At 62.0% G+C, this 112392-nt stretch carries 111 protein-coding genes and 4 tRNA genes (2 of these 115 cut by a window edge); 36 read left to right on the top strand and 79 right to left on the bottom strand.

Annotation, left to right across the window (positions count from 1 at the left end; all coding sequences use genetic code 11):
- The 3 genes from ACYVHK_RS01785 to nadA form a co-directional block, all read right to left on the bottom strand.
- Nucleotides 1–382 carry the 5' portion of an AraC family transcriptional regulator gene (locus tag ACYVHK_RS01785; protein WP_460526960.1) on the bottom strand. It extends 347 nt beyond the left edge of the window, so only the first 382 of its 729 coding nucleotides appear in the window; the start codon lies at nucleotides 380–382; its stop codon lies beyond the left edge, outside the window.
- A gap of 99 nt (nucleotides 383–481) precedes the next feature.
- Entirely contained in the window at nucleotides 482–1555 is a 1074-nt protein-coding gene (locus tag ACYVHK_RS01780) for a bifunctional nicotinamide-nucleotide adenylyltransferase/Nudix hydroxylase (RefSeq protein ID WP_460526958.1), read from the bottom strand.
- A 63-nt stretch (nucleotides 1556–1618) separates the two neighbouring features.
- Nucleotides 1619–2572, bottom strand: a complete 954-nt coding sequence (nadA, locus tag ACYVHK_RS01775) for a quinolinate synthase (protein ID WP_460526956.1) — start codon at nucleotides 2570–2572, stop codon at nucleotides 1619–1621.
- A 226-nt stretch (nucleotides 2573–2798) separates the two neighbouring features.
- On the opposite strand from nadA, the gene ACYVHK_RS01770 reads away from it, so the two are divergent.
- From ACYVHK_RS01770 to ACYVHK_RS01750, 5 genes are read left to right on the top strand one after another with little or no spacing between them, the layout of a single operon-like run.
- Entirely contained in the window at nucleotides 2799–4010 is a 1212-nt protein-coding gene (locus ACYVHK_RS01770) for a molybdopterin molybdotransferase MoeA (protein ID WP_460526954.1), read from the top strand.
- A gap of 3 nt (nucleotides 4011–4013) precedes the next feature.
- Nucleotides 4014–4271, top strand: a complete 258-nt coding sequence (gene moaD, locus ACYVHK_RS01765; protein WP_460526952.1) for a MoaD/ThiS family protein — start codon at nucleotides 4014–4016, stop codon at nucleotides 4269–4271.
- 1 nt (nucleotide 4272) lies between these two features.
- Nucleotides 4273–4785: a molybdenum cofactor biosynthesis protein MoaE gene (moaE, locus tag ACYVHK_RS01760; RefSeq protein ID WP_460526950.1), complete on the top strand. Its 513-nt coding sequence runs from the start codon at nucleotides 4273–4275 to the stop codon at nucleotides 4783–4785.
- A gap of 19 nt (nucleotides 4786–4804) precedes the next feature.
- Nucleotides 4805–5317 carry a cyclic pyranopterin monophosphate synthase gene (gene moaC / locus ACYVHK_RS01755; protein WP_460526948.1) on the top strand — a complete coding sequence of 171 codons (513 nt, stop codon included), beginning with the start codon at nucleotides 4805–4807 and terminating at the stop codon, nucleotides 5315–5317.
- 34 nt (nucleotides 5318–5351) lie between these two features.
- Nucleotides 5352–6128: a substrate-binding periplasmic protein gene (locus ACYVHK_RS01750; RefSeq protein WP_460526946.1), complete on the top strand. Its 777-nt coding sequence runs from the start codon at nucleotides 5352–5354 to the stop codon at nucleotides 6126–6128.
- A gap of 24 nt (nucleotides 6129–6152) precedes the next feature.
- On the opposite strand, the gene nadC is transcribed toward ACYVHK_RS01750, so the two are convergent.
- Both nadC and ACYVHK_RS01740 read right to left on the bottom strand, forming a co-directional pair.
- Nucleotides 6153–7004: a nicotinate-nucleotide diphosphorylase gene (nadC, locus tag ACYVHK_RS01745; protein ID WP_460526944.1), complete on the bottom strand. Its 852-nt coding sequence runs from the start codon at nucleotides 7002–7004 to the stop codon at nucleotides 6153–6155.
- Nucleotides 7005–7437: 433 nt separating this feature from the next.
- Nucleotides 7438–7806, bottom strand: a complete 369-nt coding sequence (locus ACYVHK_RS01740; RefSeq protein WP_460526942.1) for an Mth938-like domain-containing protein — start codon at nucleotides 7804–7806, stop codon at nucleotides 7438–7440.
- Between the two features lie 137 nt (nucleotides 7807–7943).
- Between ACYVHK_RS01740 and ACYVHK_RS01735 the strand changes: the two genes are divergently transcribed.
- From ACYVHK_RS01735 to thrC, 4 genes are read left to right on the top strand one after another with little or no spacing between them, the layout of a single operon-like run.
- On the top strand, nucleotides 7944–9170 hold the full coding sequence (locus tag ACYVHK_RS01735; protein ID WP_460526940.1) for a pyridoxal phosphate-dependent aminotransferase: 1227 nt from the start codon (nucleotides 7944–7946) through the stop codon (nucleotides 9168–9170).
- A gap of 3 nt (nucleotides 9171–9173) precedes the next feature.
- A complete protein-coding gene (locus tag ACYVHK_RS01730) occupies nucleotides 9174–9623 on the top strand; it encodes a GNAT family N-acetyltransferase (protein ID WP_460526938.1) in 450 nt (149 codons plus the stop codon).
- Between the two features lie 9 nt (nucleotides 9624–9632).
- Entirely contained in the window at nucleotides 9633–10958 is a 1326-nt protein-coding gene (locus tag ACYVHK_RS01725) for a homoserine dehydrogenase (protein ID WP_460526936.1), read from the top strand.
- A gap of 10 nt (nucleotides 10959–10968) precedes the next feature.
- Nucleotides 10969–12381, top strand: coding sequence for a threonine synthase (gene thrC, locus ACYVHK_RS01720; RefSeq protein WP_460526934.1), 1413 nt, complete (start codon nucleotides 10969–10971; stop codon nucleotides 12379–12381).
- Between the two features lie 71 nt (nucleotides 12382–12452).
- Here thrC and ACYVHK_RS01715 read toward each other — a convergent pair whose 3' ends face one another.
- The 8 genes from ACYVHK_RS01715 to ald form a co-directional block, all read right to left on the bottom strand.
- Nucleotides 12453–13343 carry an ABC transporter permease subunit gene (locus ACYVHK_RS01715; protein ID WP_460527173.1) on the bottom strand — a complete coding sequence of 297 codons (891 nt, stop codon included), beginning with the start codon at nucleotides 13341–13343 and terminating at the stop codon, nucleotides 12453–12455.
- A gap of 5 nt (nucleotides 13344–13348) precedes the next feature.
- The gene (locus ACYVHK_RS01710; RefSeq protein ID WP_460526933.1) at nucleotides 13349–14302 is read right to left on the bottom strand and encodes an ABC transporter permease; all 954 of its coding nucleotides are present in this window, start codon (nucleotides 14300–14302) and stop codon (nucleotides 13349–13351) included.
- Entirely contained in the window at nucleotides 14299–15441 is a 1143-nt protein-coding gene (locus ACYVHK_RS01705) for an ABC transporter ATP-binding protein (protein WP_460526931.1), read from the bottom strand. The genes ACYVHK_RS01710 and ACYVHK_RS01705 overlap by 4 nt, the downstream gene beginning before the upstream one ends.
- 123 nt (nucleotides 15442–15564) lie before the next feature.
- Nucleotides 15565–16641 (bottom strand): polyamine ABC transporter substrate-binding protein, encoded by a 1077-nt coding sequence (locus tag ACYVHK_RS01700; protein ID WP_460526929.1) that lies wholly within the window; start codon nucleotides 16639–16641, stop codon nucleotides 15565–15567.
- A 182-nt stretch (nucleotides 16642–16823) separates the two neighbouring features.
- The gene (locus ACYVHK_RS01695) at nucleotides 16824–18257 is read right to left on the bottom strand and encodes an aspartate aminotransferase family protein (RefSeq protein ID WP_460526927.1); all 1434 of its coding nucleotides are present in this window, start codon (nucleotides 18255–18257) and stop codon (nucleotides 16824–16826) included.
- A gap of 69 nt (nucleotides 18258–18326) precedes the next feature.
- Nucleotides 18327–19661: a glutamine synthetase family protein gene (locus ACYVHK_RS01690; RefSeq protein ID WP_460526925.1), complete on the bottom strand. Its 1335-nt coding sequence runs from the start codon at nucleotides 19659–19661 to the stop codon at nucleotides 18327–18329.
- A 125-nt stretch (nucleotides 19662–19786) separates the two neighbouring features.
- The gene (locus ACYVHK_RS01685; protein ID WP_460526923.1) at nucleotides 19787–20542 is read right to left on the bottom strand and encodes a gamma-glutamyl-gamma-aminobutyrate hydrolase family protein; all 756 of its coding nucleotides are present in this window, start codon (nucleotides 20540–20542) and stop codon (nucleotides 19787–19789) included.
- A 56-nt stretch (nucleotides 20543–20598) separates the two neighbouring features.
- Nucleotides 20599–21714 carry an alanine dehydrogenase gene (gene ald, locus ACYVHK_RS01680; protein WP_460526921.1) on the bottom strand — a complete coding sequence of 372 codons (1116 nt, stop codon included), beginning with the start codon at nucleotides 21712–21714 and terminating at the stop codon, nucleotides 20599–20601.
- 301 nt (nucleotides 21715–22015) lie between these two features.
- Here ald and ACYVHK_RS01675 point away from each other — a divergent pair, with 301 nt between their 5' ends.
- The 7 genes from ACYVHK_RS01675 (at nucleotide 22016) to ACYVHK_RS01645 (ending at nucleotide 28906) form a co-directional block, all read left to right on the top strand.
- A complete protein-coding gene (locus ACYVHK_RS01675; RefSeq protein ID WP_460526919.1) occupies nucleotides 22016–22585 on the top strand; it encodes a cupin domain-containing protein in 570 nt (189 codons plus the stop codon).
- Between the two features lie 45 nt (nucleotides 22586–22630).
- A complete protein-coding gene (locus ACYVHK_RS01670) occupies nucleotides 22631–24046 on the top strand; it encodes an aldehyde dehydrogenase family protein (protein WP_460526917.1) in 1416 nt (471 codons plus the stop codon).
- A 201-nt stretch (nucleotides 24047–24247) separates the two neighbouring features.
- The gene (locus tag ACYVHK_RS01665; RefSeq protein WP_460526915.1) at nucleotides 24248–25675 is read left to right on the top strand and encodes a circularly permuted type 2 ATP-grasp protein; all 1428 of its coding nucleotides are present in this window, start codon (nucleotides 24248–24250) and stop codon (nucleotides 25673–25675) included.
- A gap of 78 nt (nucleotides 25676–25753) precedes the next feature.
- The gene (locus tag ACYVHK_RS01660) at nucleotides 25754–26722 is read left to right on the top strand and encodes an alpha-E domain-containing protein (RefSeq protein ID WP_460526913.1); all 969 of its coding nucleotides are present in this window, start codon (nucleotides 25754–25756) and stop codon (nucleotides 26720–26722) included.
- A 3-nt stretch (nucleotides 26723–26725) separates the two neighbouring features.
- Nucleotides 26726–27274 (top strand): GNAT family N-acetyltransferase, encoded by a 549-nt coding sequence (locus ACYVHK_RS01655; protein ID WP_460527171.1) that lies wholly within the window; start codon nucleotides 26726–26728, stop codon nucleotides 27272–27274.
- Nucleotides 27258–28064, top strand: a complete 807-nt coding sequence (locus ACYVHK_RS01650; protein ID WP_460526911.1) for a transglutaminase family protein — start codon at nucleotides 27258–27260, stop codon at nucleotides 28062–28064. The genes ACYVHK_RS01655 and ACYVHK_RS01650 overlap by 17 nt, the downstream gene beginning before the upstream one ends.
- Before the next feature lie 107 nt (nucleotides 28065–28171).
- Nucleotides 28172–28906, top strand: a complete 735-nt coding sequence (locus ACYVHK_RS01645) for a peptidase (RefSeq protein ID WP_460526909.1) — start codon at nucleotides 28172–28174, stop codon at nucleotides 28904–28906.
- A gap of 116 nt (nucleotides 28907–29022) precedes the next feature.
- On the opposite strand, the gene tauD is transcribed toward ACYVHK_RS01645, so the two are convergent.
- The 4 genes from tauD to tauA form a co-directional block, all read right to left on the bottom strand.
- Nucleotides 29023–29856, bottom strand: a complete 834-nt coding sequence (tauD, locus tag ACYVHK_RS01640; RefSeq protein WP_460526907.1) for a taurine dioxygenase — start codon at nucleotides 29854–29856, stop codon at nucleotides 29023–29025.
- 25 nt (nucleotides 29857–29881) lie between these two features.
- Nucleotides 29882–30730: an ABC transporter permease gene (tauC, locus tag ACYVHK_RS01635; RefSeq protein WP_460526905.1), complete on the bottom strand. Its 849-nt coding sequence runs from the start codon at nucleotides 30728–30730 to the stop codon at nucleotides 29882–29884.
- A 1-nt stretch (nucleotide 30731) separates the two neighbouring features.
- A complete protein-coding gene (gene tauB / locus ACYVHK_RS01630; protein ID WP_460526903.1) occupies nucleotides 30732–31511 on the bottom strand; it encodes a taurine ABC transporter ATP-binding protein in 780 nt (259 codons plus the stop codon).
- An 83-nt stretch (nucleotides 31512–31594) separates the two neighbouring features.
- Nucleotides 31595–32599: a taurine ABC transporter substrate-binding protein gene (tauA, locus tag ACYVHK_RS01625; protein ID WP_460526901.1), complete on the bottom strand. Its 1005-nt coding sequence runs from the start codon at nucleotides 32597–32599 to the stop codon at nucleotides 31595–31597.
- 204 nt (nucleotides 32600–32803) lie between these two features.
- Here tauA and ACYVHK_RS01620 point away from each other — a divergent pair, with 204 nt between their 5' ends.
- A complete protein-coding gene (locus tag ACYVHK_RS01620; RefSeq protein WP_460526899.1) occupies nucleotides 32804–34384 on the top strand; it encodes an ABC transporter substrate-binding protein in 1581 nt (526 codons plus the stop codon).
- A gap of 30 nt (nucleotides 34385–34414) precedes the next feature.
- The gene (locus ACYVHK_RS01615; RefSeq protein WP_460526896.1) at nucleotides 34415–35992 is read left to right on the top strand and encodes an ABC transporter substrate-binding protein; all 1578 of its coding nucleotides are present in this window, start codon (nucleotides 34415–34417) and stop codon (nucleotides 35990–35992) included.
- 8 nt (nucleotides 35993–36000) lie between these two features.
- On the opposite strand, the gene ACYVHK_RS01610 is transcribed toward ACYVHK_RS01615, so the two are convergent.
- Nucleotides 36001–37476, bottom strand: coding sequence for a pyridoxal phosphate-dependent decarboxylase family protein (locus tag ACYVHK_RS01610; protein WP_460526894.1), 1476 nt, complete (start codon nucleotides 37474–37476; stop codon nucleotides 36001–36003).
- A gap of 127 nt (nucleotides 37477–37603) precedes the next feature.
- On the bottom strand, nucleotides 37604–38671 hold the full coding sequence (gene rsgA / locus ACYVHK_RS01605) for a ribosome small subunit-dependent GTPase A (RefSeq protein WP_460526892.1): 1068 nt from the start codon (nucleotides 38669–38671) through the stop codon (nucleotides 37604–37606).
- A gap of 447 nt (nucleotides 38672–39118) precedes the next feature.
- Here rsgA and ACYVHK_RS01600 point away from each other — a divergent pair, with 447 nt between their 5' ends.
- The gene (locus ACYVHK_RS01600) at nucleotides 39119–40099 is read left to right on the top strand and encodes a Gfo/Idh/MocA family protein (protein ID WP_460526890.1); all 981 of its coding nucleotides are present in this window, start codon (nucleotides 39119–39121) and stop codon (nucleotides 40097–40099) included.
- 18 nt (nucleotides 40100–40117) lie between these two features.
- Here the strand turns inward: ACYVHK_RS01600 and ACYVHK_RS01595 are convergent, their stop codons facing one another.
- The 7 genes from ACYVHK_RS01595 to ACYVHK_RS01565 all read right to left on the bottom strand — a co-directional run bounded on the left by ACYVHK_RS01595 (nucleotide 40118) and on the right by ACYVHK_RS01565 (nucleotide 44531).
- Complete coding sequence (locus ACYVHK_RS01595) at nucleotides 40118–41209, bottom strand: methyl-accepting chemotaxis protein (RefSeq protein ID WP_460526888.1); 1092 nt, start codon at nucleotides 41207–41209, stop codon at nucleotides 40118–40120.
- A gap of 57 nt (nucleotides 41210–41266) precedes the next feature.
- Nucleotides 41267–42475, bottom strand: coding sequence for an NO-inducible flavohemoprotein (locus ACYVHK_RS01590; protein ID WP_460526886.1), 1209 nt, complete (start codon nucleotides 42473–42475; stop codon nucleotides 41267–41269).
- A 35-nt stretch (nucleotides 42476–42510) separates the two neighbouring features.
- Nucleotides 42511–42777 (bottom strand): hypothetical protein, encoded by a 267-nt coding sequence (locus tag ACYVHK_RS01585; protein ID WP_460526884.1) that lies wholly within the window; start codon nucleotides 42775–42777, stop codon nucleotides 42511–42513.
- Between the two features lie 12 nt (nucleotides 42778–42789).
- Entirely contained in the window at nucleotides 42790–43203 is a 414-nt protein-coding gene (locus ACYVHK_RS01580) for a group III truncated hemoglobin (RefSeq protein ID WP_460526882.1), read from the bottom strand.
- Nucleotides 43196–43663, bottom strand: a complete 468-nt coding sequence (locus ACYVHK_RS01575) for an RrF2 family transcriptional regulator (protein ID WP_460526880.1) — start codon at nucleotides 43661–43663, stop codon at nucleotides 43196–43198. Before ACYVHK_RS01575 ends, ACYVHK_RS01580 begins: the two co-directional genes overlap by 8 nt.
- 137 nt (nucleotides 43664–43800) lie before the next feature.
- Nucleotides 43801–44067: a GIY-YIG nuclease family protein gene (locus ACYVHK_RS01570; protein WP_460526877.1), complete on the bottom strand. Its 267-nt coding sequence runs from the start codon at nucleotides 44065–44067 to the stop codon at nucleotides 43801–43803.
- 2 nt (nucleotides 44068–44069) lie between these two features.
- Complete coding sequence (locus tag ACYVHK_RS01565; protein WP_460526875.1) at nucleotides 44070–44531, bottom strand: flavodoxin family protein; 462 nt, start codon at nucleotides 44529–44531, stop codon at nucleotides 44070–44072.
- A 143-nt stretch (nucleotides 44532–44674) separates the two neighbouring features.
- Here ACYVHK_RS01565 and ACYVHK_RS01560 point away from each other — a divergent pair, with 143 nt between their 5' ends.
- On the top strand, nucleotides 44675–46111 hold the full coding sequence (locus ACYVHK_RS01560; protein ID WP_460526874.1) for a carbohydrate kinase family protein: 1437 nt from the start codon (nucleotides 44675–44677) through the stop codon (nucleotides 46109–46111).
- A gap of 17 nt (nucleotides 46112–46128) precedes the next feature.
- On the opposite strand, the gene ACYVHK_RS01555 is transcribed toward ACYVHK_RS01560, so the two are convergent.
- The 4 genes from ACYVHK_RS01555 to aptA form a co-directional block, all read right to left on the bottom strand.
- Nucleotides 46129–47055: a peptidylprolyl isomerase gene (locus tag ACYVHK_RS01555; protein WP_460526872.1), complete on the bottom strand. Its 927-nt coding sequence runs from the start codon at nucleotides 47053–47055 to the stop codon at nucleotides 46129–46131.
- A 133-nt stretch (nucleotides 47056–47188) separates the two neighbouring features.
- On the bottom strand, nucleotides 47189–48253 hold the full coding sequence (locus ACYVHK_RS01550; RefSeq protein WP_460526870.1) for a DUF2330 domain-containing protein: 1065 nt from the start codon (nucleotides 48251–48253) through the stop codon (nucleotides 47189–47191).
- A 313-nt stretch (nucleotides 48254–48566) separates the two neighbouring features.
- On the bottom strand, nucleotides 48567–50069 hold the full coding sequence (locus tag ACYVHK_RS01545) for a CoA-acylating methylmalonate-semialdehyde dehydrogenase (RefSeq protein WP_460526868.1): 1503 nt from the start codon (nucleotides 50067–50069) through the stop codon (nucleotides 48567–48569).
- An 18-nt stretch (nucleotides 50070–50087) separates the two neighbouring features.
- A complete protein-coding gene (gene aptA / locus ACYVHK_RS01540) occupies nucleotides 50088–51425 on the bottom strand; it encodes an aspartate aminotransferase family protein (protein WP_460526866.1) in 1338 nt (445 codons plus the stop codon).
- A gap of 173 nt (nucleotides 51426–51598) precedes the next feature.
- Here aptA and ACYVHK_RS01535 point away from each other — a divergent pair, with 173 nt between their 5' ends.
- Nucleotides 51599–52981 (top strand): aminotransferase-like domain-containing protein, encoded by a 1383-nt coding sequence (locus ACYVHK_RS01535; RefSeq protein WP_460526864.1) that lies wholly within the window; start codon nucleotides 51599–51601, stop codon nucleotides 52979–52981.
- Nucleotides 52982–52996: 15 nt separating this feature from the next.
- Here ACYVHK_RS01535 and ACYVHK_RS01530 read toward each other — a convergent pair whose 3' ends face one another.
- Nucleotides 52997–53695: a type 1 glutamine amidotransferase gene (locus tag ACYVHK_RS01530; protein WP_460526862.1), complete on the bottom strand. Its 699-nt coding sequence runs from the start codon at nucleotides 53693–53695 to the stop codon at nucleotides 52997–52999.
- Nucleotides 53696–53833: 138 nt separating this feature from the next.
- Here ACYVHK_RS01530 and ACYVHK_RS01525 point away from each other — a divergent pair, with 138 nt between their 5' ends.
- Nucleotides 53834–55195 carry an aspartate aminotransferase family protein gene (locus ACYVHK_RS01525; protein WP_460526860.1) on the top strand — a complete coding sequence of 454 codons (1362 nt, stop codon included), beginning with the start codon at nucleotides 53834–53836 and terminating at the stop codon, nucleotides 55193–55195.
- 4 nt (nucleotides 55196–55199) lie between these two features.
- Here ACYVHK_RS01525 and ACYVHK_RS01520 read toward each other — a convergent pair whose 3' ends face one another.
- Nucleotides 55200–56000 carry a hypothetical protein gene (locus ACYVHK_RS01520; RefSeq protein ID WP_460526858.1) on the bottom strand — a complete coding sequence of 267 codons (801 nt, stop codon included), beginning with the start codon at nucleotides 55998–56000 and terminating at the stop codon, nucleotides 55200–55202.
- 257 nt (nucleotides 56001–56257) lie between these two features.
- On the opposite strand from ACYVHK_RS01520, the gene ACYVHK_RS01515 reads away from it, so the two are divergent.
- Nucleotides 56258–56333 (top strand) — tRNA-Asn (locus ACYVHK_RS01515).
- 56 nt (nucleotides 56334–56389) lie between these two features.
- Here ACYVHK_RS01515 and ACYVHK_RS01510 read toward each other — a convergent pair.
- Nucleotides 56390–57268: a LysR family transcriptional regulator gene (locus tag ACYVHK_RS01510; protein WP_460526856.1), complete on the bottom strand. Its 879-nt coding sequence runs from the start codon at nucleotides 57266–57268 to the stop codon at nucleotides 56390–56392.
- A gap of 210 nt (nucleotides 57269–57478) precedes the next feature.
- Here ACYVHK_RS01510 and htpX point away from each other — a divergent pair, with 210 nt between their 5' ends.
- Nucleotides 57479–58360 carry a heat shock protein HtpX gene (gene htpX, locus ACYVHK_RS01505; RefSeq protein ID WP_460526854.1) on the top strand — a complete coding sequence of 294 codons (882 nt, stop codon included), beginning with the start codon at nucleotides 57479–57481 and terminating at the stop codon, nucleotides 58358–58360.
- Nucleotides 58361–58462: 102 nt separating this feature from the next.
- Nucleotides 58463–59416: a TerC family protein gene (locus tag ACYVHK_RS01500; protein WP_460526852.1), complete on the top strand. Its 954-nt coding sequence runs from the start codon at nucleotides 58463–58465 to the stop codon at nucleotides 59414–59416.
- A gap of 86 nt (nucleotides 59417–59502) precedes the next feature.
- Here the strand turns inward: ACYVHK_RS01500 and ACYVHK_RS01495 are convergent, their stop codons facing one another.
- From ACYVHK_RS01495 to tpiA, 29 genes are all read right to left on the bottom strand, one after another.
- Nucleotides 59503–60012, bottom strand: a complete 510-nt coding sequence (locus ACYVHK_RS01495) for a M48 metallopeptidase family protein (RefSeq protein ID WP_460526850.1) — start codon at nucleotides 60010–60012, stop codon at nucleotides 59503–59505.
- 63 nt (nucleotides 60013–60075) lie between these two features.
- Nucleotides 60076–60152: transfer RNA gene (locus ACYVHK_RS01490), tRNA-Pro, on the bottom strand.
- A gap of 49 nt (nucleotides 60153–60201) precedes the next feature.
- A complete protein-coding gene (locus ACYVHK_RS01485; RefSeq protein WP_460526848.1) occupies nucleotides 60202–60615 on the bottom strand; it encodes a MerR family transcriptional regulator in 414 nt (137 codons plus the stop codon).
- Nucleotides 60584–60898 (bottom strand): integration host factor subunit alpha, encoded by a 315-nt coding sequence (locus tag ACYVHK_RS01480; RefSeq protein ID WP_331982728.1) that lies wholly within the window; start codon nucleotides 60896–60898, stop codon nucleotides 60584–60586. Before ACYVHK_RS01480 ends, ACYVHK_RS01485 begins: the two co-directional genes overlap by 32 nt.
- A 38-nt stretch (nucleotides 60899–60936) precedes the next feature.
- On the bottom strand, nucleotides 60937–63300 hold the full coding sequence (pheT, locus tag ACYVHK_RS01475; RefSeq protein ID WP_460526846.1) for a phenylalanine--tRNA ligase subunit beta: 2364 nt from the start codon (nucleotides 63298–63300) through the stop codon (nucleotides 60937–60939).
- A 108-nt stretch (nucleotides 63301–63408) separates the two neighbouring features.
- Entirely contained in the window at nucleotides 63409–64407 is a 999-nt protein-coding gene (pheS, locus tag ACYVHK_RS01470) for a phenylalanine--tRNA ligase subunit alpha (RefSeq protein ID WP_460526844.1), read from the bottom strand.
- 193 nt (nucleotides 64408–64600) lie between these two features.
- Entirely contained in the window at nucleotides 64601–64960 is a 360-nt protein-coding gene (gene rplT, locus ACYVHK_RS01465; protein WP_460526842.1) for a 50S ribosomal protein L20, read from the bottom strand.
- 23 nt (nucleotides 64961–64983) lie between these two features.
- Nucleotides 64984–65181, bottom strand: coding sequence for a 50S ribosomal protein L35 (rpmI, locus tag ACYVHK_RS01460; protein ID WP_072429375.1), 198 nt, complete (start codon nucleotides 65179–65181; stop codon nucleotides 64984–64986).
- Nucleotides 65182–65314: 133 nt separating this feature from the next.
- Nucleotides 65315–65851 (bottom strand): translation initiation factor IF-3, encoded by a 537-nt coding sequence (gene infC / locus ACYVHK_RS01455; RefSeq protein ID WP_460526839.1) that lies wholly within the window; start codon nucleotides 65849–65851, stop codon nucleotides 65315–65317.
- Nucleotides 65852–65920: 69 nt separating this feature from the next.
- The gene (gene thrS, locus ACYVHK_RS01450; protein WP_460526836.1) at nucleotides 65921–67822 is read right to left on the bottom strand and encodes a threonine--tRNA ligase; all 1902 of its coding nucleotides are present in this window, start codon (nucleotides 67820–67822) and stop codon (nucleotides 65921–65923) included.
- Nucleotides 67823–67989: 167 nt separating this feature from the next.
- A tRNA-Val gene (locus tag ACYVHK_RS01445) sits at nucleotides 67990–68066 on the bottom strand.
- A 74-nt stretch (nucleotides 68067–68140) separates the two neighbouring features.
- On the bottom strand, nucleotides 68141–68449 hold the full coding sequence (locus ACYVHK_RS01440) for a DUF2818 family protein (RefSeq protein WP_460526834.1): 309 nt from the start codon (nucleotides 68447–68449) through the stop codon (nucleotides 68141–68143).
- A complete protein-coding gene (nuoN, locus tag ACYVHK_RS01435; RefSeq protein WP_460526832.1) occupies nucleotides 68446–69909 on the bottom strand; it encodes an NADH-quinone oxidoreductase subunit N in 1464 nt (487 codons plus the stop codon). The genes ACYVHK_RS01440 and nuoN overlap by 4 nt, the downstream gene beginning before the upstream one ends.
- 31 nt (nucleotides 69910–69940) lie before the next feature.
- Nucleotides 69941–71437, bottom strand: a complete 1497-nt coding sequence (locus ACYVHK_RS01430) for an NADH-quinone oxidoreductase subunit M (RefSeq protein ID WP_460526830.1) — start codon at nucleotides 71435–71437, stop codon at nucleotides 69941–69943.
- Between the two features lie 50 nt (nucleotides 71438–71487).
- Nucleotides 71488–73527: an NADH-quinone oxidoreductase subunit L gene (gene nuoL, locus ACYVHK_RS01425; RefSeq protein ID WP_460526828.1), complete on the bottom strand. Its 2040-nt coding sequence runs from the start codon at nucleotides 73525–73527 to the stop codon at nucleotides 71488–71490.
- Between the two features lie 52 nt (nucleotides 73528–73579).
- Nucleotides 73580–73882 carry an NADH-quinone oxidoreductase subunit NuoK gene (gene nuoK / locus ACYVHK_RS01420; RefSeq protein WP_331983427.1) on the bottom strand — a complete coding sequence of 101 codons (303 nt, stop codon included), beginning with the start codon at nucleotides 73880–73882 and terminating at the stop codon, nucleotides 73580–73582.
- Between the two features lie 27 nt (nucleotides 73883–73909).
- Nucleotides 73910–74560 (bottom strand): NADH-quinone oxidoreductase subunit J, encoded by a 651-nt coding sequence (locus tag ACYVHK_RS01415; RefSeq protein ID WP_460526826.1) that lies wholly within the window; start codon nucleotides 74558–74560, stop codon nucleotides 73910–73912.
- A 24-nt stretch (nucleotides 74561–74584) separates the two neighbouring features.
- On the bottom strand, nucleotides 74585–75064 hold the full coding sequence (gene nuoI, locus ACYVHK_RS01410; protein ID WP_460527168.1) for an NADH-quinone oxidoreductase subunit NuoI: 480 nt from the start codon (nucleotides 75062–75064) through the stop codon (nucleotides 74585–74587).
- A gap of 19 nt (nucleotides 75065–75083) precedes the next feature.
- Entirely contained in the window at nucleotides 75084–76142 is a 1059-nt protein-coding gene (gene nuoH, locus ACYVHK_RS01405) for a complex I subunit 1/NuoH family protein (protein WP_460526824.1), read from the bottom strand.
- An 11-nt stretch (nucleotides 76143–76153) separates the two neighbouring features.
- Nucleotides 76154–78481, bottom strand: coding sequence for an NADH-quinone oxidoreductase subunit NuoG (nuoG, locus tag ACYVHK_RS01400; protein ID WP_460526822.1), 2328 nt, complete (start codon nucleotides 78479–78481; stop codon nucleotides 76154–76156).
- Nucleotides 78482–78584: 103 nt separating this feature from the next.
- Nucleotides 78585–79874, bottom strand: a complete 1290-nt coding sequence (gene nuoF, locus ACYVHK_RS01395) for a complex I 51 kDa subunit family protein (protein ID WP_460526820.1) — start codon at nucleotides 79872–79874, stop codon at nucleotides 78585–78587.
- Nucleotides 79875–79891: 17 nt separating this feature from the next.
- Entirely contained in the window at nucleotides 79892–80365 is a 474-nt protein-coding gene (gene nuoE / locus ACYVHK_RS01390) for an NADH-quinone oxidoreductase subunit NuoE (protein WP_460526818.1), read from the bottom strand.
- Nucleotides 80365–81618, bottom strand: coding sequence for an NADH-quinone oxidoreductase subunit D (locus ACYVHK_RS01385; RefSeq protein WP_460526816.1), 1254 nt, complete (start codon nucleotides 81616–81618; stop codon nucleotides 80365–80367). The genes nuoE and ACYVHK_RS01385 overlap by 1 nt, the downstream gene beginning before the upstream one ends.
- A complete protein-coding gene (locus ACYVHK_RS01380) occupies nucleotides 81611–82204 on the bottom strand; it encodes a complex I 30 kDa subunit family protein (protein WP_460526814.1) in 594 nt (197 codons plus the stop codon). Before ACYVHK_RS01380 ends, ACYVHK_RS01385 begins: the two co-directional genes overlap by 8 nt.
- A gap of 15 nt (nucleotides 82205–82219) precedes the next feature.
- Nucleotides 82220–82678, bottom strand: coding sequence for a NuoB/complex I 20 kDa subunit family protein (locus tag ACYVHK_RS01375; protein WP_265584022.1), 459 nt, complete (start codon nucleotides 82676–82678; stop codon nucleotides 82220–82222).
- Between the two features lie 26 nt (nucleotides 82679–82704).
- Nucleotides 82705–83073 (bottom strand): NADH-quinone oxidoreductase subunit A, encoded by a 369-nt coding sequence (locus ACYVHK_RS01370; RefSeq protein WP_460526812.1) that lies wholly within the window; start codon nucleotides 83071–83073, stop codon nucleotides 82705–82707.
- A 109-nt stretch (nucleotides 83074–83182) separates the two neighbouring features.
- A tRNA-Leu gene (locus ACYVHK_RS01365) sits at nucleotides 83183–83267 on the bottom strand.
- A 24-nt stretch (nucleotides 83268–83291) separates the two neighbouring features.
- Nucleotides 83292–83651, bottom strand: coding sequence for a preprotein translocase subunit SecG (gene secG, locus ACYVHK_RS01360; protein WP_460526810.1), 360 nt, complete (start codon nucleotides 83649–83651; stop codon nucleotides 83292–83294).
- A gap of 5 nt (nucleotides 83652–83656) precedes the next feature.
- Nucleotides 83657–84382, bottom strand: a complete 726-nt coding sequence (gene tpiA / locus ACYVHK_RS01355) for a triose-phosphate isomerase family protein (protein WP_460526807.1) — start codon at nucleotides 84380–84382, stop codon at nucleotides 83657–83659.
- A gap of 218 nt (nucleotides 84383–84600) precedes the next feature.
- On the opposite strand from tpiA, the gene pstS reads away from it, so the two are divergent.
- The 4 genes from pstS to pstB all read left to right on the top strand — a co-directional run bounded on the left by pstS (nucleotide 84601) and on the right by pstB (nucleotide 88420).
- Nucleotides 84601–85644 (top strand): type 2 periplasmic-binding domain-containing protein, encoded by a 1044-nt coding sequence (gene pstS / locus ACYVHK_RS01350; RefSeq protein WP_460526805.1) that lies wholly within the window; start codon nucleotides 84601–84603, stop codon nucleotides 85642–85644.
- Between the two features lie 108 nt (nucleotides 85645–85752).
- Nucleotides 85753–86742, top strand: a complete 990-nt coding sequence (pstC, locus tag ACYVHK_RS01345) for an ABC transporter permease (RefSeq protein WP_460526803.1) — start codon at nucleotides 85753–85755, stop codon at nucleotides 86740–86742.
- Between the two features lie 21 nt (nucleotides 86743–86763).
- Nucleotides 86764–87609 carry an ABC transporter permease family protein gene (gene pstA / locus ACYVHK_RS01340; protein WP_460526801.1) on the top strand — a complete coding sequence of 282 codons (846 nt, stop codon included), beginning with the start codon at nucleotides 86764–86766 and terminating at the stop codon, nucleotides 87607–87609.
- Nucleotides 87610–87649: 40 nt separating this feature from the next.
- Nucleotides 87650–88420: a phosphate ABC transporter ATP-binding protein gene (pstB, locus tag ACYVHK_RS01335; protein WP_460526799.1), complete on the top strand. Its 771-nt coding sequence runs from the start codon at nucleotides 87650–87652 to the stop codon at nucleotides 88418–88420.
- A 59-nt stretch (nucleotides 88421–88479) separates the two neighbouring features.
- Here the strand turns inward: pstB and glmM are convergent, their stop codons facing one another.
- From glmM to rlmE, 4 genes are all read right to left on the bottom strand, one after another.
- Complete coding sequence (glmM, locus tag ACYVHK_RS01330) at nucleotides 88480–89829, bottom strand: phosphoglucosamine mutase (RefSeq protein ID WP_460526797.1); 1350 nt, start codon at nucleotides 89827–89829, stop codon at nucleotides 88480–88482.
- A 45-nt stretch (nucleotides 89830–89874) separates the two neighbouring features.
- Complete coding sequence (gene folP / locus ACYVHK_RS01325) at nucleotides 89875–90717, bottom strand: dihydropteroate synthase (protein ID WP_460526795.1); 843 nt, start codon at nucleotides 90715–90717, stop codon at nucleotides 89875–89877.
- Between the two features lie 59 nt (nucleotides 90718–90776).
- Nucleotides 90777–92690, bottom strand: coding sequence for an ATP-dependent metallopeptidase FtsH/Yme1/Tma family protein (gene ftsH, locus ACYVHK_RS01320; RefSeq protein ID WP_460526793.1), 1914 nt, complete (start codon nucleotides 92688–92690; stop codon nucleotides 90777–90779).
- Between the two features lie 95 nt (nucleotides 92691–92785).
- Nucleotides 92786–93406 (bottom strand): RlmE family RNA methyltransferase, encoded by a 621-nt coding sequence (rlmE, locus tag ACYVHK_RS01315; protein ID WP_460526791.1) that lies wholly within the window; start codon nucleotides 93404–93406, stop codon nucleotides 92786–92788.
- A gap of 70 nt (nucleotides 93407–93476) precedes the next feature.
- Here rlmE and yhbY point away from each other — a divergent pair, with 70 nt between their 5' ends.
- The gene (gene yhbY / locus ACYVHK_RS01310; RefSeq protein WP_460526789.1) at nucleotides 93477–93911 is read left to right on the top strand and encodes a YhbY family RNA-binding protein; all 435 of its coding nucleotides are present in this window, start codon (nucleotides 93477–93479) and stop codon (nucleotides 93909–93911) included.
- 44 nt (nucleotides 93912–93955) lie between these two features.
- On the opposite strand, the gene ACYVHK_RS01305 is transcribed toward yhbY, so the two are convergent.
- From ACYVHK_RS01305 to ACYVHK_RS01280, 6 genes are all read right to left on the bottom strand, one after another.
- Complete coding sequence (locus tag ACYVHK_RS01305) at nucleotides 93956–94987, bottom strand: TonB family protein (protein WP_460526787.1); 1032 nt, start codon at nucleotides 94985–94987, stop codon at nucleotides 93956–93958.
- Nucleotides 94988–95136: 149 nt separating this feature from the next.
- On the bottom strand, nucleotides 95137–95583 hold the full coding sequence (locus ACYVHK_RS01300) for a DUF4149 domain-containing protein (protein WP_460526785.1): 447 nt from the start codon (nucleotides 95581–95583) through the stop codon (nucleotides 95137–95139).
- A 19-nt stretch (nucleotides 95584–95602) separates the two neighbouring features.
- A complete protein-coding gene (gene greA, locus ACYVHK_RS01295) occupies nucleotides 95603–96079 on the bottom strand; it encodes a transcription elongation factor GreA (RefSeq protein WP_460526783.1) in 477 nt (158 codons plus the stop codon).
- 126 nt (nucleotides 96080–96205) lie between these two features.
- Nucleotides 96206–99418: a carbamoyl phosphate synthase large subunit gene (carB, locus tag ACYVHK_RS01290; protein WP_460526781.1), complete on the bottom strand. Its 3213-nt coding sequence runs from the start codon at nucleotides 99416–99418 to the stop codon at nucleotides 96206–96208.
- A 9-nt stretch (nucleotides 99419–99427) separates the two neighbouring features.
- Nucleotides 99428–100564, bottom strand: coding sequence for a carbamoyl-phosphate synthase small subunit (gene carA / locus ACYVHK_RS01285; RefSeq protein WP_460526779.1), 1137 nt, complete (start codon nucleotides 100562–100564; stop codon nucleotides 99428–99430).
- 252 nt (nucleotides 100565–100816) lie between these two features.
- Nucleotides 100817–101299, bottom strand: coding sequence for a glutathione peroxidase (locus tag ACYVHK_RS01280; RefSeq protein WP_460526777.1), 483 nt, complete (start codon nucleotides 101297–101299; stop codon nucleotides 100817–100819).
- 79 nt (nucleotides 101300–101378) lie between these two features.
- Between ACYVHK_RS01280 and ACYVHK_RS01275 the strand changes: the two genes are divergently transcribed.
- Both ACYVHK_RS01275 and ACYVHK_RS01270 read left to right on the top strand, forming a co-directional pair.
- Nucleotides 101379–102383: an FIST domain-containing protein gene (locus ACYVHK_RS01275; RefSeq protein WP_460526775.1), complete on the top strand. Its 1005-nt coding sequence runs from the start codon at nucleotides 101379–101381 to the stop codon at nucleotides 102381–102383.
- Between the two features lie 45 nt (nucleotides 102384–102428).
- On the top strand, nucleotides 102429–102872 hold the full coding sequence (locus ACYVHK_RS01270; RefSeq protein WP_460526773.1) for a DUF1841 family protein: 444 nt from the start codon (nucleotides 102429–102431) through the stop codon (nucleotides 102870–102872).
- Between the two features lie 12 nt (nucleotides 102873–102884).
- Here the strand turns inward: ACYVHK_RS01270 and ACYVHK_RS01265 are convergent, their stop codons facing one another.
- On the bottom strand, nucleotides 102885–104351 hold the full coding sequence (locus ACYVHK_RS01265) for a M48 family metalloprotease (RefSeq protein ID WP_460526771.1): 1467 nt from the start codon (nucleotides 104349–104351) through the stop codon (nucleotides 102885–102887).
- Between the two features lie 157 nt (nucleotides 104352–104508).
- On the opposite strand from ACYVHK_RS01265, the gene ACYVHK_RS01260 reads away from it, so the two are divergent.
- The 3 genes from ACYVHK_RS01260 to tsaD are packed head-to-tail and all read left to right on the top strand — an operon-like array spanning nucleotide 104509 to nucleotide 106235.
- Nucleotides 104509–104937: a ribonuclease domain-containing protein gene (locus ACYVHK_RS01260; RefSeq protein ID WP_460526769.1), complete on the top strand. Its 429-nt coding sequence runs from the start codon at nucleotides 104509–104511 to the stop codon at nucleotides 104935–104937.
- A complete protein-coding gene (locus ACYVHK_RS01255; protein WP_460526767.1) occupies nucleotides 104928–105197 on the top strand; it encodes a barstar family protein in 270 nt (89 codons plus the stop codon). The genes ACYVHK_RS01260 and ACYVHK_RS01255 overlap by 10 nt, the downstream gene beginning before the upstream one ends.
- Before the next feature lie 21 nt (nucleotides 105198–105218).
- Nucleotides 105219–106235, top strand: a complete 1017-nt coding sequence (gene tsaD, locus ACYVHK_RS01250; protein ID WP_460526765.1) for a tRNA (adenosine(37)-N6)-threonylcarbamoyltransferase complex transferase subunit TsaD — start codon at nucleotides 105219–105221, stop codon at nucleotides 106233–106235.
- Nucleotides 106236–106239: 4 nt separating this feature from the next.
- Here the strand turns inward: tsaD and ACYVHK_RS01245 are convergent, their stop codons facing one another.
- From ACYVHK_RS01245 to ACYVHK_RS01230, 4 genes are all read right to left on the bottom strand, one after another.
- Nucleotides 106240–106500, bottom strand: coding sequence for a hypothetical protein (locus ACYVHK_RS01245; protein WP_460526763.1), 261 nt, complete (start codon nucleotides 106498–106500; stop codon nucleotides 106240–106242).
- Nucleotides 106501–106502: 2 nt separating this feature from the next.
- A complete protein-coding gene (locus tag ACYVHK_RS01240) occupies nucleotides 106503–107156 on the bottom strand; it encodes a fumarylacetoacetate hydrolase family protein (protein WP_460526761.1) in 654 nt (217 codons plus the stop codon).
- A gap of 92 nt (nucleotides 107157–107248) precedes the next feature.
- Nucleotides 107249–107419, bottom strand: coding sequence for a hypothetical protein (locus ACYVHK_RS01235; protein ID WP_460526759.1), 171 nt, complete (start codon nucleotides 107417–107419; stop codon nucleotides 107249–107251).
- 122 nt (nucleotides 107420–107541) lie between these two features.
- Nucleotides 107542–108474 carry a CobD/CbiB family protein gene (locus ACYVHK_RS01230; RefSeq protein ID WP_460526757.1) on the bottom strand — a complete coding sequence of 311 codons (933 nt, stop codon included), beginning with the start codon at nucleotides 108472–108474 and terminating at the stop codon, nucleotides 107542–107544.
- 207 nt (nucleotides 108475–108681) lie between these two features.
- On the opposite strand from ACYVHK_RS01230, the gene ACYVHK_RS01225 reads away from it, so the two are divergent.
- Nucleotides 108682–109272, top strand: a complete 591-nt coding sequence (locus tag ACYVHK_RS01225; protein ID WP_460526755.1) for a superoxide dismutase — start codon at nucleotides 108682–108684, stop codon at nucleotides 109270–109272.
- Between the two features lie 78 nt (nucleotides 109273–109350).
- Here the strand turns inward: ACYVHK_RS01225 and ACYVHK_RS01220 are convergent, their stop codons facing one another.
- Both ACYVHK_RS01220 and ACYVHK_RS01215 read right to left on the bottom strand, forming a co-directional pair.
- Nucleotides 109351–111732 carry an NHL repeat-containing protein gene (locus ACYVHK_RS01220; protein WP_460526753.1) on the bottom strand — a complete coding sequence of 794 codons (2382 nt, stop codon included), beginning with the start codon at nucleotides 111730–111732 and terminating at the stop codon, nucleotides 109351–109353.
- A gap of 164 nt (nucleotides 111733–111896) precedes the next feature.
- A protein-coding gene (locus ACYVHK_RS01215; RefSeq protein ID WP_460526751.1) for an NHL repeat-containing protein crosses the window boundary here: on the bottom strand, nucleotides 111897–112392 show its 3' portion. The gene runs 1901 nt beyond the window's last position; the window shows 496 of its 2397 coding nt (coding positions 1902–2397); its start codon lies beyond the right edge, outside the window; the stop codon is at nucleotides 111897–111899.

Below are 112392 nucleotides of genomic sequence, written 5' to 3'. Positions count from 1 at the left end.
ATTGCTCCTGCCAACGGCTGACGCTGGCCTCGCACACCGACAGGCTGCGGGGTGTCCGCCAGGCGTCCAGCAACTCATGACATAGCTCGGCGCTGGGCTCGGGGTGGAGCTCAGCCGACTGCCATGCATCAAGGACGCGCTGGCCAGGATCAATGAAGAGATGCGCGATCAGCGCGCCGTTGGCAGCGATTTTGTGCTGCCGACCCGGCCAAAGGATCGCCGCCCGGCAAGGCTGCAGACCCGATTCGCCCTGCGACAAGCGGAATTCACCCTCCAGCGCCAGACTGAGTTGAATCGCATGGTGGGCATGTGGCGTGGAATCGGTATCCACCCCCAGCACCAGCGCCCTGCCGCGCCATAGATACATACGTCCGTGTTTCATGTCGCCAGTATAGGCAGAGCGGTCAGGCTGCCAGGAGGCATTCCATCACCTGGCGGATTTTCACAACAGGGTGTGCACTGGCCACCACTCGCACGGCCATCAGACTTGGCCGAGGAACCAGTTCACGATATAGAAATGATCCTCGAACAACTGCTCTTCCATGCGGTTGAATTCGAACAGGGGCACCCACTTGGCCTTGTCGGCGTCGTCATCACCACGCACCTTGGGCAACCCCTCGGTGGTCGGCGCCAATTCGATCAGGAAAGCATGGGTGATGGTGCGGCCACGCAGGCTGCGCTGCGGGTGATCGAATACCCGGCTGGAACGCATGGAACCCGCCAGCACCGGCGCCGGCACCTTGAGCCGGGTCTCTTCCTTGAGCTCGCGAATGACCGCGTCCTTGATCCGCTCGTCCGGGTTCACAAAACCACCGGGCAGTGCCCACAAGCCCTTGCCGGGTTGCGAGCGGCGACGGACCAGCAACACGTGGCCGGAGTGGATCACCACGGCGTCCACCGTCACGAAGCTCGGTGGATACGGCGCGGCAGCCCAGCTTTGCCGGTAGCGCTTCACGAACAGGTATTCATCCTGCAGCTTGGCAAACGTCTCGGCAGCACGGAAGGTGTTGAGCCAGTCGAACACCGGTACCGGCAGCAAGGCCGCGCAGGACGGCCAATCACTGTCCCGTTCCGGATCGAAAAAGGCATGGCGGATGCGCGAGGCATGCACGTCCGGCAGCTCCGGCGCCTCCACCCGCGCCCATTGAGGGAACAGGTCGAGATATTCGGCATTGCCCTTCTTGGCGCCACGTGGCGGGCCGACGATACCGATGCGAAACTGCGCCTGCCTACTGCCGACATCCGAGGTATCGACCGCGATCACACGGTCGACCAGATGCTGCACTTCGGTCAGCCACTGCTGGTCGTTGTACATGCGGTCGGAGATGCCCACCACGAACACACGCGACTGCTCTTCCTCCGCCAACGCCAGCCGGATCATGCGTTCGCGATCCTCGACCGTGAACGGGTGCATGGGGTTGCGAGCCTGCCGGGCGGAGCCACATAGCACGATGACCTTGTCCGCGAGCTGCAAGGCATGCTGCATGGTCCACAGATGGCCATTGTGGAAAGGCTGGAAACGGCCGATGAAGATCAGGTAATCGAATTCGCGCATGGCTAGCCAGTGGAAAGCGGGGACAAAAAAGGGCAGGTTATCCCCTGCCCTCTTGTTTGCAACTCAAGCCGGAACGGCGATCGGCCGGGGCTGTGCTGACTTCTGCATCTGCGCCTCGCTAAAGGCCAGCATGCGTTCGATCGGCAAGCGGGCGGCATCCATCTGCGCCGGGGTCAGGTAGTCGATACGCGTTCCCTCACCTGCCTGGGCACGCTGCACCCGCTCGACATTGTTCATCTTCATGTAGGGGCACTGGTTGCACTGGCAGCCGGCATAGATGGGGGCCTGCATGATCTTCAGGTCCGGACGGGCCAGACCCATGTTGTAGAGGATGCCGTCCTCGGTCGCGACGAAGATGGTCGCATCCGGCTCGCGATCGAAGCGCTTGATCCAGTTCAGCATGCCGCTGGTGGAACCGACGTAGTCGGCACGCTTGAGCACCGGCAGCGGGCTCTCCGGATGCGCGATCAGGTATTTGGCGCCCTCGACGGCCGCCATACCCTCGTTCAGCGCAGTCTCGTTGAACTTGTCGTGCACTTCGCACACGGCCGACCACAGCGGCATGTCGTAGCCATACTGATAGTTCAGGTAGGCGCCCATATTGCGGTCGGGCGAGAAGATCACCTTCTTACCCTCGGCGTAGAGGTGGGCGATGATGTCGTCGACGTTGCGGCTCGTCACGATCCAGTCGCTGAGCGCCTTGTGCTCGGCGGAGCTGTTGATATAGGAGACATGCACATGGTCAGCATGCTTTTCGCGCCAGGCCTTGAGGCGCTTGACGTCGGTCTGGGTGACCAGCGAGCAGGTGGAACCTGCATCGGGCAGTATCACCTCAGCCTGGGGATTCAGTATCTTGGCGGTCTCGGCCATGAAACGCACGCCGGCGAACACGATCACGTCGGCATTGGCATCACGGGCATAGAGGGAAAGTTCGAGACTGTCGCCGACCTTGTCGGCCATCTGCTGGATTTCAGGCGCAGTGTAATAGTGCGCCAGTGTTACCACTCGCTTGGACATGGGAATTCCTTCCATGTGGGTACCGCCTCTCCGGCGGCTGACTGGGCCCGATCACTCGGGCGGTTCTTGCAGGCTGTCGGCGGAATCCCCGCCGTGGGTACATACCAGCACTTGCGCACCTTAACAAAATCAAGGGCTTTTTGCTATATACCCACACGCACTCCCCTATCGCCGTCGCTTGGTGTAGGGTTTAGCGCCATACCCAGCACAATCAGACCATCCTCCTATGTCCTTGATCAGCTTTGACCAGGCGCTAGCGCGCCTCCTCGAACAGGCGCACGCCCAGACTGGCCACGAGATGCTGGCCCTGCAGGAATGCGACGGTCGCATCCTGGCCAAGTCCGTCATTGCCCCCTTGGCAGTGCCGGGCTTCGACAACAGCGCGATGGATGGCTACGCACTGCATATCGCCGATTTCGCTGCCGTGCCCGCGAGCTTTCCGGTGGTGCAACGCATTGCCGCCGGCGACGTCGGCCAGGCGCTGGCCGCAGGCTGTGCGGCGCGTATCTTTACCGGCGCGCCCATACCGGCCGGCTGCAATGCCGTGGTCCCGCAGGAAGAGACCGACGCTGCCGGAGAGACCGTGCGCCTCCTGGGGCAGGTCAGGCCAGGCCAGCATATCCGTCGACTGGGCGAGGATATTGCCGTCGACAGCGAAGTCCTGAGCGTAGGCCAACGGCTTGGCCCCCAGCATTTATCGCTGGCAGCCTCGCTGGGTATCGCCCAACTGGCCGTTGCCCCTGGTTTGCGCGTCGGCCTGCTGTGTACCGGCGATGAACTGACCCAGCCCGGGGAACCCCTGCCTGCAGGCGGTATCTACAATTCAAACCAGTTCGCCATCGGTGCACTGCTACGCCGGCTTGGTTGCGAGGTACGCGACTACGGCAAGGTCGCCGATACCCGTGCGGCGACGATCACCGCCTTCCGCCAGGCGGGGCAGGAAAACGAGGTGGTCATCAGTTGCGGTGGCGTGTCGGTCGGCGAGGAAGACCATGTAAAAGCCGCCGTCAGCGAACTGGGCCAGCTCGATCTCTGGCGTATTGCGATCAAGCCGGGCAAGCCCCTGGCCTTTGGCAAGGTCGGCGAGGCCGACTTCATCGGCCTGCCGGGTAATCCAGTCAGCGCCTTCCTGACCTTTGTACTGCTGGCGCGGCCGTTCCTGCTCAAGCGCATGGGTGCAGCGCACACTACGGCCCCCACGCTACGGGTAGCAGCCGGCTTTGACTGGCCACGCGCCGACAAGCGCCGGGAGTTCCTGCGCGCGCGACTGGAAGCCGACCCGAGCGGCCAACTGGTCGCCCGGCTCTATCCGAGCCAGGGCTCGGCGGTGATGAGCGGGCTGGCCTGGGCCGACGGACTGATCGACGTGCCCAGCGACACCACGATCCAGGCTGGCGAGCAGGTCCGGTACCTGCCGCTGGCGCAACTATTGGCCTGACACATGCAGATCACACTCCTGTACTTTGCCCGTCTGCGAGAGCGCTTTGGTCTCGCACAGGAACAAATGAGCACGCCCGATGGCGTGCTGACCATTGCGGGGCTGCTCGCTCACCTCGCGGCGCGTGGCGATGCCTGGGCCGAGGAGTTGGCCGGCGGCAAGGTATTCCGGGTCGCGCTTGATCAAGAGCTGGTGGATTTCAGTGCGCCGCTGCATGAAGGCGCCGAGATAGCCATCTTCCCACCGGTGACGGGAGGCTAGGATGGAAACCCTGCCACAAGCCCGGATATCGGTGGCGGTCCAGGCGGCGGATTTTGATTTGGCTGCCGAGTTTGCGCAGATCAACGAGGGAGACCTCGGCATCGGCGCGATGGTCAGCTTCGTGGGCCTGGTGCGGGATCTCAACCTCGCCGCCGACGTGGTCGCGCTAGAGCTGGAACACTATCCAGGCATGACCGAAAAGGCGCTGACCCGCATCGCCGAAGAAGCGGCGGTACGCTGGCCGCTGCACGCGGTACGGATAGCCCATCGGGTCGGCAAGTTACATCCAGGCGACGCCATCGTGCTGGTCCTGGTGGCCAGCGCGCATCGCCATGCTGCGTTCGAGGCCAACGCCTTCATCATGGACTACCTGAAGACCCGCGCCCCATTCTGGAAGAAGGAATGGACACCTGAGGGCCCGCGCTGGGTCGATGCACGCGAGAGCGACCTTAGCGCAGCGGCCCGCTGGCATCAGGTCGTCAGCCAGCAATACGGCAATACCGAACACGACTGATACCGGACCATCCAGACCCATGAGCGACCCCAAGCAAGCACTAACCCATTTCGACGCCAGCGGCCAGGCCCATATGGTGGACGTAGGCAGCAAGCCGGAGACCCAGCGCAGCGCGACGGCCAGCGGGCGTATCCGCATGCAGCCGTCCACCCTGGCCCTGCTCACGATGGGGGATACCCGCAAAGGTGACGTACTGGGGGTGGCAAGGCTGGCCGGCATCATGGCCGCCAAGCAGACGGGCAGCCTGATCCCGCTGTGCCACCCTATTCCGCTGACACATGTCAGCGTGGACTTCAGCGTGGACGTCCAGGGGCATCATGTCGACTGTACGTCCGTGGCAGAAACCGTCGGTCGCACCGGCGTGGAGATGGAGGCCATGACGGCCGTCTCGGTCGCCCTGCTGACCATCTACGACATGCTGAAGGCGGTGGATCGCGGCATGGTGATCGAGTCCACCCGCTTGCTGGAGAAAAAGGGTGGTAAGTCCGGTCACTGGCGCGCAAGCCTGGCTGAAGGCGAGATCCCCGGCTAAGCTTGGCGGACACGACTCCCGATGCGAGCAGATCATGCGCTTCGCTCCACCCCTTGCCCTTGCTGTCTCCTTGTTGCTGTCCGGCGCCGTTTGCCAGGCTGCGCAACGGGTCAAGGTGGGGGTAACGATCTTTCCGCCCTATATCGAGAAAGACGCTGGCGCTGGCAAGGACACACTGCGGGTTGAGTTACTGGAACTGATGAACGCCTTCCAGGACACCTACCGCTTCGAACCCGTGGTCACCGGCACAGTCCGCCGCTTCAAGGATTTTGACCTCGGCAAATATGATATGTCGACCTTCGACAACCTGGCCTGGGGATGGGAGGACAGACCGGTCGACGCTTCCAACGTCTATCTGCGAGGGGGCGAGGTCTATGTTGCGCTGGCCAGCCCAGGCAGGAATGACAGTTACTTCGACAACCTGGCAGAGAAGCAGCTGATTGCCATGCTGGGCTACCACTATGGCTTTGCCGGCTTCAACGGCGACCCGGACTATCTGCGGCAACGCTTCCGTATCGCCTTCACCAACGACAATGAAGCCTCGCTGAAACTGCTGCTGCTGGGGCGTGGCGAGGTCGCGGTCGTGTCCGAGGCATTTCTGACCAGCTTCCTGGCTCGCCAACCCGAGCTTCGGGATCGCTTCCTGGTGTCGAAAAAGAAAGACCAGGTCTACTCGCACACCATCATCATCCGCCGCGGCATCCGGCCCAGCATTGCCGAGATCAATCAGCTACTGGAAAGGATGCGCAAGGCAGGCGTATTGCGACCGCTCTGGAAGAAATACGGTGCCGAGCAGACGGACGGCAACTGAAGCGCGACCTGGAACGAAAGCCGGTCAGTCGGCGAAGGCGAAGCGCATGGACAGGTCCAGCGCACGCACGTCCTTGGTGAGCTTGCCGATCGAAATACGGTCTACCCCAGTCTCGGCAATCGCCAGGACCGTGTCGAATTCCACCCCGCCGCTGGCTTCCAGCACAGCGATGCCCGCACTGCGTTGCACCGCCAGGCATAGATCCGCCAGGCTCATATTGTCGAGCAATACCGACTTCGCACCCGCCGCCAGTGCCTGGTCGAGCTCATCCAGATTCTCCACCTCGATCTGTATGCTCACGTCCGGCGGTGCCAGCTTGAGGGCGGCCGCCATGACTTCGGCGATGCCGCCGGCTGCGGCGATATGGTTCTCCTTGATCAGGATGCCATCGTAGAGACCGATACGCTGATTCTCGCCACCGCCAACCCGCACCGCATATTTCTGCGCCAGACGCAGGCCCGGCAAGGTCTTGCGGGTATCGTGGATTTTTGCGTTGGTGCCGGCAATAAGCGCGACATAGCGCTGGGTCTCGGTCGCCACGGCCGACAGGGTCTGCAGGAAGTTCAGGCTGCAGCGCTCTGCGCTCAGCAAGGCCCGTGCGGGGCCTTCGATTTCGCACAGCAGTTGGCCGGCTTCGATACGCGCACCTTCCGCGACGCGCCAGCTCACCCGAACAGCCGGATCCACCTGGCGGTAGCACTCCTCGAACCAGGCCTGGCCACACAAGGTAGCCGCCTCGCGGGCGATCACGGTAGCCCGGCCCGGCCGGCCGGCCGGGATCAGCATGGCTGTCCAGTCGGCGCGACCGATGTCTTCGGCCAAGGCGGTGGCAACTTGCTGGGCTATCAGGTGGGCGGGCGGCAGGATGGCAGTCATGGCAAGCAAGGGGATGGGCAGGAAGGTGCCATTGTAACCCGAGCATAGAAAACGCCGGCCCTAAGGCCGGCGTTAAGGTGTCAACGCGTTTCAGGGGAGATCAACGTTGCAGGCACATGGTAACGCCCTGCCTGGAGATGCACCTTTGCGGTGCGACAAGCCGTCGATAGCGCGCCTGAACGTTGAAATAGCGGGACAGGCGGCGAAATGAATATCAGAAAAATCTGATTATATTAAATTTTGTCGCCAAATGTACTTATCTGCAGGCAAGTAGTCGTCAACTACAAGACTGTTCCGTAGCCGCGTTACCGGTTCAAGTTATTGCATACCGCAAAGTGATCGATCATTAGGACGAGGCAGTACGGCACCTGAACTAGCCGGACCAGAGGACCAGAAAAGCAAAAGTGGTCGCTAACGAGCGTCGGACAGCGGCCTAGGCGAACAAGACTGCAGCGAGAACGCGACGATCTTCAGCCACCAGGATATTGAAGGTGCGGCACATGGCCGACACATCCATGGCATCGACCCCGATCTGCGCCTGCATCAGCGCTTTGCTGAGCCGCGGATGGGGAAACTGCAAGCGACTACCGGTGCCTAGCAGGACCACCTCGGGCTTGTAGGCCAGCAACGCCTCGAAATCCGCCTCGGTCAGGTCGGCAAAGCTGGCGGGGCGCCAGGCATGCACTTCGGTCGGCCCCACCACCAGGCTGCCGGTATGACGCTGCTCGTTGACGCTGACGAAGTCAGTGCCATAGCCGGTGAACACATTGAGATGGGTAGGCTTGTCAGCGTGCAGTTTCATGATGATGGACAAAACAGGATAAGGGGCTATTTTAGCCTGCTTGGCCGGGAATAAGCGTGCGATACAAAGCGAATATTGCAGCGCAAAAATCTTTGCTACTATCGAACGCTCCCCTACACCTGCCCATTGAAGCCACGATGCGTCCCGTCAAGAAAAGCCAGAAGCTCGACAAGGTCTGTTATGAAATCCGCGGTCCGGCCCTGGCGCGCGCCAAGCAGATGGAAGATGACGGCCATCGCATCATCAAGCTCAATATCGGCAACCTGGCGGTGTTCGGCTTCGAACCACCGGACGAGATCGTGCAGGATGTGATCCACAACCTGCCCAACTCTGGCGGCTATGCCGACTCGAAAGGCCTGTTCTCTGCCCGCAAGGCGGTGATGCACTATTCGCAGCAGAAAGGCATCAAGGGCGTCGGGATCGAAGACATCTATATCGGCAACGGCGTGTCCGAGCTGATCCTGTTGAGCATGAATGCCCTGCTCGACAATGGCGACGAAGTACTGGTCCCTGCGCCGGACTACCCGCTCTGGACGGCTGCCGTGTCGCTATCAGGCGGTACGGCGCGACATTACCTGTGCAATGAGGAAGACGGCTGGCTGCCCGACCTCGACGATATCCGCGCCAAGATTACCGACACCACACGCGCCATCGTGGTGATCAACCCCAACAACCCGACCGGCGCGCTGTATCCGGACGACATCCTCAAGGGCATCCTGCAGATCGCCCGAGAGCATGATCTGATCGTCTATGCCGACGAGATCTACGACAAAACGCTGTTCGACGGCCATACCCACACCAGCATCGGTTCGCTGGCCGAGGATGTTTTCGTGGTGACCTTCGGCGGCCTGAGCAAGAACTACCGTGCCTGCGGTTATCGCGCCGGCTGGATGATACTGAGCGGCGACAAGCGTCACGCCCAGGACTACATCGACGGTCTCAATATCGTCTCCTCGATGCGCCTCTGCGCCAACGTACCGAGCCAGCATGCCATCCAGACGGCATTGGGCGGCTACCAGAGCATCAACGAACTGGTCGCACCCGGCGGCAGGCTGACCAAGCAGCGCGATCTTGCCTGGGAGCGGCTGACCGCCATACCGGGCGTGAGTTGCGTCAAGCCCAAGGGCGCGCTCTACCTGTTCCCCAGGCTCGATCCGAAAATCTACCCGATCGCCGACGACCAGGCCTTCATCACCGAACTGCTGGAAGAAGAGCGGGTGCTGCTGGTGCAGGGTACCGGCTTCAACTGGCATTCGCCGGATCACCTGCGCGTGGTCTTCCTGCCGCACCTGGATGAGCTGGAAGAAGCGCTCGATCGCATCGAGCGTTTCCTGGCCGGTTATCGAAAACGTCACTCGGCCTGAACCATGCAGATACTCCGCCTGACCAACGAGCACCTCCAATTGACTGAACCCGTCTGGCTCGCCCGGGCGGAGGCCACCCACAGGGAGCTGCGGCCCCAACTGGGCACCGATTACGCCGGCCAGATGCAGGCCATCTTTGCCGATGGCGGCGAGATGATCGTAGCCATCGACGGCGAAGACGTACTCGGCGTGGCGGTTTTCCGGCAATATCGCGATACCTTCTCCGGTACCAAGTTCTATGTGGACGACTTGGTCACCACCTCACAGCGACGCTCACAAGGCGTTGGCAAATTGCTGCTGGATTGGCTCCAACAAGAAGCCAGGCAGCGCGGCGCGACCAATTTTATGCTGGATTCCGGCACCCAGCGGATAGATGCGCATCGCTTCTATCACCGCGAGGGCTTGGTCATCGCGTCGTTCAATTTCAGAAAACCGCTCCACCCAAATAGTTAGGCAATCTGTATGAAACCTATCCAAGTAGGCCTGCTGGGCTTTGGCACGGTCGGTTCCGGAGTCGCCAAGGTACTGGCCCGCAACGCCGAGGAAATCGGCCGGCGCGCCGGCCGCGCCATCCAGGTCACCCGCGTGGCGGTGCGCAATATCGACAAGGCGCGCGCCATTGCGCCCGCCGCCGTGGTCGAAGGCCTCGCCTTCAGCAATGACTTCCTGGCTGTGGTGGACGACCCGAACATCGATATCGTCTGCGAACTGATCGGCGGCACCACCCTGGCCAAGGAGCTGGTGCTGCGGGCGATTGCCAATCGCAAGCATGTGGTTACCGCCAACAAGGCCCTGCTGGCCCTGCACGGCAACGAAATCTTCGCCGCCGCCCAGGCACAGGGGGTCACCGTGGCCTTCGAAGCCGCGGTGGCCGGTGGCATTCCCATCATCAAGGCACTGCGCGAGGGCCTGACCGCCAACCGCATCGAATGGATCGCCGGCATCATCAATGGCACCTCGAACTTCATCCTGACCGAGATGCGCGACAAGGGCGCCGCCTTTGCCGACGTACTGGCCGAGGCACAGAAGCTCGGTTACGCCGAGGCTGATCCGACCTTCGATATCGAGGGGCACGATGCCGCTCACAAGCTGACCATCCTGGCGGCCCTGGCCTTCGGCATTCCCATGCAGTTCGACAAGGTCTATCTGGAAGGCATCAGCAAGCTGACGCAAGAGGACATTACCTACGCCGAGCAGCTGGGCTACCGCATCAAGCTGCTGGGCATCGCCCGCCGCAGGCCGAATGGTATCGAGCTGCGCGTCCACCCGACCCTGATCCCGGCCAAGCGCATCATCGCCAATGTCGACGGCGTGATGAACGCTGTCGTGGTCCAGGGTGACGCCGTGGGCCAGACCCTCTACTCCGGTCGCGGTGCCGGCTCCGAGCCGACGGCATCGGCCGTGGTGGCCGACCTGGTGGATGTGACCCGCCTGCTGACAGCGGACCCGGAACACCGTGTACCGCACCTGGCCTTCCAGCCGGACCAGTTGGCCGACCTGCCCATCCTGCCGATCGAAGCGGTCGAGACCAGCTACTACCTGCGACTCAAGGCACATGACCAGGCTGGCGTGATGGCCGATGTGACCCGCATCCTGGCCGACCTCGGCATCTCCATCGACGCGATGATGCAGAAGGAGCCGGCAGAGGGCGAGAAGATCGTCGACATCATCATCCTGACCCACCTGGCGCAGGAGCGCAGCGTCAACAGCGCCATCGCCCGGATCGAGGAACTGGCGACCATCGCCAGTAGCGTGACCAAGCTACGCCTGGAAAACCTGGACAAGTAAGGGACACGTCATGCAATACATCAGCACTCGCGGTGGCATGGCCCCGCAAAGCTTCAGCGATATCCTGCTCGGCGGCCTGGCCCCCGATGGCGGCCTGGTGGTCCCCGACCGCTATCCGCAGATCGACCACGCCACACTGGAACAATGGCGTACGCTCAGCTACCCGCAGCTGGCCTATGAGATCGTCTCGCGCTTTGCGACCGATATTCCGGCAGAAGACGTGCGGCAACTGGTCGAGGCGGCCTATACCAAGGACGCCTTCGGCAGTAATGACATCACCCCGCTGACCGAACTAGAAGACGGCCTGCACCTGTTGCACCTCTCGAACGGCCCGACCCTGGCCTTCAAGGACATCGCCATGCAGTTGCTCGGGCAGTTGTTCGAGTACGTGCTGGCCAAGCGCGGCGAGGCGGTCAATATCGTCGGTGCCACCTCGGGTGATACCGGCTCCGCCGCTGAATACGCCATGCGCGGCAAGCAGGGCGTGAACGTGTTCATGCTGAGCCCGCACGGCCGCATGAGCCCCTTCCAGCGCGCACAGATGTTCAGCCTGCAGGATGCCAACATCCATAACCTGGCGGTCGAAGGCACCTTCGATGACTGCCAGGACATCGTGAAGGCGATCAACAACGACGCCGACTTCAAGGCCCGCTACAAGATCAGCGCCGTCAACTCGATCAACTGGGGTCGTATCGTCGCCCAGGTGGTGTACTACTTCCGTGCCTACCTGAAGGTGGCCAGCCGCATTGGAGAGCCGGTGGACTTCGTCGTACCTTCGGGCAACTTCGGCAATATCTGCGCTGGCCATATCGCCCGCCAGATGGGCTTGCCGGTAGGGAATCTGGTGGTAGCGACCAATGAGAACGATGTGCTGGACGAGTTCTTCAAGACCGGCCGCTACACCGTGCGCGGCTCCGCCCACACGCACGCCACCTCCAGCCCGTCGATGGATATCTCCAAGGCGTCCAACCTGGAACGTTTCGTGTTCGACCTGATCGATCGCGACAGCCAGGCACTGGCAGGCCTGTGGCAGGAGGTCGACAGCACCGGTGGCTTCGACCTGGGCAAGACGCCCTTCTTCGCCCGCATGGTCGGCGAGTTCGGCTTCAGCTCCGGCAAGAGTACCCACGCCGACCGTATTGCCACCATCCGCTCGGCCAAGGCCAACTGGCAGGTGGTGCTCGACCCGCACACGGCCGACGGCGTGAAGGTCGCACTGGAAGCCCGTCGCCCGGGTGTGCCGATGGTGACACTGGAAACGGCGCTGCCGGCCAAGTTCGAGGCCACCATCGTGGAGGCCCTGAACGAAACGCCACCACGCCCGGCCGCCCTGGTTGGTATTGAGGCCTTGCCGCAACGCAGCGAGCTGGTTCCCAATGATGCCGAAGTCGTGAAGGGTTACGTGGCCAAGGCCCTGGGCTGATCGACCCATCCTTGAAAAACAAATGGCACCCCGCGGGGTGCCATTTGTTTTCGGGAGGACACCCGGCGCGATCAGTGCGCGGCGCCACCCTGCGCAAAGGCCGCCTGCATGGCCTTGTCGCGTTTGGCCTGGGCGGACAGCATCAGGCGGGTAGAGATCACCACGAACAGGGACACCACGACGATCACGATGGTGGCCAAGGCATTGATCTCCGGCGTCAGGCCAAGACGGATCGAGGAGAAGATCCACTGCGGCATGGTGGTCGAGCCGGGACCGGACAGGAAGGCGGTCAACACGTAGTCGTCGAGCGAGATCGTGAAGCTCAGCAGCCAGCCCGATATCAGCGCCTGCGAGATCACCGGAATGGTGATGACGAAGAACACCTTGAAAGGATGGCAGCCCAGGTCCATGGCGGCATCCTCCAGCGAGCGGTTCAGCTCCTTGAGGCGCGACTGCACCAGTACCGCCACGTAGGCCATGCACAGCGTGGTATGGCCTATCCAGATGGTGACCATGCCGCGCTCGCCAAACGCCCAGCAACCAAAGCGTGACAGCAGCCCCTGTGGTCCGGCATCAGCACCGCAACCCATGCTGGTCTGCAGCGCCACAAACAGCAGCAACATGGACAGCCCCACGATCACCTCGGGCATCACCATCGGTGCCGTCGTCAGGCCGGCGAACAGCGTATGGCCCCGGAAGGAACCGAAGCGTGCCAGCGCGAAGCCCGCAATCGTACCCAGCACCACGGCCAGCGTGGCCGACATGAAGGCGATCTTGAAGCTCAGACCGGCAGCGTGCAGCAGATCGGCATCGTTAAGGAGTATCTCGTACCACTTCAGCGAGAAGCCCCCCCAGACCGTGACCAGGCGCGACTCGTTGAAGGAGTAGATCACGAGGCTGAGGATAGGGGCGTACAGGAAGAAGAACCCGAGCCCCATGAAGATCCGGTTGGACAATGGCATGCGGCTCATTGCTCTGCCTCCTGTTGTTTTTGCTCGATGCGATGGAACCAGACGATAGGTCCACCCAGCAGGATCAGCATGATGACCGCCACCGCCGAGGCCTGCGGCCAGTCGAGGTTGGCACCGAAATCATCCATCAGCTTGTTACCGATGAACACCACGTCGCCACCACCCAGCAAGGCCGGGATCACGTACTCGCCCACGGCCGGGATGAACACCATCATGCAGCCGGCGATGATGCCTGCCTTGGACAGCGGCAAGGTGATCTGGAAGAAGGTGGTCCAGGGCTTGGCGCCCAGGTCGGCGGCAGCCTCGAACAGACGGCCATCGAGTTTCACCAGATGGGCGTACAGCGGCAGGATCATGAACGGCAGGTAGTTGTAGACCATGCCCAGCAGCACCGAACCAGGGGTGTACAGCATCTCGATCGGCTCGTTGATGATGCCGGTTGCCATCAGGATGTTGTTGATCACCCCGTTGTTCTTGAGGATGCCGATCCAGGCGTAGACCCGCAGCAGGAAGGAGGTCCAGAACGGGATCATCACCAGCATCAGCAGCGTATTGCGGACCGCCTCACCCGAACGGGCGATGTTGTAGGCCAGCGGATAGCCGATCAGCAGGGTCAGCAGCATGGTGAAGAAGGCCAGCTTGATGGCATTCCAGTACGCCACCAGGTATTGGCTCTCTTCCTTGGCCTCGGTCCAGGATTTCTCGAAGAAGGCATCCACCTCGCCGAACACAGCCTTGTACTTGCTGGTATCGAGCACCACCGTGGTCTTGTTTTCCTCCTGCTTGACCAGGGGGGAGTACGGCGGCTGGGCAATGTCCGGCTCGGCGAAACTGATCTTGAGCACGAAGAAGAACGGTAGCACGAAGAAGAACAGCAGCCAGACATAGGGGATGGCGATCACCCCGGTCCGGCCCCGGGGTAGCCAGCGCAGGAAGAAGGACTTGATCATGATGTCAGCACCGAACCTGGCACCCAGCCATTGGCGCCATCGCTCCACTTGACCACGACCTCGTCGCCCCAGGTGGCCGGCTTTTCATTGCCCCAGTGGCTGGTCGGCACGTTGGCGATCACGATGCGGCCCGAGGCCAGCTTGACGTGATAGACCGAGTGAGAACCCAGGTAGGCGATATCGTGCACCTTGCCCTCGGCCCAGTTGTATTGCGATTCCGGCTTCTGCCGGCATAACGTGACATCCTCGGGCCGGATCGAATACCAGACGGTCATGCCCTTGGGTCCGGTGATGCCATGATCGACATAGATGCCGCGGCCGAGATCGGCGCTGTCGATCACGATGTGGTCGGGCTCGTCGATGGACAGCTTGCCCTCGAAGATATTGGTCGAACCGATGAACTCGGCAGTAAAGCGGCTGTTCGGGAACTCGTAGATCTCGCGCGGGCCACCGACCTGCTCCAGCTTGCCCTCGCTCATGATGGCGATACGGCTGGCCATGGTCATGGCTTCTTCCTGATCGTGCGTCACCATGATGCAGGTCACGCCCACGGTCTCGATCACGTTGACCAGTTCGAACTGGGTCTGAACCCGCAGCTTCTTGTCCAGCGCGCCGAGCGGCTCGTCGAGCAACAGCAGCTTGGGCCGCTTGGCCAGCGAGCGGGCCAGCGCCACCCGCTGCTGCTGGCCGCCTGACAGCTGGTGCGGCTTGCGCTTGGCGTACTTGCGCATCTGCACGAGGTCCAGCAGCTTGCCCACGCGATCGACGATCTCGTCCTTGGGTACCTTGTCCTGCTTGAGGCCGAAGGCAATGTTCTGCTCCACCGTCATGTGCGGGAACAGCGCATAGGACTGGAACATCATATTGGTCGGACGCTGGTAGGACGACAGGTCGGTGATGTCCTCGCCATCGAGGATGATGCGGCCTTCGGTCGGCGTTTCCATGCCGGCCAGCATGCGCAGCAGCGTGGACTTGCCGGAACCTGAGCTGCCCAGCAGCGCAAAGATCTCGTTCTTGGGGATGACCAGGTTGACATCATCAACCGCATAGAAATCACCAAACTTCTTGGTGACGCCCTTGATCTGCAGGAACTGCTGCTTGCCGTCGCCCGCTGCGACGTTATTCGGGGTTACCGCCACAATAGAGACTCCATCCTGGGTTCGGTCATTGCCAAGTCAAACGCCTATTTTACAAAACGAGCGTTTGATTTGGTAACGGATAGTGAACATGAAAAGGGCCGGTTTGATCCGGCCCCATGCGCTTTACTTTGCAGTCTTGAACTGGTTGAAATATTTGGTGATCAACTTCTGCGCGGCCGGGTCGATCGGCTTCTTGGCCTGCAGCTTGCTCATGGACTCGTCGGTCAGATAGATCTTCGGGTCGCTGGTCAGCTTCTTGTCCACGAACGGCGTTGCCTTGACGTTGGGATTGGCGTAGCTGACCTTGTTGGAGATGCCGGCTGCCTGCTTCGGGTCCAGCACGTGGTTGATCCACTTCAGTGCATTCTCCGCATTCTTGGCGTCCTTGGGGATGGCCATATTGTCCACCCACATGATGGTGCCCTTCTGCGGCACGATGTATTCGATCTGCTGCTTCTTCTTGGCCTGCTCCGCGCGGTCCTTGGCCATATAGGTATCGCCATTGAAGGCCATCGCCATGCAGACGTCACCATTGGCCAGCAGGTCGATCGGCGAGGAGTTGAACACGCGCACGTCCTTGCGCACCTTCTTCAGGGTCGCGGTCGCTTCCTTCAGTGCGGCCTCGCTATGGTCGTTGGCGTCCTTGCCCAGGTAGATGTTGACCATGGAGAACACGTCGCTGCCGGTATCCATGAAGGAAATGCCGCAGGACTTGAGCTTGCTGGTGTACTTGGGATTGAAGATCAGCTCCCACTCGTCGGCCGGCAGCGGCTCGCTACCCAGCGCCTTCTTGACCTTCTCGACATTGATGCCAAAGGCCGTCGTCCCCCACATATAGGGCACCAGGAACTTGTTGCCCGGATCGGCGACTTCCGCCTTCTTGAGAATTTCCGGGTTCAGGTTGGCGTAGTTGGGAATCTTGCTCTTGTCGAGCGGCAGGTAGATGCCGGACTGAATCTGCTTGGCAGCGAACTCAAGCGATGGCACCACCAGATCATAACCGGACTTGCCGGTCATCAGCTTGGCCTGCAGCACCTCGTTGCTGTCGTAGACGTCGTACTTCACTTTGGTACCGGTGGCCTTCTCGTAGTCCGCCACGGTGGTGTCGCCGATATAGTCGTTCCAGTTGTAGATATTCAACTGGCCGGCTGCCTGCGCCTCAACTGCGATTGCGCTGACGCCGAGTGCCAACATAGTCATTACGAACTGCTTCTTTGCCATCAGTCTGCTCCTAGGGAAGGTGGGTGATGCCAAGTAGCGTTGCCTACATCCTTTTCCTACACGGCCGCCTATTGGTTGCCGGACGACCAAGCACTATCTATTCCACTGCCTGAACGACCTGGCAACCCTGCCGGTTGGCGGGGTTGCCAGTTGTTGCGTACTTAGGCCATGCCCAGGTCCTGGGCCGTCAGACCGATGCACTTGGCGGCCTTCTCGACCAGCTGATCGATCTCGGACCGGCTGATCACCAGCGGTGGCGACAGCAGCATCCGGTCACCAGTTGCCCGCATGATCAGGTTATTACGGAAGCAATGGTCGCGGCACTGCAGACCGATATCGCCACCGTTGACGAAGCGCTTGCGGGTCGCCTTGTCCTCTGTCAGCTGCATGCCGGCCACGAGACCGGCACCATGGATCTCACCCACCAGCGGCGAACCGGCCAGCGCTTCGCGCAGCGTTTTCTGGAAGTAAGGCCCCGTTTCGGTGCGTACCTGCTCGATAATGCCGCCTTCACGCAGCAGCTTGATATTGGCTACCGCCACGGCGGCCGCGACCGGATGGCCCGAATAGGTCAAACCATGGTTGAAGTCGCCGGCAGCGATCAGTGCGTCAGCCACCTTGCGATTGACTGCCACCGCGCCCATGGGGATGTAGCCACTGGTCAGGCCCTTGGCGAGGGTCATGGTGTCCGGCTCGAACCCGAAATGCTGGTGCGCAAACCACTCGCCGGTACGGCCAAAGCCGCCGATCACTTCATCGGCACACAGCAGCACATCGTACTTGCGGCAGATGCGCTGGATTTCCGGCCAGTAGCTCTCTGGCGGGAAGATCACCCCGCCCGCCCCCTGGAAGGGCTCGCCGATGAAGGCGGCCACGTTCTCGGCACCCAGGGCCAGGATCTTCTCTTCCAGCTGCTGCGCGCACTTGAGGCCAAACTCGGCCGGCGTCAGATCACCTCCGTCGGCAAACCAGAACGGCTGGTCGATATGAACGATGTTGGGCACCATGGACGGCATCTGCTCGTGCATGTAGCCCATGCCGCCGAGTGAACCACCGGCGATGGTGGAGCCGTGGTAGCCGTTCTTGCGCGACACCACATACTTCTTCTCCGGCTTGCCGACGGCAGACCAGTACTGGTGCACGATGCGCAGTACGGTGTCGTTCCCTTCGGAACCGGAATTGCAGTAGAAGAAATGCTCAAAGCCGGCCGGCGTGACTTCGGCCAACAGTTTGGAGAGCTCGATCACCGGCGGGTGGGTGGTCTTGAAGAAGGTGTTGTAGTACGGCAGCTCCAGCATCTGCTTGTACGCGACCTCGGCCAGCTCCTTGCGGCCATAACCTACGTTCACGCACCACAGCCCGGCCATGCCGTCGATGATCTTGTTGCCCTCGCTATCCCACAGATAGACGCCTTCGGCCTTGGTGATCACGCGACTGCCCTGCTTGTTCAGCGAACCCATGTCGCTGAACGGATGCAAATGGTGGGCGGCATCCAGTTGCTGGTATTCACGGGTGGACCGCGCCGCGAATACCGCGCCGCCGGCCTTGTGGGCCTCGGCATGGATAGCAGGCCGGTTATCGAATGGATTGCTCATGAAAATTCTCCGTGACGGCCGGCAGGGGCGGCCGCATGGTTGGTCTGAATGGATGGCGCCAGGCGCGCTTTATACATTGAGCAGCAGGTGGCTGCGCTCCCAGGAACTGATCACGCGGAAGAAGGTGTCGTATTCCTTTTCCTTCACCGCGCAGAAGGCCGTGACGAAATCGGCACCGAATACCTCGGCGATATCGGCCGAATCACGCATCAGTTCGATGGCGTCTTCCAGATGCCGCGGCAGTTCGTAGTCGAGGTCGTAACCGCTGGTCACCATGGGAGCGGTGGGCTTGAGGCCCTTCACCATCCCGAGATAACCGCAAGCTAGCGTGGCGGCCATGGCGAGGTAGGGGTTGACGTCCACGCCCGGCACCCGGTTCTCGACCCGACGCGCTTCCGGGCCGGAGTTCGGCACGCGGATGCCCACGGTGCGGTTGTCGTAGCCCCACTGCAGGTTGATCGGTGCTGCGGTGAAGCGGCTCAGGCGGCGATAGCTGTTCACGAACGGGGCCATGATGGGCATCACCGCCGGCATGTAGCGCTGCAGACCGGCCACATAGCTGAGGAACAGGCTGGACGGGCCACCGTCCGCGTTCGAGAACACGTTGTTGCCCTCCTTGTCCACGATACTCTGGTGGATGTGCATCGCGCTGCCGGGCTCCTCCTGCATGGGCTTGGCCATGAAGGTGGCGTAGATGTTGTGGCGCAGGGCCGTTTCGCGCACGACCCGCTTGAACAGGAACACACGGTCGGCGAGATCCAGCGCATCGCCATGCACGAAGTTGATTTCCATCTGGCCGGCGCCGACTTCATGAATCAGCGTATCCACGTCGAGCCGCATGGCATCGCTGTATTCGTAGACATCCTCGAAGTACGGGTCGAATTCGTTCACCGCGTCGATGCTGTAGCTCATGCGGCCAGTCTCGGCCCGGCCGGTACGGCCGATCGGCGGCTTCAGCGGGATATCCGGGTCGATATTGCGTTCGACCAGGTAGAACTCCAGTTCCGGTGCGACCACGGGCTTCCAGCCACGATCCTCATACAGCTTGAGTATCTTGCGCAGCACGTAGCGCGGCGAGATCTCGACCGGCGAGCCGTCGAAGTGCACGCAATCGTGGATCACCAGCGCGGTCGGGTCCGGCGCCCAGGGCACCAGCCGCATGGTATTGATATCCGGTACGCAGACCATGTCAGGATCGGTCGGGCCGGTGATGGCGTCGTCGTCGGGCCAGTCGCCGGTCACGGTCTGGATCAGCACCGCCTTGGGCAGCCGCATATTGGCCGAGTTGAACTGGCTCTTCGGCAGGATCTTGCCGCGTGCCACGCCGGTCATGTCGGGCACGACACACTCGACCTCGGTAATACCGTACTCACGGAAAAAGTCTTGGAACTGGGTAATGGCCATACTTGTGTTTTCGCCGCATAGCGGCGAACCTCCGGTTGTTGGCAAGCCGGCAAACGCGGGAAAGCGCGGCGAGGCGGATTCCTCGTCGCTTTCCGACGTTTCCCTGGCAGCGCTGCTGGTGCAGGCTACTCGCGGCTTGCTTGATAGCGTCGACAATCCTCACCGAAAGCCTTGAACAGGCTGACAGACAAGGGGTTGTCGGCGTACTTCCACTCAGGGTGCCATTGCACCGCAAGTGCAAATCCTTGCGCGTCCTTGACCGAAAACGCTTCAACCAGGCCGTCCGGCGCGATGGCTTCGGCGACGAGACCATCGCCCAACCGTTCCACGCCCTGGTTGTGTATCGAATTGACCTTGTATTCCTGGTAGCCGCTGGTGCGCTCGATCAGCCCACCCTGGGTGAACTGGACCGGATGACGAGGCCCGTACTGCACCTCCAGCGGTGCGGCGCTGTCCTCGCGGTGGTCCATCTTGCCCTCGGTCTCGTGCACCTTGTGCAACAGGGACCCACCGAACACCACGTTCATTTCCTGGAAACCCCGACAGATCGCGAATACCGGAATGCCACGCTTGATCGCCCGTTCCATCAGCGGCATGGCAGTCTGGTCGCGCGCGGTATCGAGGGATTGGCCGTCAGGCAGGTTGGGACCTTTATAGCGGACCGGATCAACCATGGACACGCTACCGGTGAACAGCAGGCCGTCCACCTGCTCCAGCAATTCGTCGAAATCCTGCAGGTCGCCCAGCGCGGGGATCAGCATGGCAAGGCAGCCCGCCCCTTCCACCACGGCGGTAATGTATTTCTCACCCACACAATGAAAGGGATGCAGGCCCAATTGCTTGCGATCCGCCACCAGGGCGACGAGGGGTTTGCGCTTCATGATCCTATCCTCCTGCCAGCGCCCCCGAGCTTGATCGGGAGCGCGCTCTTTATCTCTTAATTCAGCAAATGATCTGCCGGCACATATTCATACCCCAGATCACGTGCCACGGCCTGGTAGGTCACCTTGCCTTCGCAAACGTTCAAGCCGTTCCTCAGGTGCAGATCGTCCCGCAGCGCACGCCGCCAACCCTTGTTGGCAATCGCGACGGCATGCACCAGGGTCGCATTGGTCAATGCCATGGTCGAGGTCCGGGCCACACCGCCGGGCATATTGGCCACGCAGTAGTGGGTCACGCCGTCGACCACATAGGTCGGGTCCTGATGGGTGGTCGCGTGCGAGGTCTCGAAGCAACCGCCCTGGTCGATCGCCACGTCCACCAGCACCGAACCAGGCTTCATCAGCTTGAGCATATCCTTGCTGACCAGCTTCGGGGCAGCGGCACCGGGAATCAGCACTGCGCCGATCACCGCATCGGCCACCCGCAATTCATTCTCTATCGCGTCCTGGGTCGAGTACAGGGTCTTGATCCGGCCACCGAAGGCCTCGTCGATTTCCTTGAGTCGCGGCAGGGAACGATCCAGCAACGTCACATCCGCCCCCAGGCCCGCCGCCATGCGCGCCGCGTGGGTACCAACCACCCCGCCACCGATCACGGTGACATGACCCGGCGCCACGCCGGGCACACCGCCCAGCAACACGCCGGAACCACCAGCCGACTTTTCCAGCGCCCTGGCAGCGGCCTGGATGGCCATGCGGCCCGCCACTTCCGACATCGGTGCCAGCAGCGGCAAGCCGCCGCGACCATCGGTCACCGTCTCGTAGGCGATCGCCACACAACCGGACTTCACCAGTGCTGCCGTCTGCTCCGGATCCGGCGCCAGATGCAGATAGGTATAGAGTATCTGCCCGGCCCGCAGCATGGCACATTCCACCGGTTGCGGCTCCTTGACCTTGATGATCATGTCGGCACGCTTGAAGATTTCCTCGGCAGCCTGCACGATCTGCGCCCCGGCAGCGATGTACTGCTCGTCAGGGAAGCCGATCGCCGTACCCGCATTGGCCTGCACCAGCACGTCATGGCCGTTGCGTTTGAGTTCCTTGACGCCGGCGGGGGTCAAACCCACGCGGTATTCATGGTTCTTTATTTCCTTGGGTACGCCGATCAGCATGATGTTGTCTCCGTTTTGGTCTGGTGGCGGCTGCAAGCTCGTGACCCGCAGCGCTGACAGGATCACCGCCTCGGTGCGTCAAACATTCTCAACGCACCAGGCCCGTGCAATGTCAAACATATTAAACACCAGCCTTCAAAGACGGCACAAGCAGCATCGGTTGTGCGTCGCAATAAAAGCAATATCAATGACTTTCGTGTAATTCAGCACTTGTCAGCGCGGCTAAGGCCGTATAATTTCCCATCACAGAGTGTTCACAATATCACACACTCTTTACTGCTCGGTTAGCAAGGAAGATGCCATGTCCCTGGAAGTCAGCACCCGGCTCAAGCTGGTACGCGAGAAGCACGCGCTGTCCCAACGCGAGCTCGCCAAACGTGCCGGCGTTACCAACAGCACCATCTCGCTGATCGAGCAGAACCGCGTCAGTCCCTCGATCTCTTCGCTCAAGAAGGTGCTCGATGGCGTACCGATGAGCCTGGCAGAGTTCTTTACCTTCGACATCGCCGATCCGGTTCGCCCCTCCCCGTTCTTCGACAAGGAGCAGATGCCCGATATCGGCGGCGAGGGTGTGAAGCTGTTCCTGATCGGTCATGGCGTACAGAACCGTCATATCACCATGCTGCGCGAAGTCTATGAAGCCGGTGCCGATACCGGTGCCGAGATGCTGAGCCATGCCGGCCAGGAGGTCGGCACCGTGGTGAAGGGCGAGATCGAACTGACCGTGGCGGAGCAGACCCGCATCCTGAAGGCGGGTGAGGGCTACTACTTCGATTCCACCCTGCCGCACCGCTTCCGCAACCTGGGCAAGGACAGCGCCGAAATCGTCAGCGCCAGTCTGGTGAGCCCCAGCTCTCCCCCCAGCTTTTAAGCCCCCGCCCAGCCGGGGTGCCTGTTTATCTTCCAGAGGTAAGCCATGAAACGTTACGACAAGCTCTTTATCAATGGCGAGTGGGTAGCCCCGCAAGGCAGTGGCTACACCACGGTCTACAACCCCGCGACCGAAGAAGGCTTTGCCGAGACCTGCAATGCAGACCTCGCTGATCTGGATCGCGCCTTTGCCGCCGCCCGTGCCGCCTTCCCGGCCTGGTCGCGCACGACGGCCGCCGAGCGGGCCGACTATATCCGCAAGCTGCATGCCGCCCTGGAGCGCCGCAAGGACGAGCTGGCCCTGGCCATCTCGCAATCCATGGGTTGCCCGCTGGAGATCGCCAAGATCATCCAGGTCAATTGCGTGAAGGCCTTCGAGAAATACGCCGACCGGGCACATGAGATGGAAGTGGAAAAGCAGGTCAACAACTCGCTGGTGGTACGCGAGGCCGTTGGCGTCTGCGCTTTCATCACACCCTGGAACTACCCGCTGTACCAGTTGATCGGCAAGGTCGCCCCGGCACTGGCGACCGGCTGCACCATGGTGCTCAAGCCTTCCTCGGTGACGCCGCTACAGGACATCATCTTTGCCGAAGCCGTGGCCGAAATCGGTCTGCCCAAGGGCGTCTTCAACCTGGTAACCGGCAAGGGTGGCGTGTTGGGCGATGCCATGGTGACCCACCCCGAGGTGGACATGGTGTCCTTCACCGGCTCGACCGCCACCGGCCGCCGCATCCAGAAACTCGCGGCCGAAACCGTCAAGCGGGTCTGCCTGGAACTGGGTGGCAAGTCGCCCTACATCATTACCGAGGACGCCCCTCTGGAGAAGGCGGTCAGCTTCGGGGTCAAGGACGTGATGATCAACAGCGGCCAGACCTGTATCGCGCTGACCCGCATGCTGGTACCTGCCAGCAAATACGAAGAGGCTGTACGCATTGCCAAGCAGGTTGCCGAAAGCCTCAAGGTCGGCGATCCGATGGACAAGGACACCTATGTCGGTCCCATGAGTTCCATGGGCCAGCGCGAAACGGTGCTGAAGTTCATCCAGCAAGGCCTCGACGAAGGTGCCAAGCTGGTGACCGGCGGCGTGGAACGACCGGAAGGATTGACCCGCGGTGCCTACGTCAAGCCGACCATCTTCCGCGACGTGCATAACAAGATGACCATCGCCCAAGAAGAAATCTTCGGGCCGGTGATCTGCATGATTCCCTATGACAATATTGATGAAGCCATCGCCATCGCCAACGACAGCATCTACGGCCTGTCGTCCGGGGTCTGGGCCGGCAGCCGGGAAGATGGCATCCGCATCGCCCGGCAGATTCGCGCCGGCGGTTGCTATGTAAACGGTGGCGACTTCAACTACGACGCACCGCTGGGCGGCTACAAGCAATCCGGCAACGGCCGCGAGTGGGGCGACTTCGGCATCCACGAGTTCTACGAGATCAAGTCCATGCAGCTGTAGTACCGACGGTCGCCTGCACTGCCCCAAGCCCCGGCATCGCCCGGGGCTTTTGTTTGTCCGCAGGACCCACACACTGTTGCACCAAAGCAGTGCAACGCTACGATCAGCAACGCACCACAACATCACAAGCCATTGATTTAAATAAAATCAACTGCCCGGCATGGCTCTTGCATCGATGTAATCACCTATCCGGGAGCCCTTATGCACGCCCTCACCCTGCCTGCCAACGGCCACTATGACGAGATGCTGCTACAAAGCGGCGCGATCCGTTCGCACTACCAACCGTTTGCCAACTGGCTGCATGCCCAGACGCCCGAAGCCCTGGCCAAGAAGCGGGCCGAGGCCGACCTGCTGTTTCGCAAGGTGGGCATCACCTTCGCAGTCTATGGCGACGAAGCGGGTGCCGAGCGACTGATCCCCTTCGATACCGTGCCGCGCATCGTGCCGGCCAGCGAATGGCGGATGCTGGAAGCCGGCTTGCGGCAGCGGGTGACGGCGCTGAACCGCTTCCTGTGGGATATCTATCACGATCACGAAATCATCAAGGCTGGGCTGATTCCCGCCGAGCAGGTATTCGCCAATGCGCAGTACCAGCCGGCCATGCAGGGCCTGGACCTGCCGCACGGCATCTACACCCATATCACCGGCGTCGACCTGATACGCCATGCCGATGGCGGCTACTACGTGCTGGAAGACAATCTACGCGTACCCTCCGGCGTGAGCTACATGCTGGAAAACCGCAAGATGATGATGCGGCTGTTCCCGGAACTGTTCGCGCAGTACGCAGTGGCACCGGTGGCGCACTACCCGACCCTGCTACTCAACACGCTGCGCCATGCGAGCAAGGCTGAAAACCCGACCGTGGTCGTGCTCACGCCCGGTCCGTTCAACTCGGCCTATTTCGAGCATGCGTTCCTCGCCCAGCAGATGGGGGTGGAACTGGTCGAAGGGCAGGACCTGTTCGTCAAGGACGACTATCTCTACATGCGCACCACGGTCGGCCCGCAGCGGGTGGACGTGATCTACCGCCGCATCGACGATGCCTTCCTCGACCCACTGGCCTTCCGGGCCGACTCCATGCTCGGCGTACCCGGCCTTTTGTCAGTCTACAAGCAGGGCAACCTGATCCTGGCCAACGCCATCGGCACCGGCGTGGCGGACGACAAGTCCATCTACCCCTACGTGCCGGACATGATCCGCTTCTACCTGGACGAAGAACCCATCCTCTACAACGTTCCGACCTGGCAATGCCGCAAGCCGGCCGATCTCGACCATGTCCTGACCCATATGGCGGACCTGGTGGTGAAGGAAGTCCACGGCGCCGGGGGCTACGGCATGCTAGTCGGCCCGGCCTCGACCACCGCCGAGATTGAGGAGTTCAGGGAGCGGGTGCGGGCCAACCCGAGCAACTACATCGCCCAGCCCACGCTCTGTTTGTCCAGTTGCCCGACCTTTGTCGAGAGCGGCATCGCCCCGCGCCATATCGACCTGCGTCCCTTCGTGCTGACCGGCAGGGAGATAAGCATGGTTGCCGGCGGCTTGACGCGCGTGGCGCTGAAATCCGGCTCGCTGGTGGTCAATTCCTCCCAGGGTGGTGGCACCAAGGACACCTGGATACTGGAGGGCTGAACCATGAACCCACGCGCCCTTCTTCCCATGCCTGCCTGTGCAAACCATGCCGTCGCCCGACTAGAAAGCGAGGCCTAGATGCTGTCCCGTACCGCAGCCCAACTCTACTGGATGAGCCGCTACCTGGAGCGCGCCGAGAACCTGGTGCGCATGCTGGATGTGACCCATTCGCTGTCACTGCTGCCGCAATCGCGTGGCGCCGTGACCGAACTGGCCGCACCGCTGGCAGTCACCGGCTCGCTCGATGCCTTCCACGCCCGCCACGACAAGCTCGATGCCGAGAAGCTATTCAACTTCATGGCGCTGGACCTCGACAACCCGACCTCGGTGCTGAGCTGCTTGAAGTTCGCGCGCGAGAACGCCCACGCCGTGCGTGGCCAGATCACCGCCGAGATGTGGGAGGCGATCAATGCCAGCTGGCTGGAAGCCAAGCAGATGCCGCAACGTGGCATCCCCAGCGTCTCGGCCTTCTTCGATTGGGTGAAGGAGCGCTCACACCTGTTCCGTGGCGCGACCTACGGCACCCTGCAGCGCAATGATGCCTACTGCTTTATCCGGCTCGGTACCTTTGTCGAACGTGCCGACAACACCGCCCGCCTGCTGGATGTGAAGTCGCAGTTGATCGAGCCGGCCGATGCCAGGCTGGTCCCTGTCGACGCACCGGCCGAAAGCGCACCGGACTTCTATGCCTGGAGTGCGTTGCTGCGCTCGCTGTCGGCGTTCGAGGCCTACCACGCCGCCTACCGTGACAGCCTGGATGGCAGGCGTGTGACGGAGTTGCTGATCTTGCGGCCCGATGTGCCGCGCTCACTACGCGCCTGCTGCGATGAGATCCGCCAGATCCTGCCGCAGATCGAGGCGGCCGAGGGCTCGCTCGATGCAGGGCGCAACGTCAAGCAATTGGCCGGCAAGCTGGCGGTGCAACTGGAATACGGTTCGGTCGATGAAATCCTGGAACTCGGCCTGCACGACTGGCTGACCGGCTTCCTGGCCCGCTCCGCCCGTATCGGCGAAGCGATCCGGGCCGCCTACCTTGAGGCGGCCTGAGTGATGACCGTCTGCACCGAACTGGCGATACGGTCTGCAAGCGCCGCTGACGCGCAGCAGATCGCCGATATCTATCGTCCCTATATCCTGGAGAGCACGATCAGCTTCGAGGAGGCGCCTGTCAGCGCCACCGAAATCGCCGAGCGCATCGCCAAAGTGCAGGAGACCGGGCTTCCCTGGCTGGTGGTCGAGCAGGATGGCAAGCTGCTGGGCTATGCCTACGCCACGCTGTGGCGGGTACGCAGTGCCTACAGGCATTCAGTTGAGACCTCGGTCTACCTTGCAGCCTCGGCACAGGGACGTGGCCTTGGCAGCCAGTTGTACCGGTGTTTGCTCGATACCTTGCGCGCCAGCGGCCTGCATACCGCCATCGGTGGCATTGCCCAGCCCAACGCGGCCAGCGTGGCTCTGCACGAGAAGCTTGGCTTTCGCCAGGTGGCAATGTTCGAGCAGGTTGGCTGGAAATTCGGCCGCTGGATTGATGTGGGATACTGGCAGCTGCATCTCAACGCCAACCCGGCACAAGGGGACGACGATGCGCCTGGCCATTGAGCACGACACCACCTACCGCTACGACTCACCGGTCACCCGCAGCATCCAGTACCTGCGGCTTACGCCGCGCGGTAGCAAGCGGTTGACCATACTGGACTGGCAACTCTACCTGCCCGCCCCCGCCAGCCAGGGGCTGGACGCCTATGGCAACGTGCTGCACGTGCTGACCTTGGACAAGCCGCACAGTGAAATCCGCCTGCGCGCGGTCGGCCTGGTGGAGACCTCCGACGCCGCACCCGGTCCCGAACTGGACGACAGCCTGCCACCCGCCCTGTTCCTGCGCGACTCCACCCTGACCCATGCCGATGCCGCCCTGACCACCTTCGCGCGTGCCTTTGCACCCGCGATCGCCAGCGACATGCTAGGCGGCCTGCATGCGCTGATGGCTGCGCTGGGCGAGCACATGCCTTACACCCCCGGCGCGACCGACGCCGCCACCCCCGCCGCCGATGCCTTTGCCAACCGCCATGGCGTCTGCCAGGACCATAGCCAGGTGTTTGCCACCTGCGCCCGCCTGCTGGGCATCCCTGCTCGTTATGTCAGTGGCTACCTGGCCGCCGATACCGAACATGTCGCCAGCCATGCCTGGGCCGAGGTCTGGCTGCTGGACGGCTGGCTGGGCTTCGATGTCAGCAACCAGTGCCTGGCGGACCAGCGCTATGTGAAGCTTGCCATCGGCCAGGATTATCTCGATGCCTGCCCGGTGCGCGGCGTACGCGTGGGTGGTGGTATGGAAGCCATGCTGGCCACCGTACAGGTGGTGCACCGCCCCTTCCCTGACCAGCAGTGATCCGTGGCAGGCAGGCCCAAGCCCTGCCTGCCCGCTCGGCTGCACGGAACTGACGAACCCCGCTCGCCTGCGCTAAGCTCGTAACACTCCCTAGCCCGCTTCCTACCATGACCTACTGCGTTGCCATGCGGCTGAAAGCCGGCCTGTTATTCGCCTCCGATTCCCGGACCAACGCCGGGGTCGACCATATTGCGACCTTTCGCAAGATGCACCTGTTCGAGCTACCGGGTCAGCGGCTGATCGTACTGCTGACTTCAGGCAACCTCGCCACCACCCAGAGCGTCGTGACCCTGCTCAGGCAGCGGCTGGACTTCGATGCCGTCAACCTGCACAACGTCTCCACCATGTACGACGCTGCCGCGCTGGTGGGCAATACCGTCAAGGAAGTCGTGGCACGGGATGCCGATGGCGACACCCAGGGCCAGGGCGTGGATTTTGGCGGCAATTTCCTGGTCGGCGGACAGATACGCGGCGAGGGGCCGCGCCTGTTCCATGTCTATGCGCAGGGCAACTTCATCGAAGCGGGTATCGACACGCCCTACTTCCAGATCGGCGAATCCAAGTACGGCAAGCCCATCATCGACCGGGTGGTCGACTACGACACCCCATTGAGTGAAGCGACCAAGTGCACCCTGATCTCGTTTGATTCGACCATACGCAGCAACCTCTCGGTCGGCCTGCCGATCGACATGCTGCTCTATGAGCGCGACAGCTTTGCCAAGGCCGAACCCCATCGCATCGATGGTGACGACCCCTACTTCAACAAGCTACGGCGCAGTTGGGGCGAGGGCTTACGGCGGGTGTTCGGGAAGCTGCCGGATGCGGAATGGTTCGGGGGTTAGCGACCACCAGTTTCCGGCAGTTGTAGGGTGGAAAAGCGTAGCGCCTTCCACCGAACACGGCCGGACCAGTACGGTCACGAAGCGGCATGACCATGCCGATATCGACATCCCAAACCTCAGAACGGCTTGTCACCCAGGATGGTGGCCCGGTGCATGATCCGCCGTTGCGGCAGATAGTCCGCCACGGCGTAGTGCTGGGTAATGCGGTTGTCCCAGAAAGCGACGTCATTTTCCTGCCAGCGCCAGCGCAGGGTGAATTCCGGCCGGGCGATGTGGGCGTAGAGGAAGTTGAGCAGCGCATCGCTCTCCCTGGGCTGCAGGCCGACGATGCGGGTGGTGAAGCCCTCGTTCACGAACAATGCCTTGCGGCCGCTGACCGGATGGGTACGAATGACCGGGTGCAGCAAGGGTGGATGCTTGCGGCGGGTTTCTTCCCAATGGGCCGCGGCTTCGGGCGTAATGGCGTGGCGGCTGGCTGGAAAGGATTTCACGAAATCATGCTCGGCCTGCAAGCCATCCAGCAGCGTCTGCAAGGGAGCCGACAAGGCCTCGAAGGCGGCGATGCCGCTGGCCCATAGCGTGTCACCTCCGGTGGGCGGCAATTGCTTGGCAGCGAGAATGGCACCCAGCGGCGGGGTCTGGATAAAGGTGACGTCGGTATGCCAGTTATCGTTATCCGGCAGATTGTTGGCATCGGTATCCAGCACCATGATCTGCGGGTGCTCGGGGATGTTCGGGTAGATCGGGTGCACATGCAGCTCGCCGAACTGGGCGGCGAAGTCACGCTGCTGCAAGGGGGTGATCGGCTGGTTGCGGAAGAACAGCACCTGGTGCTGCAAAAGCGCGGCGCTGATGGCAGCCTGCTGCTCGGCGCGCAGTGGCTCGGCCAGGGACAGACCTTCGACCAGGGCGCCGATGGCAGGAGTCAGGGCGGTAATACGTAGTGTCATGGCGTGTTATCTAGGAAACGTGAAATCAGGCCCGGCCATGCCAGGGTACAAAGCGTTTCTGGAGCCAGCGCAAACCCAGCTCCAGGCTGAAGGCGACCAGGGCGATGACGGCGATGCCCAGCAACACCACGTCGGTCACCAGGAACTGGGCGGCGGATTGGACCATGAAACCCAGGCCGCGGGTCGCGGCGACCAGCTCGGCCGCCACCAGCGTGGACCAGCCCGCACCCAGGCCGATGCGCAGGCCGGTCAGGATATCCGGCAAGGCACTCGGCAGCACCACCTGCCAGATCAATTGCCCGCGACTCGCCCCCAGGGACTGCGCCGCGCGCAGGCGGTTGGGGTCAACCGCCCGTACCGCACCAGCGGTGGCGATCACGATGGGGGCGAAGATCGCGAGGTAGATCAGCAGTATCTTGGAAAACTCGCCGATGCCGAACCAGATCACGATCAGGGGCAGGTAGGCCAACGGAGGGATGGGACGATAGAGTTCAATCAGGGGATCGAAGATGCCCTGTGCCCAACGATGCAGGCCGATGGCGATACCGACCGGCACCGCCAGCAAGGTGGCCGCCAACAGCGCGATGCCAATGCGTGACAGGCTCGCCGCCAGATGCTGCCACAAGGTGGCATCCATGAAGCCCTGGGTGGAAACCTGCCAGGCCTTGGCCAGCACGGCTTGCGGCGAGGGCAGGAACAAGGGGGCGACCCAGCCTCGCCAGGTGACCAGCCACCAGACCAGCAGCAACACCAACACCGTTACCAGGCTCAGTTGCACGGTCGTCAGCCAGGGCGTGGCAGCCACGGCGCGCGATACCGGGCTTGTGGGCGCCGGGGACTCATCCAGCGAGACAGTCAGAATGGGATCGTACATCTCAGGCTACCTGTTCAGTCGGGGCCAGCACAAGGGCCAGCACCTGCTCGCGTACCGCGATAAAGGCCGGATCGGACTTGATGCTGCGTACCGACTCCCCGGCTGTATAGCGACGGCCAAAATCCAGCCGTATGCGCTCCACCACCCGGCCAGGCCGCGGTGACAGCAGGATCAGTTCGGTGGCGAGGAAGACGGCCTCCTCGATGTCATGGGTAATCAGGAACACCTGCTTGCCGGTTGCTTGCCAGACCCGCAGCAGCAAGGCCTGCATCTGCTCCCGATTGAGCGCATCGAGCGCGCCAAACGGCTCATCCAGCAGCAGGACCTGCGGGTCTGCCGTCAGCGCGCGAGCAATGCCGACGCGCTGGCGTTGCCCACCGGACAATTGCCAGATCTTCTGCCGCTCGTAGCCGGCCAGGTCGACCAGCCGCAAGAGTTCGCTCGCCTTCGCTTCACGCGTGGCCCGGTCCACGCCGCGCAGCTTGAGGCCGAAGGCAACATTACCGAGTACATCCAGCCAGGGCAGCAGGGCGTCATCCTGGAACACCACGCCACGTTCGGCGGCCGGTCCCTGGACGGGCTTGCCATCCAGGGTGATACGCCCGCCATCGGGCAGGACGAATCCCGCCATCAGGTTCAGCAAGGTGGTCTTGCCACAACCCGACGGGCCCAGCACCACGACCAGCTCACCCTCCCGTACCGAGAGCGATACCCCGGAGAGGATCGCCGGTTCATGCTCGCCATAGCGAACCGAGACGGACTCCAGTTGCAGCGTGCTCATGCTCGCGCCCTTTCCATTTCCATGTCGACCACAAAGCCCGCAAGCTTTTAAGCCATGCGGGCCCGGACCTGAGCTTGCGGGGTTTACTTGCTGGCTACCTTGGCGGCGCCGGCCTGCTTCACGAATTTCGCTTCCACATAGGGCGCATAGCTGCCGAGGACCGCATCCACCTTGCCCTGCTCCTTCAGGAAGGCAGAAGTCGCGGTTACGGCCTGTACCGTGGGCGCACCCAGCAGCGTGGCTTGTTCCTTCAGCACCGGGTAGCGGTTGCCGGCCAGCAGCTCGGCCACTTCTTCAGGCTTGGAGCCGGTGATGCGGGCGATCTTGTCGACATTGGCCTTGTCAGCAGAGAATGCCTTGCTGTTGGCTTCGTAACGGGCGTAGTACTCGCCGGTCACCTTGGCGAACTGGGTCACGAAATCCGGATTCTTTTCGGCGAAATCCTTGCGCACGATCCAGGCGTCAAAGGTCGGTGCGCCCCACTTGGCCACGTCGGCCGAGCTGATCAGCACTTTGCCACTGGCCTTGGCGGTACCCAGCGCCGGGTCCCAGACATAGGCGGCATCGATATCGCCACGCTGCCAGGCTGCGGCGATCTCGGTCGGCCGCAGGTTCAGTATCTGTACCTTGGTCGGGTCGATCTTCCAGTGCTTCAATGCCGCCAGCAGGCTGTAGTGGGTAGTCGAGACGAACGGTACGGCAATCTTCTTGCCGACCAGATCCTGCGGCTTGGCGATGCCGGCACCGTTACGTACGACCAGGGCTTCGGCGCCGCCAATCTGGGCCGCGATCAGGAAGGTCTGCACCGGCAGGCCGCGGCTCGCGGCGGCGGCCAGCGGGCTGGAACCCACATAGCCGATCTGCACGTCACCCGAGGCCACGGCGGTGATCACATCCGCGCCGCTTTCAAACTTGCGCCAGTTGATCGCCTTGCCGGTCGTTTTCTCGTACACGCTATCGGCCTGGGCCACCTTGGCCGGCTCGACCGTGGTCTGGTACGCGATGGTGACGGCATCGTCGGCATGAACCAGCAGGCCGCTGGCGGTCAGGGCGGAAACGAGGGCGAGTTGCTTGAGTTGCTTTAACATCGGAACACTCCTTGGATCGATTGATTAGGCAAGCCACATCGATCGCTTCCCGGGTGGCGACCTGCGGTGGTGTGAGTGCACTCTAGTCTCGACAATTTATATTTAATAATTATTTGTAATTCATTTTTAATCGCTATTTTGCATATGTGAATTTTGGCCCCGCTCGGCTACGATAGGCGGGTTCATCCTTTGCCAGGATCCGCCATGCGCTCCCTGCCTCATCTACTGCTCGTACTTGCCACCCTGGGCGCCTTCGCCGCCAACAAACCGCTGGTGGTCTGTGCCGATGCCGACCCCGACAGCTTCGACCCGGCCCAGAGCGCCAACGATGCGACGCACAAGGCGTCGGCCGCCAAGCTCTACAACAACCTGATCGAGTACGAGCCCGGCCCGTTCAAGTTCACCCCGGCACTGGCGCAGTCCTGGGAGATTTCTGCTGACGGCCTGATCTACACGCTGCACCTGCGTAAAGGCGTGAAATGGCAGAGCACCGAATGGTTCAAGCCGACACGGGATTTCAATGCCAGCGATGTGCTGTGGACCATACAACGGCAGATCGACCCCAATCATCCCGGCGCCAAGGCCGCCCCTGGGGGCTTCCCCTACGCCAACTCCGGCGACTGGAAAAACCTGTTCAAGGCCATCGACAAGCTGGACGACTACACCGTCAGGCTGACGCTGCGACAACCGTACGCGCCGCTGCTGGAGCGGCTGGCGCATCCCGCGCTGGCACTGGTCTCGGCCGAGTACGGCCAGCAACTCGACAGCCGCGGCACGCCGCAACAGGTCGGCAGCCTGCCGATCGGGACCGGCCCCTACCTGTTGAAGAAGTACGACAAGGGTGCGCAGGCACGCTACGAGGCCAACCCGCAGTACTGGCGGCAAAAACCCGCCATCGCCAAACTGATCCTCGCGACCGTGCCGGACCCGGCCGTACGGGCGCAAAAGCTGCTGGCTGGCGAATGCCAGTTGGCCGATACCATCAAGCCGCAGGACCTGCCGAAGTTCGACAACAACCCGCGCTTTGGCGTCACGCCCTTGCGTAACCAGGCGAGCAGCCAGCTGTTCTTCAATGTCGGCAAGAAGCCCTTCGACGACAAGCGGGTAAGGCAGGCGCTGGCGCTGGTGATCGACCGCGCCGCCATCGTGCGCGGCGTGTACGACAACCGGGCGGAAGTCGCCAGCACGCCCTATTCGCCACGCAGCCTGTGGGGTGTGGAAGCGAGCAAGCCGACGACGCCGGATTACGTGCGCGCCCGCAAGCTGCTGGCGGACGCCGGCTACCCGCAAGGCTTCGAAGCCGAGATGTGGGTACGCCCCGGCGGCTCCGGCACCAACCCCAACTTCCGCCAGACCGCCGAGACGATCCAGGCAGACTGGGCCAAGCTCGGGGTCAAGCTGACCCTGCTGAACGTGGAATGGGTGGAACTGGTCAAGAAAGCCCGTTCGGGCGAGGCACCGAGCCTGCTCAGCGGCTGGAGCGGTGCGCTGGACCCGGATGGTTTCTACAGCAACCTCGCCAGTTGCGATGCCGCCAAGAACGGCTACAACTTCGCCCACTGGTGCAACGCCAAGGTCGATGCGGCGCTCGATGCCGCCCGCATTGCCACCACGCAGGCCAGGCGCAGCCAGTCCTACCACGAGGTGCAGAAGATACTGGCCGATGAAGTGCCTTTCACTACCCTCACCTATCCGCTGCCGGTCGTGGTGTACGACCGGAACCTGCAAGGCGTGGAGCCCACGCCCAACGACAGCTACAAGGTGGAACGGCTGCGCTGGAAGTAAACCCTTGCCGCTGCCAACCTGGACCCCGTAATGCGCGCCATCCCTTATCTGCTGCTGGTATCGGCCAGCCTCGCCAGCCTGGCCGCAAGGCCGTTGGTAATCTGCGCCGATGCCGACCCCGAGGGCTTCGACCCGGCGCAGTTCGCCAGTGTCTCCACCCATACCGCCTCAGCCTTCAAGCTCTACAACAAGCTGATCGAATACCTGCCGGGGCCATGGAAGCTCAGCCCCAGCCTGGCCGAGCGCTGGGATATCTCGCCGGACGGACTGGTGTACACCTTTCACCTGCGGCGTGGCGTGAAGTGGCAGCGCACGCCCTGGTTCACGCCGAGCCGGGAGTTCAATGCCGATGACGTGCTGTGGACGCTGAAGCGCCAGATCGACCCCAAGCACCCTGGCGCCAAGGCTGCGCCGGCCGGCTTTCCCTACGCCCTGGCGGGGGACTGGAAAAGCCTGTTCAAGTCGGTCGACAAACTCGACGACTACACCGTCCGCCTGAGCCTGAATCGGCCCTACGCACCGTTGCTGATCGATATGGCCGGCTACTCGATGGATATCGTCTCGGCCGAGTATGCCCAGCAGCTGGACCGTGCCGGCACACCAACCCAGATCAGCAGCCTGCCGGTCGGCACCGGTCCCTATGCCTTCAACCGTTACGACAAGGGCGCGCAGGTCCGCTATACCGCCAACCCGGACTATTGGCGGCAGAAGCCGGCGATCGACAAGCTGATGCTGGTGATCGTGCCCGACCCGGCGGTCAGGGCGCAGAAACTGCGCGCCGGCGAATGCCAACTGGCCGAAAGCATCAAGCCGCAGGACCTGCCCCGCTTTACCAGCGATGCCCGCTTTGCGCTGACACCACGCAATCTGCAACTCAGTGCCCTGCTGTTCTTCAATGTCACCCGGAAACCGCTGGACGACAAACGGGTGCGGCAGGCGCTGGCCATGAGCATCGACCGCGCGGCCATCGTCAAGACCGTCTACGACGGCCAGGCGGAACCGGCCGGTACGCTGTATTCAGCCCGCAGTCTATGGGGCGTGCTGCCGGCCAGGCCGACGGTCCCGGATTGGGCGCGGGCAAAGCAGCTGCTGCGCGAGGCGGGCTACCCGGAAGGTTTCGAGATCGAGCTGGGTCTGCGGGCGGGCGGATCAGGCGTGAACCCGAACAGCCAGTTGACCGGTGAGTTGATCCAGGCCGACTGGGCCAGGTTGGGCGTGAAGCTCAAGCTGGTCAGCATGGAGGCGATCGAGTTGACCCGCCGTTCACGCGCGGGCGAGGTCGCCACCGTGCTGGGCGGTTGGGGCTTTGCGCTCGATCCGGACAATTTCTACAGCAACCAGCTCAGTTGCGACGCGATCAAGCAAGGCTACAACGCCGCGCAATGGTGCAACCCCAAGGCCGAAGCGGCACTGGATGCCGCGCGCGCCGCGACCCGGCAGGCGGACCGTATCCAGCGCTACGAGGCGGTGCAACAGCTGGTCGCGGAGGAGGTCCCGCTCACGCCGCTGGCCTTCCCGGTGCCGCAAGTGGTTTACGACAAGCGCCTCGGCGGCGTGGCCTCGACCCCGAATGAGAGTTTCAAGGTCGAGCAGCTTTACTGGCGCTAGCGCTGGCGTCAGCCTGCACCGGTGCGACGGCGCCCGGCGGCCAGGATGGCATCGACGACGATATCCACATCCTCGGCCCGGGTACGATGGTTCACGAAGGCCACCCGGATCACCAGTTCACCATTGATCCGCGTGGTTGAGGGGACAGCGACACCCGATTCCTGCAGGTCGGCCACGATGTCGGCATTGAGCTGGCCCAGATCCGCCACCTTGGCCAGGAAGCGGAAGCAGACGACGTTCAGCGCGATCGGCGCGACCTGCTCCAGCTCGGGCTCTGCTGCAATCCGCTGCCCCAGTTGCCGGGCCAGGGCACAGTTGCTGGCGATCACCTGTCCCAGCTTGTCGGCGCCGTAGGTCTTGAGCGTCATCCAGACCTTGAGTGCGCGGAAACCGCGCGACAGGTCGGGGCCAAAGTCAGTCGGCCAGGGGTGGCCGGCGGCCAGACCGCGGGCTTCCCTGCGCAAATAGGTTGGCTGAGTCGCAAAGGTCGAGGCATGCAGTTCCGCATCACGCACCACGATGCAGCCGGCATCGTAGGGGACCTGCGCCCACTTGTGGAAATCGAAGGCGACGGAATCCGCCTCGCTGATACCCACCAGCAGCGGACGCTGTTCTGGTGACAACATGGCCAGCGCGCCGAATGCAGCGTCGACATGAAACCAGAGCCCCTGCTGCTTGCAGAAAGTTGACAGACCGGCCAGATCGTCCACCGCGCCGGTATCCACCGTGCCCGCGCTACCCACCACCATGAAGGGCTGAAGGCCCGCAGCCTGATCGGCCGCAACGGCCTGGGCCAGTAAATCGAGGTCCATGCGGTGCAGCGCGTTGCAGGGAATCAGCCGCAGGGCGGCGGTACCCAGGCCCGCCATATCCATGGCACGGGAGACGCAGTTGTGCGCCTCGGTCGAGGTATAGGCGACCAGTTGCCGGCCCCCTACGCCATCGCGTCGCACCTCGGTCCCGACCGCTCTGGTACGCGCCACCAGGACCGCGATCAGGTTGGCGAGCGAGGTACCGGTCACCAGGACACCGCTGGCGGTAGCGGGGAAACCCAGCATCTCGGCAGACCAGCGGATCACCTGCCGCTCCACCTCGATAGGCGCATGGTCACGCCCGCCCAGGTTGGCGTTCATGCTCGCCGCCAATAGCTCGCCGAGCACCCCGACCGGGTTGCCGCCACCATGCACCCAGCCCACGAAACGGGGATGGATATTGCCGGTGACATAGGGCTGGACCAGCGCCTGGAACTGCTCATAGGTCTGGGCTAGGTCTCCCGGCCCCTTGGGCAGCGATTCGCCGGTCAATGCCTGCCGTTCGGCATCCGGCATCTTTTGCCACACCGGCCGCTCGCGCACGCCAGCCAGGAAGTCGACCATATCGTCGAGCATGCGATGGCCGAGCTCGCGAAAAGCCTGCCAGTCGCTGGGGTCCAGGCTATCGGCGTCGGGTTGGAAAGCAGGTAGTACGGGGCGTTGCGGGTTCATGGCATGGAGACGGCTAGAGTGGCGAAAGCCGACGCAGAGCGGCGGCGGACGAGAGTCTACCGCAGCCGCTCTGCCATGGGCGTTACCGCGTGGCCAATGCAGCACCGTGCGGCAACCTATCGCGGTGTTATCCCCGCTTTTCCTTGTTGCGTTGATGGCCCGCCTTGCCAATCACCTTCCACTTGGCCAGCAAGGCCTTGCGCTCAAGCGGGGTCTGCTGGCTGCGGCGTACTTCGCGCAGCAGCTTGTGGTAGTTGAGCAGGCGATCCGCCCCGATCTGCTCCCTTACCGCACAGCCCGGTTCATCCTGATGCTGACAATCGCGGAAACGACACTGCGCAGCCAGTGCCTCGATATCCTCAAAGGTGGCGGCCAGCGTCTCGGCATCGGCATCCGGCCGCCAGGTACGCAAGCCCGGTGTATCGATGATGCAGGCACCGTCCTGGCAGAAATGCAGCGAGCGGGCGGTAGTGGTATGCCGTCCTCGCCCGTCGCCCCGACGGACGCCGCCGGTCTCCTGCCGGGCTGCGTTGCTGAGGGTGTTGGTGAGACTGGACTTGCCAGCACCGGAGGACCCCAGCAGCACCAGCGTCTGGCCCGCCCCCAACCAGGGAGACAGGTCGTCGGCCGTCTCGGCAGCGAGCGCGTTGACCGCATAGACCGGCACGCTGCGCGGGAGCCGCGCATGCATCTCCGCCATGCGCGCCTCCACGTCGGTACCGATGTCCGCCTTGGTCAGCACGACCACGCCCATCACGCCACTGGCCTGCACCAGCGCCAGGTAGCGTTCCATGCGGCGCAGGTTGTAGTCATGGTCCAGGCCCATGATCAGCAGAGCCGAGTCGATATTGCTCGCCAGCGGCTGACGCCGGCCATCGTTCGCCCGCCGCGCCAGATGGGTCATCGGTGGCAACTGGACGCTGACCCAGCGCTGTGCGTGGTCATGCAGCTCAACCAGCACCCAGTCTCCTACCGCCAGGCCCGTACCACGGGCGTGCAGCGAGGCTGTCAGGGCGGGTAGTGCACGGGCCATGTGTTCCTGCTCGCCATCATGGACATGCAGGCAATCGCGTTGTACTTCGGTAATCCGCATCAGGCTGCTGCCGGCTGCGTTCTGTTCCAGGGAAATCAGTTGGTTGACGATATGCTGCGTGAGGCCGATGTTGCGCAGTGTTTCAAAATCGAATTCGATCATGGTGTCGTTGTATTCCAGGTCTCTCGCCCGCGACGCACGCGGGCAACACCACGACGCTAGACGCGCGTGGCACGAAGAAAGCGGAAGTCGGCCGCGCAAGGCGGGCGTATCAACGCACCTGGACTACAAAAAGCGGTAGCAGCATGCCCGGTCACGGGCAACAAAGGCTACAGGGAGGGTGAGGCTAAGCTCAGGCAGCGGCCGACAGGAGGGCAAGATCAATCTGACGCATGGCTCTACTCCTGTGGTTGGATGGGAAGCCAATAGTGTGCTGGCGAGCTGGCGGCTTCGTCAAGCGTCTCCCGTCCGCATAGGGCCGCATGCAACAGCGATGCGCGGCGCCACGATGGCCGAGCGGTCACTGGAGACAGGTAGTCAGCCCATCCCCACTACGCTCGGGCAAGCCGTTAGGATCAGGCCAGCCAATCTGGATCAGGAGACAACAACATGAGCGCACCCGTACGCTGGGGCATACTCGGCACCGGCTTTATCGCAGGCCAACTGGCCGCCGCCATCAAGGACAGCGCCGATGCCGTCCTGCAGGCGGTGGCCTCGCGCAGCGCCGGCCCGGCCGAGCGCTTCGCTGCCGAGCAGGGGGCTCGGCAGCACTATCCCAGCTATGCCGAACTGGTGGCCGATCCGGCCGTGGAGGTCGTGTATATCGCCACGCCGCATCCCCAGCATATCGACGCCGTCCTGCTGTGCCTGAATGCCGGCAAGGCGGTGCTGTGTGAGAAGCCGTTCACGCTCAATGCCAGGGAGGCGCGTCAGGCCATCGCGCTGGCACGCGAGCGGCAATTATTCCTGATGGAAGCGATGTGGACACGCTTCATTCCCGCCGTACAGGCCGCGCAGGCCATGGTGGCGAAAGGCGAGATCGGCAAGCTGCAGGCCGTGCAGGCGGATTTCGGCTTTGCCCAGCCGTTCGATCCCCGCCACCGGGTGTTCGATCCGGCCCTGGGCGGCGGCGCCTTGCTGGATATCGGCATCTATCCGCTGGCGCTGGGGCAGTTGTTCCTCGGCCCTATCGCCTCGGTCGAAGCCCAGGCGGAGCTCGGCCAGACCGGGGTGGATGAACAGACCGCCTTCAGCCTGCGCCATCGTGATGGCGGGATGACCAGCGGCTTTTGCAGCTTGCGCTCGCAAACCCCCTGGGAGGCCACCCTGCTTGGCGAGCGGGGCTCGATCCGCCTGCACAGCCCGCTGTTCAGGCCCGATCAGCTCACGCTGAAGCGCGGTGAGGAGATCACCACGTTGAGCGTGCCCTACCGCGGCAACGGCTATGTGCACGAGGTCGAAGAAGTCGGTCGCTGCCTGCGCGCCGGGCTGACCGAAAGCCCGACGATGCGCTGGGCGGATACCCTGGCCAGCATGGACGCACTCGATGCCATCCGCGCCCGCATAGGTGTGCGCTACCCTGGCGAGTGAGGGAGCTGACCGCCCGTCTCAGTGACGGCCCGCTTCCAGCATGACTTGCAGGCCAGCCATGACGACCTGGTTGGCCTCCTCCATCTTGGCCGCCAGGAGCCAGGCTTCGCGATGCTTGCCCTGGTGGTAGCGATCGACGGCCTCGGCCGCATAGCGATGGACTGCCGCATGCGGGCCGTCCAGCTCGCGATAGCCCGGCAGGCCGGCATAATGATCGCGTACCTCCTCGTTGCTGTACCACTGGCCCAGGCTGCAGGACACGTGGTTGGGCAAGGCCTCGGCACACAGGTCGGATAGTCCCATCAGTACCTTGTAGACCGCGAGCTTGAGCAGGATCTCTTCCATATTGGCCAGCTCGACCCGGCCCAGGCCTGCGGCATGATCCAGCCCGCTGGCGATACGCTCGGCCGCACCCAGGACCTTGTCCATGCCATCGGTCGCCCTGGCGGTCTGAGCAAGGCAAGTCTCCATCAGCTCACCCACCTTCTGCGCACGGGCAAGGGCCTCGTCGCTGTCGCGATGCACATCCAGCACCACGGCCTGTATCTGCCGGGTGGCCGCCGTGGTGCGCTCGGCAAGCTTGCGTACCTCATCCACGACCACGGCAAAGCCGCGGCCTGACTCACCGGCCCGCGCAGCCTCGATGGCCGCATTGAGCGCCAGCAGATTGGTCTGGTCGGCAATCTCACGGATCAGCGACACCATCGCGCCGATCTCGTCGGTCCGGCCATGCAGGCTGACGATCATTTCGTTGGTGGCCGCACGCCGTACGCCCACCTCGGTAATGGTCGCCGCCATGTCGGCAAAGCCGGCGCGGTATTCGGCCGACAATGCCCCTACCCGCCTTGCCGTCTCCCGCTCCAGCGTCAGCTGGTTGGCCAGCTTCTGCATGGAGACGCTGGTGCTGACCAGTGAATCCCCGAAGCGGGCAATGCCCTGGTGCAAGGGCTGGGCCTGGGCCAATTGCTCTTCCAGTACGGCAATGCGGGCCGCCAGTTGCTGGGCCAGTTGCTCCCCTGCCCGCAACTGGTCCTGCTGCTCTGCCAATTGCCCGGCACGTTGTTCGGCCAGGTCCTTGACCGCCAGATATTCGCGACGACTCGTCAGCATGGTTGTTTACCTCGGTATCGACGCGGCGGGGGCGAACCCGCCGCGCTCAGGAATGGATCAAAGCAGGTGGTCCAGCAGTTCCGGACCGAATACCTCGCGGTGGATACGGGCAGGACTGACGCCGTGCTCCAGCAAGGCCTTCCACTGCTGCTGCATGAAACCGATCGGACCACAAAGGAAGAACTCGGCACCGTCGGGCAGCTCGGCCAAGAGCGGCCCCAGCACCATCCGCCCATCCTGGCGGTAGTCGATACCCACCCGGTCGCCAGCCAGCGGGTCCTCATAGAACACCCATTCCTGCAAGGCGGGGTGCGCAGCACGGGCGGCAGCCAGATCGGCCCGCAACGCATGATGACGACCATGGCGTGCAGCATGGGCAAACCAGACCGGGCGCTTCACACCACGCTCGATCAAGGTATTGAGCACCGACACCATGGGCGTGATCCCCACCCCGGCCGACAGCAGCACCATGGGATGCGCTGCGTTGACCTCCGGCGCAAAATCACCGAATGCCGCGCCGGTCAGCAGGATGTCGCCCTGCTTGAGATTCGCATGCAGATAGCTGGAAACCTGGCCTGCAGGTACGGTATCCCGCGCGGACTCGCGCTTGACGGTAATGCGCCACCAGGGCCGGCCAGGGGCATCCGACAGGCTGTACTGCCGCAGTTGCCGCAAGCCATTGCCAAGCTCCACGGCCACGCTGACATATTGGCCAGGCAGGAAAGTACCGGGCGACTGGCCATCCAGGGTTTGCAGGTAGTAGGAGATGGCGTCGTCACTTTCGTGCCGCAACTCCATGACCCGCAGCTCACGCAGGGCACCACTGGCCACACCCGTCTGCTCGCTCAAGCGCGCTTCCGCGGCGATCAGTTCGCCCGCCAGCAGCCAGTAGGCTTCATCCCAGGCGGCCAGCAATTCAGTCGTCGCCGCCGCGCCCAGCACATGCTGGATCGCACCCAGCAGGTACCGTCCCACGATGGGATAGTGCGCAGGGCGGATGCCGACGGAAACATGCTTGTGCACGATCCGTTCGATCACCGGCGTCAGCGCGGCGGCATTATCGATGTTGGCAGCGTAGGCAAAGACAGCAGCAGCGAGCGATTGCTGCTGGCTGCCATTGGCCTGGTTGCCCAGGTTGAACAGATTGTTCAGCTCCGGGTGCGCCGCGAACATGCTGCTATAGAAATGGCGGGTAATGGCCAGGCCGTGCTCGCGCAGTACCGGGACACTGGCGGCGATATAGGGACGGGAAGCAGCAGACAGCATGTAGAATCCTTAATGTGGTATTTAAAATGCAACTTTTAGCGCGCAACAATGGCTGGCAGGGCGAGATTGGCCGCACCCCGGCGAGTGTCGGGCTTGCTCTCTTCATTGACCGCCAGTTGCAGCACATAGCCGAACTTCAGGCAGCTCGGTCCGAGCAGGACCATCATGTGGCCCAGTACCTGCGCAGCCAGGCCGACACGATCGTTGGCGACATAGGCGAGGTAGATGCCGCTCAGGGTGATCAGCACCGAAAGCTCCATCAGATAGGTCGATACACGACGGAAAAAGGGTAGCGTGTTCATGGCAATCTCCGGTTACTGAGGGACGGTAGTGACGGGTAAGGTGGGAGGCGGTGGGAAATGCCCCAGCTCATGCATTAGGCTGAGCGACTTGCCGATGCGCTCGGCCCGTTCAAGCCAGGCATCGGCCAGCGGTGGGGCCACCTGTTCGCGCACGGTCTCGTGGAACAGGGCCAGCCAGTCCACCAGCAGCGCCGGGGTGAACCCGGCTTCGGCATGGCGCTGCGGCACCGCGTAGCGATAGTCCAGGTAGCGCTCGCCGCCGAGCGTCACCCACCAGAAATGCGACAGATGCTCCAGGTGCTGCGGCCAGTCGTGGACCCGGGCAAACGGGACGGACAGGAGCGGATGGGCGCGGACGCGGCGGTAGAAGGTGTCGACCACCAGGCGGACCTGCTCCAGACCGATTTCACGGGCGATATCACGCATGGCCGGCTCCTGCTTCCAACTGCACCAGATAGCGGCGGTGCATGGTGACGATGGCCTCGCCAGTGCCCTTGGCGCAGACATCTGCCAGCGTGTAATCGTCCATGGTCTGGTAGAAGGCATCCAGGCCCGCATTGAGCGCGCGTTTGAGCAGGCAACGGCCACGCAGTACGCAGACAGGCTCGTCACAGTTGATCAGCTCGGTGCTGGCCTCCAGGCCTCGCAAGACTTTCCCGAGGTGCAGCGTGTCGGCACTCACAGCCAGGCGCAGGCCGCCGTTGCGGCCCCGCAGGGTGGTGACCCAACCAAGCTTGCCCAGCTTGTTCACCACCTTGATCAGATGGTTGTGCGGGATATCGAACTGGCTGGCGATCTCGGCGATCGTTACCGGCGCAGGCCGCTCGTGCTGGCTCAGGTACATCAGCACCCTCAGGCCAAAGTCGGAAAAACGGGTCAGTTGCATGGTCGGCTCCTCATTGCCGGTTCAGCATGGGAGCCATAATATTAAACATGCATTTTAAATGCAACTTATAAAGATGCCGCTCGTCGGTTGCGGCCCGTCACGCCTCCACGGCGCAGCAATGGTGATCGGGTGACGGGCTAGTTGGCCAGCAAGGCCAGTTTGGCGGATCGGCTGAGCTGCTTCACGGCGTACTCGCGCTTGGAGGCCGCAGAACGGTCCTCGCACGCCTCGGCCCAGGCCAGTGCTACCGGTAGGCGCACCCGCGTATAGCGGGCACCCTTGCCTGCATTGTGGGTGGCGATACGCGCAGCCAGATTGTTGCTGATGCCGCAGTAGAGGCTGCCGTCCGCGCAGCGCAGGAGATAGACACACCAGCCTTCCGGCATGGGCAACGAAGGCGCCATGCTCAGAACACACCCATGACGAGGCCGGCAGCAAGTGCCGCTCCCAGCTCTGTCGCCGAACGGAAGTCCTGCTCGCCGGGTGCACCGTGTATCACGGTAGCAGGCGCCACCGCCTTGAATGGATAGCCACGCACGATACGCTCGACCGCATTGACCGCCCCCAATCCGTCGTTGCCGGCGACCACCAGCAAGGCATAGGGCAACCCCTCCACCTTGCCCTGGGCGGGATAGAAGGTACGGTCGAAAAAATCCTTGAGGGCACCTGCCATGTAGCCAAACTTCTCCGGGGTGACCAGCACCAGGGCCCGGGCTGCCAGCAGCTCCGGCAAGCCGGCCTGCAAGGCCGGCATCAAGCACGATGCCACCCCGCCCTCGGCCTGTGCACCGGCCATTACCGCTTGTGCCAGGGCGTGGCTATGGCCGGCCTCGGACTGGCCGGCATGCAGTATCAACAGCGTGTGCATCACTCACTTTCCTGGCAGGGTGCCCTTTCGCGGAGAACTAGTTTGGAATGCCGTGCCCTGTCACGTCAAACCGGGACCGGGCCACGCTGGGCAGGACGGTCGAATTGGCCTAGGCTGACGACGTCCCCTACCCGGTCCCGTCCATGTATTACAGCGTCGAACAGCTGCGCCAGCTCGAAAATCAACACCTCGCCCAGGGATTGCCGCTGATGCAACGTGCCGGCACCGCCGCGGCCGATTTTGTCAGCGCCCGCTTTGGCGTGGCAGCCCACGTCCTTGTGCTGGCAGGTCCCGGCAATAATGGTGGCGATGCGCTGGTCGCCGGCACGCTGTTGCGGCTTCGCGGCTATCGCGTCAGCCTGCTGCTGAAGGCCGACCCCGCCAGGCTGCCAGCCGATGCCGCAGCCGCCTATCAGGACTGGCGGGCCGCCGGGGGAATCGAACTGGCGGAGCTCCCCGCCACGGACAGCACCGTCATCATCGACGGCCTGTTCGGCATCGGCCTCAACCGGCCACTCGACAGCACCTGGCAACCGTTGCTGGCGGCGGTCAACGGCATGGACAAGCCGGTGCTGGCACTCGATGTCCCCAGTGGCATCGTCGCGGATACGGGCGCGATACTGGGCGGTGCCGTGCGCGCCCGCTGGACCCTGAGCTTTATCGGCCGAGCCCGAGGCCTCGCCACCGGCGCGGCAGCTGATCATGTTGGTGAATCCCACCTTGCCTCACTGGGCGTAGTCGCGCCGGCATCCGGCATCCGGACGACCCAGCACCACGCGGCCAGCATACGGCTGCTGCGTGAAGCGGACAGCCACAAGGGCCGCTTCGGCACCGTGGCCATCATCGGTGGCGCCAGTGGCATGGCCGGTGCCGCCCTGCTGGCTGGCCGCGCTGCCTTGCATGCCGGCGCCGGCAAGGTACTGCTGGGCCTGATGGACCCGGCCGCCCCTTCGGTGGACCCTGCCCAGCCAGAGCTGATGCTGGGACCGGCGACGCCAGAACGGCTGGAAGCAGCGGACATTCTGGTAGTGGGTCCCGGCCTCGGTATGGCCGCGAGCCCGCTGCTGCAATGGGCCCTGGCCAGCAACAAGCCGGTGGTCCTCGATGCTGACGCCCTGAACCTGATCGCCACCGACCATGGCCTGCGCCAACAACTGGCACAACGCAGTGCCACCAGTGTGCTCACCCCCCATCCCAGCGAAGCTGCCCGACTGTTGGCTTGCGACACCGCCGCCATCCAGGCCGACCGCTACGGCGCAGCGCGCCAGTTGGCGACGCAATCAAGGGCGATCGTGATACTCAAGGGTGCAGGAACACTGGTCGACGACGGCATGCAAACCGCCGTCAACCCAAGCGGCAGTGCTGCGCTAGCCAATGCGGGACAAGGCGATGTATTGAGTGGCTTGCTCGGCGGACTGCTGGCCCAGGGGCTAGATGGCTGGCAAGCCGGCAACCTCGCCGTCTGGGTGCATGGCTGCGCCAGCGATGAACTGGTCGCCCGCGATGGCCGGCTGGTCACGCCGGCCAGCGAGGTGCTGCTGGCGGCGGGCCGTCTCCTGGGCCGCTACCGCCAGACATGAGACGACGGATCGTCTGATCAGGACGTCGGCTTCTCGATCGCGCGGGTCGGAATACTGATATTGCAGACGTTGATATGCTCGGCGCTATGCACGTACCAGTCGCCACTGGCATGGCGGCGGCTTTCTACCAGCGATTGCCAGGTGGGCGTATCGGTCCGCATGACTTCCAGCGCAGGACGTTCGGCCGCCGGAATATCGGCCAGCAGGCGCACCTTGCGGAGCGGCACGTATTGCTCGGGCTTCTCATAGAAGCCCAGCGCCTTGGTACCGCGCGGCAAGGCACTCAAAGCCTCCATGCCCTTGAGCACACGGCCGACCACGGTGATGTTCAGGTCCAGCGCCCGCGGCGCCTGGCCGATGATCACGTACAGGCTGCTGCCGTTGCTGCTGTCCACGGTATTGCCACGGCCGGCACCGATCACCCCATAGCAATGCGGCAACCAGGCCTGGTTGCGCTTGGGATCGGCCGCGACCGGCAAGCCATCCACAAAGCCGGTCACCGGTGCATAGCCATCGGCATCCTTGAGCTTGCTGATCGGCACGCCCTTGTAGGGGATGGAGAACTCCGCCGGCAACTTGGCCTCGGCACTCCCCAGCGGCTTGGCCTTGTCGGTTTCCTCGTCGGCCGGGTCACCCCACTGGGTCACGAAATTGTCCTGCACCCGGATGACCGCCAACCCGTCGTAATACCCCTCGCTCGCGAGCTTGCGGATATTGGCCGCATGCCGCGGCGCAAAGCGCGGCGCCAACTCGAAAATCACCTGGCTGCCATTCACATCCATCACCACCGTGTTCTGCAAATCCAGCGCACGCCAGTCCGAAGGTTTCGACTGCTTGATGATGTCGGCAGGACTGGGATTCGGCTTCTTCGCAGCCCAGACGGGCTGCAGGGCACAACTGATCAGACAGGCAACAAGCGCGGCACGGCGAACAGGCAACGACACGGCGGATACTCCGGCAGATTGGCAGGAACCCAAGCCGGATAAGGCTGGGCGCTGGCCCGCAGCATGCCACAGCCACGGCAGCCTCAAGCAAGCTACCTAAACGGTGTGGCGGGAACAGAACAAAGGATGCTGGTTAGACCGGCGTGCGGACGGCAACACGACGGCGGCGAAGCAACGTATAAAGTTGAACTCCAGGCACCAGCACCAGTAGCAGCCCAAGCACCAGCGCGCCCCAGACCCAGCTGGCAACACGAGAGGGAAGATACTTCCAGATCACTGACTGATCTTGAGCGGGCGCAAAGAATAAGTCCCCGTCAGGCAGGCGTTCGATACTGGTATCCATGAACTCGGTCAGGCGCATGGCGCCCGGCGCGGTATCGGCTGGCAACCGCGCCCGCTTCAGCAACTCCCGCAGCTGGTCAGCGCCGATCGTGTCGGACCACAGGGCGCTGGCAGGCCAAGCAGTCTTTTGGGAGCCCAAGGCACCGGCATAGCGCGATTCCGCCAGCAAGTAGACATGCAATTGCCGCTCATTGCGCCGGCCATTCCCTTTGGGTTCCAGATAGGGAAAAAACGGGCGCTCGGTCGCAAACGACATGCGCACCGCAGCGCCGCTTATCGCATCTCCTTTGGCTCCCGGGCTAACCTTGAAGGCGGTGATCACCCAGCGTTGCGCAACGTAAGGCTTGATCCACGCCAACAAGGCGGGCGTGGACTGATAACCGTGCCTGGCAAGCCATTGACCCAAGGCCGCACTGTTGTCGGCCCGGAGTACCGCCGCATCGAGACCGGCCACGCGGGTCTCTTCGATCACTTCCACCGGCGGAAGTACGGCCGGCGCAGCAGCCGCCACATCTGACGCGCTGTCCTCGATAGCCTCGCGCCAGAAGCGCGGGTCCTTGCGCGGCCAGGTAAGCATACCCAGCACACCAAAGAGCTCCGCATCGGCTTCCGCCAGCTTGGGCACGGTCGGCGTTGGCACCAGAAAGCCAAAGTCCTTAGCATCGGTGCGGAAGTTCACCTGGCGGATAAAGTGCTCGGTCCGGTGCTGGGCATCCCAGAGTATCAATGCCTCTTCCGCGCTCAACTCGCCCTGCCGACCCTCGCTGAACACCTCCGCACAACCCCAGGCCAGAACATTGGCGAGTAGCGACAGTACAAGCAAACAAAGCCCTTTGGCACGAAGACCGGCGTACATGAACACTCCCAGGAAATACCGGACCATCACGGCCGGCGTGGCCACGCACACTATGCGATTACCCAGGGCAGCGTCATCACCCAGATGGGGGAAAGACGGACACACTCCAATAACAAAGTGCCAGACTGCGAGAATCATGGGCTCAGCGAAATGGCTCTATTTCTTATGAACGAGCATCAGCGAGGCTCCCCTGCGACGGCAGGGGCGGAGGGGATGGACTGGATAAAACGAAGCCTGCTCGAACATCATATGCAGCAAAACGCCCGGCTATGCCGGGCGCTGGACTGATGTCAGAGTCCTGACAACGCGTGGTTCATTTCATCGTCGGCATCACAAACTCCGCACCCGAGCGGATCGACTGCGGCCAGCGGGCCGTCACCGTCTTGAGACGCGTATAGAAACGGATACCTTCGGCACCATAGGCATGGTGGTCACCGAACAGGGATTGCTTCCAGCCGCCAAAGCTCATGAAGGCCATCGGTACCGGAATGGGCACATTCACCCCCACCATACCGACCTGGATACGGGCCACGAAGTCACGGGCGGCGTCGCCATCCCGCGTGAAGATCGCCGTGCCGTTACCGTAGGCATGTGCGTTGGTGATACGCACCGCCTCTTCGTAGCTCTGTACGCGCACCACGCACAGTACCGGGCCGAAGATCTCTTCCTGGTAGATCTTCATGTCGGTACGCACGCCATCGAACAGCGAACCACCCATAAAGAAACCGCTCTCGCAACCTGGTACTACATGCTGGCGGCCATCGACGACCAACCTGGCGCCTTCGGCGACACCCGCGTCGATATAGCCGGCGACCTTGTTACGATGCTCCCGGCTGACCAGCGGCCCCATTTCCACATCGTTGCCGGCATCCCAGGCACCGATCTTGAGGGTCTGCACCTTGGGCGAAAGCCGGGCAACCAGCGCGTCGGCGACTTCGTCCCCGACCGCCACCGCGACCGAGATGGCCATGCAGCGCTCGCCGGCCGAACCATAGGCCGCCCCCATCAGGGCATCGACCGCCTGATCGAGATCGGCATCCGGCATGATGACCATATGGTTCTTGGCGCCGCCCAGCGCCTGCACCCGCTTGCCGCGGGCAGTGCCGGTGGCATAGATGTATTGCGCAATCGGCGTGGAGCCGACAAAGCTGACTGCCTGGATATCCGGATGGGCCAGGATGGCATCCACCGCCACCTTGTCCCCATGGACGACGTTGAAGACACCGTCCGGCAGGCCAGCTTCCTTGAGCAGGCGCGCCATCCACAAGGACGCCGAAGGATCACGCTCGCTGGGCTTGAGGATGAAGGTATTGCCGGCGACCAGCGCCAGCGGGAACATCCACATTGGCACCATGGCCGGGAAATTGAACGGCGTGATACCGGCGACGACACCCAGCGGCTGGCGCAGGCTGTAGCTGTCGACGGCCGTTCCGACGTTCTCGGCAAACTCCCCCTTCAGCAGATGGGGGGCGCCGCAGGCGAACTCGACCACCTCGATGCCGCGTATCAGCTCGCCATGGGCATCCGCCCTGACCTTGCCATGCTCTTGCGAAATGGCCGCGACGATGTCCTCGGCATGCCGCTCCAGCAGCTCCTTGAACTTGAACATGACGCGGGCCCGACGCAGCGGCGGTGTCGCCGCCCACGCCGGAAACGCCGCCTGCGCAGCGGCGACTGCGCCGTCCAGCTCCTCCGGGCTGGCCAGGGCGACCCTGGCGCTGACTTCACCGAAAGCCGGGTTGTAGACCTCGCCAAAGCGGCCCGACGTCCCGTCGACGGCCTGCCCGTTGATCCAGTGCTGTATGAGGTTTGCCATGTTGCGATCCTTCCGTTTTCAACCCGCTGCGCGGATGGATTCGGCCAGTACGTCGGCCATGTGTTTGACTTCAGCCGGGGTGGAGATGAAGGTCGGCCCCATGGCGATGATGTCGCCGGTGAAGCGGAACATCACGCCTCGCTTGAGCGCCTCCTCGAACACACGGATACCCCGCATGCCGGGCTTGCCCTCCATGGGGGCCAGTTCCACCGCCGCCGCCAGCTGGCAGTTACGGATATCGATGATGTTGGCCTCGCCCCTGAGGCCATGTACCGCGTCCTCGAGCACCGGGCTTAGTTCGCGTACCCGCTGGTAGATGCTCTCTTCGGCGATCACGTCCAGCGCCGCATGGGCTGCCGCCACCGCCAGGGCATGGCCGGAATAGGTATAGCCGTGGAAGAACTCCACCATGTGCTCGGGGCCGGTCATGAAGGTGTCGTAGATCTGCCGGGTGGCGATCACGCCACCCATCGGCACCAGACCGTTGTTCACGCCCTTGGCGAAGGTGATCAGGTCCGGCGTCACGCCCCAGTGCTGGGCGGCGAAGGGCTGGCCCATGCGACCGAAACCGGTGATGACTTCATCGAAGATCAGAAGGATGCCGTGCTTGCTGCAGATATCGCGCAGGCGCTTGAGGTAGCCCTTGGGCGGCACCACCACGCCAGCCGAACCCTGCATCGGCTCGACGATCACGGCAGCGATGGTCGAGGCATCATGCAGTGCGACCAACCGCTCCAGCTCATCCGCCAGATGGGTACCCCAGTCAGGCTCGCCGCGGCTGTAGGCCATCTCCTTGAGGTTATGGGTATGCGGCAGATGGTCCACGCCCAGCAGCATGCCGGCAGAGAACATCTTGCGATTGGCCACCATGCCACCGACCGAGATACCGCCAAAACCCACGCCGTGATAGCCCTTCTCGCGACCGATGAAACGAGTGCGGTGCGCCTCGCCGCGTGCGCGGTGATAGGCCAGCGCCATCTTGAGTGCGGTGTCGACCGATTCCGAGCCGGAGTTGCAGAAGAACACATGCTCGAAGCCTTCGGGTGCGGCCTCGGCAATCCGCTCTGCCAGCTTGAACACCTGCGGCGTCCCCATCTGGAAGGCGGTGCCGTAGTCGAGCACATCGAGCTGGTGCTTGACCGCCTCGACCAGCTTGGGATGGCGGTGCCCCAGGCCACAGCACCACAGGCCGGACAGGGCGTCATAGAGCTTGTCGCCTTCGGTGGTCCAGTAGTAGCTGCCCTCGGCCCTGGCCAGCAGACGCCGCTCGTGGTGCTGCTTGTAGTAGCGGTTGTGGCTGAAAGGCATCCAGTACGCGTCCAGGTTCTGGTTGGGATCAAGCTCGCTATGGCCCATGGTCGGCTCCGTGGCTAAAGTGTGATGGTCTGTACTGAGTATCGTATTGGGTGAAATGCGCAGAAGCACTGGCATACCGGGCCAGTATCAGCCACCATGAACCCAGCTAGCCATATACATCAGGGCCCTATCGGCAACCCGATGTACTGAACATCAATCCAGTACAGTTGACCATGTTGCAACTTGACCCCCACGCCAGCAGCTCCTTGACCAGCCAGATCGTCAGCGCCCTGTCGGCCAAGATCGCCCGCGGCGTCCTCGCCGAGGGATCGCGACTGCCGTCGGTGCGTGGCCTGGCGCTCGCTTGTGGCGTCAGCCCGTTTACCGTCGCGGAGGCCTACAACCGGCTGGTGGCGGAAGGATGGATCAATGCCCAGCGGGCGCGCGGCTACTACGTCAGCGCCCGGCCCACGTCGGCAAGCGCCCCGCCCGCCCGTGCCCCGGTCGACGAGGCCTGGCTGTTGCGGCGGGTCTATGAGGACGGTGAGCTGGACCTGCAGGCAGGTGGCGGCTGGCTGCCCCACGACTGGCTGTATGAAGAAGGCGTACGCACGGCGCTGCGGGTATTGGCCAAAGCGCCCGGCGAATTGCTGACCCGCTACGGCCACCCGCAGGGCCTGCCGGCACTGCGGCAACATCTGCAATGGCGCCTGGCCCTGCGCGGCATCGAGGCACCCGCCGAACAGATCATGCTGAGCCACGGTGCCAGCCAGGGCCTGGACCTGGTACTGCGGCTACTGGTACGCCCCGGCGATACGGTACTGATCGACAGCCCCGGCTACTCGAACCTGATCGCCGCCCTGCTAGGGCATGGCGCAAAACTGATCGGCGTACCGAGAACCGTACAGGGCCCGGACGCCGCCGTACTGGCGCAACTGGCCAGTCTGCACAGGCCGGTCGCCTTTTTCACCAACAGCAGCCTGCATAACCCGACCGGCACCACGACCAATGCCCACGCCGCCCACCAGATCCTCAAGCTGGCCGACCGGTACGACTTCCAGGTCGTCGAGGACGACACCTTCGCGGACCTGCACGCCGGCGGCCAGCCCAGCCTTGCCAGCCTGGACGGCCTGCAGCGGGTGAGCTACCTGGGGTCTTTCTCCAAGAGCATGAGCCCGGCGTTGCGTGTCGGTTACCTGGCTGCCAACCCTGAACTGATCGCCCGTGCCACCCGCCTGAAGATGGCGGCGGGACTGACCAGTTCCGAGATCATGGAATCCGCCGCGTTGACCATGCTGACCGATGGCCACCACCGCAGCCACCTGGATCGCCTGCGCGAGCGGCTGCAGGCCGCCCAGGCGAGGGTCTGCGCGCGCCTGGGCGAGCTAGGCTGGCAGGTGTTCCACCAACCTGCGGGTGGCCTGTTCCTCTGGGCCGAAGCCCCTTCCGGCATGGATACGACGGTACTGACCGAGCGCGCCGCCAGCGCCGGCATCGCGCTGGCCCCTGGCCGCTTCTACCTCGCCGACGCCGGCCACAGCCGTCACTTCCGCTTCAACGCCGCCTGGTCCGACCATAGCCGCCTCTACGGCTGGCTGGCGGCGCAAGGCGGCTGACCGGATCGGCGGCGCTCAGGCCAATCCCTTGACCCATTCGGTGTAGATCGCCGCCGCCGTGCGCTGGCTTTGCGCCAACGCCGCCGCAAGGTCGGCCAATACCGTATCCGCTTGCTGTACGGCTGGCGAGGTGCTGTGGATCAGTTCGTCATGGCCGGCAATCAACCAGCGCCTGACCTTGGCCTCATCCACCTCGCAATGGAACTGCATGGCCAGGTGCTTCTGGCCCAGGCTGTAGGCCTGATTGGCGCAATGCCGGCCGGTCGCGATGCGCCTGGCACCAGCCGGGATCGAGAAGCTCTCGCCGTGCCACTGGAACAGGCGCAGTGCGCCCGAGCCCCCGAACCAGCGTTCACCACCCGCCTCAACCTGCAGCTCGCTCCAGCCGATCTCCACCTGCTCGGCGGCTTGCACCGTCGCACCGAGTGCGCGGCTCATGATCTGCCCGCCCAGACAGTGGCCAATGACCGGCACGTCGGTCGCGACGGCATGGCGTACCAGTTCGAACAGTTGCGGATAGTAGGGCAGCGCGTCGTTGGCGCTCATGGGCCCGCCCAGGATGGCGAGCCCGCGATGCTGGCGCAGATCGGCCGGCAGGCGGTCTCCGGCATGCATGCGATAGAGCTGGTAGTCGAGCCCGGACTGCTCGAGCCAGGTCCCCAGATAGGCAGGATCGTCGTTGGCGAAGTGTTCGATGATGGCGATGGTGGGCATGCGGGCATTCCGAAATACGGAGATCAAACCGGTGGTCGTCCATCGTCGCGGGGGTATTTACCAACCCCGGTGGGGACGGGCAGAATGGTGCGAATAATAGACACAGCGGTGAATAATTTCACCACACAGGATAACGACATGACAACGCAGACCGGCATCAGCACCGAGCGTATCGAACACCTGATGCAAGCGGAACGTTCCCGCTACGCCGCCAGCCGGCCTCGCTCCCAGGCCTTGTCGGAACGCACCGGTAATCATCTGCTGTACGGCGTGCCGCTGCACTGGATGGCCGATTGGGGTACGCCCTTCCCGCTGTTCGTCGCGTCAGCGCAGGACGCGGGCTTCACCGATGTCGACGGGCACCGCTATGCGGATTTCTGCCTGGGCGATACCGGCGCCATGTTCGGGCACGCCCCGGCGCCCGTTGCCGCAGCAGTCGCCGCGCAGTCCCTGCGCGGTTTTACCACTATGCTGCCGGGCGAGGATGCCGCCAGGGTGGGCGAGCTGCTGGCCGAGCGCTTCGGCCTGCCGTACTGGCAGTTCGCCATGACGGCATCGGACGCCAACCGCTTCGTGATCCGCTGGGCACGCGCGGTCACCGGCCGTAGCAAGGTGCTGGTTTTCAACGGCTGTTACCACGGCACCGTGGACGATGTGTTTGTCGACCTGATCGACGGCCAGCCCAGCCAGCGCGACAGCCTGCTGGGCCAGGTCTACGACCTGACCCAGCACACGGTGGTGGTGGAGTTCAATGATCTGCCCGCCCTAGCCGCAGCGCTCGCCAAGGGCGACATCGCTTGCGTGCTGGCCGAACCTGCCATGACCAATATCGGCATGGTCCTGCCCGATCCAGACTATTGGCAAGCGGCCAGCGAGCTGATCCGGGCGGCTGGCTCCCTGCTGGTCTGCGACGAAACCCACACCATTTCCACCGGGCCGGGCGGCTATGCGCGCCGCCACGGCTTGCAGGCGGATGTGTTCGTACTCGGCAAGCCGGTCGGCGGCGGGGTGCCCTGCGCCGTCTATGGTTTTACCACTAAGCTGGCCGAACGCATGCGCGCCAGTAAGTCGGCCGCACCACCCGGCCACTCCGGCATCGGCACCACACTGACCGCCAATGCGCTGGCGATGGCCGCCATGCGGGCCAATCTGGAAAGCGTGATGACGGACGCGGCCTACGCGCAGATGTTTGCCTTGGCCGAGACGCTGGCGACCGGACTACGTAATACCTTTGGGCGGCATGGCCTGCCCTGGTGCGTCACCCAGCTCGGTGCCCGCATCGAGTTCCAGTTCTGCGCCACACCGCCGCGCAATGGCAGCGAGGCCGGTGCCGCCATGCAGCCGGCACTGGAGCACGCCCTGCACCTCTACCTGCTCAACCGGGGGGTGTTGATCACGCCCTTCCACAACATGATGCTGGTCTGCCCCACGACCCGGCCGGAAGATATCGCCGCCTTGCTGCAACATCTGGATGCCGCTATTTGCGGCCTGCTGGACTGACGTTCTAGCGCGACCCCTTGCCCGGCACGTAGATACGCTCCCGGGCAAGCTCATCGCCCAGATACTGGGCCATCATGCGCCGGAAGCTGCCATCGTCGCGGGCAGTTTCGAACGCCTGCTTCAACACCGGCACATCGGCCGGCGCCATCGCGCTCGTATCCAATACCACGCCCACCAGGACGCGCTGCAACAGAGGGAGTTTGACGATCCGTACCTTGCCCTGGGACTTGATGCCATCCAGGTACCAGCGATAGACATAGGCGTTGCCGAAGGTCGCCCCGATCCGTCCGGCGTCCAGCTTGCGATAGACCGTCTCGGCATCAATAGAGATATCCCGCCGCGCCGGTGGCAGGTCCTGCAAGAGCTCATTCACGACGTTGCCATAGCTGGCTCCGCGAATACTGCCAAATACCAGATCCGGCATGGCGAGCGCCTGTTCCAGTTTCTGGATGGCCAAATCCTCCCGGACCACGAGCTCCATCGATTCCTGCGCCATGGGGATGAAAATCTGGCTGGAGGTTCCGGCCGCCGGATCGCCGCTCGGGCCAAAGATGGGGGTGCGCTGCAATCGCCGCAACGCCCTCGCCCGCTCTGCCGGCAGCTCCTCGAGTATCAGCTTGCATCGGGTGCGCCGCTCCACCTCGCGGAACAGGTCGACATAGAAACCACTCTGCACACCCTGCTTGCTGGTATTGCTGGCGTAGCCCAGTGGAATCAGCGGCACCTGATAGCCCTCGCGGCAATCCGCCTGAGCCCGATCAAGCAAGGCGAGCAACAGGACGACAGTCAGCAACAGCATGCGCATCGTGCCCTCCCTGGCGTCACTCGCATTGGTCCATTTTTCCTTCTTAGCAGAGCAAACAGGGCCTCTGCCAAGTATTCGCGCGCCATCTGAAAATATATTCGGACTATTTTCCTTCCAGCCTCGCATCTCTCCGCAAGCAAACCGCCAGATCACCGCAGCGGCAAATTATTGATTGAAAAAGCCTTCTGAAAATATCTCAAAAAAAATGCGGAAAATGTTTGACGAAGTCGCGTTCGGACCTTAAAGTGCGCGTCCTTTCCTCGATAGCTCAGTCGGTAGAGCGCCGGACTGTTAATCCGTAGGTCCCTGGTTCGAGCCCAGGTCGAGGAGCCAGATGTAAGCAAAAAGCCCAGCCTAGCTGGGCTTTTTGTTTTGCTGCGCCAAGCCCTTCAGGTGGGCAGATCAACCTGCAGCAAACGCTCGACCAAGGGGTTGCCGAGACGGGCCGACGAGGCGATGGCATAGTAGTCCTCAGCCAGATCAGGCAGCTCCCGCACCAGCTCCACGCCATACTGCGTGGCCAGCATCTCGCCCAGCACGGTCGCTGCCGGGAAGTAACCCGCCCCATTGCCGCCAAAGGTCGTCAGCAGCGCGCTGTCGTCAAACTCCCCCACCACCGGCGGGCGCAAGCCTTCGCTCTCCAGCCACAGCTCCAGGCGCGCGCGCAGGGAACTGCGCCGGCTGGGCAGCAACAAGGGGGCGCGGCCCAGATCCTCGCCATGCAATGCGCGTAGCGCCGGCGTGGCAAACAGCCCGGTCGGACTGCTGGCGACCCGCCGTGCCAGCATGCGATGCTGCTGCGACTGGGCCAGGTCACGATCAGACAGGACAAGATCCAGCTTGTGGCGCGACAGCGCCGAGACCAGCTCGTCAAAGCTGCCCTCATGGCAGGTCAGCCGCAGATTGGCGGTATCGGCCACCAGTGGCGCGAGCAACTGGTAGGCCACCAGCTTGGGCACCGAGTCGGCGATGCCGATGGTGAGACGCGTCACCCTGTCCAGCGCCGGGTCCGCCAAGGTGGTCTGCAGATGCTCTCCGAGCAGGAAGATTTCGTCGGCGTAGCGTAGCGCCTCCCGCCCCGCCTCGGTCAACTCGAGCCGCCGGCCGACCTGCCGGAACAAGGCACGCCCCAGATCCCTTTCCAGCTGGCTCAACTGCCCGCTGATGGTCTGCGGCGAAACATCCAGCCGCTCGGCGGCGCGCGCCACGCCGCCTTCCTTGGCGACCATCCAGAAGTAGTGCAGGTGTTTGAAGTTAAGCGGATGCATGACAATCCATCGAAAAAACCGAGCATTCAATCAGAATAAGCTCGATTCTTCTTTATGCATAGACTGCGTATCCTTGCTCCTGTCTGAAAGCCCCCAACCACCTTGCCGGCACCCATTGCAGGCACCGTGGTCATAAGGGCAAGCACTTGATATTAAACGGGACAATAACCAGATAAGCGGATGTCCCCATCCCACAAGAGGATACTCGTCATGAAACGTATCGTACTGTTCCTGGTAACCAACCTGGCCGTGATGCTGGTGCTGTCGATCAGCGCCCGCCTCCTGGGCGTGGATCGCTTCCTGACCGCGAACGGCATGAACTTCGGCATGCTGCTGGCGTTCTCGGCCCTGATCGGCTTTGGCGGCTCCTTCATCTCGCTGCTGATGTCCAAGACCATGGCCAAATGGAGCACCGGCGCCCAGGTGATCACCCAGCCGCGCAATACCGACGAGGCCTGGCTGGTAGACACCGTGCGCTCGCTGGCCCTGCGCGCCAACATCCCCATGCCGGAGGTCGCGATCTACGACGGCGCACCCAACGCCTTCGCTACCGGCCCCAGCAAGTCCAACTCGCTGGTCGCCGTCTCAACCGGCCTATTGCAGACCATGCGCCGCCGTGAAGTGGAAGCCGTGCTGGCGCACGAAGTCGCCCACGTCGCCAACGGTGACATGGTCACGCTGACCCTGATCCAGGGCGTGGTGAATACCTTCGTGGTCTTCCTGTCGCGCGTTGCCGGCTACCTTGTCGACAGCTTCCTGCGCCGCAACGATGAGGAGAACAGCGGCCCCGGCATCGGCTACATGATCGCCAGCTTCGTGTTCGAAATCATCTTCGGCATTCTGGCCAGCATCGTGGTGATGTACTTCTCGCGCCAGCGCGAATACCGGGCCGACGCGGGTGCCGCCAAGCTCCTGGGCAGCAAGGCGCCGATGATCGACGCGCTGCAGGTGCTGGGTGGCCGTGAACCCGGCGAACTGCCCAAGAACATGGCCGCCTCCGGCATTGCCGGTGGCCGCCTGAGTGGGCTGTTCAGCAGCCACCCGCCGCTTGAGGTCCGTATCGAAGCACTGCGCCAGGCCGCCCTGAACTAAGGCCGGCGCCCTCCACGCCCTACCCGACGGCCCCACCTCCGGGGTCGTCGCTTTTTCTACCCGTGGGCATTGCCTGCCCGCAGCGACTAGACTGGAACGACCATGAACTATCCCATCTGGATGTGGGGCACCTTTGCGGCAGTGGTACTGCTGCTACTGGTCCTAGACCTCGGCGTGCTGAACAAGAAGGACCATGAGATCGGGGTCAAGGAAAGCCTCAAGCTCTCGGCCTTCTATATCAGCGCCGGCCTCTTGTTCGGCGGCTTTGTCTGGTACCAGCTCGGTGCGGCTGCCGGCATGGACTACCTGACCGGCTTCCTGGTCGAGAAAAGCCTGTCGATGGACAATGTGTTCGTCATCAGCCTGATCTTCACCTACTTCGCGATACCCCGTGCCTACCAGCATCGCGTGCTGTTCTGGGGCATTCTGGGCGCCATCGTCATGCGCGGCGTGATGATCGGCGTCGGCGCCGCCCTGATCCACGAATTCATGTGGGTGCTCTACCTGTTCGGCGCCTTCCTGGTGTTCACCGGCGTCAAGATGCTGTTCGCCAAGGACGACGAGACCGACGTGGCCGGCAACCCGCTGCTGAACTGGCTCAAGGGTCATTTCCGCTTCACCGAGCAACTCGCCGGCAAGCGTTTCTTCGTCAAGCAGGCCGATCCGAAGAACCCGGCCCGGCAGGTATGGTGGGCAACCCCGCTGTTCCTGGCCCTGATCATGGTCGAGATCACCGACCTGATCTTTGCCGTGGATAGCGTACCGGCCATCTTCGCGATCACGACCGATACCTTCATCGTGTTCACCTCGAACATCTTCGCCATCCTGGGCCTGCGCGCGCTGTACTTCGCCCTCGCTGCCATGGTGCATCGCTTCCACTACCTGAAGTACGCCCTGGCTGCCGTGCTGGTGTTCATCGGCGTGAAGATCTTCCTGGTGAACCTGGCGATCAAGATTCCTTCGCCGGTCTCCCTCGGCGTGACCTTCGGCCTCCTGGCGGCCGGCGTGCTGTATTCCTTGTGGAAGACCCGCGGCGAACCGATACCGGAAGCCTGACCCCCTCACCCGCCTGGCAATGACAAAGCCCGCTGCGTATCCCCGCAGCGGGCTTTTTAACGTGCCTTACACAGCCTTGGCCATGTTCAGGCGATATTGCCATCCGGCAGGTCACGCCAGGTCAGGTAGAGCCGCAGATCGAACTCCAGCTGGTGGTAGTCCGGCAGCATGTACTGGCACAACTGGTAGAAGGCCTTGTTGTGGTCATGCTCCTTGAGATGGGCAAGCTCGTGCACCACGATCATCTGCAGGAACGCCTCCGGCGCCTGCTTGAACACGCTGGCGACCCGTATCTCCTTCTTGGCCTTGAGCTTGCTGCCCTGCACCCGCGAGATGGCCGTATGCAGGCCCAAGGCATGGTGGACCACATCGAGCTTGCTGTCGTAGCTGACCTTGTCGATCCCCGGAGCATTGCGCAGATGCGCCTCTTTCAGCTCGCAGACATAGCGATACAGCGCCTTGTCGGACTGGATGGCATGCGAGCCAGGGTATTTGCTGGTCAGGTGCGCCCCCAGCCGACCCTGCGCGATCAGGCCCCTGACCTGCTCTTGCAAGGCCGGCGCATAGGCACTGAGGTATTTGAGTTGCTGGGTCATGACGGCACCGTGAGGGCAAAGCAAAAAGCCTGAAGCAGTAGCTTCAGGCTTTTTCTTGTTTCTTGGTCGGAGCGAGAGGATTCGAACCTCCGACCCCTTGCACCCCATGCAAGTGCGCTACCAGGCTGCGCCACGCTCCGACTCGAAGGAGGCCGGATTATACCCGACTTTCCCGCACTGGCAAGCAGTCTAGCTCACCAGGAATTCGCGCAAAGCCAACAACTCCTGCCGTACGCTCAGCAAGGCCTCGCTGGCAGCGGACGCGGCTTCCGCCTCGTGCTCCAGCGCCTCACCCAGGCTGGCCTCACCGTGGGCGACCGCATCCAGGGCCTGGTGCTCCAGGCGGTTGCGGGCACCACTGATGGTGAACCCCTCCTCATACAACAAGGTGCGGATACGCCGCACCAGCAACACCTCGTGATGCTGGTAATAGCGTCGATTGCCGCGCCGCTTCACCGGCCGCAACTGGGTAAACTCCTGCTCCCAGTAGCGCAGCACGTGTGGCTTCACCCCGCACAGTTCACTGACCTCACCGATGGTGAAGTAGCGCTTGGCGGGGATAGGCGGCAGCTCAGCTCTCGGTAACGAGCTTTCCATCTGCATAGTTGTCTTCCACCATGCCCTTCAGTTTTTGGCTGGCGTGGAATGTGACCACGCGGCGGGCGGAGATCGGAATCTCCTCGCCGGTTTTAGGATTGCGGCCAGGCCGCTGCGGCTTGTCGCGCAACTGGAAGTTGCCGAAGCCGGACAGCTTGACGCTTTCCCCCTCTTGCAAGGATTGGCGGATCTCTTCGAAGAAGGCCTCCACCATGTCCTTTGCTTCACGTTTATTAAGGCCGACCTTGTCAAAAAGAAGGTCGGCAAGTTCAGCTTTAGTCAGAGTCAATGTCATGATTTTTTGGTGCGGAATTCGTCGCGATCGGCTCAGCTGCGGAGCTGGGCCTGGACGTGTTGTTGCAGCGCGGCGACGAGCTGGGAGACGGCGGAATCGATGTCCGCGTCCGAAAGCGTTTTCTGAGTATCTTGCAATATCACCTTGAATGCAAGGCTCTTTTTCCCTTCTGGCACCCCTGCACCACGGTACACATCGAAGCCTTCAATCGCGGTCACAAAGGGCTGTTTGGCCGTTTGCATCGCATCAATGATGGCCTGGTACTGGACCGTTTCATCGACCACAAAGGCAAGGTCACGACGGACCGGCTGGAACTTGGAAACGGGTTGCGACTTGATCAGGTCACGCTCGGTCAGCGCGGCAGCATCGAGTTCAAACAGCACCGGCGCCGCTGGCAGGTCGTAGCCCTGCACCCACTTAGGGTGCAGCTCACCGATCACGCCGATTTCCTTGCCGTCGAGCAGCACGCGCGCGCAACGGCCGGGATGGAAGGCCGGGTGTTCGGCACGTTCGAAGCGTGCCTGGCGCGGCGCCAGCAGCGCCTCTACATCGGCCTTCACATCGTAGAAATCGACGCGCGCCGCCTTGGCGCCCCACTGCTCATGCTGACGCGGGCCATACGCGAGGCCAGCCAGTTTTTCCGGCTGTTGATCGGCAGCAACGCCATGGAATACCCGTGCCAACTCGAACAGGCGCACCCGCTCATGCTTGCGGTTGAGGTTGCCAACCAGGGTATTGACCAGGCCACCAATCAGGGTCGAACGCATCACGCTCATCTGGCTGGCAATCGGGTTCATCAGCTTGACTGGCGACAGATTGGCCGCGAAGTCAGCCTCCCACTTCGTCTCGACAAAGGCATAGCTGACGATTTCCTGATAGTCGCGAGCCGCCAATGCCAGCTTGACCGACAGTGCAGGACGCAGCTTGCCATCCTGCGGCAGCATGGACTGGCCGGACTGCGGCGCGCGGGTCGGCACGTTGTCATAACCATACAGGCGGGCGACTTCCTCGATCAGGTCTTCCTCGATCGTGATATCGAAGCGATAGCTAGGCGGCGTCACGGTCAGCACCTCGCCGTCACGGGCGACACCCAGCCCCAGCTTTTGCAGCATGGCGACGATCTCGTCGGCCGACAGGGTCACGCCGAGCACGCGTGCCACCCGGGCGACGCGCAACGACACGGCAGGACGAGCCGGCAGCTCGGCCAGCGCTTCGGTCACAGGGCCAGCCTGGCCACCACAGATCTGCAGCACCAGCGCGGTAGCGCGCTCCAGCGCCTGACGCGCGTTGCCGAAGTCGACGCCACGCTCGAAGCGATGGCTGGAATCCGAACTGAAGCCCAGGCGACGCGCCTTGCCGGCGATCGCTTCCGGCGCAAAGAAGGCCGACTCCAGGAACACGTCGCGGGTCTCGCCCAACTGCACCGAGGTCGGCTGACCACCCATGATGCCAGCCAGGGCAACCGGGCCGCCCGCATCGGCGATCACCAGCATGTCGGCTTCCAGCGCCAGCTGCTTGCCGTTGAGCAACTCCAGCTGCTCACCCGCCTGCGCCATGCGCACGACGATATCGCCTTGCAGCTTGGCCGCGTCGAAGGCGTGCATGGGCTGGCCCAGCTCGAGCAGGACATAGTTGGTGATGTCGACCAGGGCCGAGATCGAACGGATCCCGCTGCGCTCCAGGCGCCGCTTCATCCAGTCCGGCGTGGCGGCCGCTGCATCGACACCCTGCACGACACGACCGGCATAGCGCGGGCAAGCCGGGCCTGCCTGCAGCTCGACGTTGCGCGTGGCATCGATCGTGGGCGCATGCGCGGCGATAGCAATCGGCCTGAAAGCACTGCCGGTCAGCGCGGCGACTTCACGCGCGATGCCGGTCAGGCTCAGGCAATCCGCCCGGTTGGGCGTGAGCTTGAGCGTGTAGAGGCGGTCATCGAGCTGGTAGTAGTCGCGGAAACTGGTACCGACTGGCGCATCCTGCGGCAACAGCAGCAGGCCGTCACTCTCCTCGGACACACCCAGCTCGCGGGCCGAGCACAGCATGCCGAAACTCTCGACGCCGCGCAGCTTGGCTTCCTTGATCTTGAAGTCACCCGGCAGCGTGGCGCCAACCAGGGCGCAAGGCACCTTGACGCCCGGTGCGACATTGGGCGCGCCGCAGACGATCTGCAGCGGCTCACCGCCAAGACCGGCGTCCACCTTGCAGACATTGAGCTTCTCGGCGTTCTCGTGCTTGCGCACCTCCAGCACCTGGGCCACGACAACCTGGTCGAAAGCCGGTGCAGCCGGCTCGTTTTCTTCCACTTCCAGGCCGGCCATGGTCAACAGCTCGGCCAGCGCAGCATTATCCAGTGCCGGATTGACGAGTTCGCGCAGCCACTGTTCAGAAAATTTCATGCTCTCATCCCTCTTGGGAAAGGCACGGCCCGCGATAGGAGCCCTGCCTTGGCTAATTCATTCAGGACCCCTGAACCGGAAATCCTGATACCGATACCGTATTGGCGTTCAGCGGAACTGGCCCAGGAAGGCCAGATCGTTGTCGAAGAACAGGCGCAGGTCGTTCACGCCGTAATACAGCATGGCAAAGCGGTCTAGGCCGATGCCAAAGGCGAAGCCGGTGTACTTCTCCGGATCGATGCCGACATTGCGCAGCACATTCGGGTGCACCATGCCGCAACCACCCACCTCCAGCCAGCCGCGCTCGCCGAGCACGTCGACTTCGGCCGAGGTTTCGGTAAACGGGAAGAACGAAGGGCGGAAGCGCACCTGCAGGTCGTCACGCTCGAAGAAGCGGCGCAGGAATTCGCTCATGGTGGCCTTGAGGTCGGCGAAGCTGACCCCTTCGGCGACCCACAGGCCTTCCATCTGGTGGAACATCGGCGAGTGGGTGGCGTCCGAATCGACGCGGTAGACGCGGCCCGGTGCCACGATCTTGATCGGCGGCTGGTGGTTCAGCATGTAGCGAACCTGGATCGGGCTGGTATGGGTGCGCAGTACCAACGGCTCGCCATCCTTGCCGCCTTCGACGTAGAAGGTGTCCTGCATGGAGCGGGCCGGATGGCCCTTGGGCGTATTGAGTGCCTCGAAGTTGTGCCAGTCGTCCTCGATTTCGGGGCCGTCGGCCACGTCAAAGCCCATGGACTGGAACAGTGCGACGATGCGCTCTTTCACCAGGGATACCGGGTGCAGGCCGCCGGCACCATTACCGCGCCCCGGCAGGGTCACGTCCAGTGCTTCGGCCGCCAGTTGCTGCGCCAGCTTGTCGGCGGCGATCGCTTCGCGTCGGCCATTGAGCGCCTGCTCAAAGGCCGTCTTGGCCTGGTTGATGACCGCGCCCTGGGCGCGCTTCTCCTCCGGTGGCAAGGCAGCAAGCTGCTTGAGGAGTTCGGTCAAGGCACCTGACTTACCCAGGTAGCGGGCCTTGACGTTTTCTAGCTCGACCGGGTCGCTGGTCACCGCCAATGCGGCCAGACCTTCGTCGAGAATGGTTTGGACGTTGCCCATACTGCATCGCTCCTCATCAAATCCGGGGGTTTGCGATCCACATGGTTCAAACCTGCATGTGGACACGCCCTAACGCTAGCGATGGATTCTCGGTGGAAAACCCATGGCAAGCGGCCCGATGGAACAGGCAGTGGGCTGACGAGCAAGACAAAAAAAGGGAGGCTTGCGCCTCCCTTTTTCAGCTACCGGTAGCTCAGGCAGGCAGACTGGCCTTGGCTTGCGCAAAGATTTGCGCAAACGCAGCCTTGTCGAACACAGCCAGATCGGCCAGCACCTTACGATCGACATTGATCGAGGCGCGCTTGAGGCCGTTCATGAACTTGCTGTAGCTCAGACCCAGTTCACGCGAAGCCGCGTTAATACGAGCGATCCACAGCTGACGGAATTGACGCTTCCGCTGACGGCGGTCACGGTAGGCGTATTGACCGGCCTTCATCACCGCCTGTTTGGCGATGCGATAGACGTTCTTGCGACGACCGCGATAGCCCTTGGCAAGAGCTAAAACTTTTTTGTGACGAGCGCGGGCTGTTACACCACGTTTGACGCGAGGCATGGTTTATTCCTTTCCCGAGAAGATTAAGCGTACGGCAGCATGGCGCGTACGGAAGCCATATTGGTCGGGTGGACCATGGTCGTACCACGCAGCTGGCGCTTGTTCTTGGTTGTCTTCTTGGTCAGGATGTGGCGCTTGAACGCTTTGGAGCGCTTGACACCACCATTACCCAACACCTTCAAACGCTTCTTGGCGCTCGATTTGGTCTTCATCTTCGGCATGACGTACTCCGTTTTGCCAAGTTAGATTTGGCGATGGGCGGCGGCGAACCGCACTTAATACCCAACACCACGCTTATTACAACAAGAGCACCCGGCTTGCACCGGACGGGGCTTGTTGTCACCCCTTAAAACATCAAATCTTCTTCTTCGGCGCCAGCATCATGATCATCTGACGGCCTTCCAGCTTGGGGAACTGCTCCACCACAGCCAGTTCGCCCAGATCGGTCTCGATACGCTTCAGCTGCGCCATGCCGATTTCCTGGTGGGCCATTTCACGACCACGGAAACGCAAGGTGATCTTTGCCTTGTCGCCTTCCTCGATAAAGCGCGTCACGTTGCGCAGCTTTACCTGGTAGTCGTTCTCGTCGGTACCAGGACGGAACTTCACTTCTTTGATCTGAACCTGCTTGACCTTCAGCTTCTGCTCGTGCCGCTTCTTGCTCTCGCGGTACTTGAACTTGCCGTAGTCCATCAAACGACAGACGGGCGGGGTAGCGTTCGGGGCGATCTCAACCAGATCAACCTCGCGCTCTTCCGCCATACGCAACGCCTCGGCCAAGCTCACGATACCGAGCTGTTCGCCTTCTTCGTCATTAAGACGCACTTCGCGGGCGGTGATTTCACCGTTGATCCGCGGCTCTTTATCCTGAGCGATAGCACATACTCCCAAATGAAAAACGAAAACCGCGCGACCCGAACGGAACGGCCTCGTATTTCAACGAGGCCATCGGACTCAGACTCAGATCGATTCTGCTTTCCAGCGCTCAATCAGCACTTCAAGCGTCATCTGACCCAGATCTTCGCCACCGCGGGAACGCACGGCAACCAATCCAGCAGCTTTTTCCTTATCGCCAACCACAATCTGATAAGGCAGCTTCTGCAAGCTATGTTCGCGTATTTTAAAGCCTATCTTGTCACTTCTCAAGTCCGACTCGACTCTAAATCCCTGTTTTTTGAGGGAAGCCGTCAATTCGGCGGCGTAATCGGCCTGATGTTCACTGATACTCATGACCACCGCCTGGACCGGTGCCAGCCAGAACGGGAAGGCGCCAGCGTGGTTCTCGATCAGAATACCCAGGAAACGCTCGAGCGAACCGAGGATGGCACGGTGCAGCATGACCGGCCGCTTGCGCAGGCTGTCTTCTGAACTCACGTACTCGGCATCGAGGCGCTCCGGCAGCACGAAATCGAGCTGCAGGGTGCCGCACTGCCAGGAACGGCCCAGCGCGTCCTTGATATGGTACTCGACCTTGGGGCCGTAGAAGGCGCCTTCGCCCGGCAACTCCTCCCATTCCACGCCGCAGGCGCGCAGGGCGTCACGCAGGCCCTCTTCGGCACGATCCCAGGTCTCGTCCGTGCCGGCACGCTTCTCGGGGCGCAGGCTGAGCTTGACGGCCACGTTGTCGAAGCCGAAGTCGCGGTAGACCGACATGGCCAGCTCGTTGAAGTCCTTGGACTCCGCAACGATCTGGTCTTCGGTACAGAAGATGTGCGCATCGTCCTGCGTAAAGCCGCGCACGCGCAGGATGCCGTGCAGCGCGCCCGAAGGCTCGTTGCGATGACATGCACCAAACTCGGCCAGGCGCATCGGCAGGTCACGGTAGGAGCGCAGGCCGCTGTTGAAGATCTGCACGTGTGCCGGGCAGTTCATGGGCTTCACGGCGTAGTCGCGCTTTTCCGACTCGGTCGTGAACATGTTCTCGCGGTAGTTCTCCCAGTGGCCGGATTTCTCCCACAGCACCCGATCCATGATCACCGGCGTACGCACTTCCTGGTAGCCCGCCACATCCAGGCGTTTGCGCATGTATTGCTCGACCGACTGCCACAGGCTCCAGCCCTTGGGGTGCCAGAACACCATGCCAGGTGCCTCGTCCTGCATATGGAACAGGTCGAGTTGCTTGCCAAGCTTGCGATGGTCGCGCTTCTCGGCCTCTTCCAGCATGTGCAGGTATTGCTCGAGGTCTTCCTTCTTGGCCCAGGCCGTGCCGTAGACGCGCTGCAGCATCTCGTTACGGCTATCGCCACGCCAGTAGGCGCCAGCCAGCTTCATCAGCTTGAACACCTTGAGCTTGCCCGTGGACGGCACGTGCGGGCCACGGCAGAGGTCGGTGAAGTCACCTTCGCGATAGAGCGACAAGGCCTGGTCGGCAGGAATGCTCTCGATGATCTCGGCCTTGTAGTGCTCGCCGATACCCTTGAAATAGGCCACCGCCTCGTCGCGCGACAGTTCGTAGCGCTCGACCGGGATATCGCGCTTGGCCAGCTCAGCCATCTTCTTCTCGATCGCCTCGAGGTCCTCAGGCGTAAACGGACGCTTGTAGGCGAAGTCGTAGTAGAAGCCGTTGTCGATGACCGGACCGATCGTCACCTGCGCATCCGGGAACAGCTCCTTCACCGCATAGGCCAGCAAGTGGGCAGTGGAGTGACGAATGACTTCCAGGCCGTCCGCATCCTTCTCGGTCACGATGGCGAGCTGCACATCACGGTCGATCAGGTAGGAGGTATCCACCAGCTTGCCATCGACCTTGCCGGCCAGGGCGGCACGGGCCAGGCCGGCACCGATGCTGGCGGCAACGTCGGCGACGCGCACGGGTTGGTCGAAGCTGCGCTGGGAGCCGTCGGGAAGCGTGACGATGGGCATTTCATTCCACCTTTGCGTTGCATTACGAAGAGTACGGACGAAAAAAAAGTGCGACCTAAGTCGCACTTTTCTTTTTTTGAACAAACGAACTTCCGAAAGCCGACTCAGCTCAGATGAGAATTGCCGGTAGTAGTAGTTCGGAATGACATAATCGTTTGCTCCGATGTTGGTAGGCGCGATTGGACTCGAACCAACGACCCCCACCATGTCAAGGTGGTGCTCTAACCAGCTGAGCTACGCGCCTGAAGAGCTGCGCATTCTAGGGATGTACCGTTGTTCTGGCAAGCCCTTCCTGCAAAATTCTTCAAAAAACTTTTACTAGATGCCTGGCTTGCGCCAGAAGTACTTGATTACAAAGCCGGGAAAGGCGGCGATCACAAACAGGGAAAATGTCGGCACATAGAAATTCAGAAACTTCTTCGGGTGCAGCGGCCCCATCCGTGATTCCAGCCACAGGCCGATACCGACCATGACCAGGTAGAGCAATACCAGCTCCAGCAGCCGCCAGCCCAGCGCCTTGCCCCCTGCCCTGCCGCTAGGCCTGACAAACAGGACACGCTCGGCCATGAACGGCAAATTGGCGGCCAAGGCCGCCAATCCAAGATACGCAATCAATGCCGCGCTCACAGCATCCCCAGGCTGGCCCGTACCGACTCATAGCACAGGTTGAGCAGGGACTGCGGTGCCAGGCCCAGACCCAGGATCACCAGACAGTTGGCCGACAGCAGGATGCGCATGTCGAGCTTAACGGCGATCGGGCTGGCATCAAGTGGTTCGTCCATGAACATGAGCTTGACCACACGCAGGTAGTAGAACGCACCGACCAGCGAGAACAGCACCGCTACCACCGCCAACCAGATCAGGCTCTGGCTTGTCACTGCCACGATGGACTGGATGACCGCCAGCTTGGCAAAGAAGCCTGCGAACACCGGGATACCGGCCATCGAGAACATGATGAACAGCATCATCCAGGCAAACCAGGGGCTACGCTGCGCCAGACCCTTGAGGTCGGACAGGCGCTCAGCCTCAAAGCCCTGGCGGGACAGCAACAGGACGATACCGAAACCAGCTACCGACATGATGGCGTAGACGATAGCGTAGAACATCGCGGCCGAATAACCCTGCAGCGTACCAGCCAGGATACCTAGCAACAGGAAACCCATGTGCGAGATGGTCGAATAGGCCAGCATGCGCTTGAGGTTGGTCTGCGCAATCGCCACCACGTTGCCGACACCGATGGACAGCACAGCCAGCACGATCAGCATGCCTTGCCATTGCACCAGCAGGGAAGGCAGTGCTTGCACCAGCAGGCGCATCACGAAGGCAAAGGCAGCCAGCTTGGGGGCGGAACCGATCAGCAAGGTGACCGAAGTCGGCGCACCCTGGTAGACGTCTGGCACCCACATATGGAACGGCACGTTACCGAGCTTGAAGCCGATACCGGTGACGATGAACACCAAGCCAAACACCAGCAGCGTCGGGTTGGCCGCACCGCTGGCAACCTTCTGCGCGATCATATGGATATCGAGGCTGCCGGTGGCGCCGTAGATCATGGACATGCCGTACAGCAGCATGCCCGAGGCCAGTGCACCCAGCACGAAGTACTTCATGGCCGCCTCGGTCGCCACCGCGGAATCACGCGGCAGGGCAACAAGGGCATACAGCGACAGCGACAGCAGCTCCAGGCCGACATACAGGGTCAGAAGGTTGGTGGCCGAAGCCATGACCATCATGCCCAGCAGCGCGAACAAGGACAGCGTGAACAGCTCGCCCTTGTAGATCTGCCGATCCGCAGCGTAGGTCCGGCTGTAGGCCAGCATCAGGCCGACAGCGACATACATACCCACCTTCAGCACATCGGACATGGCATCCGCCACGAACATGCCGGAGAAGGCAGCACGCGGCGCCCAGGCGAAGCCTTCGATCGTGAAGACCGCGGCACCGACCAGCGCCACCAGCGACATGGCGTAGGTGATATCGCGCTGTTCATCCTTCAGGAACAGATCGATCAGCAGGATGGCCGAGGTTGCACAGAGCAACCAGATTTCCGGCAGTGCGGCGACCAGATTCAAACTAGCGAGCGTCATTCTTGTTCAATCCCGTTTTCTGTGTCGCTTATCAAGGCAGCTTGGACTGCTTGACCTGCGAGATCAGCGTGTCGACGCTGGTATGCATCTTGGACGTGAAGGCTTCCGGGTACAGACCCATGCCCAGCACAGCCACTGCCAGCACCGCCAGCACTGCAAATTCGCGCAGATTGATGTCCTTCAATTCGGCCACATTGCTGTTGGCCACATCACCAAAGATCACCCGCTTGTACATCCAAAGGGTGTAGCTGGCGCCAAACACCAGGGTGGTGGCCGCCAGGAAGGCGTACCAGAAGTTCACCTGAACGGCACCGATGATGACCATGAACTCACCCACGAAGCCGGAAGTCGCCGGCAGGCCGGAGTTCGCCATCGCAAACAGCAGGGCGAAGGCAGCAAACTTGGGCATGGTATTGGCCACACCGCCGTAGTCGGCGATCTTGCGGCTATGCACGCGGTCATACATCACGCCGATACAGAAGAACATGGCGGCGGACACGAAGCCGTGCGAGATCATCTGCACCAGCGCGCCTTCGACACCATAGGTCGTCGGACCACCTTCAACAAACATGTAGAAGCCCAGGGTCACGAAGCCCATGTGCGAGATCGAGGAGTAAGCCACCAGCTTCTTCATGTCGGTCTGCACCAGGGCCACGAGGCCGATGTAGACCACAGCAACCAGCGACAGCGCGATGATGATCCAGCCGTATTCACGCGCGGCATCCGGCGCGATCGGCAGCGCAAACCGCAGGAAGCCGTAGGCACCCAGCTTCAGCGTGATCGCCGCCAACACCATGGAACCACCGGTAGGCGCTTCGACGTGGGCGTCCGGCAACCAGGTATGGACCGGGAACATCGGCACCTTCACCGCGAAGGCGAAGAAGAACGCGATCATCAGGTAGCCCTGTACCGCCAGCGGCAAGGCAACACGCTGGAAGTCACCGATCTCGAAGCTCTTGCCAGCCTGGAAGTACAGGTAGATGAACGCCACGAGCAACAGCAGGGAACCCATCAGGGTGTACAGGAACAGCTTGATGGCGGCGTAGACGCGGTTCTGGCCGCCCCACACACCGACGATCAGGTACAGCGGGATCAGCATGGCTTCGAAGAACACGTAGAACAACATCGCATCCATCGAGGAGAAGGCACCGTTGATCAGGCCGGACATGATCAGGAAGGCCGCCATGTATTGCGACACGCGCTCCTGGATCACCTCCCAGCCCGCCACCACGACCAGCAGGGTCGTAAAGGCGTTCAGGATCACGAAGAACATCGACAGGCCATCTACACCGAGGTGGTAGTTGATGTTGAAGGCTGGAATCCAGGCCTTCATTTCCTCGAATTGGGCACCACCGTGCAACGGGGCGAAATTGGTGTAGAGCGGAATGGTAACCAGGAAACCCAGCACCGCACCGATCAGCGCCAGTACACGGGCGACGCCCGCATTGCGGTCGCCACCAGTCGCCAGCACGATGAGACCGGCCACGATCGGCACCCAGATCGCCAGACTCAACAGATGTTCAGACATATCCACCCTTACCTACTGAATGTGTTTTCTTAAAGCGCGTCAGCACGGAATCAATGCGGGATGACGTAGCGGCCGAGCCACCAGGTCAACAGCAGCAATGCACCGATGATCATGGCGAAAGCGTAGTGATAGATGTAGCCAGTCTGTACACGACGGACCAGGCCCGAGATCGCACCTACCAGCTTGGCAGCACCGTTGACGATCAGACCGTCGATCAGCAGCGTGTCGCCCGCCTTCCAGAACACCTTACCCAGGGCACGGCCGAATGTGGCGAAGCCTTGGATATACAGGTGATCCATGTAGTACTTGTTTTCCAGCAGGGTGTTGATCGGGCCGGTCTTGGCCTTGATCGCAGCCGGGATATCAGGGCGCTTCATGTAGAAGAACCAGGACAAGGCCACACCTGCCAACGCCAGCCAGAATGGCGCAGTGGTCAATGCATGGACGCCCATCGCGGCGGCGCCGTGGAATTCCTCAGCCAGCTCATGCATCACGTGGTGATGGCTGGTGTCGATGACGCCCTTGAAGAAGTCGCCATACAGCATCGGCTCGATCGCGATGAAACCGATGACCACCGAAGGAATGGCCAGCAGGACCAGCGGCAGGGTCACGACCCACGGCGTTTCATGCGGCTTGTCGTTCGGACCCAGGCCATGGTGGTGTTCGTCGGCATGCTCATCGTCGTGATGATCGTCATGAGCATGGTGGTCATGCTTGGCTTCCATCCAGCGTTCCTTGCCGTGGAAGACCAGGAAGTACATGCGGAAGGAATAGAAGGCCGTGACGAACACACCGATGATCACCGCGGCGTAGGCAAAGCCCGCTGCCGGCAGGTGCGAGGCATGCACCGCTTCGATGATCGAATCCTTGGAATAGAAACCGGAGAAGAACGGCGTACCGATCAGCGCCAGCGAACCCAGCAGCGAGGTGATCCAGGTAATGGGCATGTACTTGCGCAGGCCGCCCATGTTGCGGATGTCCTGATCATGGTGCATGCCGATGATGACCGAGCCGGCGCCAAGGAACAGCAGTGCCTTGAAGAAGGCGTGGGTCATCAGGTGGAACACGGCGACCGAGTAGGCGGAGGCACCGAGTGCAACCGTCATGTAACCCAGCTGCGACAAGGTGGAATAAGCCACCACGCGCTTGATGTCGTTCTGAATGATGCCGAGGAAACCCATGAACAAGGCGGTGATCGCGCCGATGATCATGATGAAGTTCAGTGCGGTATCGCTGAGCTCGAACAGCGGCGACATGCGCGACACCATGAAGATACCGGCCGTCACCATGGTGGCGGCGTGGATCAGCGCGGAGATCGGGGTCGGGCCTTCCATCGAGTCGGGCAGCCACACGTGCAGCGGGAACTGGGCGGACTTACCCATGGCGCCAATAAACAGCAGGATGCAGGTGACCGACAACAGCGACCACTGCACACCCGGGAACAGGCTGATGGTGGCGTCCTTCAGTGCAGGTGCCTGGGCAAACACATCGGCGTAGTAGAAGGAACCGAAATGACCCAGAACCAGGCCGATACCCAGCAGGAAGCCAAAGTCGCCCACGCGGTTGACCAGGAAAGCCTTGAGGTTGGCGAAGATCGCGGTCGGCTTCTTGAACCAGAAACCGATCAGCAGGTAGGACACCAGGCCCACCGCTTCCCAGCCGAAGAACAGCTGCACGAAGTTGTTACTCATCACCAGCATCAGCATGGAGAAGGTAAACAGCGAGATGTAGCTGAAGAAACGCTGGTAGCCCGGGTCTTCTTCCATGTAGCCGATAGTGTAGATATGCACCATCAGCGACACGAAGGTCACGACCACCATCATCATGGCGGTGAGCTTGTCGACCAGGAAGCCGACCGAGACATCCAGGCCGTTGACCGTCATCCATGTGTACACGTTGCCGTTGTAGGCAGCGCCACCATTGATCTGGTCGAACAGCACATAGAAAGCGCCTGCACAGGAGGCGGCCACGCCGAGTATGGTGACCCAGTGCGCACCGGCACGACCGATTGCGCGGCCAAACAGGCCGGCAATGATGGCGCCAAAGAGCGGGAACAGGGCGATCAGCAGGTAGAGCGTTGGTTTATCCATGTTTTCGCGCAGGCTGTTTCTTGTTGGTTCGTCAGGCTCGGTTCGACTTCGATCAGCCCTTCAGGCTGTCGAGGTCTTCCACATTGATCGAGCGCGTATTGCGGAACAGCACGACCAGGATCGCCAGACCGATGGCCGATTCAGCGGCAGCCACGGTCAGGATAAAAAATACGAAGATCTGGCCAGCGGTGTCACCGAGGTACTTCGAGAACGCGATGAAGTTCATGTTCACGGCGAGCAGCATCAGCTCGATCGCCATCAGCAACACGATCACGTTCTTGCGGTTCATGAATATGCCGAATACCGAGATCGCGAAGAGGATCGCGGCCAGCACGAGGTAATGGGTCAGCGTCATGGCTTATGGACTCGTCGTTTTCTCGGCTCAGGCCGCAGGCTTGTCGGCAGCGTCATCGGCCGCAGGCGCTTCAGGCAGTTCAACTTCGGCCTGCATCTTCACGATGCGGACGCGATCACTGCGCTTCACGGCAACCTGCTCAGCCGGGTTGATGTACTTGGTGTTCTTGCGGCGGCGCAGCGTCAGCGACACGGCGGCGATCATCGCCACCAGCAGCAGCACGGCGGCCAGCTCGAACGGCAACAGGTAGTCGGTGTAGATCGGCACACCCAGTTGCTTGATGTTGGATACACCGTCCGGCAGCGGCGCCACAGAGCTGAAGGCCGACAGGCCGGTGTTCGGGGCGATCAGCACCAGTACCATCTCGGCCGCCATGATCACGGCGACGATGGCAGCGACCGGGAAGTAGTTCCAGAAACCGGCACGCAGCTCCTCGAAGTTGATGTCCAGCATCATCACCACGAACAGGAACAGCACCATGACCGCACCGACATAGACCAGGACCAGCGAGATGGCGAGGAACTCGGCCTCGATCAGCATCCACAGCACGGCACCGGTGAAGAAAGACAGCACCAAGCTCAGCGCAGCGTGCACCGGGTTCTTGGCGGTGATCACCCGCAAGGAAGAGGCGATCAGGATCGCCGCAAACAGATAAAAAATGACGGTAGTCAAAGTCATGGCAGCCGGGCTCTTGGTTTCCGATTAGCGATACTTGGCATCGGCTTCGCGATTTTTCGCGATCTGGGCTTCGTACTTGTCACCCACGGCAAGCAGCATGGGTTTGGTGTAGTACAGGTCACCGCGCTTTTCACCGTGGTATTCGAGCACATGCGTTTCGACGATGGCGTCGACCGGGCAGGCTTCTTCGCAGAAACCGCAGAAGATGCACTTGGTCAGGTCGATGTCGTAGCGCGAAGTACGGCGCGTACCGTCGTCACGCACTTCCGACTCGATGGTGATCGCCATTGCCGGGCAGACGGCCTCGCACAGCTTGCAGGCGATGCAGCGCTCTTCGCCATTGGCGTAGCGACGCTGGGCATGCAGGCCGCGGAAGCGCGGAGAATACGGCGTCTTCTCTTCCGGGAACTGGACGGTGATCTTGCGCTGGAAGAAATGCCGGCCAGTAAGGGCCATGCCCTTGACCAGTTCAAACAGCAGAAAGGTCTTGACGAAATTCTGAATCTTTTCCATGGCTATCGGCTTACCACAGCGAGTACGAAGTTTGCATCCAGGCCGCAATCACCACGATCCAGACGAGCGTCACGGGGATGAAGATCTTCCAGCCCAGACGCATCAGTTGGTCATAGCGATAACGCGGGAAGGTCGCGCGGAACCACAGGAACAGGAACATCACGAACACCATCTTGGCAAACAGCCAGAAAATGCTCGACGCACCCAGGACAGGAATCGATGCTGCGAACGGCGACAGCCAACCACCCATGAACAGGATCGAGGTCATCGCACAGATGAGCCACATGTTGGCGTACTCACCCAGGAAGAACAGGGCGAACGACATGCCCGAGTACTCGATCATGTGGCCGGCCACGATTTCCGACTCGCCTTCGGCAACGTCGAAAGGTGCGCGGTTGGTTTCTGCTACGCCGGCGATCAGGTAGACCAGGAACAGCGGGAACAGGGGCACCCAGTTCCAGGAGAACAGCGAGCCGCCGCCCATGCCGTGACCTTGCTGATTGACGATGTCGGTCAGGTTCAGGCTGCCCGACACCATCAGCACACCGACCAGTGCAAAACCCATGGCCAGCTCGTAGGAGATAACCTGGGCCGACGCACGCAGCGCACCAAGGAAGGCGTACTTGGAGTTGGAGGCCCAACCGGCGACGATAATGCCGTACACACCCAGCGAACTGATGGCCATCACGTACAGCAGGCCGGCGTTCACATTGGCCAGAACAATGCCGGGCGCAAACGGTACGACAGCCCAGACAGCCAGCGCAGGCGCCAGCACCATGATAGGCGCCAGGAAGAACAGGCCGGTGGAGGCCGCGCTCGGGGAAACGATTTCCTTGAGCAGCAGCTTGAGGCCGTCGGCAATCGGTTGCAGCAAGCCGAACGGACCCACGCGGTTCGGGCCGATACGGATCTGCATGAAACCGATCACCTTGCGTTCGAACAAGGTGGCATAGGCCACAGCGCCGAACACCGGGAGAATGATCAGGACAATCTTGAGCAAGGTCCAGGCAAGTACACCCAGGGTCGGCCCAAGCAGGGAGAGGAAACCGTTATGCAGCGCGTCGATCATGCTGTCTCTCCTCAGGCGCGCGTCAGGTTGATGGGGGCAAACATCGCGCCGAGGGCGGCGGTGCTCGTATGGGCGGTCGCGACACGAACCACGCCGTCGGCGAGACCCTTGTCGATGACCACCGGCAATACCACGCTGGCGTCGCCCTGCTGGACCCTCACCGACTCACCGTCGGCCACGCCGACTTGTGCAGCCGTTGCAGCGGACAGACCCACCACCGGTGCTGCGGCATCGCGGGTCTTCTGCAACGAAGGAGCACGACGGACCAGGGCATCGCTCTGGTAGATGGGCACTTCGCCAAGGCGAACCAGGCCCTGCGGCGCAGCTTGCAGCGTGACGGCGACGTCGCCAACCGAGTTGTTCAGCTTGGCAGCAACCCCGGCTTCGCCTTGCGGCAGCGCCGCCTTGCGAACGGCTTCGGCACTGTCGAGCTCGAAACCCGACAAGCCCAGCAGGTTGCCCAGTACACGCAGTACCTTCCAGCCCGGACGGCTGTCGCCCAGCGGCTTGACCACGCCATTGAAGGTCTGCAACTTGCCTTCCATGTTGATGAAGCTACCCGCGGTTTCCGAGAACGGCGTGATGGGCAGCAGCACATCTGCGTAGTCCTGCGCGCCATGCTTGAAAGCGGACAACGCCACCACCATGCCGGCCTGCTTGGCAGTCGCCAGCGCAGCCTGGGCATTGTGGCTGTCGAATTCGATTTCGGTATTGAGCAGCAGCACGGCCTTGCGCGGCTTGGCCAGGGCGTCGGAGGCACTCAGACCCAGAACCTGCGCACCAACAGTGTTGGCAGCTTCACTCATCCAGCCCAGCACGGCGCCGGTCAGCGCGGCTAGCTGGTTGGCCACGGCCGCCAGTTCGGCAGCACGCGGATGATGAGCGGCCAGGTTGCCCAGCAGAACGGTGGCGAGGTCGCCTTCATTGGCGGTGGCATCAATCAGCTGCTGTGCAATTGCACGGGCTTGGTCAGTGACGGTTGCATCGGCAACAGCGGCCGGCACGGCTGCCTGCTTGAGCTCGGCGGCGGCCTTGGTCACGCCAGCCAGTGCCTCGACCAGTTGGTCCGGACGGGCGATGAGTTTGGCCGACGGCTTGACGAACAGTTCGTCGTCCATCGGATTGACGATGGACAGCTTCAGGCCGCGCTTGACGCCTTGGCGCAGACGTTGCGCCAGCAGCGGTTGTTCTTTACGCAGAGTCGAACCTACCACCAGTACGGCCTTGGATTGCGCGACATCGGCAATCGCCTGACCCAGCCAGAAGGCACCTTGCTGCGCCTGGGGCAGGCGGCTGTCGGCATAACGACCACCGAAGCTGGCAGCACCAGCCTTCAGGCCCTGGCTCAGCTGGTTCAGGAGGAACAGTTCTTCCACGCTGGCGTGCGGCGTTGCAACGGCAGCAATGGAGTCGGCGCCATGTTCGTGGGCGATGGACTTCAGGCCGTTGCCCACGTATTCCAGAGCGGTCTGCCAATCGGTTTCCAGCCACTGGCCACCCTGCTTGAGCATGGGCTTGGTCAGTCGCTCGGCACTGTTCAGCGCTTCGTAGGCGAAGCGGTCACGGTCGGCGATCCAGCATTCGTTGATCGCTTCGTTTTCCAGCGGCAGCACGCGCATCACGCGGTCGCCCTTGACCTGAACGATCAGGTTGGCGCCAAGGCCATCGTGCGGGCTGACGCTCTTGCGACGCGACAATTCCCAGGTACGGGCGGTATAGCGGAACGGCTTGGAAGTCAGTGCGCCGACCGGACACAGGTCGATCACGTTGCCGGAAATCTCGGAGTCCACGGTCATGCCGATGAAGGACATGATCTCGGAGTGTTCGCCACGGCCAGCCATGCCCATCTCTTGCATGCCGGCGACTTCTTCGGTGAAGCGTACGCAGCGGGTGCAATGGATGCAGCGGGTCATGTCGGTGGAAATCAGCGGGCCGAGATCCTTGTTCGCCACGACGCGCTTTTCTTCTTCATAGCGCGAGCTCGAACCACCGTAACCCACGGCCAGATCCTGCAGCTGACATTCGCCACCCTGGTCACAGATCGGGCAATCCAGCGGGTGGTTGATCAGCAGGAATTCCATCACGCCCTGCTGGGCCTTCACCGCCATGTCCGAATGCGTGAATACCTTCATGCCATCACTGACTGGCGTCGCACAGGCGGGCAGCGGCTTCGGTGCCTTCTCCACCTGGACGAGACACATACGGCAGTTGGCCGCGATCGACAGCTTCTTGTGATAACAGAAGTGAGGAATATGGGTGCCGTTGGCGCGCGCAGCCTCAATGACCGTAGTGCCATTGGGGACTGTCAGTTTGGTACCGTCGATTTCGATTTCAAGCATGGTCGGGCTGCCCGAACTTTCGTCTTAGCTGAGAACGGGTCCGGCTTTTGCCGCACCCGCCCTACAGGAGTTGGTCTTGCAATCTGCTACTTAAAGCGGCCGATCAATAACCCGGCACGATGCATTTTTTGTGTTCGATGTGATGCAGGAACTCATCACGGAAATGCTTGAGCATGCCTTGTACCGGCATCACGGCGGCATCGCCCAGCGCACAGATCGTACGGCCGGCGATGTTCTTGCCCACCGATTCCAGCAGGTCCAGGTCTTCCGGTCGACCGAGGCCACGCTCGATACGATCGACGACCCGGTACAGCCAGCCGGTACCTTCACGGCAAGGCGTACACTGACCGCAGGATTCCTCGTAATAGAAATAGGACAGGCGACGCAGGGCCTTGACCATGCAGACCGTCTCATCCATCACGATCACGGCACCCGAACCCAGCATGGAACCCGCTTTGGCGATGGCATCATAGTCCATCGTGGTTTCCATCATGATATGGCCAGGCAGTACCGGAGCCGATGAACCACCGGGGATCACGGCCTTGATCTTCTTGCCACCGCGCATGCCACCGGCCATTTCCAGCAGCTCGCTGAACGGCAGGCCCAGCGGCACCTCGAAGTTGCCGGGACGGTTCACATGCCCGGAGACCGAGAACAGCTTAGTACCGCCGTTGTTCGGCTTGCCCAGTTCCAGGAACTTCTGGCCACCCTCGCGGATGATGTAAGGCACCGAGGCAAAGGTCTCGGTATTGTTGATCGTGGTCGGCTTGCCGTAGAGGCCATAGCTGGCCGGGAACGGCGGCTTGAAGCGCGGCTGGCCCTTCTTGCCTTCCAGCGATTCCAGCAGGGCAGTTTCTTCGCCACAGATGTAGGCGCCGTAACCATGGTGGCCATGCAGCTGGAAGCTGAAGTCGCTACCGAGGATGTTGTCACCGAGGAAGCCGGCGCGCCGTGCTTCTTCCAGTGCTGCCTCGAAGCGGTTGTAGGCCTCGAATACTTCACCGTGGATATAGTTGTAACCGACGCTGATACCCATCGCATAACCGCCAATGATCATGCCTTCGATCAGTGCGTGCGGATTGTTGACGATGATATCCAGATCCTTGAAGGTACCCGGCTCACCTTCGTCAGTATTGCAGACGAGGTACTTCTGGCCCGGGAAGCTGCGTGGCATGAAAGACCACTTCAGGCCGGTCGGGAAACCCGCACCGCCACGACCGCGCAAGGCCGAGGTTTTCATCTCGGCAATGATCGCGTCCTGGGTGATACCTTCCGCAATGATCTTCTTCAGGGCGGCATAGCCACCGCGCTGGATGTAGGCGTCGATGTTCCAGGAATTCGGATCATCAAAATCGACGCCGTCGAATACAACGCCTTTGACGTAAACGGTCATGCGCTTCGTCCCCGGCCTTAGTTGAGTTCAGCCAGCTTGCGATCAATCGCATCTGGCGTCATGTGGTTGCACATCGTGTGGTTGTTCACGAGCATCACGGGTGCGTAACCGCAGGCACCCATGCATTCGCCTTCCTTCAGCGTGAACTTGCCATCGGCCGTGGTCTCACCGTAGTGGATGCCGAGCTTCTTCTGCAGGTATTCACCGGCATCGGCACCGCCGGACAAGGCACACGGCAGGTTGGTACAGACGGTCAGCTTGAACTTGCCGACCGGCTGCCGGTCGTACATGTTGTAGAAGGTCGCCACTTCGTGGGCAGCCATCGGTGCAATACCGAGGTACTCGGCCACGAACTTGATGGTCTCCGCCGACAACCAGCCCTTTTCTACCTGGGCGATGCGCAGGGCGGACATGGTGGCCGAGCGCTTTTGGTCGGCCGGGTACTTGGCGATTTCGCGATCAATTTGCGCGAGGGAATCCGGGGTCAACATTAGCGGTCAATCTCCCCAAACACGATGTCCTGCGTACCGATGATCGCTACGACATCCGAAATCATGTGACCACGTGCCATTTCATCCAGCGCTGCCAGGTGGGCAAAGCCAGGGGCACGGATCTTCAGGCGGTAAGGCTTGTTGGCACCATCCGACACCAGATAGATGCCGAACTCGCCCTTGGGGTGCTCGACGGCGGCGTAAGCTTCGCCTTCGGGCACGTGCATACCTTCGGTAAAGAGCTTGAAGTGGTGAATCAGCTCTTCCATGTTCGACTTCATGTCGACACGGCTCGGCGGCGCAACCTTGTGGTTGTCGACAATGACCGGACCGGGGTTCTTGCGCAGCCAGTCCACGCACTGCTTGATGATGCGGTTGGACTGACGCATTTCTTCGACGCGTACCAAGTAGCGGTCATAGCAATCGCCGTTGACGCCAACCGGGATATCGAAATCGAGCTTGTCGTAGACTTCGTAGGGCTGCTTCTTGCGCAGGTCCCATTCGACGCCCGAGCCACGCAGCATCGCACCGCTCAGGCCAAGCTGGATGGCACGCTCAGGCGTAACCACGCCAATACCGACCGTACGCTGCTTCCAGATACGGTTGTCGGTCAGCAGCGTTTCGTATTCGTCGACATAGGTCGGGAAACGCTTGGTGAAGTCTTCGATGAAATCGAGCAGGGAGCCCTGGCGATTTTCATTGAGCTGCTTGATGGCAGCGGCATTACGGACCTTGGATGCCTGGTACTGCGGCATGCTGTCCGGCAGATCGCGGTAGACGCCACCGGGACGGTAGTAGGCAGCGTGCATGCGCGCGCCAGATACCGCCTCGTAGCAGTCCATCAGGTCTTCGCGCTCACGGAAGGCGTACAGGAACACCGTCATGGCACCGCAATCCAGACCGTGCGCGCCGATCCACATCAGGTGGTTCAGTACACGGGTAATCTCGTCGAACATGACGCGGATGTACTGGGCACGAATCGGCACCTCGATACCCATCAACTTCTCGATGGCCATCACATAGGCGTGTTCATTGCTCATCATCGACACGTAGTCGAGACGGTCCATATAGGGAACGGACTGGATGAAGGTCTTGTGCTCGGCCAGCTTTTCGGTCGCGCGATGCAACAGGCCGATATGCGGGTCAGCGCGCTGAACCACTTCACCATCCAGCTCCAGCACGAGGCGCAACACACCGTGCGCAGCCGGATGCTGAGGACCGAAGTTCAGCGTGTAATTCTTGATCTCAGCCACCGTAGTTCTCCTCGCGAATGATGCGCGGAGTGATTTCGCGCGGCTCGATGGTGACGGGCTGGTATATGACGCGCCCCTGGGTCGGGTCATAACGCATTTCCACATGACCCGACAGCGGGAAATCCTTGCGGAACGGATGGCCGACAAAACCGTAGTCGGTCAGGATGCGGCGCAAGTCCGGGTGACCGGTGAAGACGATGCCATACAGGTCGAATGCTTCACGCTCGAACCAGTTCATGCCGGGCCAGACGTCCAGCACGGAATTGATCACCGGCAGCTCGTCGTCTTCGCAGAAGACGCGAACCCGCAGGCGAACATTCAGGGAGACCGACAACAGGTGATAGACCACGGCAAAGCGACGGCCTTCCCAGCCGCCATCCTTGTAGGCACTGTAATCCAGGCCACAAAGATCCACGCAGGTCTTGAGCTGCAGGGATTCGTGATCACACAGGGTGCGAGTAATTTCCGGCCAGTCAGCCGCCTTGACGACCAGGGTCAACTCACCCAGAGCCGCGGTCAAGGAAACGGCCTTGTCACCCAAGGCCGCCTGCAGCGATTGGTACAGCGCGTCGAGTTTGGTTGCCATGATGCGTATCTACGGTTAACGCGCGATGGTATTGGTGCGCTTGATCTTGTTTTGCAGCTGAATCAGGCCGTAGAGCAAGGCCTCGGCGGTCGGCGGGCAGCCCGGAACGTACACATCCACAGGGACGATACGATCGCAGCCGCGCACAACGGAATAGGAGTAGTGATAGTAACCACCACCATTGGCGCAGGAGCCCATGGAGAGCACCCAGCGCGGCTCTGGCATCTGGTCATAGACCTTGCGCAAAGCCGGTGCCATCTTGTTGCATAAGGTGCCGGCAACGATCATCAAGTCGGATTGACGTGGGCTCGGACGAAATACAATACCGAAGCGATCCAGGTCATAACGGGCGGCGCCAGCGTGCATCATCTCGACCGCACAACAGGCAAGACCAAAGGTCATCGGCCACAAAGAGCCAGTACGGGTCCAGTTGACCACCGTATCGACGGTGGTGGTGATGAAACCTTTGTCCATCACACCCTGGGCCACAGGATTCTCGGCTACTCCCATTCCAGCGCCCCCTTCATCCATTCATAAACGAAGCCGACAACCAGCACCCCCAGGAACACCATCATGGCGATAAATCCGGGGAAGCCCACTTCCTTGATTACAGCAGCCCAAGGCAGCAGGAAGGCAACTTCGAGGTCAAACAGGATAAACAGAATGGCTACGAGGTAATAACGCACATCGAACTGCATGCGCGCATCTTCAAACGCCTCGAAACCACACTCGTAAGGGGACAGCTTTTCAGCATCCGGACGATTGGTGCCCAGCAACAGACTGACAGCCTTGCCAAGCGCCATGGGGGCAACACCCACCAACAGCCCGACCACCATGAAGAGCAGGACTGGGAAGTAGTTCTCGAGCATGAAAGCTCCCCGGTACGGTTTAAAATGTAATTAGACGTGATGGAAGTCTAGCTTCCATTGACACCACTGCAAGGCCCTTATCGGGAAGGCCCTGCAACGGTTTAGAATCTGGTGCCGACAGTGAGACTCGAACTCACACAGCTTGCGCCACTACCCCCTCAAGATAGCGTGTCTACCAATTTCACCATGTCGGCATCGCACCAAATTTTTGAACGAGATCAGTTAGGGATACTGCTCTGACCTTCGTTTTGCACCGGCTTGACCGGCGTATCCTGCTTTTTCTCTGCCGGCTGAGTCTGCACCACACCAGACATCACACCCACCCCAACACCGCCTTGCGGCTTGGCATCAACCCAAACAAGGGCGAACAGAGAACAGAAGAAGATTGTAGCACAAACCGCAGTCGTTCTACTCAGAAAATTTGCAGAACCGGTTGCACCAAACAAGCTGCCGGACGAGCCGCTACCGAAGGCAGCGCCCATATCGGCACCCTTGCCGTGCTGCAACAGCACCAGGACGATAACCGCCAGCGCCGACAGCACATTGAACACCTGGATAATACTCTTGAAGACTTCCATATTCCTCAGCCCGCTGCTCGGCAAATTTCGCCAAAATCCTTCACGTCCAGCGATGCCCCACCTACCAGCACGCCATCGACACCAGCTAGCGACATGATTTCAGCCGCATTGCCAGCCTTTACACTGCCACCGTACAGCACCGCATAGGAAGCACCCAGGCAGCGCTTGATCAACTCATGCATCGACGCGATCTGCTCATTCGAGGCAGCACGCCCGGTGCCTATGGCCCAAACCGGCTCATAGGCCACGCAAAACCGATCAGGACCAGCTCCGCGCGCCATCAAGGTATGCAGCTGAGCCAGTTGTGATTCTATCTTCGCTTCTGCACGGCCTGAATCCCGCTCGGCGAGCGTTTCGCCGACACAGACCACACCGAACAAACCCACCTCAAGCAGGCGAGCCAGCTTGTTGACCACCGCCGCATCCGATTCCGCGAAATAACGCCGACGCTCGGAGTGACCAGCAATGGCCAGCTTGCAACCTACATCCTTCAGCATGCGGGCCGACACCTCGCCCGTATAGGCACCATCACCATACTCACTGACATTCTGCGCCCCAACCAGGTAGGGCGAGCCGGCAAGCTTGTTGACTGCATGGTGCAGATACGGGGCTGGTACGCAAACAGACACTTCGGCGGAGTAACGCTCCTCGCGCAGCTGATCCAGCACTTCGCCGATCACCGCATTGGAACCGTTCATCTTCCAGTTGCCGACAACCCGTTTACGTATCATTTGGTATTACTCAGCACCCAGCAAAGGCCGCGCATTCTAAAGTTTGTTTTGCAGCGCGTCAAACCAGCCCGTCGGCCGGACCGACTAGAAACCTAGTTGTAATGTTTTTGAAATATCCCATCATTACCATCTGACCCGTTTGCAGAATCTGGCGGCCTGAGCAGGATGGGCGCAGGTTTGTGCGCTTAACCTCGAACTCACTCAAACGGAGAAACAGCATGTATCTGTCACTTGGCCGCAAACTCGGTGTAGCCGCCATCATCGGTATGGGTTTCAGCGTTGCGCACGCCGCCGACATCACCGGCGCTGGTGCCAGCTTCCCCTACCCGCTCTACGCCAAATGGGCCGAGATCTACAAGCAGAAGACCGGTAACGGCCTGAACTACCAATCCATCGGCTCCGGCGGCGGCATCAAGCAGATCCAGGCCAAGACCGTGGACTTCGGCGCTTCCGACGCCCCCATGCTGCCGGAAGACCTGGCCAAGAACGGCCTGCAGCAATTCCCGACCGTCATGGGCGGCGTGGTACCCGTCTACAACCTGCCAGGCGTTGCCGCCGGCCAGCTCAAGCTGACCCCGCAACTGCTGGCCGACATCTACCTCGGCAAGATCAAGACCTGGAACGCGCCAGAAATCGCCGCGCTGAACAAGGGTGTCACCCTGCCGACGCTGGGCATCAATATCGTACGCCGCGCTGACGGCTCCGGCACTTCTTTCATCTTCACCAACTACCTGTCCAAGGTCAGCCCCGAGTGGAAGAAGACCGTGGGCGAAGGCACTGCCGTGGCCTGGCCTGCCGGTATTGGTGGCAAGGGCAACGAAGGCGTCGCTGCCTACGTGCAGCGCCTGAAGGGTGCCATCGGCTACGTAGAATACGCCTACGCCAAGAAGAACAAGCTGTCCTACGTCAGCCTGCAGAACAAGGATGGTCAGTTCGTGACGCCGAGCGAGGAAGCCTTCCGCGCCGCCGCCTCCTACGCTGACTGGAAGAACGCCCCCGGCTTCTACGAAATCCTGACCAACGAACCAGGCAAGGCTTCCTGGCCTATCGTCGGCGCCACCTTCATCCTGATGCACAAGAAGCAGGACAAGGCGCAGAACGCTGCCGAAGTACTGAAGTTCTTCGACTGGGCCTACAGCGCTGAAGGCGACAAGCTGTCGCTGGACCTCGACTACATCCCGATGCCGGACGAAGTCGTCGCCCAGATCAAGGCCTCCTGGAAGCAAATGACCGATGCCGGCGGCGCCCCGGTTCTGAAGTAAACTGCGCCCGCCTTGCACCCCGCCCGGAGCCGCAGGGCAGCTCACACGGCAGGAATTGGTGATCCCATCGATTCCTGCCGCTTTGTTGCAAACAAGCCTGAGACACCCATGTCCGATCAAGCCCGTACACAGCGTTTCCGCCTCGCTGATGCCGTGTTCTTCAACCTGACGCGCGGTGCCGCCCTGTTGGTACTGGTACTGCTGACTGCCATCGCCGTATCCCTGATCTGGGGTAGCTGGAACTCGATCACCCAGTTCGGCGCCCAGTTCCTGATCTCCCCTTCCTGGGACCCGGTCAACGAGAAATTCGGTGCCTGGCGCCCCATCCAGGGCACGCTGATCACCTCCGCCATTGCCTTGATGATCGGCGTTCCGGTCAGCTTCGGCATCGCCCTGTTCCTGACCGAGCTGTCGCCCGCCTGGTTGCGCAAGCCGCTCGGTATCGCGATCGAACTCCTCGCCGGCATCCCGTCCATCATCTACGGCATCTGGGGCCTGTTCGTGGTCGCCCCCATCCTGATGGAAGGCAAGACCTTCCCGTCGCTGGGGATCACCATTCCGCCCATCCAGACCTGGCTGACAGAGACCACGGCCGGCATCCCCATCATCGGCAAGCTGTTCGACGGCCCGCCCTTTGGTATCGGCATGTTCACCGCCGGCCTGATCCTCGCGATCATGATCATCCCTTACATCGCCTCCGTGATGCGCGATGTGTTCGAGATCGTCCCCCCCATGCTCAAGGAATCCGCCTACGGCCTGGGCGCAACCACCTGGGAGGTGGTCTGGAACGTGGTACTGCCCTACACCCGCACCGGCGTCGTTGGCGCCATCATGCTGGGCCTGGGCCGCGCACTGGGCGAGACGATGGCGGTGACCTTCGTCATCGGTAACTCCTACGACGCCATCGAGTCGCTGTTCCACGCCGGCAACTCCATCGCCTCCATCCTCGCCAACGAGTTTGCCGAGGCCGGCGCCAACCTGCACTACGGCGCCCTGATCGAGCTCGGCCTGATCCTCTTCCTGATCACCTTCATCGTCCTGGCCTTTTCCAAGCTGCTGCTGTTGCGCTTGCAAAAGGGCGAAGGCAGCCACTCCTGACCGCGCAAGGACTACGACAACATGAATAAATCCCTCTACGCGCGCCGTCGTCTGATCAACGGCTTCAACCTGACCATGTCGACCCTGGCGATGGCCTTTGGCCTGTTCTGGCTCGGCTGGATCCTCTGGACACTGTTCAGCAACGGTCTGCAGGCGATGAGCCTGCACGTGTTTACCGATGCCACGCCAGGCCCGGACAGCGTCGGTGGCGGTCTGGTGAACGCGATCTTCGGCAGCCTGCTGATGGCCATTGCCGGCACGCTGATGGGCACGCCCATCGGCATCCTGGCCGGCATCTACCTGGCCGAGTACGGCCACCGTGGCTGGCTGGCCCCCACCACCCGCTTCATCAACGACATCCTGCTGTCCGCCCCGTCCATCGTAATTGGTTTGTTCGTGTGGATTGTCTACGTGCAGACGGTGGGTCACTTCTCCGGCTGGGCAGGCAGTTTTTCCTTGGCGCTGCTGGTGATTCCGGTCGTGCTGCGGACCACCGAGAACATGCTGCGCCTGGTACCGCATTCGATGCGTGAAGCCGCCTACGCGCTGGGTGCACCGCGCTGGAAGGTCATTACCTCGGTCACCCTGCGTGCCTCCAAGGCAGGTGTGATCACCGGCATCCTGCTGGCGGTATCGCGCATCTCGGGTGAAACGGCACCGTTGCTGTTCACTGCCCTGAACAACCAGTTCTTCAGCGCCAACATGAACCAGCCGATGGCCAACCTGCCGGTCACCATCTTCAAGTTCGCCATGAGCCCCTACGAAAACTGGATCTCGCTGGCCTGGGCCGGCGCCCTCATCGTGACCATGGCTGTGCTGGTGCTCAACATCGTAGCCCGCAGCCTGATCAAGAAAGAACACGCGTAAGGCCTTGCCGCCCGCGCTCCTATCGCCAGAAAGTGACGACATGACTACGCAAACCACCGATTCCAAGCTTTCCGTTCGCGGCTTGAACTTCTTCTACGGCAACTTCCACGCGCTGAAGAACATTGATCTGGATATTCCGGAAAAGAAGGTCACCGCCTTCATCGGCCCGTCGGGCTGCGGCAAATCCACCCTGCTGCGTACTTTCAACCGCATGTACGACCTCTACCCCAAGCTGCGGGCCGAGGGCCAGATCCTGTTTAACGGCGGCAACGTGCTCGACAAGGGCGTGGACCTGAACGTGCTGCGCGCCAAGGTGGGCATGGTATTCCAGAAGCCCACCCCGTTCCCGATGTCGATCTATGACAACGTGGCCTTCGGTGTGAAACTGTACGAGAACCTGTCGCGCTCCGAGATGGACGACCGGATCGAATGGGCGCTGCAGAAAGCTGCCCTGTGGAATGAGGTCAAGGACAAGCTCAAGCAGTCCGGCCTGGGCCTGTCGGGCGGCCAGCAGCAGCGTCTTTGCATCGCCCGTGCCGTGGCAGTCAAGCCGGAGGTCGTGCTGCTCGATGAGCCGACCTCGGCGCTGGACCCGATCTCGACCGCGCATATCGAAGAGCTGGTGCATGAACTCAAGCAGGACTACACCATCGCCATGGTGACCCACAACATGCAGCAGGCCGCCCGCGTCTCCGACATCACCGCCTATATGTACCTTGGCGAGTTGATCGAAGTCGGCGCGACCGACCAGATCTTCACCAAGCCCAAGCGCAAGGAAACGGAAGACTACATCACCGGCAAGTTCGGCTGATCCCGGTTGGGAATCCAAAAAAAAGCGACGCAATGCGTCGCTTTTTTCATTCGGTCACGTCAGGCGGCGGCCTGGGCGACTACTTCCGAGAGCTGATCCGCCCAACGCTCGGTCAGCGCCAGGTCGTCGGCCTCCACCATCACCCGCAGCACGGGCTCGGTTCCCGACGGACGCAATAGTACGCGCCCTCTGCCGGCCAGCTCGCATTCCGCTTCGACCAGTGCCGCTTGGATGGTCAGGCTGTCGCGGAAGTCAAAACCCTTCTGGATCTTCACGTTCTTGAGGATCTGCGGGTAGATATGCAGATCGCCACAGAAGTCGGCCAGGCTCTTGCCCGCCTGACGTACCGCAGCCAGCACCTGCAGCGCCGATACGATGCCATCGCCGGTACTGTGCTTGTCGAGGCACAGCAGGTGGCCGGAGTTCTCGCCACCGAGCAGCCAGCCGCGCTCCTTGAGCACCTCGAGCACATAGCGATCGCCCACCTTGGCGCGGGCAAACGGAATTTCCAGCCGCGCCAGGGCGTGTTCCAGGCCCAGGTTGGACATCAGGGTTCCGACCGCACCACCATTGAGCAAGCCATGCTCACGGCGGAACTTGGCGATCACGTACAACAGCTGATCGCCGTCGTAGAGCGCACCCTCGCTGTCCACCATGACCAGACGATCACCGTCACCATCCAGCGCAATGCCGAAATCCGCCTGCTCGGACAGCACGCGCTGGCGCATGGCTTCCGGCTTGGTCGCCCCGACGCCGTCGTTGATATTGGTACCGTTGGGCAGATTACCCATGGCGATCACGTCGGCACCCAGCTCATGGAAGACATGCGGTGCAATCTGGTAACCGGCGCCGTGTGCGCAGTCGACCACGATCTTTACGCCACGCAGATCCATCTCGTTCGGGAAGGTGCTCTTGCAGAACTCGATATAGCGCCCCGCGGCGTCGTTGACCCGCCAGGCCTTGCCCAGTTCGTCGGCCTCCACGCAGGTCATGGGCTTGTCGAGCTCAGCCTCGATCTCCAGCTCCACCGCATCGTCAAGCTTTAAACCGCCCTCGCCGAAGAACTTGATGCCATTGTCTTCGAACGGGTTGTGCGAGGCCGAAATCACGACCCCTGCCGACAGACGCAAGGCACGCGTCAGATAGGCGATGCCCGGCGTGGTCAGCGGTCCGGTCAGATGCACGTCCACGCCCGCAGCAGACAAACCGGCCTGCAGCGCGGATTCCAGCATATAGCCGGAAATACGCGTGTCCTTGCCGATCAGCACAGCCGCATTGGTACCATCGCCACGACGGGCAGACAGCACCTTGCCGGCGGCGTAACCGAGGCGCATGGTGAATTCAGGGGTGATCGGATGATCGCCAACCCGACCGCGCACGCCGTCGGTGCCAAAATACTTCCTGCTCATATTCTCTCTCCGTGTCCTGTCATTGCCACTCAAGTGGCGTATCCCTCAGGGTGCAGCCACAGCGTGACGCGGTGCCAGCACCTGCAGTACCTTGAGTGCATCTACCGTATCACGCACCGCATGGACGCGCACGATCGCCGCGCCAGATTGGACGGCCAGCAACGCTGCCGCCACGCTCGCAGCGTCCCGCTCCAGCGGCGGCCGGCCATCCAGCACCGCGCCCAGCATGGACTTGCGGGACACCCCAACCAGCAGCGGGCTACCCAGGGTACATTGCCGGTCCAGAGCCTGGAACAAGGCAAGGTTATGCGCCAGGGTCTTGCCAAAGCCAAAACCAGGATCGAGGACGATACGCTCACTGCCGATGCCGGCCGCCAGGGCCAGATCGCGGCGTTCGCACAGATAGGCGATCACCTCCGCCACCACATCCCCGTATTGCGGCTCCGCCTGCATGCTCTGTGGCTCACCCTGCTTGTGCATCAGGCATACCGCTGCCTGACTGTCTGCCAGCGCCGCCAGCGCCCCTGGCGCCTCCAGGGCGGCGATATCGTTGACCAGGTCCACCCCCGCAGCGATCGCGGCGCGCATCACGGCAGGCTTGCGGGTATCGACCGATAAGGGCACCTGCCAATCGCGCAAGGCGACAATGACCGGTACGACCCTGGCAATCTCTTCGTCCTCAGCGACCGTCGCCGCACCGGGACGGGTCGATTCACCGCCGATATCGAGAATGTCGGCACCGTCGTCGACCAGCCGCCGGGCATGGGCCAATGCCGCGTCCAGCCCCTGGTAGCGGCCACCGTCGGAGAAGGAATCCGGCGTGATATTGAGGATGCCCATGACCAGGGGACGGTCGAGGGCAAGGCGGAAACGGCCAGCGTGCAGCATGTGGGGTATCGCAAAAGGAAACGACAGCGAGAGGGCTCGCTGTCGTTATCAGGTGAGGATCAGAGTTCCTGCGCAGGCCGGGTGGTCGGCTCGGGCACCGTACCGCTAGGAGTATCCCCCGACGGCGGCGGCTTGACGCTGGCGGAAGGCTTGGGAGGGCGCGGTGGACGACCCTGCATGATGTCTTCCACCTGCTCGGCGTCCACGGTTTCCCATTCCATCAGCGCCGCAGTCATCGCTTCGACCTTGTCGCGGTTTTCTTCCAGCAGGCGCTGTGCCAGCGCGTATTGCTCATCGATGATGCGACGGATTTCCGAATCGACCTTCTGCATGGTCGCTTCCGACATGTTCTTGTGGGTGGTCACCGACCGGCCCAGGAACACTTCACCGTCGTTCTCGCCGTAGACCATCGGACCCAGCAGGTCCGACATGCCGTAGCGGGTCACCATATCGCGGGCAATGGAAGTCGCCCGTTCAAAGTCATTCGATGCACCGGTCGAGATGCGGCCGACAAACAGGTCTTCGGCAATCCGGCCACCAAACAGGATGGCGAGACGGCTCAGCATCTGATCCTTGTACAGCGAGATCGAATCGCGTTCCGGCAACTGCCAGGTCAGGCCCAGGGCCCGGCCGCGCGGCACGATGGTGACCTTGTGTACCGGATCAGTACCCGGCAGCAGCTTGGCAACCACGGCATGGCCCGACTCATGGTAGGCCGTCGCGCGGCGCTCGTCCTCGGTCATCACCATGGAACGGCGCTCAGGACCCATGAAGATCTTGTCCTTGGCCTGCTCGAAGTCATGCATGTCGACCAGGCGCTTGTTACCGCGGGCGGCGAACAAGGCTGCTTCGTTGACCAGGTTGGCCAGGTCGGCACCCGACATGCCCGGCGTACCACGCGCCAGCACGGCAGCGTCGACGTCGTTGGCAATCGGTACCTTGCGCATATGCACGCCGAGGATCTGCTCGCGGCCACGGATATCCGGCAGCGGCACGACGACCTGGCGGTCGAAACGACCTGGACGCAGCAAGGCCGGGTCGAGCACGTCAGGACGGTTGGTCGCTGCAATCACGATCACGCCGGAGTTGCCTTCGAAACCATCCATCTCGACCAGCATCTGGTTGAGGGTCTGCTCACGCTCATCGTTACCGCCACCCAGGCCAGCACCACGTTGCCGACCAACGGCGTCGATTTCATCGATAAAGATGATGCAAGGCGCGTTTTTCTTGGCGTTCTCGAACATGTCGCGAACACGCGCGGCACCGACACCGACGAACATTTCCACGAAATCCGAACCGGAGATCGAGAAGAACGGCACCTTGGCCTCGCCAGCAATGGCACGGGCCAGCAAGGTCTTACCGGTACCGGGCGAACCGACCATCAGCACGCCGCGCGGAATACGGCCGCCCAGCTTCTGGAACTTGCTCGGGTCGCGCAGGAATTCGACGATCTCGGTGACTTCTTCCTTGGATTCGTCGCAACCGGCCACATCGGCAAAGGTGACCGTATTGTTGTTCTCATCCAGCATGCGGGCGCGGCTCTTGCCGAAACTGAACGCACCACCCTTGCCACCACCCTGCATCTGCCGCATGAAGAAGATCCATACGCCGATCAACAGCAGCATGGGGAACCAGTTCAGGAACAGGCTCATCAGGAAGGATTGTTCTTCCAGCGGCTGGGCCGAGAAATCGACGTTGCGCTTGAGCAGCGTATCCACCAGCTTCTGGTCAGGCATGCCGACCGTGGTGAAGGTGGAATTGTCGGTCTTCTGGCCACGGATGGTGACGAAGGGGTAAGCGCGGCCATTCTCGATGACCACGGTCTTGACCCTGCCCTCGGTCACGTCCTGCATGAATGCAGAGTAACTGACCTGGCTCTTCTGTTCCTGGCGCTTGGAAAACTGGTTGAACACGGTCATCAGTACCAGACCGATGATCACCCAGATTGCGATGTTTTTGCCCAGATTGTTCACGGGACGCTCCTATTGCCGGCGGTTTGAGAACGGCCGCGCCGACTGCGGCCTTGAAAGCTACCTTAAATGGATTCTATCGGCTGGGGATGACATCGTCAGGGCTTTTTTCCCTTACCCAACAGGTAGATTTCCGTCGAACGGTCGCGGGAAGCGTCCGGTTTGCGTGTTACCACCGTCTGGAAGGTATCACGCATCTGCTGCATGTACTCGGTATAGCCCGAACCTTGAAAGGTCTTGACCAGAAAATGCCCGCCGGGTTTCAACCAGTCGCGACAAAAATCCAGCGCCAACTCACACAGGTAGAAGCTACGGGCCTGATCCGTCACGGCCATGCCACTCATATTGGGGGCAATATCGCAGATCGCAAGGTCCACCAGCCGCCCCTCCAGCATTTCGGTGAATTGTGCCAATACCTTGTCCTCGCGGAAGTCACCCTGAATGAATTCCACCCCAGGTATGGGGTCCATTTCCAGGATGTCCAGCGCGAACACCCGACCCTTGTCACCCATCTTGCGGCGCGCCACCTGTGACCAGCTACCAGGCGCGGCGCCCAGGTCCGCTACCCACAGGCCAGGCTTGAGCAGCTTGTCCTTTTCATCGATCTCCAGCAGCTTGTAGGCCGCACGGGCTCGATAGCCATCCTTCTGGGCCTGCTGCACATAATGGTCGTTGACGTGCTCCTGGAGCCACGCTTTGCTGGTTTTGCTTCGTGTCATGGACTAAAGACTTATCTACGCCTGCTATTCGATTGAGCTAGAATTCGTCGCTTTTTCGCGGAGTTACATGATGGAACTGACTAGAGACGAGCGCCTTTACCTGCGCGCCCAAGCCCACGGGCTGAACCCTGTCGTCATGATAGGCAACAACGGCCTGAGCGACTCGGTATTGCGCGAGATCGCCCTGAATCTCGATGCCCACGAACTGATCAAGGTCCGGGTGCAGGGTGATGATCGTGAGCAGCGTATCGGCTGGCTGGACGAAATCTGCGCCGCACTGGGTTGCGCAGCGGTCCAGCATATCGGCAAGCTGCTGGTCCTGTATCGTCCTACCCAGGACGGCAAGCCCAAGATCCAGCTTCCCAAGCCAGGCCAGAAACAGCCGACGCCCAAGGCAGCAGCCAGCGTGACCAAGAAGCCCGGCAAGGAAACGGTTGCCACCGGTCGAGCCGGCAAACCTGCCAACAGCAAGGGCAAGCCTGCACAAAAATACAAGGCGAAATAAAAAGACCGGCTTACGCCGGTCTTTTTACGTTGCTCGTCGCAGACTCAATTGTCCTTGAATTCCACTTCGGTATCCACCGTAAATCCGCTGGCGGCCTGCTGGAACTTCCACTTTGACAGCGCGGTGACCACCGCACGGTCAAAGACACGGCGAGGCTTCGCTTCAAGAATATCGACCTTCACCACCTGACCCGCTTCATTGACCGTCATGCGTGCCTTGACGCTACCGAACTCCACGCCGTTACGGCTTGCTTCGCGCGGGAACTCAGGCGATTCACGGTAGACCGGCTTGCGGTTGGGTGCTGGCGGTGCGACCGGTGCCGGCTTGGCCAGGATGGGTGCCGCGCTGGCGACCTGTACAGGCGGGGTTGCCGGCTCGGCCTTGGCAGGCGCAGGCTCGACCGCCAGTGTCGCAGGGGCGGTCGTCGGCGTTACCGGCGCAATGGCGACCGGTGCGGGCTTCGCTGCAACCGGTGCCGGTGCAGGCGTGGCCTGAGCAAGCTTGTTGTCAGCAGGTTTGGTCGCGACTGCCGGCTTGGTCTCGGCAGGCTTGGTTTCCACCGGCTTGGGTTCGGGCTTCTGCCCGGGCGAGAACCAGCGACCCGGATTGGGCATCACGCCGAAGATCTTCTCTTCCTTGGGCTCGACCACTTCTTCCACGCCGGTCTGGGCGTTGACCGCCACGGTCTGCTTGGCAGGCCGGGCATTTTCCGGTGTGTAGGCAAACGCCAGCAGGCCGCCCAGCACGGCAACGGCACCGCCGCCAACCAGCCAGACCGGCATGCGTTTCTTGCTGGTAGCCTGAAGTTGCGCGGCCGGTTGATGGACGCCAGCGACGAGGCCGGGCGCTTCCAGCAGACCGAGCTTCACCAGACGCTCGATATCGCGAAGGACTTGCTCGGTTTCGATGGCGTGGCTGCCTGCCAAACGATCAGCCATTGCGGCGATCGTTACCTGGCCGTCAACCCACTGCAGCAGCTTGCGCTGGTTGATACTGAGGCCCAGGGCCGGTGCGCCAAGCTCGCCGTCACCGGTCGGCGTACGGCGGCATACCACCGCCAGATTGGTATCGGACATATTTGCTTCTCCCCTGATTGCTCCGCCTTGGGTTTTTTGCGGATGCAGTGGGGAAGATTAGCGCCGACTGAAGTTCCCAGTCACAAAAAATTAGTATTTGTGCTATATGCGTCGCCTCGATACGACACATACTCGCCGGCGCAACGGTGCTACTTGACCTGGCCGCGGATCACGTAAATCAGGCCAAACACACTCTGTATCAAGTAGATCAGGCTGGAGATGGTCTGCCAGCTTTGGAAGCCACCGCCGAACATGCCTTCGGCAGCCGTATGCATCTGCGGCTTGACCTCGGAGAGCACCGGAAACACGGCAAAATGGTTGACCAGGGTCAGCGCCAGCATGCCCAGGATCAGCCAGAACTCCAGCGTCTGAAAGGCGCGCAGGCCCTCCACCCACAGCATGTGGATGACGACATAGATGCCGGCCACGATCCCGACCCAGGCCATAGCACGGAACAGGATCGCCACCATCTTGTACGCCAGGCCATTATCCAGCGCATGAAATAGCAGCGGCCCCACCAGGACACCAATAATCCACAAGCCACCGATCCAGAACACCGTCAGGATAGAGCGCAATGCATTTGGAAAGGTTTGCATCCAGGCCTCTTGGTAACGATCAGATGTACTTCACGTCCAGCACTTCGTACTCGCGGATGCCCCCCGGCGCCACCACCTCGGCCACATCGCCAGCCGACTTGCCGATCAAGGCACGGGCGATAGGGCTGGATACCGAGATCTTGCCGAGCTTGATGTTGGCCTCGTCGTCACCGACGATCTGGTAGGTCACCTTATCGCCAGAATCCAGGTCCTCGAGCTCGACGGTGGTGCCGAACACGATACGGCCTTCGGCATCGATCTCGGCCGGGTTGATCACCACGGCATTGGACAGCTTGCCTTCCAGGTCGGCGATACGGCCTTCGATGAAGCCCTGACGCTCCTTGGCTGCGTCGTACTCGGCGTTCTCCGACAGATCACCGTGCGAACGTGCTTCGGCAATGGCAGCGATGACGCTGGGACGCTCAACGCTCTTGAGGCGTTGCAACTCGGACTTCAGCATCTCTGCGCCGAGGGTGGTAAGAGGTACTTTGACCATGCTCAACTTCTCCGTACCGGCCACCTTTCTGGCCGGGTCTAAAAACAAACCCGATGGCAATGGACCATCGGGACAAAAACAGGGCCGCCGCGCAAGGCGCGGCGGCCGGACTCATGCAAACGGAACTCAGGCCTTCTGCAGACGCTTGTGCAGACCTTGTACCGAGTAAACCGTCCATTCCTTCATGTGCTTGATGCCATAGGCTGCAGCACGGCCACCTGCCACCGTGGTGTAGATGGGCACGCGACCCTTGAGGGCCTCGTAGCGGATCGAGTAGGAATCCTGAATCGAGGCACGCCGCTCGTCAACGGTGTTGATGATAAGCGCGATCTCACCATTCTTGATCATGTCGACGATATGCGGACGACCTTCCTTGACCTTGTTCACTTCGGTCACAGGAATACCGGCCTCGTGCAGCACCGCGGCGGTACCACGGGTAGCAACCACTTCCAGGCCGGCATCCGCCAGCATGCGGCCAACCTCGGCCAGCTGCGACTTGTCCCCGTCACGTACCGAGACAAAGACCTTGCCGGACGTAGGCAGACGCTCACCGGCACCCAGCTGCGATTTGACGTAGGCCTCGGCAAAGGTATCACCCACACCCATGACTTCGCCAGTGGACTTCATCTCGGGCCCGAGGATGCTATCCACACCCGGGAACTTGATAAAGGGGAAGACGGCTTCCTTGACCGAATAATACGGCGGAATCACCTCACCGACGATACCCTGCTGCGGCAAACTCTGACCCACCATGCAACGGGCCGCGATCTTGGCCAGCGGACGGCTGGTTGCCTTGGAGACGAAGGGCACGGTACGCGAAGCACGCGGGTTCACTTCCAGCACGAAGACTGTCTCGCCCTGGATCGCGAACTGCACGTTCATCAGGCCGACCACGTTCAGGCCCTTGGCCATGGCGACGGTCTGGCGGCGCAGTTCGTCCTGCAGCTCATCGGACAGCGAATAGGGCGGCAGCGAACAGGCCGAGTCGCCCGAGTGCACGCCGGCCTGCTCGATATGCTGCATGATGCCGCCGATGATGACATTCTCGCCGTCACTGATGGCATCGACATCGACTTCGATCGCATCGTTCAGGAACCGGTCGAGCAGCACCGGGCTGTCGTTCGATACCTTGACTGCCTCACGCATGTAGCGGGTCAGGTCGTCTTCGGAGTGCACGATCTGCATGGCACGGCCACCCAGCACGTAGGAGGGGCGCACCACCAGCGGGTAGCCGATCTCGGCTGCCAGCACCAGCGCATCCTTCTCGTTACGAGCGGTGGCATTGGGCGGCTGGCGCAAGGCTAGGTCCTGCAGCAGCTTCTGGAAGCGCTCACGGTCCTCGGCAGCGTCGATCATGTCCGGGCTGGTACCGACGATCGGCACGCCATTGGCTTCCAGCGCACGCGCCAGTTTCAGCGGCGTCTGGCCGCCATACTGCACGATCACACCGGCCGGCTTCTCGACATGGACGATCTCGAGCACGTCTTCCAGCGTCAGCGGCTCAAAATAGAGACGATCGGAAGTGTCGTAGTCGGTCGAGACGGTTTCCGGATTGCAGTTGACCATGATGGTTTCGTAACCATCATCGCGCAGCGCCAGGGCGGCGTGTACGCAGCAATAGTCAAACTCGATACCCTGGCCGATACGGTTAGGACCGCCGCCCAGGATCATGATCTTCTTCTTGTCGGTCGGTGCGGCCTCGCACTCTTCCTCATAGGTCGAGTACATATAGGCGGTGTTGCTGGCGAACTCGGCCGCACAGGTGTCCACACGCTTGTAGACCGGACGCACCCCAAAACCCTGGCGACGGCTACGCACGGCAGCCGCTTCGGCCCCGATCAGCGTACCGATACGACGATCCGAGAAACCCTTGCGCTTCAGGCGACGCAGCTCGGCAGCATCGAGGCTATCGAGGGTGCGGCTCTGCAGCTCTTTCTCATCAAGGATGATGTCCTCGATCTGCGCCAGGAACCAGGGGTCGATCTTGGTATGGCTGAACACTTCATCCAGCGACATGCCGACACGGAAGGCATCGGCCACGTACAGGATGCGTTCCGGACCAGGAGCGCCAAGCTCGGCTGCCAGCACATCCATGTCGGTGGTGCGTTCGTCAAAACCGGCCAGACCGGTTTCGAGGCCGCGCAGCGCCTTCTGCATGGATTCCTGCAAGGTACGACCGATGGCCATGACTTCGCCGACCGACTTCATCTGCGTGGTCAGGCGGCTGTTAGCCTGCGGGAACTTCTCGAAGGCAAAGCGCGGGATCTTGGTGACCACGTAGTCGATGGACGGCTCGAACGAGGCCGGGGTCAGGCCGCCGGTGATGTCGTTCTTCAGTTCGTCCAGGGTGTAACCCACGGCCAGCTTGGCCGCGACCTTGGCGATCGGGAAGCCGGTAGCCTTGGAGGCCAAGGCCGAGGAACGCGATACGCGCGGGTTCATCTCGATGACGATCAGGCGGCCATCCTTGGGATTGACCGAGAACTGCACGTTCGAGCCACCGGTATCGACACCGATCTCACGCAGCACCGCCAGCGAGGCGTTGCGCATGATCTGGTATTCCTTGTCTGTCAGCGTCTGCGCCGGTGCGACGGTGATCGAGTCGCCGGTGTGCACGCCCATCGGATCGAAGTTTTCGATCGAACAGACGATGATGCAGTTGTCGTTGCGATCGCGCACGACTTCCATTTCATACTCTTTCCAGCCCAGCAGCGATTCTTCGATCAGCAGCTCATGGGTTGGCGAGAGATCAAGACCGCGGGTGCAGATCTCAACAAATTCTTCAATGTTGTAGGCGATGCCGCCGCCGGTGCCGCCCATGGTGAAGCTGGGGCGGATGATGGCGGGGAAGCCCAGTCGCGACTGGACGGCCAACGCCTCTTCCAGCGTATGGGCGATACCGGAGCGGGCCGAGCCCAGGCCGATCTTGTCCATGGCCAGCTTGAACTTCTGACGATCTTCGGCCTTGTCGATGGCCTCGGGCGTCGCGCCGATCAGCTCGACGTTGAACTTCTCCAGCACGCCATGGCGCCACAGGTCCAGCGCGCAGTTCAGCGCGGTCTGGCCGCCCATGGTGGGCAGCACCACGTCGGGACGTTCTTTTTCAATGATCTTGGCGACGACTTCCCAGGTAATGGGTTCGATGTAGGTCACATCGGCCATTTCCGGGTCGGTCATGATGGTGGCCGGGTTCGAGTTGACCAGGATGACCTTGTAGCCTTCCTCGCGCAGCGCCTTGCAGGCCTGGGCACCGGAATAGTCGAACTCACAGGCCTGGCCGATGATGATCGGGCCGGCGCCGATGATGAGGATGGATTGTATGTCTGTGCGCTTGGGCATGGCGTGTCCTTATTGCTTGTGTTGCGCCATGGCGGCGGTAAAGCGGTCGAACAGATAGGCCACATCGTGCGGGCCCGGGCTGGCTTCTGGGTGACCCTGGAAGCTGAAGGCGGGACGGTCCGTCAGGGCGATGCCCTGCACCGTGCCGTCGAACAGCGAGCGATGGGTAACCCGAACATTGGCCGGCAGGCTGGTTTCGTCTGCCTGGAAGCCGTGGTTCTGGCTGGTGATCAGCACGCGGCGATCATCCAGATCCTGCACCGGGTGGTTCGCGCCGTGGTGGCCAAACTTCATCTTGCTGGTCTTGCCGCCGGCGGCGAGCGCCAGCAACTGGTGACCCAGGCAGATGCCGAATACCGGCAGCTTCTTGTCAAGGAAGGTCTTGATCGCAGCGATCGCGTAATCGCAGGGCTCGGGATCGCCAGGGCCGTTGCTCAGGAACACCCCGTCCGGGTTCAGCTTGAGCACATCCTCGGCCGACGTCTGGGCCGGCACTACGGTCAGCTTGCAGCCGCGCTCGGCCAGCATGCGCAAGATGTTGTGCTTGACGCCAAAGTCGTAGGCCACCACATGGAAACGGCTATCCATCTGGGTAGCGTAGCCCATGCCCAACTGCCATTCGCGGGTCGTCCAGGCGTAAGGCTGAGTGCAGCTCACCACCTTGGCCAGGTCCTGGCCCGCCATGCTGCCAAAACCGCGCGCCAGCTCGACTGCCTTGTCGGCATCGATCTCGCCGGCCATGATGCAGCCGGACTGGGCACCCTTCTCACGCAGGATACGGGTCAGCTTGCGGGTATCGATGTCGGCAATGGCGACGGTCTTGTTGCGAACCAGGTAGGCATCCAGCGTCTCTTCCTGGCGGTAGTTGGATGAGCGCAGCGGCAGATCACGAATGATCAGGCCGGCGGCAAACACACCGTTCGACTCGCAATCCTCTTTGTTCACGCCGACATTACCGATATGCGGGTAGGTCAGGGTGACGATCTGGCGACAGTAGGAAGGATCGGTAAGGATTTCCTGGTAGCCGGTCAGGGCGGTATTGAAGACGACTTCACCAACCGTATGGCCGTTGGCGCCGATACTGCTGCCATAGAACAGCGTGCCATCGGCAAGGGCGAGCAGGGCTTTGGGACGTTGTTGGGACACCAGCGACTCCTAGATTGCGTATCAGTCCGGGCAGGCGCGCCCTACCCTAGACGTAAGAAAACGGGATAGGCGCGCCTATCCCGTTCCCTCTGATAATTCAGTGATTTTCGGGCTGAATTGTAGCCGAAACCGCCCTGCCGGGCAATGACGACCGGCCGGATATAACGCTGCGGCAATCCCCTACGCGCCATGTACGGTTGCAGAAGGGTGCTGGTGTCACCGTCGCCACAGCGTATGCCCCCCTCGTGGCGACTACAGCAATGATTCGATCTGGCTGGTCAGTTCTTCCGGCTTGGTCGTCGGCGCGAAGCGATCCACCACCTTGCCATCCCGGTCCACCAGGAACTTGGTGAAGTTCCACTTGATCGCCTCGGTCCCCAGCAAACCCTTGGCCGAGGATTTCAGGTAACGGTACAGCGGGTGCGCGCCATCACCATTCACCTCGATCTTTTCGAACATCGAGAAGCTGACGCCAAAATTCTTCTCGCAGAAGGCACCAATCTGGTCGGCCGCGCCCGGCTCCTGTCCACCAAACTGGTTGCAAGGAAAGCCCAACACGGCGAAACCCTTGTCCGCATACTGCGCATAGAGTTTCTCCAGCCCGGCGTACTGGGGGGTAAAGCCGCATTCGCTGGCGGTATTGACGATCAACAGCACCTTGCCGCGGTAGGCATCGAGGTTTTCCGGTGCGCCATCGAGTCGATTGGCGCTGAAGTCATAGATAGCTGCCGACATGGTGTGTCCTTGGAGTGAGATCAATCACGCCATGATAGCCCGCTGCGCGAACCATGGCGTCATGACTGATAATGCAGGCATGTCGATTCAATATGCTTCCGGCCTTGCCCATGCGGCCCGTGCCACGCCACGCCTGGCGGCCGACGCCGTGGAACAGGCCCTCTCGCGCCTGGGCCAACCTCGCGCCACCACCGTCCTGCTATTTCTCTCTGCCGATTTTGCCCAGGATCCCCGCCCTGCCCTGGTCGCCGCCGCCCGCGCCGCCCAGACCCTGGCCGTCACCGGCTGCACCGCCTTGGGCGTAATGAACGAGGATGACTGGCTGGTCGACGCCCCCGCCGCCAGCGCACTGGTCTGGAACGAGCCGCTGGATGCCAGCGCCTCGACCTATCTGAGCCTCGCCGCACCCAACAACCTCGACGTAGCCTGGCTGGAGACCGCTACCCCGCGCTACGGCGGCATCTCGGGCGACGCCACCGGGCTCGGTCCCTACAAGGTCTGGCGACAAGGCCAGGTATCAGCCGATGGCCGCTGCGATATGCCGCTGGCGGTCCGCGAACTAGGCCTGTCGCGCGGCGTGGAAGTCATCAGTCCGGCTTATCACATCACCGACATAGCGGGCTTCGACCTCAAGACCCTGGATGGCCGAATGGCCAGCGCCACGCTGCGACGCAGCCTGGAGAGCGTGCCGGTATTGCATGAACTTGCCCTGGCGACGCTGGACGAGAATGACCAATTGCTCGATTGCTGGCCATTGGTGTCGCTGAACCCGGACTTCGGCGTCACCGTTGCCGCCCAGCTGTTTCCCGGCCAGCGCGTAGCCTGGGTGCGCCGATCCGCCCATGCGGCGCTGACCGAGATGCAGGCGCTGACACAAGGCCCGGCACCCGGCGCCGCCTTGATGTTCTCCTGCGCCGCGCGTGGTGCGGCCTTGCACGGTGGACTGGACCGCGAATGGCAGACAGTGGTGCGCAACTGGCCCGGCACGCCACTGGCCGGCTTCTATGGCAATGGCCAGATCAGTCATCTGGCAGGGGGCAATCGCCTGCTGCATCAGAGCATAGTGCTGGCGGCCCTGGCCTAGAGAGAGGAAAATAGGCCTTTCGCTTCCCGCCCCTGGTCAGTTCTCATGTTCAACCCCTCCCGCGATCAAGCCCGTCGCTTCCTGTTCGATACCTGGTCCAAGCAAAAGCAGGCCGCTCCGCTGACGGATCTGGAAAAGATCGCGATGGCAGTACTCGTCCGCCACCCGGAATACCATCGCATCGTCGATGCGCCGGATCGCTATCTGGAGCAGGACTACCTGCCGGAATTCGGTGAGACCAACCCCTTCCTGCACATGAACATGCACCTCGCCATCGAGGAGCAGCTGTCGATCAACCAGCCGCACGGCGTGCGGGAACTGTATCAGAGCCTGTGCGAGCATACCGGCGACGAACACACCGCCCAGCACGAGATGATGGACTGCCTGGCCGAGATGATCTGGCAGGCCCAGCGCAGCGGCACCGGGCCCGATGGCAATCTCTACCTCGCCTGTATGCGCCGCAAGGCAGGCAAGCCTGAAGCCGGCTGAACCGTTTAAGCGCTAACGCGCGTCCTCGCCACGATCCTTGATGGGCTTGCCGTTCTTGTCCAGCGGGATCTTGGCGCGCAGCTCGCGTATGCGCGCCTCGATAGCCGACATCTGGTAGAAATCCCCGCCACTGCGGCGCGCCACATTGAGTTGCTCGATGGCAGCCGTGGGTTCATCGATCAACGCATAGAACTCCGCCATCGCCCGGTGGGCCATGCCGGGCTGGTTGAGCTTTTCATAGCCTTCCGCCATGCGCTTGTGCAGCTCCGGGTCGCTACCCCGCTCACCCAATGCCTGTTCGGTCAGCGCCACGGCCTCCTTGGCCTTGCCCTGGCGCAGCAGGATATCGATCTGCCCATAGCCCAGTGCGGGCGCACTGGGATAGCGGGCTTGCGCAGCGGCAAATATCTCACTGGCTTCCGCATACTTGGCTTGTTTCAGGCGTACGGTACCCGCCAGCGACTCAAGCATGGGATGCCCCGCCGGCAGGGCCTTGCGGGCCAGCTCGACCCGCTGCCAGGCCTCGTCGTATTTGCCCGCCTGACTGTAGGCAAAAGCGTAGCCATATTGCTGGGCCGCCTCGTTGGCATATTTCTTCTGCTCGGTCGTACCCCGGTAGTACTCCATGGCATTGCGGCTACCCAGCTGCAAGGTACGGGCCTTCTCCCGCACCATCAGATAGTCCATGCTGTCCGCCCACTGCTTGTAAGGCTGCTGGGCGGCGCGTGCCTCGCTGTCGCTGATCCGCTCACCGGTCACCGGGTGCGTGCGCAGAAAGGCAAAGGCGCCGTTGTCCACATTTCGATAGTACTTCTGCATCCGGTCAAAGAAGGTCGGCATGGCCCGGATATCGAAGCCGGCGTTCTGCAAGGTCTGCATGCCGACCCGATCCGCCTCGCGTTCGAAATCACGGGAAAAATCCAGGTAGCGCTGCGCCTGGTAGCCCTCGCTCGCCGCGATGGCGGCCATCGGCGCATCGCCCGAGCTGCGCGAGGCCGCGAGGATAGCCAGCGCCAGCGCACCCAGCGACATCAGACCGGAGCCCTTTTGCGATTCCAGCATGCGGGCATAGTGATGCTGGGTTACGTGGGCGATTTCATGCGCCATGACCGCCGCCAGCTCGGACTCATGCTGAGACAGCACGATCAGGCCGCCGTTGATGCCGATCAGGCCACCCGGCACCGCCCAGGCGTTGATTGCGCCGTCATCGATCGGAAAGAAGCGGAAATTGACCCGGTTGTCGTTACTGGCCGCCACCAGCTTGTAACCCAGGCGCTGCAGGTAGTCGCTGACCTCCACATCATTCATGACCGCACCCGAACGCCGCAACTCCCGCGTGGTCATGTCGGCAATGCGCTTTTCCTCATGCGGCGGCAGATTGCCCAGGGCGGAGTCTCCCAGGTCAGGCAGGTCATTGGCAGTGACGAGCAAGGAGAGACTGGCGAACAGCGTGGCAAGATAGGCAGGGCGGATATCCATGCCGACTATGATAAGCAGGCTTGCCTTCCGGTTCCATGCCTCGCGTTGACGTGCCAGCCATTTTTGTTTGCTTTCACGGACTTAGCCCAAGCAGCCGGCTTTGACCTCGCCTACCTCAAGGTCGATAATTCGCCTCTTTGCAAACCACGGCCCTACAATGCGCATCCTGTTGCTGTTCTTACTGAGCCTGCCCGGTCTTGCTGCGGGGCTGGATGATTGCAAGATCGTGGCCCAAAAGCTGAACCAGATCCTGCCCGTCAAACTGGACAGCCAGCGCTTGGCCAGCACTTTGAGCCAGCTCAACCGGGACGGACGGCTACCGGACGACTACCTCGATAAACGCGCCGCGCGTGCTGCAGGCTGGCAACCCGGCAAACCCCTGCCGGTCGGCAAAAGCATTGGTGGCGACCCGTTCCGTAATTTCGAGGGACGCCTGCCCCAGGGCAACTGGCGCGAAGCCGATCTCGACTATCGCGGCGGCAAGCGCAACGCCAAGCGATTGATCTTTGAACCCCGACAAGCTGGTCGTCGCTATGTAACGGTCGACCACTACCAGCAATTTACCGAGATACCTGCATGCCGCTGATCCGCATCGAATTTGTGAACGTTTCCCAGGTTGAAGATTTCTACGAACAGCTGGAAGGCCAGCTGGAGCTCGACTACGAAATGGGCCACACCCTGGACGCCGTCTACGACGTGCTGTCCAACGATGTCGAAGGCACCGTGGAAATCGTCTGGCATGACGCCGGCTTCTCCCGCGTTGCCCTCGGCGACTGGTTCCTGCGCATCATGGATGTGCTCAATATCATCTCCACCGAGCGCGACCTGACCGTCACGCTGGACTGACCTCACCCGAATCTCCCCACCATGCTCGTACTTGGCCTTGAATCTTCCTGCGATGAAACCGGCGTCGCGCTCTACGACACCGAACAAGGGCTGCTGGCCCATCACATCCATACGCAGATGGCCATGCATGCCGAGTATGGCGGGGTCGTGCCGGAACTCGCCTCACGCGACCATATCCGCCGGGTACTCCCCCTGACCGAGGCCTGCCTGCAGGACGCAGGCAAAGTACTGCAGGACCTGGACGCCATCGCCTATACCGAAGGCCCAGGCCTTGCCGGCGCCCTCCTGACCGCGGCGGCGGTCGCCAATGGCCTGGGCGTGGCATTGGGCAAGCCGGTCATCGGCGTGCATCACCTGGAAGGCCATCTGCTCTCGCCCTTGCTGGCGCAACCCGCGCCGAGCTTTCCCTTCGTTGCACTGCTGGTGTCCGGCGGCCACACCCAACTGATGGCAGTACACGGCGTGGGTGACTACCAACTGCTGGGAGAGACGTTGGACGACGCCGCAGGCGAGGCATTCGATAAAACTGCCAAATTACTGGGTCTGGGCTATCCGGGCGGCCCGGCCCTGTCGAAGCTGGCCGATACCGGTGACGCGACGCGCTTTACCCTGCCGCGTCCCATGCTGCATTCGGGTGATCTGGATTTCAGTTTTGCCGGGCTCAAGACCGCCGTCCTGACCCTGGTCAAGAAGCAGGGCGAGATCGACGATACGACGCGGGCCGACATCTGCGCGGCATTCCAGGCAGCCTTTGTCGAGCTGATGACGGCCAAGTGCTGGCAGGCGCTCAAGCAGACCGGGCTCAAGCAATTGGTGGTGGCCGGCGGCGTTGGTGCCAACCGGCAGTTGCGCGCCGGGCTTGATGCGATGGCCGCCAAGCGCAAGCTCAAGGTCTTCTATCCGCCACTGGAACTGTGCACCGATAACGGCGCCATGATTGCCTACGCAGGCGCCCAGCGCCTGCAGCATGGCCGCATCGCCGGTCCGTTCGCGGTCAAGCCGCGCTGGGACCTGGCCAGCCTGCCCAAGGCCGGCTGACTCCCTATCGCCAGCGCCCCATCTGACCGCGCAGCCAGCGCCAGAGCAAGGGCACCTGGGCCGAGAGGAACAATGTAAAGCCGGTCTCCAGGCCGTTGGTGCCGCCATCCCCGAGCCAGCCCAGGTAGTAGCCCCAGAACAGCAGTATGCCCATGATGGCCACATGCTTGCACCAGCGAGGCACCGGCTCCGGTGGCGACGCATGCCGCACTGGCAGCTCATCCTGCCAATCTCCCCGTGCCCGGATGCGGCGCTTGTCCGACATGCTCAGGCGACCTCGAACTTCGCCTCGATCAGGCCACCCAGCTTCAGTGCCAGCCTGTCGCCCGACTGCAGGGCTGCCACGCCGGCCGGGGTCCCGGTATAGATCAGGTCACCCGCCTGCAGCGTGAAACGACTGGACAGGTAGCCGATGATGAACGGAATGTCGTAGATCATCAGCTTGCAGTCACCCGTCTGCCGGCGGACCTCGTTCACATCCAGACTGAACTGCGCCTCACCCGGCACCGGCAGCGCACTGGCCGGCACGAAGCGGGAAATGCAGGCGGACCCATCGAAACCCTTGGCCAGCGTCCACGGCAAGCCTTTTTGCTTGGCTACGGTCTGCAGATCACGGGCGGTCAGGTCCAGGCCCAGCGCATAGCCGGCGACATGCTGCAAGGCATGGGCGGGTTCGATGTCCTTGCCACCCTGGCCGATCAGCAGCACCAATTCGGCTTCATGATGCACGTCCTGCGAGAAAACGGGCAGCCGCAAGGGCTGTCCTTCTTCCAGCAGCGCCGAGGTAGGCTTGAGAAAAACCACCGGCTCAGGCTCGACCTGATTGCCCAGTTCGGCAGCGTGGGCAGCGTAGTTACGGCCTATGCAGTAGATATTGGCTACGGCCTGGGCGCGGCCATCCTGGAAATGAACTTGCGGCATGCGGATCTCCTTCGATCCCCTATCTTAACAAAGCGCCAAACGAAAAAGGACGACCATACGGTCGTCCTTTCGGGGCATGCAGAAGCGTCGGATTACGACTTCTTCTCTTCAGCCTTTACAGCCTTGACGGCCTTGTGATGCTTCTTGACCTTCTTTTCGGTCTTCTGAGCGGCCGGCTTGTCAGCCGGAGCATCGGCAGCAACTGCGCCGAAGGAAACGAAAGCGAAGGCGGAAGCGATCAGTGCGGCGAGCAGCTTGTTCATGGTGAACTCCATTCAGGTGAAAGGTCGTTGGTTCCAGGTGCCTCATATCCATCAGCACCGGCAACGGTTCACACATTAGGCAGCGGAGCTTAAGTGAATCTTAAAGCTGCGCACCCTGCCCCTCAGCCTGCAAAACGGCCAAAATGGCTGGCCAGCGTGATCATCAATATCAGCACCAGCCAGAACAGCAAGGTACGCCAGACCAATCCCACCGCACTGGCCAGCATATTGGCATCCGCCTCCTCGCCCACGCCAAGTTCAGGCCGAAAACGCACGGTATGTTCCTGATGCAGCGGCATGCCAAGGCGCACGCCGATAGCGCCAGCCCCGGCCGCGAGCAGGATGCCGTAGGCTTCGCTGCTCCAGCGCTCGGCCTGCTGGCGCCAGCAGAGTGCTGCATCTTCAAAGTCACCCACGATGGCAAAGCTCACCGCCGTGGCGCGGATAGGCAGCCAGTCGATCACATCGGCGGCCTTGGCCGCAAAACCACCGAACAGTTCGCCACGACGCCGATCACGTGCGCCCCACTTGAGCTGCAGGATGGTGGCCGCCCGATAGGCAACCGCTCCGGCCGGCCCCAGCAGGATGAACCAGAACATCGGGCCGAAGACATGGCGATAGACATCAATCAGGCCCTGCTCAATGGCGACCCGGGCCACCTCGGTCTCATGCAACTCGCTGGCGGGTTCGCGGGTCCAACTCCCCAGCAGGCTGCGCGCGGTGAAGATGTCGTCGCCCTTGAGCGCATCCGCCACCCCGGTGAAGGCCGAGCTGAACTGACGAAAACCCATGGTGACGTAGAGCACGGCCAGCCCGAACAGCCAGGGCGCAATCCAGTGCACCATGAACAGCGCGCCCCAGATGATCGACACGATGGCAGTCGGCGTTGCGACTGCGATGACCCAGGCCACGACGCCGTTCTGGTACTCCCCGGCGTTGAAGTTGCGTTCTACCGCATCCACGAAGCCGCGATAGGCACCGTAAAAGAGGTTGCTGCGGCCGATGGGGCGGAATTGTTCGAGCAGCAGGGCGAAGACGAGAGCGAGCCAGGTCATGATCGAAGTGTCAGCGGATTAATCGCGGCATGATAGCGCAAAGCCTGTCGGACCGCCCCGCCGGGGGCGCGGTCTATATATCATCGGGGAATAGCGTAGCGTTTTAGTCAACCATTGGCGCGATGCACCGCCCGCGCTATGATGGCCCACCCCGATCCAAGCGCCGGCCCTCTCGGGACCGGCCGTTAACCGTCCTGGAGAATAGCTATGGAACACAAGCTTCCCGAACTGCCCTATGCACTCGACGCCCTTGCACCGCACATGTCCAAGGAAACGCTGGAATATCACTACGGCAAGCACCATCAGACCTATATCACCAACCTGAACAACCTGATCAAGGGCACCGAGCACGAGAACGCCACGCTCGAAGAGATCATCAAGAAGGCACCGGCCGGCGGCCTGTTCAACAACTCCGCCCAGGTCTGGAACCATACCTTCTTCTGGCTGGGCTTCAAGCCCAACCCGAACAGCGAAGCGCGTGGCCCGTCCGGCAAGCTGCTGGATGCGATCAATGCCAAGTGGGGTTCGATCGACGAATTCAAGAAGGCCTTCAATACCGCCGCAGCCGGCAACTTCGGCTCGGGCTGGACCTGGCTGGTGAAGAAGGCCGACGGCGGCCTCGACATCGTCAACACCTCGGCCGCCGGCACCCCGCTGACCACGGCCGACACCGCGCTGCTGACCGCCGATGTCTGGGAACACGCCTACTACATCGACTACCGCAACAGCCGCCCCAACTACCTGGAAGGCTTCTGGAAGCTGGTTGACTGGGACGTGGTGGCACAGCGCCTGGCCTGATCCGCCTGCGGCAGGTCTCGTACCTGCCAGCAACAAAAAGCCCCCGCTCCTTGACGGGGGCTTTTTGTTGGCACCCCATTAAGGCAAAGTCAGCAGCAGCACCGCACCGCCGTGGTTGCTCACCGCAAAGCGGCGGTTGCCAAGGTAGGTGATATGGCTTGGCCGATCCAGGCTGCCAGGCAATGCGCCCAGACGAGTACCCAGCAGAGCATCGCTCTCATCGCCCGCCACCACGCTCAATACGCCTCCGGTGCTGAGCTTACGTACCACATTGTCATTCGCGCTGGTCAGGTAGACATTGCCGGTCTCATCTACCGCCAGGCTGTCAAAGCGCAGCTGATTGCCATTTGCTACCTGGTAAAGCGTGGTGACCACGCCGGCAGGCGTGATCTTGCGCACTGCTCGCGCCTGCGGAATGTTCTGCTCATTGCCTGCCGCATCGGCCGCATCCAGCACATAGATGTTGCCAACCTTATCGAGCGTCAGCGCACTGAGGATGCCAAAGCGGGCGGTGCTACCGCTGCCATCGGCTACTCCTTGCACCCCACCCTTGCCGGCCACGGTCATCACCTCGCCGGCGGAGGTGATCTTGCGCACGGTATAGCCCAGGCTGTCGGCCACATAGACGTTGCCCGACGTGTCTACGGCGGTCGCTACCGGCCGGTTGAAGCGTGCATTGGCGCCATTGCCGTCGGCGTAGCCATTGATGCCAGCGGCGCCGGCCAGCGTGCTCACCACCCCGCCGGGCGAGATCTTGCGGATGGTCTGCAACTGTGGCACTGCCGCATAGACGTTGCCCTGCACATCGACCGAGATGCCATCAGGCACGGCACTGACGGTCTGCTCATAGGCAGTCAGACGCGCACCGCTGAGCACCGTACCGTTCGCAGCCACCTTGCGCAGTAGCACGGCGCCACCCGCAGCAGGCTCTGCCGCCCAGACATTTCCGCCGCCATCCACTGCGAGCGACTGGATATCTTTGAAAGCGGCTGCCTCGCCCTGGCCATCAATGCTGGTGCGCAGCGCAGCGCTGCCCGCATAGGTACTGACCAGGCCACCAGGGGTGACCCGACGGACGGTGCCGTAATCCGCCACCAGCAGATTGCCGTCGGCGTCGAAGGCCATACCGGCCGGATTGGCAAAACGGGCCGACGAACCCTGGCCGTCACGGATGTCGCTCTGTAGCGGCGTGCCTGCCATGAGGGAGGACCTGCCACTGGCCGTCACGAACAATAAATAGCTGTAGCCGTAACTCCCCCCCGGCATGAGGGGATTGGTGCTACTGACCGTGGTAGCGCTTAGATAGGCGTTACCTCCCGTATCGACCAGCAAGCCACCGCGCTGCAGGCCCAGCCCATTGGTGTAGGCAGGGGCGATGCCCGAGTCCGGGTCCACATAGGGTCCCAGCAAGCTGGCCGGTGCCGGCAGCGGCCTACGAGCGCTCACCGTGCCGTCTGCCTGGACTGCCAGCAAGGCATCGATCGAGGTACTGCCCGTCTGCTCGGTGGCATAGACCGTCAAAGCGGTGCCATTCCAAGCCAGGCTGTGTAAGGAGTTGATCTGATACCCGGCCGTATCCTGCAATGTCACGGTACTGACCTGGCCGGCAGCGGTGATACGCCGCAGATAGCGGTCACTATCAATCAGGTACAGGCCGCCCGCCCCATCGCTTGCAAGATAACCAGGCTCGCCGAAGCGCGCATCGGCCAGCGCACCGTCGACCGTCCGACGGTCGCCCACCGCGCCGGCCAGGATGCGCGATTGCCGGCTGGCATCGATCCGCCGCACGGTGGCATTGGCGCTATCTGCCAGGAAGATCACCCCACTGGGATCCACTACCATCGACACCGGCCAGTAGCGGCTGCTACTGGGCGTAGAGAATGGAACAGGGTCCAGTACCGCCGTGGCATAGGTGGAAACAACCCCGTCAATGGCAATCTTGCGGACGGCATTCATGGCGCGGTCGAAGACATAGACGTTACCCGCGCTATCACGCCCCACTGCTGCTGCATTCAGAAAACGTGCCGCCAGTGGCGTAGCAGCGTCGAGGTTACCTGGGCCGCCGATATTGCCTGCCAGGAGGGCGATCGGGCCGTACGGATGCAGGGCCATGTTGAACTGCGCCGACAGGCCGCGCACGGTTGCGGTAATGACGGCCGTCGATGCGATTGCGATGCTGGCGGGTGGCGTGTACTGCACGGTGGCGCCGGTCGCCGCACTGAGGCCACCGGCCCCGCTGAGGGTCCAGCTCACCGTGTCGTTGCCGGCCTGCCCCACTGCGGTGAGCGTGATGGGCGTGGTTACGCCGGTGAAGGCGTCGGCCGAACTGGCACTGAGCTGCAGCGACACCGGCGGCAAGGGGGTAGCACTGTCACCGCCGTCGCCACAAGCCGAGAGCAAGAGGGATGCGGCCAACAGGGCCGCCAACAGGCTGGTGCTGCTTTGCTGCTTGATACGCACAGAGCGCTCCTTTCAGGGCCAGGCAGCGCTTCGATATGGGCTGGCCTGGCGGGCAGGGCAGTCTAAACAGGTGGTATGCCGCACGCATCCTCCAAACAGGGGATAGCGCAGCAAAAAAAAAGGGATGGTTACCCACCCCCTTCTCTTGAGCAGACCGCACCCGATCAGGGCAGGGTCAGCAACAGCACGGCATCACCCGTGCTGACGGCAAAGCGACGCTTGCCGAGATAGCTGATCGCCTTCGGTACATCCAGACTACCTGGGAGCGGACCGAAGCGCGTGCCGATCTGCTTACCGCTTTCATCCCCAGCGACAACAGAAAGTGTGCCAGCGCTACTGAGCTTGTAGATCAAGCTGCGAGACCAAATAAGCCCTGGTTCGCTGCTTGGAAAATCACTAATCACTCCAGCAGCCACGTAGACATTCCCCGCATCATCCACGGCCAAACTGTGGATATCACGCATTGGATAGCGATATGGCGGTACGGGTACCGGCAAGCGGTAGAGGGTACTGACCGAGCCGCTCGGCGTGATTTTACGAATCGCGACGGGCTGCAGCTTGTCGGCCTCTGGGGGGGCGGCTTGATCCAGTACGTAGACATTACCATTTGCATCGACGCTGATCGCGATCAGACGGGTAAAGCGTGCAACATCCCCCTGT

The organism is Chitinimonas naiadis, assembly GCF_054780835.1.
Note: the sequence above shows the minus strand (reverse complement) of the source record. Positions and strands in the feature narration are given on the sequence as shown.

Excerpts from the sequence above, each read along its gene's own strand:
- ACYVHK_RS01265 (WP_460526771.1), bottom strand. The coding sequence starts at position 104,351 with ATGGATATCCGCCCTGCCTATCTTGCCACGCTGTTCGCCAGTCTCTCC.
- tauD (WP_460526907.1), bottom strand. The coding sequence starts at position 29,856 with ATGACACTACGTATTACCGCCCTGACTCCTGCCATCGGCGCCCTGGTC.
- ACYVHK_RS01730 (WP_460526938.1), top strand. The coding sequence starts at position 9,174 with ATGCAGATACTCCGCCTGACCAACGAGCACCTCCAATTGACTGAACCC.
- ACYVHK_RS01590 (WP_460526886.1), bottom strand. The coding sequence starts at position 42,475 with ATGCTGTCTGCTGCTTCCCGTCCCTATATCGCCGCCAGTGTCCCGGTA.
- ACYVHK_RS01415 (WP_460526826.1), bottom strand. The coding sequence starts at position 74,560 with ATGACTTTGACTACCGTCATTTTTTATCTGTTTGCGGCGATCCTGATC.
- ACYVHK_RS01225 (WP_460526755.1), top strand. The coding sequence starts at position 108,682 with ATGGAACACAAGCTTCCCGAACTGCCCTATGCACTCGACGCCCTTGCA.
- nuoE (WP_460526818.1), bottom strand. The coding sequence starts at position 80,365 with ATGTTGACCCCGGATTCCCTCGCGCAAATTGATCGCGAAATCGCCAAG.
- ACYVHK_RS01690 (WP_460526925.1), bottom strand. The coding sequence starts at position 19,661 with ATGGCCATTACCCAGTTCCAAGACTTTTTCCGTGAGTACGGTATTACC.
- ACYVHK_RS01235 (WP_460526759.1), bottom strand. The coding sequence starts at position 107,419 with ATGAACAAGCTGCTCGCCGCACTGATCGCTTCCGCCTTCGCTTTCGTT.
- ACYVHK_RS01575 (WP_460526880.1), bottom strand. The coding sequence starts at position 43,663 with ATGCAACTGACCCGTTTTTCCGACTTTGGCCTGAGGGTGCTGATGTAC.
- nuoN (WP_460526832.1), bottom strand. The coding sequence starts at position 69,909 with ATGACGCTCGCTAGTTTGAATCTGGTCGCCGCACTGCCGGAAATCTGG.
- htpX (WP_460526854.1), top strand. The coding sequence starts at position 57,479 with ATGAAACGTATCGTACTGTTCCTGGTAACCAACCTGGCCGTGATGCTG.
- ACYVHK_RS01675 (WP_460526919.1), top strand. The coding sequence starts at position 22,016 with ATGTCCCTGGAAGTCAGCACCCGGCTCAAGCTGGTACGCGAGAAGCAC.
- ACYVHK_RS01735 (WP_460526940.1), top strand. The coding sequence starts at position 7,944 with ATGCGTCCCGTCAAGAAAAGCCAGAAGCTCGACAAGGTCTGTTATGAA.
- tsaD (WP_460526765.1), top strand. The coding sequence starts at position 105,219 with ATGCTCGTACTTGGCCTTGAATCTTCCTGCGATGAAACCGGCGTCGCG.
- yhbY (WP_460526789.1), top strand. The coding sequence starts at position 93,477 with ATGGAACTGACTAGAGACGAGCGCCTTTACCTGCGCGCCCAAGCCCAC.
- ACYVHK_RS01650 (WP_460526911.1), top strand. The coding sequence starts at position 27,258 with ATGCGCCTGGCCATTGAGCACGACACCACCTACCGCTACGACTCACCG.
- ald (WP_460526921.1), bottom strand. The coding sequence starts at position 21,714 with ATGCTGATCGGCGTACCCAAGGAAATAAAGAACCATGAATACCGCGTG.
- ACYVHK_RS01280 (WP_460526777.1), bottom strand. The coding sequence starts at position 101,299 with ATGTCGGCAGCTATCTATGACTTCAGCGCCAATCGACTCGATGGCGCA.
- aptA (WP_460526866.1), bottom strand. The coding sequence starts at position 51,425 with ATGGGCCATAGCGAGCTTGATCCCAACCAGAACCTGGACGCGTACTGG.
- moaE (WP_460526950.1), top strand. The coding sequence starts at position 4,273 with ATGGAAACCCTGCCACAAGCCCGGATATCGGTGGCGGTCCAGGCGGCG.
- ACYVHK_RS01725 (WP_460526936.1), top strand. The coding sequence starts at position 9,633 with ATGAAACCTATCCAAGTAGGCCTGCTGGGCTTTGGCACGGTCGGTTCC.
- ACYVHK_RS01535 (WP_460526864.1), top strand. The coding sequence starts at position 51,599 with ATGTTGCAACTTGACCCCCACGCCAGCAGCTCCTTGACCAGCCAGATC.
- ACYVHK_RS01585 (WP_460526884.1), bottom strand. The coding sequence starts at position 42,777 with ATGAACACGCTACCCTTTTTCCGTCGTGTATCGACCTATCTGATGGAG.
- ACYVHK_RS01300 (WP_460526785.1), bottom strand. The coding sequence starts at position 95,583 with ATGCAAACCTTTCCAAATGCATTGCGCTCTATCCTGACGGTGTTCTGG.
- greA (WP_460526783.1), bottom strand. The coding sequence starts at position 96,079 with ATGGTCAAAGTACCTCTTACCACCCTCGGCGCAGAGATGCTGAAGTCC.
- ACYVHK_RS01670 (WP_460526917.1), top strand. The coding sequence starts at position 22,631 with ATGAAACGTTACGACAAGCTCTTTATCAATGGCGAGTGGGTAGCCCCG.
- ACYVHK_RS01545 (WP_460526868.1), bottom strand. The coding sequence starts at position 50,069 with ATGGCAAACCTCATACAGCACTGGATCAACGGGCAGGCCGTCGACGGG.
- ACYVHK_RS01275 (WP_460526775.1), top strand. The coding sequence starts at position 101,379 with ATGTCGATTCAATATGCTTCCGGCCTTGCCCATGCGGCCCGTGCCACG.
- pstA (WP_460526801.1), top strand. The coding sequence starts at position 86,764 with ATGAATAAATCCCTCTACGCGCGCCGTCGTCTGATCAACGGCTTCAAC.
- ACYVHK_RS01375 (WP_265584022.1), bottom strand. The coding sequence starts at position 82,678 with ATGGACAAAGGTTTCATCACCACCACCGTCGATACGGTGGTCAACTGG.
- rplT (WP_460526842.1), bottom strand. The coding sequence starts at position 64,960 with ATGCCTCGCGTCAAACGTGGTGTAACAGCCCGCGCTCGTCACAAAAAA.
- ACYVHK_RS01780 (WP_460526958.1), bottom strand. The coding sequence starts at position 1,555 with ATGCGCGAATTCGATTACCTGATCTTCATCGGCCGTTTCCAGCCTTTC.
- tauA (WP_460526901.1), bottom strand. The coding sequence starts at position 32,599 with ATGTTAAAGCAACTCAAGCAACTCGCCCTCGTTTCCGCCCTGACCGCC.
- ACYVHK_RS01645 (WP_460526909.1), top strand. The coding sequence starts at position 28,172 with ATGACCTACTGCGTTGCCATGCGGCTGAAAGCCGGCCTGTTATTCGCC.
- ACYVHK_RS01500 (WP_460526852.1), top strand. The coding sequence starts at position 58,463 with ATGAACTATCCCATCTGGATGTGGGGCACCTTTGCGGCAGTGGTACTG.
- ACYVHK_RS01520 (WP_460526858.1), bottom strand. The coding sequence starts at position 56,000 with ATGCGCATGCTGTTGCTGACTGTCGTCCTGTTGCTCGCCTTGCTTGAT.
- ACYVHK_RS01510 (WP_460526856.1), bottom strand. The coding sequence starts at position 57,268 with ATGCATCCGCTTAACTTCAAACACCTGCACTACTTCTGGATGGTCGCC.
- ACYVHK_RS01740 (WP_460526942.1), bottom strand. The coding sequence starts at position 7,806 with ATGAAACTGCACGCTGACAAGCCTACCCATCTCAATGTGTTCACCGGC.
- ACYVHK_RS01245 (WP_460526763.1), bottom strand. The coding sequence starts at position 106,500 with ATGTCGGACAAGCGCCGCATCCGGGCACGGGGAGATTGGCAGGATGAG.
- tauC (WP_460526905.1), bottom strand. The coding sequence starts at position 30,730 with ATGTACGATCCCATTCTGACTGTCTCGCTGGATGAGTCCCCGGCGCCC.
- nadA (WP_460526956.1), bottom strand. The coding sequence starts at position 2,572 with ATGTCCAAGCGAGTGGTAACACTGGCGCACTATTACACTGCGCCTGAA.
- ACYVHK_RS01230 (WP_460526757.1), bottom strand. The coding sequence starts at position 108,474 with ATGACCTGGCTCGCTCTCGTCTTCGCCCTGCTGCTCGAACAATTCCGC.
- ACYVHK_RS01565 (WP_460526875.1), bottom strand. The coding sequence starts at position 44,531 with ATGCACACGCTGTTGATACTGCATGCCGGCCAGTCCGAGGCCGGCCAT.
- ACYVHK_RS01550 (WP_460526870.1), bottom strand. The coding sequence starts at position 48,253 with ATGTACGCCGGTCTTCGTGCCAAAGGGCTTTGTTTGCTTGTACTGTCG.
- ACYVHK_RS01255 (WP_460526767.1), top strand. The coding sequence starts at position 104,928 with ATGCCGCTGATCCGCATCGAATTTGTGAACGTTTCCCAGGTTGAAGAT.
- ACYVHK_RS01610 (WP_460526894.1), bottom strand. The coding sequence starts at position 37,476 with ATGAACCCGCAACGCCCCGTACTACCTGCTTTCCAACCCGACGCCGAT.
- moaD (WP_460526952.1), top strand. The coding sequence starts at position 4,014 with ATGCAGATCACACTCCTGTACTTTGCCCGTCTGCGAGAGCGCTTTGGT.
- ACYVHK_RS01525 (WP_460526860.1), top strand. The coding sequence starts at position 53,834 with ATGACAACGCAGACCGGCATCAGCACCGAGCGTATCGAACACCTGATG.
- ACYVHK_RS01495 (WP_460526850.1), bottom strand. The coding sequence starts at position 60,012 with ATGACCCAGCAACTCAAATACCTCAGTGCCTATGCGCCGGCCTTGCAA.
- nuoF (WP_460526820.1), bottom strand. The coding sequence starts at position 79,874 with ATGACCGTTTACGTCAAAGGCGTTGTATTCGACGGCGTCGATTTTGAT.
- ACYVHK_RS01305 (WP_460526787.1), bottom strand. The coding sequence starts at position 94,987 with ATGTCCGATACCAATCTGGCGGTGGTATGCCGCCGTACGCCGACCGGT.
- ACYVHK_RS01270 (WP_460526773.1), top strand. The coding sequence starts at position 102,429 with ATGTTCAACCCCTCCCGCGATCAAGCCCGTCGCTTCCTGTTCGATACC.
- ACYVHK_RS01750 (WP_460526946.1), top strand. The coding sequence starts at position 5,352 with ATGCGCTTCGCTCCACCCCTTGCCCTTGCTGTCTCCTTGTTGCTGTCC.
- ACYVHK_RS01560 (WP_460526874.1), top strand. The coding sequence starts at position 44,675 with ATGTATTACAGCGTCGAACAGCTGCGCCAGCTCGAAAATCAACACCTC.
- secG (WP_460526810.1), bottom strand. The coding sequence starts at position 83,651 with ATGGAAGTCTTCAAGAGTATTATCCAGGTGTTCAATGTGCTGTCGGCG.
- rpmI (WP_072429375.1), bottom strand. The coding sequence starts at position 65,181 with ATGCCGAAGATGAAGACCAAATCGAGCGCCAAGAAGCGTTTGAAGGTG.
- rsgA (WP_460526892.1), bottom strand. The coding sequence starts at position 38,671 with ATGATCGAATTCGATTTTGAAACACTGCGCAACATCGGCCTCACGCAG.
- nuoH (WP_460526824.1), bottom strand. The coding sequence starts at position 76,142 with ATGATCGACGCGCTGCATAACGGTTTCCTCTCCCTGCTTGGGCCGACC.
- pstS (WP_460526805.1), top strand. The coding sequence starts at position 84,601 with ATGTATCTGTCACTTGGCCGCAAACTCGGTGTAGCCGCCATCATCGGT.
- ACYVHK_RS01770 (WP_460526954.1), top strand. The coding sequence starts at position 2,799 with ATGTCCTTGATCAGCTTTGACCAGGCGCTAGCGCGCCTCCTCGAACAG.
- ACYVHK_RS01615 (WP_460526896.1), top strand. The coding sequence starts at position 34,415 with ATGCGCGCCATCCCTTATCTGCTGCTGGTATCGGCCAGCCTCGCCAGC.
- ACYVHK_RS01430 (WP_460526830.1), bottom strand. The coding sequence starts at position 71,437 with ATGTCTGAACATCTGTTGAGTCTGGCGATCTGGGTGCCGATCGTGGCC.
- glmM (WP_460526797.1), bottom strand. The coding sequence starts at position 89,829 with ATGAGCAGGAAGTATTTTGGCACCGACGGCGTGCGCGGTCGGGTTGGC.
- ACYVHK_RS01665 (WP_460526915.1), top strand. The coding sequence starts at position 24,248 with ATGCACGCCCTCACCCTGCCTGCCAACGGCCACTATGACGAGATGCTG.
- ACYVHK_RS01240 (WP_460526761.1), bottom strand. The coding sequence starts at position 107,156 with ATGCCGCAAGTTCATTTCCAGGATGGCCGCGCCCAGGCCGTAGCCAAT.
- thrS (WP_460526836.1), bottom strand. The coding sequence starts at position 67,822 with ATGCCCATCGTCACGCTTCCCGACGGCTCCCAGCGCAGCTTCGACCAA.
- ACYVHK_RS01700 (WP_460526929.1), bottom strand. The coding sequence starts at position 16,641 with ATGACTATGTTGGCACTCGGCGTCAGCGCAATCGCAGTTGAGGCGCAG.
- moaC (WP_460526948.1), top strand. The coding sequence starts at position 4,805 with ATGAGCGACCCCAAGCAAGCACTAACCCATTTCGACGCCAGCGGCCAG.
- ACYVHK_RS01715 (WP_460527173.1), bottom strand. The coding sequence starts at position 13,343 with ATGCCATTGTCCAACCGGATCTTCATGGGGCTCGGGTTCTTCTTCCTG.
- ACYVHK_RS01595 (WP_460526888.1), bottom strand. The coding sequence starts at position 41,209 with ATGCTGACGAGTCGTCGCGAATATCTGGCGGTCAAGGACCTGGCCGAA.
- ACYVHK_RS01570 (WP_460526877.1), bottom strand. The coding sequence starts at position 44,067 with ATGGCGCCTTCGTTGCCCATGCCGGAAGGCTGGTGTGTCTATCTCCTG.
- ACYVHK_RS01685 (WP_460526923.1), bottom strand. The coding sequence starts at position 20,542 with ATGAAGCGCAAACCCCTCGTCGCCCTGGTGGCGGATCGCAAGCAATTG.
- ACYVHK_RS01380 (WP_460526814.1), bottom strand. The coding sequence starts at position 82,204 with ATGGCAACCAAACTCGACGCGCTGTACCAATCGCTGCAGGCGGCCTTG.
- ACYVHK_RS01655 (WP_460527171.1), top strand. The coding sequence starts at position 26,726 with ATGACCGTCTGCACCGAACTGGCGATACGGTCTGCAAGCGCCGCTGAC.
- tpiA (WP_460526807.1), bottom strand. The coding sequence starts at position 84,382 with ATGATACGTAAACGGGTTGTCGGCAACTGGAAGATGAACGGTTCCAAT.
- ACYVHK_RS01620 (WP_460526899.1), top strand. The coding sequence starts at position 32,804 with ATGCGCTCCCTGCCTCATCTACTGCTCGTACTTGCCACCCTGGGCGCC.
- nadC (WP_460526944.1), bottom strand. The coding sequence starts at position 7,004 with ATGACTGCCATCCTGCCGCCCGCCCACCTGATAGCCCAGCAAGTTGCC.
- ACYVHK_RS01710 (WP_460526933.1), bottom strand. The coding sequence starts at position 14,302 with ATGATCAAGTCCTTCTTCCTGCGCTGGCTACCCCGGGGCCGGACCGGG.
- nuoL (WP_460526828.1), bottom strand. The coding sequence starts at position 73,527 with ATGGATAAACCAACGCTCTACCTGCTGATCGCCCTGTTCCCGCTCTTT.
- thrC (WP_460526934.1), top strand. The coding sequence starts at position 10,969 with ATGCAATACATCAGCACTCGCGGTGGCATGGCCCCGCAAAGCTTCAGC.
- ACYVHK_RS01600 (WP_460526890.1), top strand. The coding sequence starts at position 39,119 with ATGAGCGCACCCGTACGCTGGGGCATACTCGGCACCGGCTTTATCGCA.
- carB (WP_460526781.1), bottom strand. The coding sequence starts at position 99,418 with ATGCCCAAGCGCACAGACATACAATCCATCCTCATCATCGGCGCCGGC.
- nuoK (WP_331983427.1), bottom strand. The coding sequence starts at position 73,882 with ATGACGCTGACCCATTACCTCGTGCTGGCCGCGATCCTCTTCGCGATC.
- nuoG (WP_460526822.1), bottom strand. The coding sequence starts at position 78,481 with ATGCTTGAAATCGAAATCGACGGTACCAAACTGACAGTCCCCAATGGC.
- rlmE (WP_460526791.1), bottom strand. The coding sequence starts at position 93,406 with ATGACACGAAGCAAAACCAGCAAAGCGTGGCTCCAGGAGCACGTCAAC.
- ACYVHK_RS01530 (WP_460526862.1), bottom strand. The coding sequence starts at position 53,695 with ATGCCCACCATCGCCATCATCGAACACTTCGCCAACGACGATCCTGCC.
- ACYVHK_RS01695 (WP_460526927.1), bottom strand. The coding sequence starts at position 18,257 with ATGAGCAATCCATTCGATAACCGGCCTGCTATCCATGCCGAGGCCCAC.
- pstC (WP_460526803.1), top strand. The coding sequence starts at position 85,753 with ATGTCCGATCAAGCCCGTACACAGCGTTTCCGCCTCGCTGATGCCGTG.
- ACYVHK_RS01260 (WP_460526769.1), top strand. The coding sequence starts at position 104,509 with ATGCGCATCCTGTTGCTGTTCTTACTGAGCCTGCCCGGTCTTGCTGCG.
- ACYVHK_RS01660 (WP_460526913.1), top strand. The coding sequence starts at position 25,754 with ATGCTGTCCCGTACCGCAGCCCAACTCTACTGGATGAGCCGCTACCTG.
- ACYVHK_RS01580 (WP_460526882.1), bottom strand. The coding sequence starts at position 43,203 with ATGCGTGATATCGCCCGTGAAATCGGTCTGGAGCAGGTCCGCCTGGTG.
- tauB (WP_460526903.1), bottom strand. The coding sequence starts at position 31,511 with ATGAGCACGCTGCAACTGGAGTCCGTCTCGGTTCGCTATGGCGAGCAT.
- folP (WP_460526795.1), bottom strand. The coding sequence starts at position 90,717 with ATGCTGCACGCTGGCCGTTTCCGCCTTGCCCTCGACCGTCCCCTGGTC.
- pstB (WP_460526799.1), top strand. The coding sequence starts at position 87,650 with ATGACTACGCAAACCACCGATTCCAAGCTTTCCGTTCGCGGCTTGAAC.
- ACYVHK_RS01370 (WP_460526812.1), bottom strand. The coding sequence starts at position 83,073 with ATGCTCGAGAACTACTTCCCAGTCCTGCTCTTCATGGTGGTCGGGCTG.
- pheT (WP_460526846.1), bottom strand. The coding sequence starts at position 63,300 with ATGAAATTTTCTGAACAGTGGCTGCGCGAACTCGTCAATCCGGCACTG.
- ACYVHK_RS01485 (WP_460526848.1), bottom strand. The coding sequence starts at position 60,615 with ATGCAGATGGAAAGCTCGTTACCGAGAGCTGAGCTGCCGCCTATCCCC.
- pheS (WP_460526844.1), bottom strand. The coding sequence starts at position 64,407 with ATGGGCAACGTCCAAACCATTCTCGACGAAGGTCTGGCCGCATTGGCG.